The following is a 102,384-nucleotide window of genomic DNA, read 5'->3' as shown; positions in this document are numbered from 1 at the left end:
TGGCCGTATCTCTGGATCGACGCGCCCTACGTGAAGGTGCGCCAAAACGGCCGCCTCGTCGGCGCGCTCCTGTTGGAGCAGAATGACGAATGGGCCGTCCAGCGGTCCGGCTACATCACCCTGGAAAGCATCGCCCCGATCGGCGATGAGCTCCGCGTCAGCCTGCCCACCCTGGCAGCCTGATCGATCCGGCCCAGGCCGGTGATCGGGGTGGCCCCGCCGAAGCTAAACCACGCTACGGGACACGACCAGGTCGGCTCGGAGACGCCCATCTTCCGGCAGACTTCGTCCACCGTCGCACCATTCTCCACCTGCCCCAGGGCGAAGGCGCTCTGTTCGTTCGTGAAGCCTTTGCGAGGCATGGCATCCACCCTCCTTCAGGGATCAGGATGCCCGAAAAATTTGCGCTCAGCGCGGGCCAGATTGATGGGTCAGGGTCAGAGGCCGAAGATGCGGGCGCAGAACTCGACGACGCGCGCGCCGCGGCAGCTCACACGCAGATTTCGACAACGGCGCGCTACGCGCGCAGAGCTGTCGGAAAATCACGGCAAGTGGCGACCCTTCGGATCGCCCATCGCGCCGTGAAGTTAATGGCCTGAACGGCTCATAGGGTACACGGGGAACGCGAGGTCAGCGGCAGAGCGTTAAAAAGGCTGACGCTTCAGCGAGTTAGTTGGAGCGGGCGATCGGGATCGAACCGACGACATTCAGCTTGGGAAGCTGACGTTCTACCACTGAACTACGCCCGCGGACATGGCGGTGACGGTCTCGTTGGCGAGGGCGGAGAAGAGACCCCGCACGCACCCCGTGCGCCCTGTACGGCGGAGATTTAGCAGTCCGGGGGTGACGGCGTCAAACGGGGCTTTCCGGTTTCGATGGGACAAACGGATCCACCGGAGGTTTGATCTGCGGCTGTGATCGGTACGCATCGGAACCGCCTCCGAGGGCCAAGCCAACATGTGCCGGCCCGGCATCTACGCAGGCGCGAGGCGCCCGCGGAGCGGCGAAGCTCCTGTGTGGCGCTCCTCAGGATCTCAGGCGAACCGGGACACGCCGCCGCTCTGGCCGCCCTGCGTGCCGCGCACAGCATCGTAGGCCCGGTTGCGCAACGCCGTTTCGCTCGGGAGTTGCTCGATCACGCTGCCGGACGAGGGATCGACGACCTGGAACACGATCGCGCTGGTGTCGGGGTCCTGGATGTAGCGGGCCTTGCCCTCGCTCGAACTTCCACCGGAGCCGATGTCGAGCTTCACCGCCGGTTCCAGCGGCGTCGTGGCGGTCTGCGAGACCGGAGCGTCTTGCGTGGCCGCGGAAGCGGCGGACGCGGCGAGTGCATCGAGACCCTGGGGTCCCGGCGTCGCCGCATTCAGCGGGCGGATATCCATGGCTGATCTCCTGCGATCCTGTGATCGAGGGATTCAGCAGAGGGTCTTCCTAAGCGTTCATTAACACCGGCTCCCGTCGCACGGGATGGCTGCCGCGGATCCGGACTCGCCATGAAGATCCCGTTACCGGACGGAGACAATTTTTCGATGTCAGTGACCCCGATGGACAGCCTCGACGGATCGCTCCGCTGAACCTGTGCCCTGTGAGGCCTGCTCCCAGGGTGCACGACCGGCCCGGCGACGATCCTGGATGCGGCACGCCCCGCCCTGAACGGGCGGGGCGTGCCGGTCGCTCACTCGGCGGCGTCGACGTAGAGCTTCCCGCCCTCGGCCAAGAACTCCTGCGATTTCGCCCGCATGCCGGCCTCCGCCTCGGCTTGGGACATGGCGGGCGAGGCCCCGACGACTTCGCCGGCCTCCTCCATGGCCAGCACTTCCGCGCGCAGGTCCTGCGTGATCTTCATCGAGCAGAATTTCGGGCCGCACATCGAGCAGAAGTGCGCGACCTTGTGGGCGTCCTTGGGCAGGGTCTCGTCGTGGTAGCGGCGGGCGGTATCCGGATCGAGGCCCAGGTTGAACTGATCCTCCCAGCGGAAATCGAACCGGGCGCGGCTGAGCGCGTCGTCGCGCAGCTGGGCGGCCGGGTGGCCCTTGGCGAGGTCGGCGGCGTGGGCGGCGATCTTGTAGGTGATCACCCCGGTCTTCACATCGTCCCGGTCAGGGAGCCCGAGATGCTCCTTCGGGGTGACGTAGCAGAGCATGGCGGTGCCGAACCAGCCGATCATCGCCGCGCCGATCCCCGAGGTGATGTGGTCGTAGCCCGGCGCGATGTCGGTGGTCAGTGGGCCGAGCGTGTAGAACGGTGCCTCGCCGCATTCCCGCAGCTGCTTCTCCATGTTGACCTTGATCTTGTGCATCGGCACGTGGCCGGGGCCCTCGATCATCACCTGGCAGCCCTTGTCCCACGCGACCTTGGTGAGTTCGCCGAGCGTCTCCAGCTCGCCGAACTGCGCGGCGTCGTTGGCGTCGGCGATCGAGCCCGGGCGCAGGCCGTCGCCCAGCGAGAACGACACGTCGTAGGCCCGCATGATGTCGCAGATCTCGTCGAAATGCTCGTACAGGAACGATTCCCGGTGCCCGGCGAGACACCAGCGCGCCATGATCGAGCCGCCGCGCGAGACGATGCCGGTGACCCGCCGGGCGGTGAGCGGCACATGCGCCAGCCGGACACCGGCATGGATCGTGAAATAGTCGATGCCCTGCTCGGCCTGCTCGATCAGGGTGTCCTTGAACACCTCCCAGTCGAGCTTCAGCGGGTCGCCGCCGACCTTCTCCAGTGCCTGGTAGATCGGCACGGTCCCGATCGGCACCGGGCTGTTGCGGATGATCCACGAGCGGATGTTGTGGATGTTCCGGCCGGTGGACAGATCCATGACCGTGTCGGCGCCCCAGCGGATCGACCAGACCAGCTTCTCGACCTCCTCGGCGGCCGAGGAGGTCACGGCCGAGTTGCCGATATTGGCGTTGATCTTGACCAGGAAGTTCCGGCCGATCGCCATCGGCTCCAGCTCGGTGTGGTTGATGTTGGCCGGGATGATCGCCCGGCCGCGGGCGATCTCGTCGCGGACGAATTCGGGAGTGATGAAGGGCGGCACCGAGGCGCCGAAGCTCTGGCCGTCGGCGAGCGTAGCCTCGGCGCCCGCCAGCATCGCGTCGCGGCAGGCGTTCTCGCGGTGGGCGACGTAGATCATCTCCTCGGTGACGATCCCGGCCCGGGCGAACTCGTACTGCGTCACCATCTGCCCGGGCGCCGCCTTGCGGATCGTGCGGGCTGCGGGGCAGGGCGCCACGAGCTTGTCGCCGGCGAAGCCGTTATCCTCGGGCTTGACCGCCCGGGGCTCCACGGCGGCGTAGCCGCGCGCCGCGATCCAGGGCTCGCGCACGCCGGACAGGCCGGCGGTGAGGTCGATGCGCGCATCGGTCTCGGTGTAGGGGCCCGACGGATCGTAGACCCGCACCGGCTCCTCCTTCGGATCGGACAGGGCGATCTCGCGGTAGGGGACGCGGATGTCCGGCCGGCCGGCCGGGCTCGCATAGACCTTGCGCGATCCGGTGACCGGACCCGTGGTCACGGTCTCGGGGCTGCCTTTCACGTCCTTGGGGAGAACGGGTGCGTTCATCGTGGGCCTCTCCTCTTGATGGAGCGGTCCGGTCCAATCGATGGATGAGATGAGATCCGGTCACACGAATGCGACCGCAGGTTCCCGTCCCTCCGCCGGTATGAGCCGGATCAGGTTCAAGGGTCAGGGCAGCGTGCCCAATCTCAGCCCCCTGCGGGGCTCCCCTCGGAACGGTTCGAAACTCGGCTCCGCGACCGGCTTTGTCAATGCTGGGCGCAGACCTTAGAAATCCAACGCAGGCTATCCCTCGTCCTGACGCGGCCTTCCCGGTCGCCCCCGGCTTCCGCCCATGCGCGTCCTCGTCGGCCTCGTGCTCGCGGCCATGCTGTTCTACGGCCTGGTGCTGGCTGCTCTGGCGCTCGGCCAGCGCCGGCTGATCTACCCGGGTGCCTATCAGCCGCCGCCGCCCTGGGACATGCCGCCCGGCGTCGAGGCCGTCACCCTCGTGACCGAGGACGGGGAGCGTCTTCACGCCCTGTGGCGCCCTCCGCTTCCGGGCTGCGGGGTCGTGGTCACCTTCCACGGCAACGGTTCTCGGCCCGAGCCGCACGCGGCCCGCTTCGCCGCGGCTCCGTGGCTGGCCGCGGGCTGGGGTATGTTGGCACCAGCCTATCGCGGTTATCCGGGCTCGACCGGACAGCCCAGCGAGGACGGGTTGCTCCGCGACGGACTGGCGGCGATCGCTGCCGTCGCGGAGCGCGCGCCCGGTGCGCCGACCTTGCTGCACGGCCACTCCCTCGGTGCCGCCGTGGCGGTCGCCGTCGCCGGCCGGGTCCCCCACATCGGGCTCTTCCTGGAAGCGCCCTTCGACTCGCTCGCCCACGTCGTGCGGCTGCATGTCCCGCTGGCCCCTTCCTGGCTACTGCGCGACACCTACCGATCGGACCGGCGCATCCGCGTCGGCACCGAACCGGTCCTGATCGTGCAGGGTATCGACGATCCGGTGGTGCCCGTCGCGCTCGCCCGGAACCTCGCCGCGGCCGCGGGGCCCCGGGCACGGATCGACGTGATCCCGGGCGATCACGTCTCGATCCTCGGCATCCGGGACCGGCAGGCCGAGGCGTTGTTCGGCGCGCGCGTCGGGTCGGCCTGTGCGCGGGCGGCACCGTGAGGGAATAGAGGGAGGAGACCTCGCGTGGTCGGACGCCGCTCCCGGCGCTGGAGCGCCGACGATCCCGACGGGCCGGAATCCGCCGCCCGGACAGATCCGGTCTGCCCGCTCTGCCAGCGGCCGATACCGCCCGGCGCTCGCTCCAGCCTCCACCATCTCACCCCCAGGCTGAAGGGCGGGACCCATCGGGGCACGGTGCGACTGCACCAGATCTGCCACTCGGCGATCCATGCCCGATACAGCGAGTCCGAGATCGCCAAGCGTCTCGCCGCCGTGGAGGCGCTGCAGGCCGACCCGGAGATCGCCCGGTTTCTCGCCTGGATCCGCGGAAAGCCCGACGATTTCCACGCGGCCACCCGCACGACGCGAGACCGACGCGCGCCGAAGCGTCGGGACTGAGGCATCTGCGTTTACCCGGCGTTCGGCACATCCGCAGGTCGCGCCGCCGGTCGGTCCTTCGCGTCAACCTTGTCGATCCAGGATGGTCCCGGCTCTGGGAGTGGGACGATGGGCGGGGCAGGGAACGCGGACGATCGGCTCGCCTGGGTGGATATCGCCAAGGGTATCTGCATCCTGCTGGTGGTGATGATGCACGCCGTTACCGGCACCGGCGAGGCCATGGGCGGCACGGGGTTCCTCCATCCGGTCGTCGCCTTCGCGAAGCCGTTCCGGATCCCGGACTTCTTTCTCCTGTCCGGCCTTTTCCTGGGCCGCGTGATCGATCGCGACTGGCGCCTGTTCGCCGACCGCCGTGTCGTGCATTTCGCCTATTTCTACCTGCTCTGGCTGGTCATCCAGTCTTTCGCCCGGTACAGGAAGATCGTCGGCGACGCAGGGCCCGCTGCGTTCGTCGCCCACTTGGCGCATGCCCTGATCGAGCCCTATTCCAGCCTCTGGTTCATCTATCTGCTGGCGGTTTTCTCTGTGGTGACGAAGGCCTTGCGCCGGATGCCCGGGATGCTTCTGCTAGCCGGGGCAGCCCTGCTGCAGATCGCCGATATCCGCAGCGGCTCGACCCTCATCGAGGAGTTCTGCGCTCGTTACGTCTACTTCGTCGCCGGCTACCTGTTTGCCGAGCGAATCTTCGCCTTGGCCGACGTTGCGCGTCGGAGGGCCGGCGTTGGCTTGTGCGGCCTCGCCGCCTGGGCGGCCGTGGAGGGATGGCTCGCGCTGACGCCGATCGGCAGCCCGGCCTACCCGACCCTCGCCAGCCTGCCGCTCGTGAGCTTGGCGCTCGGCGCGGCGGGCGCGCTTGCGATCGTGGTCGCGGCCGCGCTCATCGGCCGGGCGGGCGGCCCGCTCGCCGAGGCACTCCGGGCCTGCGGACGGCGCTCGATTGTGATCTACCTCGCCTTCTCACTGCCGATGGCCGCGACCCGCGAACTTCTGGTCCGCACCGGGCTCACCGCCGATATCGGTCTCGCGAGCCTCGTGGTGATGTCGGCGGCGCTGCTCCTGCCGCTGGCGTTCGAGAGGCTGGTACGCGATACGCCGCTCAACCTGCTGTTCGTGCGCCCCCGGCTGTTCCGGATCACCGCTGAGACGCCGCGTCCGCGAGCGGCACTGCGGACCACCTGAGGCGGTGCGAAGTTCAGTTCTCGAACGCGACACCGATCCGGCGGCTGCGCCGCCACGCCACGGCGGCCGGCCGCGGATCCGCGCCGTCCGTGAGCCGGATCGGGAAGCGGTCCGGTACCGCTTGGTCGTCCTCGACCTCGATCTGGGCCCCCGTCTCGGTGGCATCCCAGACGAGGCAGCCGACTTCGCCGCAGGCGAGCAGCAGGGTGCCGAACGTGAAGGCATTCTTCCGGAATGCCCCACGGCGATCCTCCGTCATCGCACCCTCCCTCCGGCATCGTCAGACCGCAGAGCCAAGCTCCGCGACGGGGAACGATGCCGGACAGCGGTTAACAGGCCGGATACGGTGGCGAGACTGCTCTCGCCGTCAGATGATCAATAGTCGTCCGGCTCGTCTCGGTAGCGGCGCCGTTCGCGGCCGTAATCCTCGTCGGAGGGACGGCGCACCGGCGGACGGTCGTAGTCGCGGCCGTAGCGATATTCGTCCCGCCCGCGGTCATCGTAGTCTTCGTCACGCGAGCGGGGGGCGCCCCCGCGGCGGTCGCTGATGCGCGGCGCATACCAACAGCTCTTCGCCTGGCCGGGGGCGGGGTCGCCGAAGGTCTGGCTGTTGCAGGGGATCATGCCGCCCTGCGGGAACGGCCGGCCGTTGGTCTTACCGGGGACGCCGTAATAGACATTGGTGGGATAGGGCATCCGGCAGACCCCGCCTTCCTGGGCACAGCCGATCAGGTTCACCGTGTCGAGCTGGGCGGCCCGGGCCGGGGCGAGTTCGAAAAGGCCCGGGGCCAGCATCAGGCCTCCCAGGGCCAGCGCAATCCGACAACGCACGGTCTCGATCCTTTCTCGCTCACGGTGGCGGCATCGATATCTCCGACCGGTGACTTCCGGCCGGAGGCTGCGGTGGGTATGGCGACATCACGTGACGGTTCGCCAGCCCTGGATGCGGACAGGCGTCGAAATTTGACAGAGATCGGGCGCGCTCCTGGCTTTCCAGCGGGAGACGGTGCCCCGGGAGGCCTCGATGAGAGATGCGTCGGCGCAGGAGCTGCTGCTGCTCAGCGCCCTGCAGGAATGCCGGATCCATCTGGACGCCGCGCGCAAGGACGAAGCGACCCGCGCCGCCGTTCGGCTGGAACTCGTTGCGGCGCTCGAACGGGAGGAGGCCCTGAAGGTCGAACTCCTGGAGGAGCGGGAGCGCACGGAGGCGGTCCGGATCGTCCTTCAGGCACTCATGGCCAGCATCGGCCGGTTCGGCCTGCGCCGCGGCCTGTTCAAGGCGCGCATCGCACGGCTCGGCCGCGAGACCCCGGATGCCGGACCGCAAGCGGTCCGGCATCCGGTGCTGCTGACCGAGGCGCGGCGCGTGCTCGGCCAACGACCGGCTGGAGCTTCCGCATCCGACAGTTGAGGGTAGCGTCCGACTGCTGCCCGCCCCGCGTGCTGAACGGATCGATAACGGCCCCTTAAACCGCCGCATTTAGCGTGCGGAAACCGGAGTGCGCCGCAACAGACACGCGCGTCGGTTCGGATCGTTCGAAGACGGGATGCATGGCCAAGGGTCGCGGCAGGATTGAGCCGAACTTCGATGTGCCCGAGGGGCGCATTAGGGATCGGGGCGAACTCGACCTGCGGCTGTCCCGCGAGGACCGGGCCGGGGCGGGAGAGCGCGTGGCGAAGCGATCGGACGTGACGGCGCGGGCGCCGGCCAAGACGGCACCTCGACCGAAGGGATCGGGCCGCACCCGGCGCAGGCGTTCCTGGCTCGGCCGGATCGTCTACGGGACCGTCGTGCTCGGCCTGTGGGCGGTGATCGGGCTGGCCGGGTTGATCGCCTACCACGCCTCGCAGCTGCCGCCGATCGACCAGCTCGCGGTGCCCAAGCGGCCGCCCAACATCGCCATCCTGGCGAGCGATGGCTCGTTGCTCGCCAACCGCGGCGAGACCGGCGGCCGGGTCGTCTCGATCAAGGAACTGCCGCCCTACCTGCCCCGCGCCTTCGTGGCGATCGAGGACCGGCGCTTCTACCAGCATTTCGGCGTCGATCCGGTGGGCATCCTCCGGGCGATCGGCCAGAACCTGACCCGGCGCGGCGTCGCGCAGGGTGGATCGACGCTCACCCAGCAGCTCGCCAAGAACCTGTTCCTGACTCCGGAACGCTCGGCCTCGCGCAAGATCCAGGAGGCGATCCTGGCCCTCTGGCTGGAGCACAAGTACAGCAAGGACGAGATCCTCGAACTGTATCTGAACCGCGTCTATTTCGGCGCCGGCGCGTACGGCGTCGAGGCCGCGGCACAGCGCTACTTCGGCAAGCCCGCCAAGGAGGTGAGCCTCGCGCAGGCCGCGATGCTCGGCGGCCTTGTGCAGGCGCCCTCGCGGCTTGCCCCGAATCGCAACCTGCCGGCCGCGCAGGCCCGCGCCGCGCAGGTGCTGGCTGCCATGCAGGAACTCGGCTTCGTCCCCGCACAAGACGTGAAGGTGGCTCTCGCCCAGCCGGCTCGGCCCGCCAATGCCCGCGGCGGCGGCTCGGCCAACTACGTCGCCGATCTGGTGATGGACGTGCTCGACGATTACGTCGGCAAGTTCGACACCGACATCACGGTGCAGACTACCGTGGATACGGGCCTGCAGGCCGCGGCCGAGAAATCGCTGACGGACGAGCTGAACGCCAAGGGCACACGCTACAATGTCGGCCAGGGCGCGCTCGTGTCGATGCGACCCGACGGGGCTATCCGAGCGCTGATCGGTGGTCGCGACTACGCGCAGAGCCAGTTCAACCGCGCGACCACGGCCAAGCGCCAGCCCGGCTCCTCGTTCAAGCCCTTCGTCTACCTGGCCGCCGTGGAGCACGGGGCCACGCCCGACACGGTGCGGGAGGATGCGCCGATCCGCATCGGCAACTGGGCGCCGGAGAACTATTCCCACAAATACGAGGGGGCAGTCACCCTGCGCACAGCGCTGGCGCTCTCCCTCAACACGGTCGCGGTCCGCCTCGGCCAGGAGGTCGGCCCGAAGACCGTGGTGCAGACCGCGCAGCGCCTAGGGATCACCTCGCCGCTCCAGGCCAACGGCTCGATCGCGCTCGGCACCTCCGAGGTGACGCTGCTGGAGATGGTCGGCGCCTACGGGGCCTTCGCAAACGGCGGCAACGGGGTGATCCCCTACGTGGTGACCTCCGTGAAGGGCGCGGACGGAAAGATTCTCTACAAGCGCTCCGACAGTGGGCTCGGCCGGGTCATCGACGCGAATGCCGACGGCATGATGAACGCGATGATGCACGAGACCTTCGTGATGGGTACCGCCAAGAAGGCCGACATCCCGGGCTGGGACCTCGCCGGCAAGACCGGCACCAGCCAGGATTTCCGCGACGCTTGGTTCATCGGTTTCTCGGGCAGCCTCGTGACCGGGGTCTGGCTCGGCAACGACGACGGCGAGCCGACCAAGAAGGCGTCGGGCGGGAACCTGCCAGTGGAGATCTGGAAGACCTACATGACTCAAGCCCTGAAGGGGCAGAATCCGGTCCCGCTGCCCGGCCTGAACCGCTGGCGCAAGCCGCCGGAGACCACGGCCTCGGTGGCGAGCGCCGCGCCGGGTTCCCCGGCCGACCTCCTCGGCCAGATCTTCGGCGACCCCGCGGCGCCCCCGCCGCGTCCGCAGGCACCCGTCCGTCGGGCGCCGGCCAAGGATGACCGCAACTTCGTCGAGAAGCTGTTCGGGATCGGCGAGTAGCGGGAGCCGGTGGCGACGGTGCACGCTTGCATCACCGCCGGATCAGGATGACGCCGCCGATCAGGAGGGCGACGCCGAGGGCGCGCGAGACATCGATCGGGCGCTGGGCGAGGCCGATCCAGCCGAAATGATCGAAGATGACCGAGGCCAGCATCTGGCCGGTGACGAGGAGCGCCAGAAACGTTCCGGCCCCGATCTGCGGAACGAGAAGGATGGCGAGTCCGATATAGATCGCCCCGAACAGGCCGCCGCTCCAGGCCCACCACGGAATGCGCGCGGCCACGCTCGCTGCAGGGAGTGGATCGCGCAGCGCCAGGGCGAGCAGCGTCATGCAGACGACCCCGACCGCGTAGCTGACGAAGCCTGACCACGCCGCCGAACCGAGTGCCGCGCGCAGGTTCGCGTTCATCGCCTGCTGGACCACGATGCTGATGCCGGCCGCAAGGGTGAGGGCCGAGGAGAGCACGAGGGTAAGCATGATCGTCGGATGATCTCGGAGCGCTGCCGGGTCACACGCCGCGGGCGCGACGTCGGGAGCTTGACAAGCATCCTCGCCTCATGCCGTCAAATGCCGACTATCGTCATTCCCATGCAGATTGGGCATGTTGAACCCGGCCCATCTCGACCTCTTCCGCGCGGTGCTGCGCCATGGCGGAATGACCAAGGCCGCCGCCGCCTTGGGTGTCGGCCAACCGCACGTGAGCCGCGCCATCGCGCAGCTCGAAGCGGATCTCGGTTTCGCGCTCTTCGTCCGTGGTCACGGGAGCGCGTCGCCGACCCAGGAGGGCGAAGCCTTTGCGCGCGAGGTCGAGCGGACCTATGCCGGGCTCGAACACCTTCACCACGCTGCCCGGCAGATCCGGGAATTGGGGATCGGCCCGCTGCGGATCGCCTGCCAGCCGTCGCTGGCCACGCACCTGCTCCCGCGGGCGATCCGGCGCCTGAAAGCCGACCATCCGGAGGTTCGCGTCGCGGTGCACGTGCCGGGTCCCGACACGATCTGGTCCTGGGCGGCGTCGGGGCAGTGCGATATCGGTCTCGTACGGCCGCGATCAGGCTACACTGGCGTGGCGTGCGAGCCCTTCCTCTTCGTCCAGGCTGTGTGCGCGTTACCGCGGGATCACGCCCTGACCGACAAGCCGGTGATCACCGTGCACGACCTCGCCGGTGAAACCCTGGTGGCGGGCGCGCCCGGGGCGTTCCAGCACGCGCTCGAAGAGATGGTGGCCCAAGCGGGAATCGAGCCGCGCTTCGCGTTCATGGCCCAGTATACGGCGGCCCGCTGCGGCCTTGTGGCCGAAGGTCTGGGGATTGCCGTCGTCGATCCGGTTCCGGCGCGCGCCCTCACGGGCCTGCCGATCGTGCTGCGGCCTTTCCAGCCCAGCCTGCCGATCGAGACACTGCTGATCCGGCCCGCGGGACGACCTCCGGGCAACCTCGTCGCGCGCCTGGTCGACTGCCTCATCGCCGAGCGAAACGCGCTCACGTCCGACCAGCCTCGTCGGAATCGACTCTGATGCCGGACGATGTCGCGGGTGGTTCCCTGTGGAGGCTGCCCAGGGAGGCGCGATCACCAGCGGCCGCGGGGTGACGGAGCGCGGGCGCCCGCGCTCAATAATCTCAGGCTAAGTTTATACTGTATTTGCGCCTTGTAGACATAAGAATAACGACTTTTTCAATCTTCACCGTTCATCCTGGGCGCCGATGAATGGATTGGTGGTCGCAATGGCGCGGCTCACCCCAACCGTTCCGCCTCGGTTCACATGATCCTGCGATCGACCGATGCCGCAATCCGCGCGCTTCTCGCCGACCGGGCCTCGCGCCTGATCACGGCCGGCGGCGCGAGCCTCTTGGTCTGCCTGATCCTGCTCGGGACCTATCTCTGCATCGATCTGCGCGACATCGCCTGGCACAATGCGCAACGGAACACCGAGAATCTCCTGTCTGTGATCGAGGAGGGAGTCGGCAACAGCATCCGATCCTACCATGAGTCCCTCCGCGGCGCGGCCCGGTTGGCGGCACGTTCGGATATCCCAGCCCTCGACGCCGACCTCAGACGGCTCGCGCTCTTCGATTCGAGCGCGAAGGCGTCCGGATTGGGCCCGCTGGAGATCACGGACGCGGCCGGGCACGTGCAGATCACCAACGATCCGAACCAGACCGTCGCGCCCGACCTCAGCGATCTGCCGGAATTCCAAGCGCTGCGGAGCGATCCGTCGGCCGGACTGATCCTGACCGGGCCGTCCCGCTCCCGCGTGACCGGGCGGGAGATCATTCGACTGTCCCGGCGCATCGAGACGCCGGACGGTTCCTTCGTGGGGATCGTGACCGGCGTGATCTTCCTCGACCACTTCCAGACGTTGTTCCGCCGACTGAGCTTCGATGACGGCCTTACCTTCAGCCTCTTCCACCGCGACGGGACGCTCATGGTCCGCGCGCCGACTGGTTCGGCCTTCCCTGGCCGAAGCATCGCCACCAGTCCCGGATATCGCGTCTACGCCGAGCACCAGCGCGGGGAATTCCTCGGCCGCCCGTTTCTCGACGGCCAAGAGCGTCTCTATGCCTTCGCCAACCTCGACGAACTGCCCCTGGTCGTGATGGTCGCCATGAGCGCCGAGAGCATTCGGGCCGCGTGGATCTGCAAGGCGACGATCATCGCCGTGCTGTTCGTGTGTCTCAACGTCTTGACGTTCGGGCTGACGATCCTGCTCCAGAGGGAGGTCGGCCGCCATGCGGCGGCCGAAGCGTCTTCCCGCGAGGCCAATGCCGCACTCGTCCTGCTGGCGCGGACCGACGGCCTGACGGGTATGCCGAACCGGCGCAGCTACGACGAGGTCTTCTCCGCGGAGTGGAGTCGGGCGGCCCAGCGCGGCGCGCCCCTGGCGCTGATGATCGTCGACGCCGACCATTTCAAGCAGTTCAACGACCGGTTCGGACACCATTGCGGCGACGCTGTTCTGCGGTCCGTGGCCGATTGCCTGCGCCAGGCGCTTGATGGCGGCGGCATCGGGTTCCGCATCGGCGGCGAGGAGTTTGCCGCGATCCTCCCGGGCCTCGATGCGGCGGCGGCGAGCAGCGTGGCCGAGCGCGTCCGCAGGGCGGTTGTGAACCTGCGGATCGCGCATGCGCCGGAGGTGGGCGGCGTCGCCACCGTCAGCGTCGGCGTCGCCAGCGCCGAGCCGTGTTCCGGTGCCGCGCCGGATGCCCTGTTCGTCGCGGCCGACGCGGCGCTGTATGCGGCCAAGAAGGCCGGCCGCAACCGGGTCCGCGCCGCGTCTTCGGATGCCCCGGTGCCCTACGCACGCCGGGCCTGAGGCATGGGCCGTCAGAGCATCGGCAGCATCCTGGGACGCGGGCCGCGGCGGAAATGCGCGTCGATCATGGCGATCTCGGTCGGCCCGAGATGCAGGTCGGCCGCGCCCGCGTTCTCGATCGCGCGGGCGGGGCGGCCCGTCTTGGGGATCGTGAAGGTTCCGGGTAGTCGCGTCAGGTAGGCCAGCGCCACGGCGTAGGGGGTCGTGCCGTGGCTCTCGGCGATGCCCGCGAGCACGCGGCCGCCGACGCTCGCGGGGTCGGGAAACTCGCCGCTGCCGAACGGGGAATATCCCACCATCGCGACGCCGTGCTTAACGCACCACGGAAGGACCGCGTGCTCGATCGCCCGCTCGTTCAGGTGGTACAGCACTTGATTGCAGGCGATCCGGTCAGGCCCGGCGATGGCGAGCGCCCGGTCGAGGTCGTCGACATCGAAATTGCTCACGCCCCAAGACAGGATCTTCCCGGCCCGGCGCAGGTCCTCGAAGCCGGCGATCGTCTCCTCCAGGGGATGCTGCCCGGGCCAGTGCAGCAGGTAGCTGTCGAGCCGGTCGGTACTCAGGCGCCGGAGCGACGCCTCGCAGGCCCGCGCGACCCCGCGGCGCGTGGCATTGCCCGGTACGACTTTGGATACGAGGAACACCTCCTCGCGGCAATCGGCGATGGCCTCGGCCACGATCGCCTCGGCGTCACCGTACATCTCGGCCGTATCGATATGCGTCATGCCGGCATCGATGCCGGCCCGCAGCGCGCGCACGGCGTCGGCCCGGTCTGACCCGTCGATATGCCACGTGCCCTGGCCGATGACAGACACCGAGACACGCGTCGCGCCGAAGCTCCTGGCGTACATGGCAGCGCTCCCTTCCTCGCCGCGATGGCTGCAAGCGGCAACGCGTAGGGCGATTCCGCGCAGCTCTTTGGATGGCATCATTGTCGCCGCCGAAGTGGGACCACGTCGGCGGCGCAGGCTTTGGGGCCGCGGACCGAAACCGGTCGCGCGAACGTCCGCCACGGCTCCGCCCCTGAACCGCGGCACGCCTTACTCGCGCCATCTTGGGGGGATGAGCAATGGGCGGTCGCCGCTCCGTCGCTAAACTTTAGGCCAGTGTCTCACGCCGTGCTCAACGAGCCCGTCAAGCCTGCGCCGCGGCGGACCGCGCGTCCCGCGCCCGGAACGGCCTCGAGCCCTGTCCGAGACGCGGCCGATCGGTTGGTCCTGCAGGAGTCGCGCTGATGCTGCCGGCCCACCGGATGTTCTGGAGTCTGATCCTGCTCGCCTCCGGGGGCGCTGGGCTGCTCTACAATTTCATCTTCGCGGACGGCGCTTCGCCGCTCGCCGGCTTCACCTACGGTCTCTGCATGGGGACCACGGTGCTGGCCTTCGACCGCGGGCTGATCCTGGCCGGCCTCCAGGCCCGGATCCGACGGCTGCCGGCCTGGCTCTACGTCGTGGCGGCGGAACTCGCCTATGTGCTGATGATCGTGGCGGGCAACGCGCTGGGCGGCCTGGTGGTCTGGGGCTTCGCGCTCACCGGTGACGACCTCGCCACGGCGACGCGAATGACGGCGCGGGTCCTCGCCTACGCGCTGGCCGTGGCCGGCCTCCTCGTGTTCGTGATCCGGATGCGCGACCTTGTGGGCGGCGAGGTGTTCGTGAACTTCATGATCGGCCGCTATCACAAGCCGGTGGCCGAAGAGCGGATCTTCCTCTTCCTCGATGTCGTCGGATCGACGGCCTTCGCCGAGGCGCACGGGGACCTGCGCGCGCAGGAATATCTCGGCGCCGTCTTCGCCACCCTGGCCGAGCCGGTGCGCCGCAACGGCGGCTCCGTCGACGACTATATCGGCGACCTCGCCATGGTGACCTGGCCGATGACGCGCGGCCTGAAGGATGCGCGCTGCGTGACCTGCGTGTTCGACGTGATCGACCGGATCGAGGCAGATGCGGCCGCCTGGACGGCGCGGTTCGGCACGGTTCCGCGGCTGCGCGCGGCGCTGCACGGCGGTTCCGTGGTCACCGCGGAAGTCGGCGTCGACCGGCACAAGATCGCGTATTTCGGCGATGCCGTGAACGTGACCTCGCGGATCGAGGCCCTGTGCCGCCCCCTGGGCGTCGGCATCCTGATCTCGCAGGACCTCCTCGGTCGGCTCCCGCGCCTGCCCGCGGGCGTGCGTGCGCGCTCGCTCGGGGCGCATGCGCTGCGCGGCCGCGGGGCGCCGCTCGCGGTGGCAACGCTGGAGCGGGGCGCCGTCGATGCGGTGGCCGTCGAGGATCTGGCGCCGCGCCGCGTCGTGGCGGCCCGCTGATGGCACGGACCGAGACCGGGCGCTCGACGATCCTGACCGTGGTGGCGTTGGTGCTGCGCTTCGGGCCGCCCGGCATCGGATTGTTCGTGATCGGCCGGGCCATCGTGCTCTCGGTCGGCGGCGACATCGAGCGCTGGGACTTCGTCCTCGGCGCGCTCCTGATCCTGGCGGGCTTCGCCTCGAAGCTGGTGCCGAGGCGATGAGCGCGGAACCGGCCCGGCCGCCGATCTACCTCGACGCCGATGCCTGCCCCGTCAAGGATGAGACCTACAGGGTGGCTGCGCGCTACGGCCTGACCGTCCACGTGGTCGCCAACAGCGTGCTGAACCTGCCGCGCGAGCCGTGGATCGTGCGTGTCGTCGTCGGCTCGGCGCTCGATGCTGCCGACGATTGGATCGCCGAGCGTGCCGGGCCGGGCAGCATCGTTCTCACCGCCGACGTGCCCCTCGCGGCCCGCTGCGTGAAGGCCGGCGCGACGGTGCTGGCGTTTACCGGCAAGCCGTTCAGCGAGGCGTCGATCGGCATGGCGCTCGCGACCCGCGATCTGATGCAGTCTCTGCGAGAGGCCGGGACGATCACGGGCGGGCCGCCACCGTTCTCGCGCGCCGATCGGTCGGCATTCCTGTCGGCTCTCGACCGTGCGGTGAACCGGATCCTGCGCACGCGCCCGAACGCCGGATGATTTGCGACCGACGCGGTGTCGTCCCCGGCGACTGAATCGCTGCCTTTTTTCCGGAGGCCTCAAAAGTCGGAGGACGGCGATGGGAGAGTCGGCCGCGAAGTGATGCGATCGTCGCGCGACTTGGTCGCCAGCGAACGCTTCGCGTCTGCCTAAGCTGGCTTCGGGTCGCATTCCTCCAACGCACCGCGCGCCTGGAAAACGACTGCCCGAATCTTGGGCCGCGCTGCGACGTCGGGCTTAATCCAGGGAGACAGCGCTTAGGACCGGCAGCCAGCCCGGCCTCAGTCTTCAGCCGGAGGGACGAGCGCTTTGAGCGCCTCGTTGATGCGATCCTGCCATCCTGGCCCGTCTTTCTGGAAATGGGCCAGAACGGCGCCGTCGAGGCGCAGGGTGACCATCTCCCGAGCACCGGGTACCACCACGGGGCGCGGGGCGGCCGGTGGCGGCGGTGCGGCTGGTTTAGCGGTCGTGGCGGCCTTGAAGGCCGCCTCGGCTGCCGCGCGAGGATCGGTGAAACGGCGGCGGTTACGATCGTCGGCCATTGGCCCTCAGTCCTTCGCGGCAGCTTTCTTGGGCGCGACCTTCTTGGCAGCACCCTTGCCCGCATTCTTGGCGGCAACCTTCGCGGCCGCCTTGGCTTCTTTCTCGGCCGCTTTGGTCTGCGCATCGGCGGCCTTGGTCTGCGCTTCGGCAGCTTCCTTGGCGAGGCGCAGGGAACGCAGGCGGAGGGTCCGCTCGTCGATCGCCTTGATCGCCGCGTGATGCTCGGCCATCGCCTGCGCGCCCTCGCGGGCCATGCGCTCGGCGCGCTCGGCGCGCTCGGCCCGATTGTCGGCGCGGGTCTTCGCTTCCGCCTCCGCGTCGCGAATGTCCTCGGCCTCTTCGAGGTCAGTCTCGGTCTCGTCGCTCATCCTATCCCTTTCACCCCCGCCCAGCGCTACCGATCCTCGCAAAACGCGCGGGACGGTATCTGGGTCGGGCCCGGCCTGTTCGAGGGGGTTTTGGAGGGCAAGGCCGGATAATCCGCCCCGCTACGCCGTCATTCGACGACCGCTCGAGGCCGCGATCAGGCAGGCATTAGCACGCCCGCGCGCCCGATGGCGAATCCGGACCGCCGGTCGGGCAGGACAGTGCACGGTATTCGTCTCAGACCGAGGCGTCGCTGTTCAATCGAGACAGGCATCTCTGCATAGCCGAGCGTTGCCTGCTTGAACTCAACGCACGCGATAGTTGAGTGGGATCGTGACCGAGAGGCTCGATTGCGTCACGCCGGCCGGCGCAGCCGGCAGACTGCCGCGCACGGCCGACAGAGCGGCGCTGTCGATCTGGCTGACGCCGCTGGAGCGGGCGAGGCCCGCCCCCGTCACCTGACCAGAACGCATGACCGTGAAGCGCACCATCGCGGTGCCCCCGCTGGTGCCGGCGGCGGCGCCAGGATTCATCCGTCCGTGGATCGCCGCGCTGATCGCGCCCGTCCACTGTCGCAGCGCGCTCGGATCGCTGCCTGCTGCGGCGCGGCCGGCTGCGTTCTGTCGAGAGGCCGAGGCGGAGTTGCGCGCCTCGGAGCCCTCCTGCGCCTTGGCCTGCTTGGCCTTGGCTTCGCGGGCCGCCTTGGCCTTCGCCTCGCGGATCTCCTCCAGGCGCTCCTGGCGCGCCTCCTCGCGCTTCTGCTCGCGCAGCTTCTCCTCACGGATCTTCCGGAGCTTGGCCTCCCGCTCGGCCTTGAGCTTGGCCGGATCCGGCTCGGGCTTCGGCGGCTCCTCGGTCTTGGCGACCTCCGCCGGCGGCGGCGCCAGCGGTTCGGCGGCCTCCGATGTTGAGGTGATGACTTCACCCTGGGCCTCGACCGGATTGGCCTCCGATGGCGGTTCGGTGACGGCCTGTGTCTGGTCCGGCGGCGGCTGAACGGCCTCGTCGGGCGGCAGCTCGACCGGCTTCGCCTCGGGCGGCGCCGCTTGGCTCATCTGCTGCTCTGCCGGCGCCTCGGTCGGCGCGTCGGTCATCACCGGGGCCAGGTCGACGGTGATCTGCTGCTCACCGGGGGGCGCGGGCGGCGTGAGCCGGTAGAACGTCACCGCCACCAGTGCGACGGCGTGCAGCGCGAGCGCGACCAGGAAGGCGGCGACCAGCCCGGACGGCCGGCGTCCGCCGAGATCGTCCGGCCGATCCGTCGAAGTCAACGTACTCATCGGCTCAGCGGACGGTCCCTGCAGGGGCGCCGGGCGCCGGGCCGCCCGGCGCTTGGGCGATCAGCGACACCTTCGTGAAACCCGCCTGGCCCACGAGACCCATCACCTCCATGATCTTGCCGTAGGGCACGTCCCGGTCGCCACGCACCAGGATCACCTGATCCTTGTCGGCAGTTGCCATCTCGCGCAGGCGCGGAACGATGCTCTCCATCGTGAACACCTCCTTGGCGATGGATGGGTTGCCGTCCTTGTCGATCGTGACCTCCTGGGGCTTCTTCGACTGCGCCACCTTGGCCGCCGCCGTCTTGGGCAACTGCACCGGCACGCCGGTGGTCATCAGCGGGGCCGCGACCATGAAGATGATCAGCAGGACGAGCATCACGTCGACCATCGGGGTGACGTTGATCTCGGACATCGGCGCGTCGTCGAGGCCGTCCTCGTCGCTCGCGCGGATCGATCCCATCGCCATCGAGGCGTCTCCGGTTGATTGCGGTCGGCCCTGTGCGGCCGGTTACGATGCGGACGGCTACTCGGCCGCCGCGCGGTGATGGCCGGCTCGGTCGCGCGCGAGGCGGTTGCCCAGTACCGAGATGTAGGACGTGAACGCGCTCTGGACGCTGCCGACGTCGCCCGACAGCTTGTTGTAGGCCATGACCGCCGGGATCGCGACGACGAGGCCGATGGCCGTGGCGAACAGCGCCTCCGCGATACCCGGCGCCACCACGGCGAGCGAGGTGTCCTGACTCCGCGCGATCGACGAGAACGAGTTCATGATGCCCCAGACGGTCCCAAACAGGCCGACAAACGGGGCGGTGGAGCCGGCCGTCGCCAGCAGTGACAGGCCCGTCCGCAGGCGCTTCACCTCGAGGCCGAGGGCGCCGCGCATCGCTCGCTCGATCCGCTCCCGCCGTTCCGCCCGGGTCTCGGTGGAATCCTGGTCGCGCCACGCGTCCACCGCGGCCTTCACGACGTGCCCGGCGATGCCCCTGTGGTCGCCGTCGAGGCTCCCGCCCGAGCGCACGAGGGTCTCGAACGCCTTGGCTTGGCGCCGCGCCGCGGACAGCCGGATGACCTTCTCGAAGACGACTGTCCAACACGCGATGGAGGCGATCACGAGCAGGATCATCACACCCTTCACGATCGGGTCGGCCTGCAGGAACAGGCCGAGGAACGAGAAGTCGTGGGCGGCCTCCATCGGGGCTTGAGTCGGGTCCATCGCGGGCTCCTGGCGTCGTGGTCTCGGGCGGCCCTGGGACCGCCGTCTCGTCGGGGTGCGGCGAAAGCCGCTGGCCGCCCGGCGGCGATCGCTGCCGGGCGGCGTGGTCTCGAAGGCCCTCAGGCCGTCCGCATCAGCGATCGAAGGCGATGCCGGCCTTCGTCTCGGTCTCGGTCCGCTCCAAGCAAGCTTCCTTGGCCGCGTCGCCCCCGTCGCAGGCCAGGACGTCGTTCAGGAGCACCCGGCCGACCTTGTTGCAGGCGATGCCCGGGAAATCGAAGATCTTCACAGTGGTCTTGCGGGGCGGCAGGGGGCCCAGCTCCACGGCCACGCGCTTCTGGGCGACTCCGTCCGGGTCGAAAGCGAACAGATCGACCTTGTAGGATTTGAGGCCGGGCCCTCGCGCGTTGTCCACCACCATGGTGATCCGGCAGGCCTCGCCCGCGGTCTCGACCTTGTTGAGCTGCAGCTTCAGCGGTGCCGCCTTCTCGGCGGAGGCGTCTTGCGCCAGTGCCGAGACGACCAGGAGCGCCGACAGCGCGAGACAGGCCGCGGTATCGTAGGCGAGTCGCCCGATCCGCCGGCGGTACAGGGGGACGCTCAAGGCAAGCACCAAACCGGTTTCCTCTTCCTCTCGAATCCGGCGGCGGGGCCGGGGCGTCCCGCCGGGGCGGTCAACTCAGTGCAACACGACCTTGTTTGGACAGGCCGTCGGCGCCAAGCGCTCGGCCGCCGCGTCCAGAGTGGCGACCGCGGCGCGGACCGCTTCCACGAGGCGAGGCGCCGCTTCGCGCCCCGTGATCTCGGCCGCGGCCGCTTCCAAATCGGTCCAGAGCCTGCGCCGGCCCCGACCGATCAGCGCCACCAGCGCGCATTCATGGCCTGTGACCCGGCAGCAGCTCGCCGGCATGAAGGACCAATCGCCCTCGCGTTCCGCCCGGAGCGCCCGGACGATCGCCACCACGCAGGCGACGAAACGGCAGCCTTCGACGGCGCCGAGAAGCTGCTCGGCGCCGTCGAAGGCTGCGTTCCAGCACGCGACATCGCTCGTCATATAGCCGGCCGCCACGAATCGGGCGACCGACAGCGCCAGGATGTCGGCCTCGTCTCCGCAGACGTCGGCGACGCGCTGCATCGTCGCATGACTCGGCGGGATCGAAGGCGCGCTCATCGAGGCTCCGCTGCATCCCTGAGAACGGGAGATCGAGGGCGAACGCCCGTCCTGTCCGGACGATCGCCAGCCGCGGCAGTATCCAGGAGCGCGCCGCGGATCAAGGCCCGACGAGAAAATCAGAGCAGTTCCAAACTGTTAGACCAAAGCTAAGCCGTCGCGGACTTTGCTTTTACATCCCGGCTTCAATTGCCGAATTATCCCGTTTCACGCCATCGCTCCCTGAGAAGTGACGAATCCGGTCCGCTCCCTTGATGGGGTGTCGGCCCTCGGCCATATCTCTCCTCTGCCGGCGGCGTTCCGCCCGGCGGAGCGCTGTCTCGCACGGGCTCCATGGCGTCGAGGTGCTCGGAGATCCACGGGGTGCGGCAAGTCCCAGGGTCGGAGGCCTCGCTCTGAGGATGACGGCCGCATGACTCGACCCTCGCCCTTCGGGCATCCGTTCCTGCTCGGCTTCGACGAGATCGAGCAGGCCCTCGATCGGGTCTCCAAGGCAGCCAACGACGGTTATCCCCCCTACAACATCGAGCGCCTGCCGCGCACCGACCGGGAGCCGGAGCGCCTGCGCATCACGCTGGCCGTTGCCGGCTTCACGCGCGATCAACTCGACGTGATGCTGGAGGAGAACCAGCTGGTGGTCCGCGGCCGACAGGTCGACGAGCGCGAGCGGCATTTCCTTCACCGCGGCATTGCGGCCCGCCAGTTCCAGCGCGCCTTCCTCCTGGCCGATGGCATGGAGGTTCTGGGCGCGGATCTGGCCAACGGCCTGCTCTCGATCGACCTCGTCCGGCCGGAGCCCGATCGGGTCGTGCGCAAGATCGATATCGGCGCCCGCGACTAGCACATGCTCTGGGTTGAAAACCGGCGGCGACTTTTCAGGACTTGGGTCCAAGGCCGATTGATCGGGCGTCGGGAATCCCCACATCAATGCGGAGCCGCCGGTGCCTCCGGGACCGGAGGCGGACGCTCTGCCACCCAGGAGGGCAATCTATGACCGACCTGAACGTATCGCCACTGACCCCCGCCGATCTCGACCCGGCCGAGTTCAAGCCGGCTGATCTCGCCGCACTCGGGGAGGGCCACATCGCCTATGTCCGTCCGATCCGGTCCGACGAGGTGCGGCGCTTCTTCCCGCAGGCCCCGGAGCTGATGCCCGGCCTCGACCTCTTCGCACTGCTCTCGGCGAGCGGCGAGCCGATCATGCTCGCCGATTCCCGCGCCGTGGTGCTGGCCAATGCGGCCGCCCACGATCTCCTGCCGGTCAGCCTGCACTGATCCGCCGATCAGGCGATCCCGGCCACCGCCGCCACGAGTCGCGCGATATCCTGCGGCCGTGACAGGCGGTGGTCGCCGTCGGCGATCAGTGTGAGCACAGTCCCCGCGGCCGGCAGCCGGCCGAGAGTCTTGAGCGCGTGCGTGTAAGGCACGTCCGGATCGCGCATACCCTGGAGGATGTGGACCGGGCAGGCGGGATCGAAGGGTCCGCGGAGAAGCGTGTTGCGGCGGCCGTCCTCGATCAGTCCCAGGGTGATCGGAGCGGGCTCGGGCGCGTATTCGCTCGGCCTTTTGAGGACGCCGTCGCGCAGCAGCGCGGCGCGCGCCGTCTCGTCCATCTGCTCCCAGATCAAGTCTTCGGTGAAGTCGAGGGCCGGTGCGACGAGCACGAGCCCCGCGGTCTTCTCACCACGCACCGCACGCCCGCGGGCCGCCAAGCAGGCGATCCACCCGCCCATCGACGAGCCGACCAGGATCGGCGCCTCGTGGGTATGGGCGGCCACGACCGCCTGCGCGTCTTCGAGCCACGAGGAAATGGTGCAGCGGGCGAAGCTTCCGCCCGAGGCGCCGTGGCCGGCATAATCGAACCGGACCAGAGCCCGCTTCTCGCGGGTCGCCCAGGCGTCCAGCGCCGCCGCCTTGGTGGCGGTCATGTCGGAGCGGAAACCTCCGAGCCAGACGACCGGCGGCCCGTTTCCCTCGCGCACCCGCACGGCGATCTGCCGCGCCGCGTCGCCCTCGCCGACGGTGAGAAAATCCGGGCCCGCATCGGTCATCGATCTCTCCGGTAGCTCTATGTTGACCCTGAGGAAGTCCTTCCCTGACCGGGTCGGCTTCAGGCTCCGTTTACCGGACCGTAAAGCGCGACAGCGATGCTGGAGCAATGGGTACGAGCTTGTTGCAGATGCCGGCAGGGGGCTTGCGCCTCCTCGCCGAAGAGCCGCGAATGGGCGACGTGATGCGCGGTCTGTCGGGCTTCCCGGCCGAAATCGGCGCGCTGGCGGGTGCCCGCGTGCTCCAGATCATCCCGGAACTCGAGGCCGGTGGCGCCGAGCGGACAACCGTTGATGTCGCGGGCGCCCTCGCGGCGGTCGGCGCCCGGGCCATGGTCGCAACCGAGGGCGGTCGCCTCGTCGGGGAGTTGCAGGCCAAGGGCGGTCATTGGCTCCGCTTTCCGGCGGCGGCGAAGAATCCGGCCCGCATGGCGATGAACGTCGTGCGGCTGATGGCCCTGTGCCGGCGCGAGGGGGTGCAGATCGTCCATGCCCGCTCGCGCGCCCCGGCCTGGGTGGCGCTTGGGGCCGCCCGCCAGCTCGGCCTGCCGTTCGTAACGACCTATCACGGCAGCTATTCCGGCCGCACCGGCGTGAAGGTGCTGTACAATTCCGTGATGGCCCGGGGCGACGTGGTGATCGCCAACTCGCGCTACACCGCGGATCTGATCCACCGGCTGCATGACGAGCAGGCCGGCGACAGGGTGCGGGTCATCCACCGCGGCACCGATCTCGCCATCTTCAATCCGGTCGCGGTCGGCGCCGGCCGGGTCGAGGCCCTGCGCCGGGCCTGGAATGTGGCGCCGCACGAGCGCGTGATCCTGCTCGCGGCCCGGCTCACGGCCTGGAAAGGGCACCGCGTGCTCATCGACGCCGCCGCGCAGATGCGCGACGAAGGCGTCCCGGACCTTGCCGTGGTGCTGGCCGGCGACCCGCAGGGGCGTACCGCCTACGAGCGAGAACTCGACGCGCTGATCGCCGCCCGCGGTCTCGGCCACATCGTGCGCCGGGTCGGCCACTGCACCGACATGCCGGCGGCCTTCCGGGCTGCCTCCGTGGTTGCGGTGCCCTCGGTGGAGCCCGAGGCGTTCGGGCGCTCGGCTGTGGAGGCGCAGGCGCTCGGCACGCCCGTCGTCGTCTCCGATCTCGGCGCCGTGCCCGAGACGGTGCTGGCACCGCCGGACGTCGCGCCCGGCCAGCGGACCGGCTGGCGCGTGCCGCCCGGCGACGCAGCCGCGCTCGCCGCGGCGCTGACGGAAGCCCTGTCGCTTGGCGCCAGCGCCCGCGATGCGCTGGTGCGCCGGGGTCGCGCCCATGTCGAGGCGAACTTTTCGCTGGAGCGCATGGTCGGCGACACGCTGGCGGTCTACGCCGATCTGCTCGGCCGCCGGAGGTGAGCGGAAGATCCCGGCGACCACCGGCTCGGCGGACATGCCTCAGCGCCGTGACATGGGACTCCGTCTTTCCCAACCGAGTTTCGGTCGAGGCCTGCGCCCCGCCGGAATCCCGCGGGGACGCAGCCGATTATTTCGCGCGCCTCGCCGCCGGGCCGTTGACTCTGGCCGTGCTTCCGCCAACGTAGTATGTCCGGAAGGGACCGGAGCGGCTGGCGGTCAGGAGATCCTCGAGTTGGGTCGTCCGGTCCGCCGTTTCGTCGTTGCAGCAGGAGACCGAAGCCATTCGTAGACCGATGAGAGCCATGCCGGCCCCGCAGAAGGACGGGCCGCGCGCCAACCGCGATATCCGCGGGGTGCGGGAAGTGCAGCTGATCGACGATACCGGGCAAAACCGCGGCGTCGTCCCCTTCTTCGATGCCCTGACGCTTGCCGAGGAAGCCGGCCTCGATCTCGTGGAGATCGCGCCGAACTCGGTACCGCCGGTCTGCAAATTGCTCGATTACGGGCGCTTCCGCTTCAACGAGCAGAAGAAGCAGAACGAGGCGCGCAAGCGGCAGAAGACGGTCGAGGTGAAGGAGATCAAGCTTCGCCCCGGCATCGACAAACACGACTACGACACCAAGATGAAGTCGGTGCACCGCTTCTTCGAGGAGGGGGACAAGGTCAAGGTGACCCTGCGCTTCCGCGGTCGTGAGATGGCTCACCAGGATATCGGCCTGCGCCTCCTGGAGCGCGTGAAGAACGAGACGGCCGAGATCGCCAAGGTCGAGAGCGAGCCCATGCTCGAAGGCCGCCAGATGATCATGATCCTCGCCCCGCGCTGATCCGTTCGACATCAGCTTTCTACGCCGCCTCCTGACCGGGGCGGCGTTTTCGTTTGCGGCGCTTCCGCAGAGCGCCGCGGCCGACTATCTGCTGCCAATGGCCCTCGCTCCCGAAGAGATCGAACGCTACGCCCGCCACCTCGTCCTGGCCGAGGTCGGGGGACCCGGGCAGGCCCGCCTCAAGGCGGCCCGGGTGCTCGTCATCGGGGCGGGGGGGCTCGGCGCGCCGCTGATCCAGTATCTGGCTGCCGCCGGCATCGGCACGATCGGGATCGTCGACGACGATACGGTCTCGCTCTCGAACCTCCAGCGCCAAGTGATCCATGGCACGCCGGATCTCGGCCGGCCTAAGGTCGTGAGCGCCGTCGATGCCGTGGCGCGCCTCAATCCGCACGTCGAGGTCGTGCCGCACCCGTACCGGATCGAACCGGACAATGCGGTCGCGCTGATCTCCGGCTACGACCTCGTCGCCGACGGATCCGACAACTTCGCGACCCGCTATGCGGTCTCTGATGCCTGTTACCACGCGCGGCGTCCGCTGGTGACGGCGGCGCTGGGCCGCTTCGACGGGACGCTCACGACGATCCGGGCGCACGAGAGCGGTCCGGACGGCACCCCGAACCCGACCTATCGCTGCCTGTTCCCGAACCCGCCGCCGCCCGGCAGCGTGCCGGCCTGCGCCGAGGCCGGAATCCTCGGGGCGCTGGCCGGGGTCATGGGCTCGCTGATGGCCATGGAAGTCATCCGCGCGGTGGCGGGTTTCGGCGAGCCGCTGGTCGGGCGCCTGCTGATGGTCGATGCCCGCTCGATGCGGTTCGAGGCGCTCAGCTACGCCTGGGACCCCGACAACCCGCTCAATGGGGCTGGTGCGTCAGGCGGAAGGTGATCCCGGCGGCATCCAGGGGCCTTCCGCCGGCTCCTGGCCGAGACAGCACTTCTTGAATTTCTTGCCCGAGCCGCAGGGACAAGGATCGTTGCGCCCGACATCCTTGAATGGGTTGCGCACCGGCTCGCCCGCGCCCTCCTCGGTCCAGTCGAGCGCCTCGACGGGATCGTCGAGGTAGCCGTACTGGTATGGGCCGAGCCGGTCCCGGTCGTCGGGCTTGGTCTCGGCCTTGCGCAGGGCCTCCTTGAACCAGGCTGCGTCGCTGATCTCGTCGGTGATCCGCCCGTCTGCCCGCGCCGCCGTGACCCGTGGTGCGAGGTCCCGGAAGCCGAGATGCGCGATCGTCTCCTCCCAGCCGATCCAGACCGGTGCTTCCTCCACGGCGGCCTGCGCATCGTCGAAGCGGACGAGCAGATCGTGCATCGCGCCGCGCTCGATCCGGCCTTCCAGGGTCAGGAACGTGCAGGCGGACAGCAACGCCATGCGGGCATAGTCGTCGACCGTGCTGTCCAGGATCAGCCGGAAGAGTGGCGGGGGATCGCCGTCGAACAGGCTCGCCAGGACCTTGGCCAGGGTCGCCGTCAGGGCATCGCCGAGTACCGCGTCGAGCGTCTCCTCGTCCTGCCGGAGCAGCCTGAGGAGCGGGGGCAGGGCCCGGGTGTCCCGGGCATGGGCCATGACGTGCAGGCCCCAGAACAAGAGGTTTTCCTCCTCCGGGGCGAGTTCGCGGCCGTCGGCGGCCGCCCCCAGCAACGGCAGCGTCGCCTCGGCGATCGGGGCCGGATGCGAAAGCGCTTCGCGCAGCGCCTTGGTCGGCCGGTGCTCGGCTGCCGCAAGGTCTTCGATCAGTGCAGCGATCCGGCTCATGTTGCCACCTCAGGTTCGCAGGGTCGCACCGGTTCGGCGCGAGACCTCGGCGACGATCCTCGCGCTCACCGCATCGATCTCCGCATCGGTCAGCGTCCGCTCCACCGGCTGCAGCCGCACCGCGATCGCCACCGATTTCAAGCCCTCCGGCACGCCCGCGCCCTCGTAGAGATCGAACACTTCGACGCCCGTGACGAGCTTGCGTTCTGCGCCCTGGGCGGCCTTCACGATGTCGCCGGCCGGCACGTCGCGGCCGACCACGAAGGCGAAGTCCCGGGAGAGGGGTTGGAATTCGGACAGGGCGAGGGCGGGCTTGGCCTTGGTGGGCCTGTGCTTGGGCAGCGGCAGCGCGTCGAGCACGATCTCGAAGGCGACGAGGATGCCCTTGAGGTCGAGCGCCTGCAGGGTCCGCGGATGCACCTCGCCGAACCAGCCGATCTCGGTCTTCGGCCCGAAGCGCAGCGTGCCCGAGCGGCCCGGATGGAGCCAGGATGGCCCGCCCGACGTCACCTGCAGGCCGCCCGTCGGCACACCGAGGCTGCCCAGCAGCGCGAGGGCATCGGCCTTGGCGTCGAAGACCTCGACGGTCCTGGCCGATCCGTCCCAGTGCCGCCCGGCACCCGCGAGCCCGGCGCTCCCGCGGCGCACGGCAGCCGCGCGGATGCTCTGGCCCTCGGGCTCATCGGAGGCGAAACACTGGCCGACTTCGAACAAGGCCGCGTCCGCATAGCCGCGGTCGGCATTGCGCTGGGCGGCGCGCAGGAGTCCCGGCACCAAGCTCGGGCGCATGTCCGACAGTTCTGAGGCGATCGGGTTGGCCAGCACGAGATCGGCACCGCCGCCGCCGAACAGCTCGGCATCCGCGTGCGGGACGAAGGACCAGGTCACGGCCTCCATCAGGCCGCGGCTGGCCAGGGCGCGTTTGGCGGCGCGGGTGCGCTTCTGCATCACGGTGAGGAGCGGGCGGCCGATCCCGGCGAGCCGGGGCAGTTGCTTGGCCTCGATCCGATCCAGGCCGGCGATCCGCACGATCTCCTCGACGAGGTCGGCCTTGCCCTCAACGTCGGGCCGCCAGGACGGCGTCAGCACCTTCACCCGGTCGCCGCTGCCGGACACGTGGAAGCCCAGCGTCTCGAGGATCAGTTTCATCTCGATCCGCGGCACCTCGATGCCGGCCAGCCGCCGCACCTCGGTCCAGGGGAAGTCGACGATCCGCTCGGACTCCGGCGGCTCGCCGGAGATCCGCGCCTGGGTCGGCGTGCCGCCGCAGAGTTCCACGACCAGACGGGTCGCCAGGTCGAGGCCCGGCAGCGTGAAGGCCGGGTCGACCCCGCGCTCGAACCGGTAGCGGGCATCGGTGATGATGCCGAGGCGGCGGCCCGATTGGGCGATGTTGGCCGGATCCCACAGGGCCGATTCGATCAGCACGTCGGTGGTTGTCTCGTCGCAGCCGGAGGCCTGTCCGCCCATGATGCCGGCGATCGACTCGACGCGGCCCTGGTCGGCGATAACCACGGTGTCGTCGGTGAGCGCATGGGTGCGCCCGTCCAGCGCCAGCAGGCTCTCGCCGTCCCGCGCGCGCCGCACGGTGAGATTGCCTGAGACCTTTGCGGCGTCGAACACGTGCAGCGGCCGGCCGCGGTCGAAGGTGACGTAGTTGGTGATGTCGACGAGCGCGTTGATCGGGCGCAGGCCGATCGCCCGCAGCCGTGCCTGCATCCAGGCCGGCGACGGCCCGTTCCTCACGCCGCGCACGAGGCGCAGAGCGAAGAGCGGGCACAGGTGCCGGTCCGCCGGATCGAAGGCCAGCGCGACATCGACGGGGCAGGGGCCTTCGCCGCGCACCCCCGGCAAGGTCTCGCGCTTCAGCGTGCCGATCCCGGCGGCGGCGAGGTCGCGCGCGATGCCGTGGACCGAGGTGCAGTCCGGACGGTTCGGCGTCAGGTTGATCTCGATCACCGGATCGTCGAGCCCGGCATGGAGTGCGTAAGGCTGACCGACCGGTGCGTCGGGGACGAGCTCGAGGATGCCGTCGTGATCCTCGCCGAGGCCCAGTTCGGCGCCCGAACAGAGCATGCCGTGGCTCTCGACGCCCCGGATCGTGCCGACCGCCAGGGTGATGTTCTTGCCCGGCACATAGGTGCCCGGCGGCGCGAAGACCGAGACCAGACCGGCGCGGGCATTCGGCGCGCCGCAGACCACCTGGACCGGCGCTCCGGTGCCAGCGTCGACGCTGCAGACCCGCAGCCGGTCGGCGTTCGGGTGCTGCTCCGCGGAGAGGATCTTCGCGACCACGTAGGGTTTGAGCGCGGCGGCCTTGTCCTCGATACCCTCTACCTCCAGGCCGATGCGCGTCAGCGTCTCGGCGATGGTGTCGAGGGGGGCCTCGGTCTCGAGGTGATCCTTGAGCCAGGAGAGGGTGAATTTCATGATGGACCTTCGAGAGCCTCGCGTCGGCTCGACCGTAGGATGAACAGGATCACACGCCTGCCGCAGATACCGGCTGGCAGGCTGCCGGAGAGGCGGTTCGGCGCTTCACCCCGTCAAACCGCCCACCAGGCTCGGCACGTCCAGCGGCCGGAAGCCGTAATGGTCGAGCCAGCGCACATCCGCCTCGAAGAACGGCCGCAGATCCGGCATGCCGTATTTGAGCATGGCGATCCGGTCGATGCCGACCCCGAAGGCGAAGCCCTGCACCGCGTCCGGATCCAGGCCGCAATTCCGCAGCACGTTCGGATGGACCATCCCGCAGCCGAGGATCTCCAGCCAGTCGTCGCCCTCGCCGAAGCGGATCTCGCCGCCCTTGCGGGAGCACTGGATGTCGACCTCGGCCGACGGCTCGGTGAACGGGAAGAACGACGGCCGGAAGCGCATCTTCACGCCGTCCACCTCGAAAAACGCCTTGCAGAACTCCTCCAGGACCCATTTCAGGTTGGCGATGTTGGCCGCCGTGTCGATCACCAGCCCCTCGACCTGATGGAACATCGGCGTGTGGGTCTGGTCGGAATCGTGCCGGTAGGTCCGGCCCGGGATGATCACCCGGATCGGCGGGGTCTGCGCCCGCATCGTACGGATCTGCACGGGCGATGTGTGGGTGCGCAGCACCTTGCGCTTCCCGTCGCGGTCCGGCGCCAGGAAGAAGGTGTCGTGCATCTCGCGAGCCGGGTGGCCCGGCGGGAAGTTGAGGGCCGTGAAGTTCAGCTCGTCCGTCTCGATGTCCGGGCCTTCGGCCACGGCGAAGCCCATGTCGGCGAAGATCGCGGTGATCTCGTCGATCACCTGGCTGATCGGGTGGATCCGGCCGCGCACCTCCGGCGCCTCGCGCAGCGGCAGCGTCACGTCGACCCGCTCGGAGGCGAGACGGGCCTCCAGGGCCGCCTCGACCAGCGCCGTCTTGCGCGCGGTGACGGCGCCCTGAACCCGGTCGCGAAGGCCGTTGATCAGCGGTCCGCGCTCCTTGCGCTCCTCGGGCGTCATCGCGCCCAAGGTCTTCAGCAACTCGTAGACGCTGCCCTTCTTGCCGAGGGCGGCCACCCGCACCGCGTCGAGGGCGGCCTCGTCGGACGCCGCCGTCACCTGGGCCAGGAGGTCGCGTTCGAGCGTGTCGAGATCGGTCATCGCTATCTTCGAGCAGGGTTGTTTGAGCCGCCGTCGCGGTGTGCTCTCGCGCGTTGTTCGCTGTCGCGCAAGCGCGTCATGGCGACGGAGCGGGGGCTGAGAACGACGAAGGCGCAGCTCTCGGGGGAGAGCCGCGCCTTCCGTACGTCTCGCCGTCGGCCTGAGGTTCAGGCAGCCTTGGCGGTGGTCTGGGGGAGCGCGGCCTTGGCCTTCTCGACCACGGCGGCAAAGCTCGCCGGCTCGTGGATCGCAAGCTCCGAGAGCGCCTTGCGGTCGACGACGATGCCGGACTTGGCCAGGCCGTCGATGAAGCGCGAATAGGTCAGGCCGTGCTCACGGACCGCCGCGTTGAGGCGCTGGATCCAGAGGGCGCGGAACGTGCGCTTCTTGTTCTTGCGGTCGCGATAGGCATACTGCATGCCCTTCTCGACCGCCTGCTTGGCGATGCGGATCGTATTCTTGCGCCGGCCGTAATAGCCCTTGGCGGCCTTCAGAACTTTCTTGTGCTTCGCGTGACTGGTCACGCCGCGCTTGACGCGGGCCATCGGTTATCTCCTGGTTTCGACGAAAGACAGTGGCAACGGGTGTCGAAGGCTTACCGCGCGTTGGGCAGGAAGTACTTCTTCACATTGGCAGCATCGCCCTCGAACAGGGTCGTCGTGCCGCGCAGGTTGCGGATCTGCTTGGTCGTCCGCTTGATCATCCCGTGGCGCTTGCCGGCCTGGGCGTACATCACCTTGCCGGTTCCGGTGATCTTGAAGCGCTTCTTGGCGCCCGACTTGGTCTTCAGCTTGGGCATTTGGCTCTCCGTTGCGCGAAAGTCCCTCGGGCCGGCCCGCGAGGGCCGGATGAGGTTTGCGCGATGATGCTTCTGGTGGAGCAGCACGAGCCGCCACGGCAGCCCTGATCGGCCGGGCGGTTCGACGCGGGCCGGCTTATGACAGAAACCGGCAGCCACGGCAACGGCGTCCGCAGCGGGCCGGAGCTGCCGCGTCGGCGCTCGCGGCCGGTCGTTCCGAGGACGCGATCCGGGGAATCCGGGGATAGACCCCGCGCTGCACAAAACAGGTGGCGACAAGGCTCGGCCGCAGGAACCATAACCTTGGCCGTCTGTTTCATTCATGTCCCGCTCAGGCCGGCAGGGTTAGACCCCCCGTCAAATTCGGCCAACCAGGAGACACTACGTGCGCATTGCCCAGATCGCTCCGTTGTCGGAGGCCGTTCCTCCGAAGTTCTACGGCGGCACCGAGCGCGTCGTCAGCTGGATCACGGAAGAACTGGTCCGCCAGGGCCACGATGTCACATTGTTCGCCAGCGGCGATTCGGAGACATCCGCAAAGCTTGCGGCCTGCACGCCCGAGGGGCTGCGCCTGCTCGGATACCGCGACCACACCGCGAGCCACCTGGCGATGCTGCATCAGGTGCATCGTCGGGCGAACGAGTTCGACATCCTGCACTTCCACATCGACCTGCTGCAGTACCCGATGTTCGAGGACTTGAACCACAAGTGCCTCACCACGATGCATGGTCGCCTCGACGTGCCGGACTTCATGCCGGTCTACCGCACCTTCACCGGGATGCCGCTCGTGTCGATCTCCGACAACCAGCGCGAGCCGATGCCCCCGAACGTGAACTGGCTCTCCACGATCCATCACGGCCTGCCCTCGCAGAACTGCCCGTACTTCCCCGAGGCGAAGGGCGGCTACCTCGCGTTCCTGGGTCGGATCTCGCCGGAGAAGCGTCCCGATCGCGCCATCGAGATGGCGATCCGCTCCGGCACGCTGATCAAGATCGCCGCCAAGGTCGACAAGGCCGATCAGGACTACTGGGACGAAGTCATCGAGCCGATGACCCACCACCCGTTGGTCGAGTATATCGGTGAGATCAACGAGGAGCAGAAGAAGGACTTCCTCGGCAACGCCCTGGCGCTCGCCTTCCCGATCGATTGGCCGGAGCCCTTCGGCCTGGTGATGATCGAGGCGATGTCGGCTGGTACTCCGGTGATCGCCTTCCGCAACGGTTCCGTGCCGGAGGTGATCAAGGACGGCGTGAGCGGTGTGCTCTGCGAGAACATGGACGAGGCGGTGGGAGCAGTCGCCAAGGTCAAGGCCATGAGCCGTGCCGGCGTGCGCCGCCACTTCGAGGGCCAGTTCACTGCCGAGTGCATGGTCAAGAAGTACGTCGCTGCCTACGAGCAGCTGCTCGCCCGGGGCGCCGATGTGATCAAGCTGCCGACCTCCGGCTTCAAGGCGCATTACGGTGAGGTCAACGGGTCGGCACGGCCCGCGATCCAGGTCGCCGCCATGCCGGCGTGAGAATCCCGGCATCGGGCTTGCGAGACAGGCCCTACCCGGCCTAGCGTCGTAAAGGCGCCTCATCGGAATGGTCACAAGGGCCGCCGCATCACAGGTGATGCGGCGGCCCTCTCGATTCGCACCTCTCACACGCACCCGGAGATGCCCTGCATGGCGGTGGACAACACGGCGGCGGCCCACGATGCGACCGCCAGAACTCAGGCGAGCGCCGCGACGGTGGCGCACGGCTTCCAGGACGCGGACGAAGTGCTGCCGACCTATCACATCGAGGCGCAGACCTCGCTGGTCGAGCGCCCCCTGCGCGCGCTGAAGTTCGGCGAGGCCTTCGGGGTCCTGGATTCCTACGGCGATATCGGCGTCCAGCCCGGCCCGGAGGGCCTGTACTTCCAGGACACCCGCTATCTCTCGCGCCTGGAGCTGACGGTGGAGGGCCAGCGCCCGCTGATGCTCTCGTCCGTGATGCAGGACGACAACGGGGCGCTGAGCGTCGACATGACGACGCCCGACATCCGCCTTGACGCCCACGACGAGACCTCGATCCCGCGCGAGACCATCGCGATCGAGCGCACCAAGTTCCTGTTCCGCGGCGGCTGCTACGACCGGATCGGCCTGCGCTCCTTCGATTCCAAGCACCGCCGCGTTCGCATCGCCGTCACCTTCGACGCGGATTACCGCGACCTGTTCGAGGTGCGCGGGACCGACCGCAAGGAGCGCGGCAGGCGCGGCGTCCTGGTGGCGAGCGATCGGGAGGTCCAGTTCCGCTACGTCGGTCTCGACGAGATCGTCCGTACGACGGCGCTGCACTTCGGGCCGAAGCCCGACCTGATCGAGCCCGGGCGCGTGGCCTTCGACGTGTCGCTGCCGCCCGGGGGGCGCGCCTCTCTGTTCATCCGCGTGACCTTCGAGGCGCACCGCGCCTTCACCAAGCCGCCCTCCGACGAGATGGTCGGCGAGGACGCCGCGGCCAAGCTGACGCTGGCGGCCAATGCCGGCGGCGCGCGGCGGGAGCCGAAGGATCTCGCCGAGGGGACGATCTTCGCCCGTGCCTACCGCGATTCGCGGCGTGACCTGCGCACGCTGACGGCGGGCATCACCACGATCATCTCGTCGAATGACCAGTTCAACGAGGGCCTGTGCCGGGCCACGGCCGACCTCTACATGCTGGCGACCCGCACTCCGGACGGGATCTACCCGTTCGCCGGCATCCCCTGGTACTCCACGGTGTTCGGCCGCGACGGCATCATCACCGCGATGATGGCGCTGTGGATCGACCCGAAATTCGCCCGCGGCGTGCTGCGCTACCTCGCCTCGACCCAGGCCCAGGCCGTCGATCCGGCCGCCGATGCCCAGCCCGGCAAGGTTCTGCACGAGACCCGCCGCGGCGAGATGGCGATGCTCGGCGAGGTGCCGTTCCGCAACTATTACGGGACCATCGACGGCACGCCGCTCTTCGTGATGCTGGCCTCGGAATATTACGCCGTCACCGGCGACCTGGAGACCGTTCGGGCGATCTGGCCGTCCCTTGAACTCGCCCTCGCGTGGATGGACCGGTACGGCGATCGCGACGGCGACGGTTTCGTGGAATACGCCCGCGACACCGACAAGGGCCTGGAGAACCAGGGCTGGAAGGACAGCCACGATTCGATCTTCCACGTCGACGGTCAGCTGGCGAAGGGCCCGATCGCTCTGTGCGAGGTGCAGGGCTACGTCTTCGCCGCCAAGAACGGCATGGCCAAGCTCGCTGCCCTACTCGGACACGATCCGATGGCCGAGCGGCTCTCGCAGGAAGCGGCCAGCCTGCGCGAGAAATTCGACGCGGCCTTCTGGAACGAGGAGATCGGCACTTACGCTCTGGCCCTCGACGGGGCGAAGAAGCAGTGCGCCGTGCGCTCCTCGAATGCCGGCCACGCCTTGTTCACCGGCATCGCCAAGCCCGAGCGGGCCAACCGGGTGGCCGAAACGCTGCTGTGCAAGGACGGTTTCAACGGCTGGGGCGTCCGCACCATCGCCAAGGGCGAGGCGCGCTACAACCCGATGTCGTACCACAACGGCTCGATCTGGCCCCACGACAATGCGATGATCGCGATGGGGCTGGCCCGCTATGACCGCAAGCACGAGGCCGCGCGGATCTTCCAGGGGATGTTCGACACCTCGCTCTACCAGGACCAGAAGCGCCTGCCGGAGCTGTTCTGCGGCTTCATGCGCCGGCGCCAGCGTGGGCCGGTGGCCTATCCGGTCGCCTGCAGCCCGCAGGCCTGGGCGGCGGCCGCCCCCTTCGCGTTCCTGGCCGCCTGCCTGGGGCTGGAACTCGACCACGACCGGAATCGTGTCCGGCTCAAGAACCCGGTCCTGCCGGGCTTCCTCGACGGCGTGACGCTGTACAACGTCAAGCTCGGTGCCTCGCGCCTGGACATCCGGTTCCAGCGCTACGACGACGACGTCACCGTCTCGGTGCAGCGTCGCCACGGCGACGTACAGGTGGTGGTGACCAAGTAAGGGCTCCCGCAAGCGGCCCGCTTTGGTTTAAGCGGGCCGCGCGGCGCCTCCCGCCGCCCAGGGAGCGCACGATGTCGGCCGACACTTACAACCAGCAGGCCCCGCTGCATCTGGCGCAGGCCCTGATCCGCTGCCCGTCGGTCACCCCGGAGGATCGCGGCGCGCTCGACGTCGTGGCCGACGCTCTCCGGCCCGCGGGCTTCGCGGTCGAACGGCCGGTCTTCTCGGAGCCCGGCTATCCCGACACGCCGAACCTCTACGCCCGGATCGGCCGGCGCGGCCCCTGCCTCGTCTTCGCCGGCCACACCGACGTGGTGCCGGAGGGCGAAGCTTCCTGGCGGCACGGCCCGTTTGACGGGGCGGTGGCGGACGGGATGCTCTACGGGCGCGGCGCCGCCGACATGAAGGGCGGCATCGCCTGCATGCTGGCCGCGACCCTTGCGTTCCTCGCGCGCCGGGGCACCGACTTTCCCGGCTCCATCGCCTTCCTGATCACCGGCGACGAGGAGGGGCCGGCGGTCAGCGGCACGGTCAAGCTGCTCGCATGGGCCCGGGCCCGGGGCGAGCGCTTCGACCATTGCCTGCTCGGCGAGCCGACCAACCCCGGACGGCTCGGCGAGATGATCAAGATCGGCCGGCGCGGCTCGCTCACCGGCAAGCTCACGGTGCTCGGCCGCCAGGGTCATGTCGCCTATCCGCATAAGGCCGAGAACCCGATCCCAGGTTTGCTGCGGCTCGCCTCGGCGCTGGTCGCGGAGCCGCTCGACCGCGGCACGGCGCATTTCGACGCCTCGAACCTTGAATTTACGACGATCGACGTGGGCAATCCCGCCACGAACGTGATCCCGGCGACCGCGCGGGCGACGTTCAATGTCCGGTTCAACGATGACTGGACGGCCGCCAGCCTCGGCGCCGAACTCCGGACGCGGCTGGAACAGGCGGCCGGCAGCGCCGTCCGCTTTACCCTCGACTTGCAGCCGTCGAACGCCCCGGCCTTCCTCACGCAGCCAGATGCCTTCGTTGACCTCGTCTCCGCGGCGATCCGGGCCGAGACCGGCCTGACGCCAGCCCTGTCGACCACGGGCGGGACCTCGGATGCCCGCTTCATCAAGGATGCCTGCCCGGTGATTGAGTTCGGCCTCGTCGGCGAGACGATGCATCAGGTCGACGAGTGCGTGGCGGCGGATGATCTCGATCGGCTGACGGCGATCTACGGCCGGGTATTGGAGGCGTATTTTTCGGGCTGACCGCGAAGCCGTCGCGCCGGCCCGTGGCTCAACCGTAATCCACACCCACGAACGTCAGCCCACCCGCCGGCGCCAGCGGGCCACAGCGGCGCTTCTCGCCCGAGGCCAGGATGTCGCCGACATCGTCCGCCGACAGCCGCCTGCAGCCCGCGAGCATCAGCGTCCCGACCATCGCGCGCACCTGATGGTGCAGGAACGAGCGTGCGCACGTCGTCACGACGATCTCCTCGTGCAGTCCCATCGGCATCCGGATGACGTCGAGGCGCTCCAGCGTCCGCACGGGGCTGTTCGCTTGGCACTCGGCGGCCCGGAAGGCCGAGAAGTCGTGCAGCCCGACGAGCCGCTGGGCGGCGACGTGCATCAAATCCGGGTCGAGCGGCCAGGGCACGTGCCAGACATGGGCGCGGGTGAGCGCTGCGGGGCTGCGGCGGTTGAGGATGCGGTAGCGGTAGTGCCGGCGGATCGCCGAATGGCGCGCGTCGAATTCGGGCCCGACGAGGGTGGCGTCCAGGATCGCCACCGGCTGCGGCCGCAGATGGGCGTTGAGCGCGTCGCGCACCGTGTCGGTCCGCCACGCCTTGGCGAGGTCGAGATGGGCGACCTGATGGGTCGCGTGCACGCCCGCATCGGTCCGCCCGGCGCAGGTGAGCCGAGCCGCCTCCCCGGAGAAGCGTGTCACCGCTGCCTCGATCGCCCCCTGGACCGTGGGATCGTCGGCTTGGCGCTGCCAGCCGCAGAACGGTCCTCCGTCGTATTCGATGACGAGCTTGTAGCGGGGCATCAGCCGAGACGGGCGCCGGGCGCGATGCGGGCGCCGCGGACGAATTCGGCACCGCTGGCGCTCCCGCCCTTGCCAGCCCGGCGCAGCTCCGTCAGCCGCACGGCGCCGTCCTCGCAGGCGACCGTGCCGTCCGCGTCCAGGAGGGTCCCCGGCGCGCCAGTCCCGTCGCCGATCGCGGCCCGGAGGACCTTCACCCGCTCCGCGCCCTTTCCGAGATCGATCTCGAAGAACGCCCCCGGAAAGGGCGACAGTCCGTTGATCTGATCGGCGACCCGCGCGGCTGGACGCGCCCAGTCGATCCGCGCCTCGTCGTTGCCGATCTTGTGCGCATAGACGACGCCCTCGGCTGCTTGCGGCGTTAAGGCAAGCGCCCCGCGTTCGAGGCGCTCGAGCGCCTCGGACATCAGGTTGGCGCCGATCGGCATGAGCGCGTCGTGCAGCTCGCCCGCATTCATGCCCGGGCCGATCGGGACCCGCGCCTCAAGAGCCACCGGGCCGGTATCGAGCCCGGCTTCCATGCGCATGACGCCGACGCCACTCTCGGCATCGCCCGCCATCACGGCCCGCTGGATCGGCGCCGCACCGCGCCAGCGCGGCAGCAATGAGCCGTGCAGGTTGAGGCAGCCGTATTTGGGCGCGTCGAGGATGACCTGTGGGAGCAGCATCCCGTAGGCAACCACGACGGCGACGTCGGCACGATGCCCGGCGAAGGTCTCGACGGCCTCGGGCGTGCGCAAGGTCCCGGGCGTCAGCACCGGCACCCCGAGGGTCTCGGCGAGGGTGTGGACCGGGGAGGGTCGCAGACTCATGCCGCGGCCGGCCCGGGCGGGCGCGCGAGTGTAGACGGCGACGATGTCGTGCCCGTCCTGTGCGAGCCGCGCCAGCGTCGGCACCGCGAAATCCGGGGTGCCCATGAAGACGACGCGCATCGGGATTCAGGCCGCGTCGCGCTTGGCTGCCTTGGTGAACTTCTTGATCACCCGGTCCCGCTTCAGCTTCGACAGGTGATCGATGAACAGCACGCCGTTGAGGTGATCGATCTCGTGCTGGATGCAGGTCGCCAGCAGGCCGTCCGCCTCGATCTCCAGCTCCTTGCCGTCGAGATCGCGGAACTTCACCCGGACCCGGTCCGGCCGCTCGACCTCGGCGTAATATTCGGGGATCGACAGGCAGCCCTCGTCGTAGACCCGCCTCTCCTCCGAGGACCAGACGACCTCGGGATCGATGAAGACGCGCGGCTCGCGCACGTTCTCCTCCTTCGACGTGTCGATGGTGACGATGCGCTTGGCGACGCCGACCTGGATCGCCGCGAGGCCGACGCCGGGCGCATCGTACATCGTCTCGAACATGTCGGCGACGAGCGTGCGGATCTCGGACGTGATCGGACCGACCGGATCGGAGATCCGGCGCAGCACGGGGTCGGGGAGGATGACGAGCGGGCGGATGGTCATGGCGGAAACCGGCAAGGAGAGCGCCGGTGCACGTCCGGGCTCGGCGTCGAATAGGATGCGGGTGAAGACCGGTCAAATACCGGTCCCGACGGTTCAGAACGCAGTGCGGCTTCGGATCGCCGCGGAGAGCGTGCCTTCGTCGAGATAGTCGAGCTCGCCGCCGACCGGGACGCCGTGGGCGAGGCGCGTCACCTTGCGGTCGAGGTGGCGGATCGACTCGGTGACGTAGTGAGCCGTGGTCTGGCCGTCCACGGTGGCGTTGAGAGCCAGGATGATCTCCTTCACCTCGGGCAGTGCCGCACGCTCGACCAGGCTCGCAAGGTTGAGGTGCTCCGGCCGCACGCCGTCCAGTGCCGAGAGGACGCCGCCCAGCACGTGGTAGCGGGCCTTGACAGCCCCCGAGCGCTCGAGGGCCCACAGGTCCGACACGTCCTCCACAACCACCAGGGTCGAGGGGTCGCGCTCCGGGTCGCGGCAGATCGTGCACGGCTCCGACGTATCGACGTTGCCGCAGCTCGAGCACACCACGATGCGCTCGGCCGCGATTCGCATCGCGTCGGCCAGCGGCCCGAGAAGCGTGTCCCGCTTCTTGATCAGCTGGAGCGCCGCCCGTCGCGCCGAGCGCGGGCCGAGCCCGGGCATCCGGGCCAGGAGCTGTATCAGGCGCTCGATCTCGGGGCCGGCGACGGCTTGGGGCATCATGCCTCTTGGTCGAAGGGTGATCGGGACGTTCTGCAGGGCATAGCGGCCGGCAGACGAGGCGCAAAGCCGCATGGCCGCTCACCCTACATATGGGAATTCTGGACACGGTTTCCCCTGCCGTTATTCAGAATGCCACTCTGTAACTGGTTACAGGGCGGCGTTCCTGCGGCCACGACTTGGGTGAAACAGGATCGTCCACGTTGCGGGCCTCCGGCAAAGCCCCTTATGACGGCAACGTTTCGCCGCCTACTCAGCATGTCGGCGGCGAGCGACCGGGGAGCGGAGATCCTGCGTGCGGCGGACCTGTACGACCGCACGGACGTCCCCGGGCAATCCCGGACGCAGCTGCCGTCCGGTCATGTCGCGTTTTCGGCACGAACAGGGGCCCCGGGAGATACGCTCTTGACCAACATCGGTGATCACAACGTGGCCCACGGCGCGGAGGCCACCGGCTTCCGCGATCTCAAGGCCGTGCATTGGAATTTCGAGGCTCCGCGCCTCTACGAGGAGGCGCTCAGCCGTAAGGAAGGCCAGCTTGCCCGCGGCGGCGCCTTCGTGGCGACAACCGGCAGCCACACCGGCCGTTCGCCGAAGGACAAGTTCGTGGTGCGCGATGCCGCCACCGAGAACGAGGTCTGGTGGGAGAACAACGGCGCGATCACGCCTGAGCAATTCGAGACGCTGCGCCAGGACTTCCTGAAGCATGCCGAGGGCAAGGAACTGTTCGCCCAGGACCTCTACGGCGGCGCCGATCCGGCCCACCGGGTGAAGGCCCGGGTGTTCACCGAGTTCGCCTGGCACTCGCTGTTCATCCGCAACCTGCTGATCCGGCCGGACCGCTCCGAGATCGCGTCCTACGTGCCGGACATGACCATCATCGACCTGCCGAGCTTCCAGGCCGATCCCGCCCGGCACGGCTGCCGGTCCAAGACCGTGATCGCCATCGACTTCGCCAAGAAGCTCGTGCTGATCGGCGGCTCCGCCTACGCGGGCGAGATGAAGAAGTCGGTCTTCACCTATCTCAACTACATGCTGCCCGGTAAGGGCGTGATGCCGATGCATTGCTCGGCCAACGCGGCGCTCGACGCCGAGGGCGGCTCGGCGATCTTCTTCGGCCTGTCGGGCACCGGCAAGACCACCCTGTCGAACGATTCCTCGCGTCAGCTGCTGGGCGACGACGAGCACGGCTGGTCCAACGAGGGCATCTTCAACTTCGAGGGCGGTTGCTACGCCAAGACCATCCGGCTCTCGCGCAACGCCGAGCCCGAGATCTACGCCACCACCGAGCGCTTCGGCACCGTGATGGAGAACGTGGTGATCGATCCGGCGACCCGCGTGCCGGATTTCGACGACGGCTCGCTCACCGAGAACACCCGTTGCGCCTACCCGCTCGACTTCATCGCCAATGCGAGCGCCACCGGCCGGGCCGGGCATCCCAAGAACATCGTGATGCTCACCTGCGACGCCTTCGGGGTGATGCCGCCGATCGCCAAGTTGACCGGCGCCGAGGCGATGTACCACTTCCTGTCCGGCTACACCGCCAAGGTGGCCGGCACCGAGCGCGGCCTGACTGGCCCGGAGGCGACCTTCTCGACCTGCTTCGGCGCGCCGTTCATGCCCCGGCACCCGAGCGCCTACGGCAACCTGCTGCGCGACCTGATCGCCAAGCACAGCGTCGATTGCTGGCTGGTCAACACCGGCTGGACCGGCGGCGGCGTCGGCACCGGCCGGCGCATGCCGATCCGCGTCACCCGGCGGCTGCTGACCGCCGCGCTCGACGGCTCGCTCGCCCAGGCCGAGTTCCGCCGCGACCCATATTTCGGCTTCGCGGTGCCGGTCTCGGTGCCGGGCGTCGAGCCGCACATCCTCACCCCGGTCAAGACCTGGGGCAACAAGGGCGCCTTCGTCGAGACGGCCGCGCGGCTGGTGAAGATGTTCGACGACAACTTCAAGCGCTTCGAGACCCACGTCGATGCCGACGTGCGCGCCGCCGGGCCGAGCTCACAGGCGATCGCGGCCTGATCGGGACATCGGGCGGTCTCATCGGCCGCCCGATCCATCCAGCGGCCTCCTATCGTGCCCGCTTCGAGCATCCGATCTGTCCGACCCATATGTCGTCGCGAGCGCGGCGAGGCGATCCAGGGACGCGGCAAGTCCCGAGAGCGGCGCCGCTGGATCGCTCCGCTCGCAAAGGCGACCACCGCGCGTCCGAGATTTTCGACCCGACGCCGAATCGGACGGCCGACTAAAACGGCAGCTTCATGCCCGGAGGCAGCGGCAAGCCCTTGGTCAGCTCGGCCATACGCTCCTGCATGGTCGCCTCGGCCTTGCCGCGGGCATCGTTGCAGGCGGCCACGATCAGATCCTCGAGAATCTCGCGCTCTTCGGCGACCATCAGGGACGGGTCGATGCTGACCCCCTTCATCTGCCCCTTGGCGGTCATAGTGACCCGCACCGATCCGCCCCCGGAGGCACCCGTCACCTCGATATGGTCCAGCTCGGCCTGCAGGGAACCCATCTTCTCCTGCATGGCCTGAGCCTGCTTCATGATGCCCATCAGGTCGCGCATGCGGCTCTCTTTCCGTCTCGTGTCGGTGATGTCATCTGGGTACGGCGCGGCCGGCGCGCCATGCGGCGGCGAAGCGGGCGCGCCTCAGAAGTCGTCGTTCTCGGCCTCGTCCGCGGGAACGGCATCGCCTTCCCCATGGATCTCCTGCTCGGCCGTGGGGGCGGTCTCGCGCACGTCGACGATCTCGGCCCCCGGGAAGCGCGCCAGCACCTCGCGCACGAACGGGTCGGCGGCCGCGTTTTCGCGGCGGGTTTCGGTGGCGGCCCGGGCGGCGGCGTCGAGGGTCGGCGCGCCCGCCTCCTTCGACAGGGCCACGACCCAACGCCGGCCGGTCCAGCGCTCGATCGCGGCGGCGATGTCGGTGGCGAGGCTCGATCGCCCGCCCGGTGCGAGCCGCAGCTCGATCCGGCCTTCCTCGAAGTGCACGAGATGCACGTCGCGTTCGAGCGCGGTCTTCAGCAGGATGTCGCGATTGGCATCCGCCAGCGCCACGAGGTCCTCGTAGCGGACGAGCCGCGGCGCGGGTGGCGCGGCCGGCCGCTCGACAGGGGCGGCCATCGCTGTCGGCAGCGGCGTGGGGGCCGTCACCGCCACCGGGGCCATGACAGGTATCGGCCGCGGTGCGGTGGCGAGGGCCGCCTGTCCACCGCCACGCAGGTCGGGGATCGGCGGCAGCGGCGGGCGGCCGGAGGTGGACGGCTCGTCGGCAGGCACCGCCCTAGCCTCGGCCTTGAGCTGGCGCAGCGCCTCGTCGGGGGTCGGCAGGTCGGCCGCGTAGGCGAGGCGTACGATCGCCATCTCGGCCGCCGCGAGCGGGCGCGGTGCGGCCTGCACCTCGGGAATTGCCTTGAGGAGGATCTGCCAGGCGCGCGACAGGGCGCGGACCGAGAGCTTTTCCGCGAACTGGCCGCCGCGGACGCGCTCGGTCTCGCTCAGCGTCGGGTCGGAGGCGGTCTCCGGCACCATCTTGAGCCGCGTGACGAGGTGCGTGAAGGCGGCGAGGTCCGAGAGCACCACCGACGGGTCGGCTCCGGAATCGTATTGCGCCCGCAATTCCGCGAAGGCCGCCGGCACCGCGCCGCGCATCACGGCCTCGAACAGGTCGAGGATCCGGGCGCGGTCGGCCAGCCCCAGCATGTCGCGCACGCTCTGAGTGGTGACGGCACCGGCGCCGTGGGCGATCGCCTGATCGAGGAGCGAGAGCGCGTCGCGCACGGAGCCCTCGGCGGCGCGCACGATTGCGCCGAGCGCCTCCTCCTCGGCCTCGACTCGCTCGGCCGCGCAGACCTTGGCGAGATGGGCGTGGAGAACGGGCGCCTCGACCCGGCGCAGGTCGAACCGTTGGCAGCGCGACAGGATCGTGACCGGGACCTTGCGGATCTCCGTGGTGGCGAACACGAACTTGGCGTGGGGCGGCGGCTCCTCCAGGGTCTTCAGGAAGGCGTTGAACGCCTTCTCGGAGAGCATGTGGACCTCGTCGACGATGTAGACCTTGTAGCGCGCCGAGACCGGTCCGTAGCGGATGCCGTCGATGATCGCCCGCACGTCGTCGATGCCGGTATGCGAGGCAGCATCCATCTCCAGCACGTCCATGTGCCGGGATTCCATGATCGCCGCGCAATGCAGGCCGAGTTCCGGCATGGTCACGGTCGGCCCGGTATCGGGGACGCCGGCGCGGGCGTAGTTGAGGCCGCGGGCGAGGATACGGGCGGTGGTGGTCTTACCGACCCCGCGCACGCCCGTGAGCATCCAGGCCTGGGGGATGCGGTTGGCCGCGAATCCGTTAGCCAGGGTCCGCACCATGGCGTCCTGGCCGATCAGGTCGCCGAAATTGGTCGGGCGGTATTTTCGCGCGAGCACCCGGTAGGGCGTCGCCGCGCTGGCGGGGCTCGTGAACCCGGGCAGGCCCGGCTCGTCGTCAGGCGTGCCGGTCGAAGCGTCCATGCCGTGTCGGGATCGGGCTGCCGCGCGCCAGGGAATGAGGTGGGAGGCTGGACGAAGACCCGCTCGGTCTCGTTAGGGCTGCTTCCTTCCGGACCTGACCCGGTTGGCGAGTGAAACGTCCCTCGCCAACCCCCCGCCGGCTATATGGCCGGGGTGCTTGCCGAACGCAAGCGGCAGCCTACTCCGCCTTGCGCTTCACCACGGCCAGGGTCTTCGGATCGAGCTTCAGGTCGAACTGCTTGCCACTGGCGTCCACTGCATCGTCGACCTCGATCATCCCGTCGTCCAGCTCGATCTCCTTCCACTTGGTGAAGCCCTCCTGGCGGAGCATGGCCTCGACCTTGGCCTGTTGATCGGGCGGCAGCTTCTCGTCGGCACGGGCGACGACGCCGAATCCGGCGACGACAGCGAGGGCGAGGAGGGTTCTGGCGAGGCGCATGGCGGTCTCCATTTCTCAAGGTCGCTTCGCCTGTGAACAGGAACGCGGCGAGCATGTTCCATCGCGGCGGGGATCCCCTTGAGACCGCTTCGATTCTCCAGCACAGCTAAGGTTCCCCGCCGCACCGTGCCGGCCGAGGGGCCGAGGAACCTTGCCCTATGGTCACCCGCGTCGCCACCGTGGCCTTCGAGGGGATCGAGGCGCGCGCCGTCGACGTGCAGGTCCAGATCATCCCGGGTTCGGTGACATTCACCGTGGTCGGGCTGCCCGACAAGGCGGTGGCCGAATCGCGCGAGCGCGTGCGCGGCGCGCTGATCGCCTCGGGTCTGGCGCTGCCGGCCAAGCGCATCACCGTCAACCTCGCCCCGGCCGACCTGCCGAAGGAGGGCTCGCACTACGATCTCCCGATCGCGCTCGGCGTGATGGCGGCGATCGGTGCGATCCCGGCCGACGCGCTCGCCGGCTATTGCGTGCTTGGCGAACTCGCCCTCGACGGCAGCATCACGGCGGTCAACGGCGTGCTGCCCGCCGCCATCGCGGCGGGATCGCGCGGCCTCGGGTTGATCTGCCCGGCGGCCACGGGCCCGGAGGCGGCCTGGGCAGGCGGCGACCTCGACGTGCTCGCCCCGCGCTCGCTGATCCAGCTCGCCAACCACTTCAAGGGCAGCCAAGTCATGGCCCGGCCGGAGCCCTCGGTGGCCGGCCTCGCGGGCCCACTGCCAGATCTCGCCGACATCAAGGGCCAGGAGGGTGCCAAGCGCGCCCTGGAGATCGCTGCGGCCGGCGGTCACAACCTGCTGATGAACGGGCCCCCCGGATCGGGCAAATCGATGCTCGCCGCCCGGCTGCCCTCGATCCTGCCGCCGCTGAGCCCTCGGGAACTGCTCGACATCTCCATGATCCAGTCGGTGGCGGGCGCGCTGAAGGACGGCGCGCTCTCGAACCGCCGGCCGTTCCGGCAGCCGCACCATTCCGCCTCGATGGCGGCCCTTGTCGGCGGCGGCCACGGCGCCCGGCCGGGTGAGGTGTCGCTGGCCCATGGCGGTGTGCTGTTCCTCGATGAACTGCCTGAGTTCACCCCGCAGGTCCTCGACAGCCTGCGCCAGCCGATGGAGACCGGCGAGGTGATGATCGCCCGGGCGAACCACCGGGTGACCTATCCGGCCCGATTCCAGCTGGTGGCGGCCATGAATCCGTGCCGCTGCGGCCAGGGGCTGGAACCGGGCTATGCCTGCCGGCGCGGCCCGAACGAGCGGTGCATGGCGCAGTACCAAGCGCGGATTTCCGGCCCGCTGCTCGACCGGATCGACCTGCGCATCGAGGTCCCGGCGGTCACGGCTGCCGACCTGATCCTGCCGCCGCCCGCCGAGGGCACGCGCGAGGCCGCCGCCCGCGTCGCCGCCGCCCGCACCCTCCAGGGTACGCGCTACGCCGCGCGGGGGCTGCCGGTCTCCACCACCAACGCCACCTGTCCGGCGAACCTGATCGAGGACGTCGCGAGCCCCGATGCCGAGGGGACCGCGCTGATCCGGCAGGCGGCCGAAAGCATGCGGCTCTCGGCCCGCGGCTTCCACCGGACGCTCCGCGTCGCCCGCACCCTCGCCGACCTCGACGGCGAGGCGCAGGTGCGCCGGCTGCACCTGGCGGAGGCGCTCTCCTATCGCGGCCGAGGCGACGCGCCGGCAGTGGCGGCGTGAGCGGCTCTGCCGCGAAGGCCCGCGACCTGACGGTCTCGATCGGGCAGTACAGCGCCGCCGGCAGGAAGGACGCCAACCAGGATTTCCACGGCGTCCTCGTGCCGCCGCAGCCGGCGCTCGGCCTGAAGGGCATCGCGGTGGCGCTCGCGGACGGCATCAGCAGCAGCGCCGTCGGCGCGGCGGCGAGCGAAACCGCGGTCAAGAGTTTCCTCAGCGACTACTACGCCACCCCCGACACGTGGTCGGTAAAGACCTCCGGCCAGCGCGTGATCGCGGCGACGAATTCCTGGCTCTACGCCCAGACCCGGCGCGGCCTCGATCCGCACGACGCCGACAAGGGCTACGTCACCACCTTCAGCGTGCTGGTCCTGAAGTCGCGCACCGCGCACATCTTCCACGTCGGCGATGCGCGGGTGTGGCGCGTCGCCGGCCGGTCGCTGGAACAGCTCACCGAGGACCACCGCGTCGTCGTCTCGGCCGCGGAATCCTATCTCGGCCGCGCCCTCGGTGCGAACGCCCGGGTTGAGATCGACTACCATACGCTCGGCATCGAGGCCGGCGACGTCTTGGTGCTCACTACGGACGGGATTCACGAGCACCTCCGCCCGCGCGATATGGTGTCGATGATCGTGGCGGCAGGGGACGATCTCGGCGCCGCCGCGCGGACGATCGTCGAGGCCGCCCATGCGGCCGGAAGCCCGGACAACCTGACCATCCAGATCGTGCAGATCGACTCCGTGCCGGAGGGTGAGCCAGCGGACCTCCTCGGCGGCATCGATGGGCTCGACCCGGCGCCCCTGCTCGACCCGCCGGCCGATTTCGACGGCTACCATCTCCTGCGCACGCTCCATTCCGGCCCCCGCAGCCGGGTCTATCTGGCCGCCGATAGCGAGACGGGTGCGCGCGTCGCCCTCAAAGTCCTGTCCCTCGACCTGCGCGACGATCCCGCCCAGCGGAAGCGCTTCGTCATGGAGGAGTGGATCGCGCGGCGCATCGACAGCCCGCACGTGCTCAAGGCCCATCCGCAGACCCGCCGACGCAGCCACCTCTATACGGTCATGCGCTACGTCGAGGGACAGACGCTGACCCAGTGGATGCGCGACCATGCGGTACCCGAGCTGGAGGCGGTGCGCGGTATCATCGAGCAAATGGCGAAGGGCGTGCAGGCCTTCCACCGTCGCGAGATGGTTCACCAGGACCTGCGGCCGGAGAACGTCCTGATCGACGCCTCCGGAACCGTCCAGGTTATCGATTTCGGCGCCACCAAGGTGGCCGGTGTGGTCGAGGGCGATCCGCGTATCGACGCGGCCGAGATCCTCGGGACGGTGCAGTACACCGCGCCGGAGTGTTTTCTCGGCGAGCCGTCGACGCCCGGCTCCGACGTGTTCGCGGTGGGCGTGATGGCCTACCAGATGCTGACCGGCCGGCTGCCCTATGGCGGGCAGGTGCCGCGGGCGCGCACGCGCGCGGCCCAGCGGAAGCTCCGCTACGTCTCGGCCCGCAGCGCGCGACCGCTGCTCCCGGTCTGGGTCGACGGGGCGCTCCGGAAGGCCGTGCATCCCGATCCCGCCCGGCGGTACCGGGCGCTCTCCGAATTCGTCCACGATCTCCGGCATCCCAACCCGGCCTTCACGGACGCGCGCCGGGCGTCGCTGCTGGAGCGGGACCCGCTGCTGTTCTGGCGGCTGCTGTCGCTGGTGCTGGGGCTCGTCGCGCTGTGCTTGGCGGCCCTCCTGATCGGCCGGCCGATCCGGTGAGAGGCCGCGTCAGGCGTCGAGTTCGGGATAGTGCCGGAAGATCCCATCCTCGTTGAACGGGATGCGCCGCTCGCTCGCCAGATAAGCGGCGATCCGCGGACGCCGCGCCACGGCAGCGTGCAGCCGTGCGACGTGGGGGGCGTCGCGCAGGGCCGCCGCAGAGGCCTTCGGAAACGCGTAGCGCAGGCCGTCGACGAGCTGAAATAGGGACAGATCCGCGTAGGACAGACTCGGACCGACCAGTCGTTCGCCACCGTTGGCCGCCAGCACGCGCTCGAAATAGCCGAGGAATTTCGGCATGCGGGACTCGCGAAAACCCTTCGCCCGGCGCTGCGCCTCAGGCCTCTGGTCCGCGTACCAGAGATCGACGCCCACCGGATGGTGCGTGTCGTGCGCCTCGTCTACCGCGTCCGCGATGGTGAGCTGGAGCTGATGCGTCCAGATCCTGTCCCGCTCGGCTTCCCCGACGAGGCCGAGGCGGGGCCCGAGATAGATCAGGATAGCGGCGGTCTGGCCGATAACGACGTCGCCGTCCCGCAGGAACGGCGGCGCGAAGGGCGGCCGCGGGTTCCCGGGATCTGACAGGCGCACGAGCATCGGCTCGATGCCGCCGGCCTCGTCGTCCCGTCGCGCCACGTCGATGAAATCGGCGCCGGACTCCTCCAGGGCGAGGCGGATGAACTCGCCGCGCCCCTGGATCATCGGCCAGTAGTGAAGCTCGTAGGGCATCGCCGTCTCCTCGGTCGAGAAGCTGAAGCGCGCGCGCGGTTCCCGCGGATGGCCGTTCCCGATGGCGCTGCCATCAGGAGTGGATCTGCGGCCCTGATCTGACGCGCTCGCCGGCGCCGAACGGGTCGGCGCCTCGGCGGTGAGCGATCAGTTGGCCGGGGCGTCGTCCTCGGCCGTGGCCTTCTCAGGCGGCGGCTCTGCGCTGGCTACCGCCTTGCGGATAAGCATCGGCTGGAGCCGCTCGGCGAGCTGCTGGCCGAGGTGCTCGGCGTAGGCGCCCTTGAAGTAGCGCTCCCCGGTCCTGGCACCGTAGAGCCGATCATGCCCCTGGATCATCGCGGCGACTTCCGGGCGGCAGAGGAAGCCGGTGATGCCGACGGCTTCGTACCAATGGCCGGCGCGGGCTTCGGCCGTCGCCTTCGGATTCGCCAGCACAGTCTCGGCGAAGCATTCGGTGGCCGCATGCCGGAGCGGGGCCAGGACCTTCTCGGCCTCTGCCGGGTTCACGGCCGGAGCAGCTTGATGCCGGTGAGAACGCGCCTGTGCCGTCGAGACGAGGGCCAGGACGGTGAGGGTGGCGAGGATCGGTGTCTTCATGCGGGCGGCCTCGTCGGGTGTCCGAACCGCGTTCAGCATTCCCTCATGATTGCGTCGGGAACGGGGCTGAGCATGCGGTGTCAGCGCCTCATTCGGGGCAAGATCCGGACCGTTTCTGGCGCGCGTTCAGCCACGGCGCTCGGCATTCCAGCGTCCGCGACATTCGAGGGCGCCGGACGCGCTCCAGGTGCCTTTGCCAAAGCCTTCCGGGCCGAGGCGGCCGGTCACGTCGGCGGTGGCGGATCCGTTCGAGATCGAGCCCCGGATCGCGCCGTTCCCGGCGACGCTGCCTTGCACGACGAAGGCGGTCCCGATGAAGCGGGCGCGCCCGTGCTCGATCTTCACGGGGTAGCGGTAGGCCCGGTCGCAGGTGCCCGATTCGGTGAGGACCTCGACGCTCCACGTACCATCGAACCGATCCGGTTGCTGAGCCCTGCGCTGGACCGCCCCGGCAGAAGTCGCGCAGGCGACGATCAAAGCGGTGGCGGCCAGGCGCGTCAAACGTCTCCGTGTCATGGGTCGATCCGAATCTTGTGAAGACCGGCGGCGGGTCAGCGCGCCGGCTGGGGTGCCGGGGTGTGCATCGCTGAGCGGAGGGCGCCATTCAGAAGCGCCACCAAGTCGCAGCCGACATGCAGGAAGGCATGAACGCCTGCAGCTTTCAGCGGCTCGACGAGGTCCGCCGGCCTGCCCGCGAGGTAGATCGTGCCGGCCCCGGCCCGGACCAGAGCCTCCGCAGCGGCGACCGCGTGCTCCGCGTAGATGGCGTCCGTCGAGCAGATGCAGGCCAGCGCGGCACCGGAAGCCGCGAACGCCGCCGCGAGCGCTTCCGCGTCGGTGAAGCCCTCGTTCGACAGCGTCTCGATGCCGCCCGCCGCGAAGGCGTTGGCCGCGAAAGTCGACCGCGCGTTGAACGCCGCCACGGGTCCGAGATTGGCCAGGAACACCGCTGGCCGACGGCCGGTCTTGGCGAGGTAGGCGTCGGACGCGTCGCGCAACGCCTCGTAGGGCTCCGCGAGGCGGTGTGACGGCAGCGCGTCGCAGGCGACGGCCGAGCCGCCCGAGCCGAAATTCGAGGTGGGCCCGGCGGGGGCCGGCGCCACGTCGAGAACGGTCACTGGCTTTTCGGCGAGGTTCGGAAACTCGCTCGCGCCGGTGAGCGGCTCGCGGCGGGTCGCGACGGCCTTCGCCCGGGCCTCGCGGGTGAGTTCGATGCGCCGCTGCAGCTTGCCCAGGCTGAGCGAGGCGACGATGCCGCCCTCGGCCTCGATGGTCTGGAACGCCTCCCAGGCGGCCTCGGCGAGCTGGGCGGTCAGCGTCTCGAACCCGCCCGCACCGGCTGCCGGGTCGCTGACCCGGGCGAGGTGCGACTCCTCGATCAGCACGATCTGGCTGTTGCGCCCCACCCGCCGGGCGAAGGCGTCGGGCAGACCCAGCGCCTGGGTGTAGGGCAGGACCGCCACCGCGTCGGCGCCGCCCATCCCGGCGGCGGCCGCAGCCATGCCGGTGCGCAGGATGTTCACGAAGGGATCGCGCCGGGCCATCATCCGCCACGCGGTTTCGGCGTGGAGGCGCAGGGGCTTCGGATCGAGACCGCAGGCCTGCTCGATCCGGGCCCAGAGCCGCCGCATGGCGCGGAACTTCGACACCGTGACGAACTCGTCGGCATCGGCCGCCAGCAGCACCCCGATCCGTTCGCGGGCGGTGGCGAGGTCGTGGCCGGCCGCCTCCAGCGCGCGCAAGTAGGTCACCGCGGTGGCGAGCACGGCGGCGAGCTCGGCCGCCTCGCCGGCACCGGCCTCGTGATAGGGCCGCCCGTCGGCCATGAAAGCCCGGCCGCGGAAGCCCGCTGCCTCAAGGTCCGACACGGTGGCGGCCAGGCGCGGGGCGACATCGCTCCAGACCGCGCCGAGACTGCCGGTCGCGGCGAGCGAGCCGACCGGGTCGATGGCGAGGTCGAGATCGTAGGCCGAGAGGTCTTCACCCCGGCGCGCCGCAAGGGCCTTCACCAAGGCGGCGGCCTCCAGGCCCTTCGCGCCGGCATCGAGGCGCAGAGCGATCAGCGGCAGCATGACGCCCTTCAGCACGGCGTCGAGGTCCTCGACGCGCGTCGCGGTCAGGCCGTAGCCGCGGGCACCGGGTGCGCCGGCAAAGGCCAGGACGAGCGCGTCCGCGCCGCCTTCGAGGTCGGTGAGCGCCTGGGCATTGGCGGCCGCGCCGTCCGGATGGTCGACCCGCTGGGCGATCCGCCAGGGGCCCGGCTGGCGCACCGGCTGCGCGGCGGGCTCGGCCGCACCATAGAGCGGCTCGATCCGCAGGCCGTCGCTCGTCCGGGAGACCAGCCGCTTCTCGAAATCGGCGCCCTTCAGCACGCCCTCGACGAGGCCGAGCCAGCGCGCCCGGTCGGCGGGCTCGAAGAGGTCTGCGAGCGGTGTGTCGTCCATCAGAAGATCCCTGGCCGCGGCATCTTATGCACCGCTTTCACGCGATTGCCTCGCACGCCGCTCGGTCGGAGGCAATCGCCCGATGGTCGAGCAACTTCAACCCAGGATGATCAGCCCCGCGAAGCCCAGGGCACCGACGATGATCCGCCACCATGCGAACAGCCGGAACCCGTGCCGGGAGACGTAGTCGAGCAGCACTCGCACCACGAACAGCGCCGCGATGAAGGACACGATGAAGCCGATCACGATCAAGCCGACATCGTCGCTCGACAGGTTCTTGTAGTTGTCGAGCAGGTCCTTGGCGAAGGCACCCGCCATGGTCGGCATCGCCAGGTAGAACGAGAACTCGGTGGCCGAGCGCTTGTCGGCGCCCATCAGCATCGCACCCACGATGGTTGCGCCCGAGCGGGACACTCCGGGGATCATGGCGAGGCACTGGAAGATGCCGATCTTCAGGTCCATCGGCAGGGTGTAATCGTAGACGTCGGTCTTCTTCACCTCGAGGTCGGTGTCGTCGATGACGAGCAGCACCAAGCCGCCGGCGACCAGGGTCGCGCAGACGATCCAGGGATTGAACAGATAGGCCTTGATCATTTTCGAGAAGAGGCCCCCGATGATCGCCGCCGGCAGGAAGGCCACTAGGATGCCGATCACGAAACGGCGCGCCTGCGGGTTGGTCGGCAAGGCCCGGGCGATGCCGACCAAGCGGTGGAAATAGACCGTCAGGATCGCCAGGATCGCCCCGAGCTGGATCAGCACCTCGAATGTGTTGTTGGGCGAGTGGAAGCCGATGAAGTGGCCGACCAGGAGTTGGTGGCCGGTGGACGAGACCGGGATGAATTCGGTCGCCCCCTCCACCAGGGCGAGCAGGATCGCCTTGCCGATGCTTGCCGGATCCATTGTCGAGCCTCGCGCCGCGGGCGCGCGTCGGCCCGGGACGGGCACACCGCGAACCAGTTGAAAAACTTGCCCGACGGCTTCGCGCATCAGGGTTGACGGGCGGTTACCGGGGCGGGCCGCGCGTGTTAAGGGCTCAGCAACGATCGGGCAATAACGCTTGGTCCGAAGTCCTGGCAGCCGAAATCTTGGCGCCAGGGCCGAAGATGCGCGCGGGACCTGCCGCGCGGTCAGACCGAACCGCCCTCACGGCCTCAATGGCGACCCTCTACCACTTTCCATTCTGCGCGAATTCCCGGTTCATCCGTCTCGTGCTCGCCGAGATGGGCCTGGAACCGACGCTGTTCGAGGAGCGCCCTTGGGAGCGCCGCGACGACTTCCTGCTGATCAACCCGGCCGGGTCGACGCCCGTTCTGCTGGAGCAGACCGGCCTCGTGGTGCCCGGCGCCAGCGTCATCGCCGAGTATCTCGACGAGACGAGAGGGCTGGGCCTCTCCGGTCGGCGCATGATGCCGGACGACACGGTGGAGCGCGTCGAGGTCCGGCGCCTGCTCGACTGGTTCCTGATGAAGTTCGATTCCGAGGTCACCGGATACCTCGTCAACGAGAAGATCTCGAAGCGCTTCATGTCGGCGCAGGAGGGTGGGGGGCCGCCCGACATGAACGCCATCCGCGCCGCGCGCACCAACGTGCGCTACCACCTCAAGTACATCGGCTACCTGATCGCGCGCCGTCGCTGGCTCGCGGGCGACAACCTGACCTATGCCGATCTCGCGGCTGCCGCCCATCTCTCCTGCGCCGATTATCTCGGCGACGTGCCGTGGGACGAGGACGAGATGGCCCGCAACTGGTATGCTCGGGTGAAGTCTCGCCCCTCGTTCCGGGGCCTTCTCGCTGACCGGGTGCCCGGCATGCCGCCGGCCGGCCATTACGCGGATCTGGATTTCTGAGCCGTCGACGGACCCACATAGGCGCGGATCTGCGCCGCCTCGTGGAGGCAAGAGCGCGGGATCTCGGCTTCTGCGGGCTGCGGGTCACCCGGCCGGACCGCCTGCCCGATCTACCGCACCGGCTGTCCACGTGGCTCGCCGACGGTGCCCAAGGCACCATGGACTGGATGGCGGAGCGCGCCGACCAGCGGGCGAGCCCGGTCGGCTTGTGGCCGGGACTGCGCAGCATCCTGGTCCTGGCGATGAGCTACCGACCGGACGACGACCCGCTCGCATTGGTTGCCCAAACCGACCGGGGGACGATCGCCGCGTATGCCCGGCGGCGGGACTATCACGAAGTTTTGAAGGGCCGCCTGAAGGAACTCGGCGGCTACCTGTCGGCCAAGGGCGACGTACGGGTGAAGGTGTTTTGCGATACCGCGCCCGTGATGGAGAAAACCCTGGCCGAGGCGGCCGGGCTCGGTTGGCAGGGCAAGCACACGGTGCTGATCTCCCGCGAGCACGGCAACTGGCTTCTGCTGGGAGCGATCTACACCAGCGCCGAACTAGAGCCCGACGCCCCCGGCCGCGACCATTGCGGATCCTGCCGCGCCTGCCTGGACATCTGCCCGACCGACGCCTTTCCCAGCCCCTACCGGCTCGATGCGAGGCGCTGCATCTCGTATCTCACGATCGAGCATGCCGGCCCGATCGACGAGTCGTTCAGGCCCGCGATCGGCAACCGCGTCTTCGGCTGCGACGACTGCCTCGCGGTCTGCCCCTGGAACAAGTTCGCTCGCACGGCGGCGGATGCGCGTCTGGCGGCCAGGGCCGATCTGGCGGCACCCGCGCTGGCCGACCTCGCCGGCCTCGACGACGCGGCTTTCCGCAAGCTGTTCGCCGGCACGCCGGTGAAGCGCACCGGCCGGGACCGGTTCCTGCGAAACGTGATGATCGCGATCGGCAATTCCGGCGATCCCGGGCTCGCCAGCACGGTCGTCGCGCGCCTCGACGACGGCTCGCCTCTGGTGCGCGGGATGGCGGTCTGGGCCTGCGGCCGGCTGCTGGAGCGGGATGCCGTCCGGGCCTTGCACCGGGAGTACGCACCCGACGAAACCGATCCGCACGTACGCGACGAGTGGAAGGCCGCGACCGGCTTGACGGAACTTCGCGCCGACGCGAGATCCCCGGCATGAACCTCTTTATCTTCGGGCTCGGCTTCACCGGCCGCCGCTTCGCCGAACGTGCGCGCGACCGGTTCGGTACGGTCCGGGCCACCGTCACCGAGCCGCGCAACGCCGCGCGCCTCGCCGGCGAAACCGGCTTCGCGATGCGCGCCTTCGGCCCGGAGGCGGACGATCCCCGCATCCCCTCCGACCTCGCCGACACGGACGCGCTCCTCGTCTCGGCGCCACCCTCCGAAGACGGCGACCCGGTGCTCGGCCGCTATGCTGATGCCATCGCATCGAGCCGGATAGGCTGGATCGGCTATCTCTCGACCATCGGCGTCTACGGCGACCAGGGCGGCGCCTGGATCGACGAGACCACTCCGCCCGCGGCGCGCAGTCCCCGATCCAAGATCCGTGTCGACGCCGAGACCGCGTGGTTGGCCCTCGGCGCCCGCACCGGCAAGGCCGTGCAGGTGTTCCGCCTCTCGGGCATCTACGGCCCCGGGCGCAACCCGATCGTGAAGCTGCGCGAGGGCAGGTCGCAGCGCATCGTCAAGGCGGGTCAGGTCTTCAACCGCATCCACGTCGACGACATCGCCACGACGCTGCTCGCCTCCCTCGACCGGCCGCGGGCCGGGGCGGTCTATAACGTCACCGACGACGAGCCGACGGCGCCCCAGACCGTCACCGAGCACGCCGCTGCACTCACCGGCCTGCCGCTGCCGCCGGAGATCGACTTCGAGACCGCCGACCTGTCGCCGATGGCACGCAGCTTCTACGGTGAGAACAAGCGCGTGCGGAACCGGCTGATCCGGGACGAACTCGGCGTCGCGCTCGCCTATCCGACCTACCGCGAGGGGCTCGCTGCCCTGAAGGACCAGCCCTGATCAGGCTTCGAGATGGCGCGCCCGCACCAGGCGGCGGAGCAGCCCTCCGCGCGGGCCGGCGAGCATCGAAGCGAGGTAGAGCGCACCGGCCGCCAGCACGATTGCCGGGCCGCTCGGCAGGTCCAGATGGTAGGACAGGCTGAGACCGGAGACGCTCGCGATCACCGCGATCAGCATCGAGACCGGGATCAGGCCGCCGAGGTCGCGCGCCCAGAACCGGGCCGCCACCGCCGGCAGCAGCATCAGGCCCACCGCCAGTAGGGTTCCGAGAGCCTGGAAGCCGCCCACGAGATTGACGACCACCAGCGCCAGGAAGGCGAGATGCACCGGGCCGCCGCTGCGGCTCACCGTGCGCAGGAACAGCGGATCGACGCATTCCATCACCAGCGGCCGGTAGATCGCGGCGAGCGCCACCAGCGTCAGCGTGCTGATGCCGCCGAGCAGGACAAGGGCGGAATCGTCCAGCGCGAGCACCGAGCCGAACAGGAAATGCATCAGGTCGATCTGCGAGCCGCGCAGGGAGACCAACAGCACGCCGGCGGCGAGCGAGATCAGGTAGAAGGCCGCAAGATTGGCATCCTCGCGCACCACCGTGGCCCGGGTGGCCGCGCCCGCGAGCAGCGCCACCGCGAGCCCCGCGACGAGGCCACCGAGGGTCATGGCCGGCAGCGACAGCCCTGCCACGAGGAAGCCGGCCGCGGCCCCGGGCAGGATCGCGTGGCTCATCGCGTCGCTCATCAGGCTCATCCGGCGCAGGGTCAGGAAGACGCCGACCGGCGGCGCCGAGACCGATAGCGCGAGGCAGCCCGCCAGCGCCCGGCGCATGAAGCCGAACTCGACGAACGGCGCGAGGATCGGCCCGAACGGATCGATCACGCGGCGTCCTCGTGGTGGGTGTGGTCGTGGGCCCCGTGTTCATGCGCGTGCGCGCCGGCCTGCCGCGGTCCGACGCAGACGGCCGCGCCCTCGTCCCAAGCCTCGGAGAGGTTGCGGGCGCGGGCTAGATTCTCCGCGGTGAGCACCCGCGCGGTCGGTCCCCAAGCCACGGGCTCGCGGGCGAGCAGGAGCGTCGACGGGAAGTGCGCGCGTACCTGGGTGAGGTCGTGCAGGGCGGCGACGATGGTACGTCCCTCGCCGTGCCAGAGGCGGATCAGCTCCAGCAGGTCATCGACCGTGCGGGCATCGATACCGGTGAAGGGCTCGTCGAGGAGCACCACCGGGCAATCCTGCAGGATCAGCCGCGCGAACAGCGCGCGCCGGAACTGGCCGCCCGAGAGGGTGCTGATCGGCCGCGCCTCGAACCCGCCGAGGCCCACTGCGTCGAGGGCAGCCTCGACCGCCGGCCGGTGCCGGTCCAGGCTGCGCCAGGACCCCGCTTGCCGCCAGAGGCCCATGCCGGCGAGGTCCATCACGCTGAGCGGGAAGCTGCGGTCGATCTCGTCGGCCTGCGGCATGTAGGCGAAGGTGCCCGCGCGCTCGATGCGACCGTCGAGGCAGCGTATCTCGCCGACCATGCCCTTCAGGAGGGTCGACTTGCCGGCCCCGTTCGGTCCGACCAGCGCGAGAAGGTCACCCGCGCGCACCGTGCCGTCGAGATGGTGGACCGCCGGGTGCCGGTCATAGCCCAGGGTCAGGCCGACGAGACGGATCGGATCCTGATTTGGCGGCCGCGCGCTCATGCCGTGAGCGCCCAGGCGATGGTCAGCCAGACCAGGGTGGAGAGCGCCGCGGCGAGCGCGAGGCGCGGACCGATCCCGCTGCGGAACAGGGAGCGCCGGGCCGAGTGTCGTGGGCTGGAGGTGGGGGGCAAGGCGTCCTCGTCGCGCGCGCCGGATTTGCTCCCGATAGCGATGCCAACGGGTGAACTCCGAGTCGTTTGTTTCATGCGCTCGCTTGCGCCGAAACGGTCTCCACTTCGGCGGCGAACGCTATAGCCGACGCGGGCGGCCGTGCGGGCTACTGGTGCGGTTCGGGGCCGCGGTGATACACTGTAACAAACCCGCTGGACAACCGGCGGTGATTTCGTTGGAGCGATCATGCACCGTCATGAGGGTCACGACGCGTGCCAGACAGGCGCTATCGACATGCTTGCGCGGGCGGAGGCCGTCTGCCGCGAGCGTGGCCTGCAATTCACCCCTCTGCGCCGGGACGTGCTCGGGGCGGTCGCCGAGGCCGGCAAGGCGCAGGGTGCCTACGACATCGCCGAGCGGCTCAGCGCGCCGGGCAGGCGCGTGGCGCCGGTCTCCGTGTACCGCGCCCTTGATTTCCTGATGGAGCAGGGGCTCGTCCACCGGATCGCGAGCCGCAACGCCTTCATCCCCTGCGCGCACGGCCACGCACCCGGAGAGGGGGTGGTCTTCCTGATCTGCCGCACCTGCGGCGGTGTCGATGAGGCCTCGTCCGAGGAACTCGAGGACGGGCTCGGGCGCACGCTGGAGCGTGCGGGCTTCACCCCGGCCCACAGCATCCTGGAGGTCGAGGGCGATTGCGGCGCCTGCCAGGAGCGGAAGCGGGCGCGCTGACGCCTCAGAATGCGTTCTTGTAGGCCCGGCGCGAGATGATCGTCCGGATCATGATCTGGATGTCGAACCAGATCGACCAGTTGTCGATGTAGTGTAGGTCGCAGGCGACGCGGCGCTCCATGTCCAGGTCGGTCAGCGTCTCGCCGCGATAGCCGTTAACCTGCGCCCAGCCGGTGATGCCGGGGCGCACATTATGCCGCCGGGCGTAGAGGGCGATCCGCCGCTCGAAGCTGCGATCGTGCGCGAGGGCGTGGGGACGCGGGCCGACCAGCGACATCTCGCCCTTGAGGACGTTGAGGAGCTGAGGCAACTCGTCGAGGTTCGTCCGCCGCAGGATCGCACCCACGCGGGTGATCCGGCTATCGTTGCGGGTCGCCTGACGGAACGCGGCGTTGGCTTCCGTCCGCATCGAGCGGAATTTGAAGACGCCGAAGGGCTGCTGGTTGAAGCCGTAGCGCTTCTGGCGGAAGAAGACCGGCCCCGGGCTGTCGAGCTTGATCGCCACCGCGATCGCCGCCAGCAGCGGCGAGAGCGATATAATGGCGATCGTCGCCACCGTCAGGTCGAGGGCGCGCTTCAGCACGATTTCGGCGACATTGAGCGGCCGGCGGCCGATATTGATGCCCGAGACCCCGCCGACCCGGGCCACCCGCATGTCGGGGAAGCGGTCCAGCACGGTGCCGGGCCGGAGGTGCAGGGCGGAGGGCACCCGCAAGAACGCGTCGATGCAGCGCTCCACCTCGGCGGTGTCGCTCCACGGCACCAGGACGAAGACGTCGTCCGGCCGCAGGAAGCGCACCACCGAGACCGCAAGGTCGAGATCTTCTTGGAGCTGGTCGTGCCGCGTCGCCGTGTCGGCGGCCGCATCGACGCGTCGCAGGTAGCTCGTGCCGACGATCCGGGAACCGAGGTGGCCGGCCTCGTGGCTGGCGTGGAACTGGGCGATGTCCTCCTCGTAGCCGACAAGATGGACGCGGCTTGCCGAGGCCGAACCGGAGTTCAGGCCGCGTCGCACCAGATGGATCGCGGCCATTCGGGTGGCCACGAGGGCCGGCAGGCCGACGACGAAGCTCGCGATCGAGACGAGGCGCGAGTAATCGTTGGTTGTCTTGGTGAGGAAGCCGACCACCAGCACCGCAGCCCAGGCAACCAGCCAGAGCGAAGCCATGCGCTGAACATTGACTTTCTGCGCCATGATGTCGTCGAGGCTGTAATCCTCGCGCAGGGCGTTGGTGGCGACGATGATGACGCTCAGCAGCGCCGAGAGCCGCAGCCCCCGGAACGCGCTCAGCCACGCGCTCTCATCCCCGAAAGCGATCTGGTAGCCGAGCTCGACACACAGGATGACGGCGACGATCGCCCCGATTTCGGCCAGCGCCATCGACGACGACATGGCGATGCGGGCGAGCGCGCGACCGCGACGCGGAAGGAGCGCGGACCACACGTCGCGGCTGCGGTCGACCGCGGTCGGCAGAGCCTGGAAAGTCTCCGGAAGCCGCTCGTGAAACATTTGGCCCGCCACGTCCCGTCTTGATCGGACTTTGTACCGGTCTGAAACACGATAGATTTCAGCGCCGGCTCATGCCGACGACGGAGCAAGCGGCGAGCCCCGAGGTTTGGCGGTCTTGTCGCTCCAGAATGGCGAGTCACTTAAGGGAACGCCGGGGGGGCGGCAATACATGGTAAATGCTGAGTCACCGGAATGCGGAGACATGGGTCCGCTCGGCCTCAACAGCCCGTTACCGGCGGTTGAAGGTGGCTTCAGGAATGTTGCTGGACGGTTGAATCGACCGGGGCAAAGGCCCTGGACCCTGCGACGTGGGGGCCCATGGTGGGCCCCCGGTTCGCCGGTTTGGCGAACCTCGCGATCGCGGCGTCAGACGGCGCCGGCGCTTTCGTGGGCCTGCCCAGCGCCGCCCACCGTCTGCACCATCTCGAAGCCTTCGAACTGCGGATGCCCGACATAGAGCGGCTTGGTCGAGGGCACCCGGCTGTGCGCCTTGCGAAATTGCTCGGAGCGCGTCCACGCCTCGAAGTCCGCGCGCGAGCGCCAGATGGTGTGCGAAGCGTACAGCACGTGATCTTCGTGCTCCGGCCCGCGCAGGAGGTGGAATTCGACGAATCCCTCCATCTCGCCGAGGTGGCTGTCTCGGCCGAGCCAGACAGCCTCGAAGTCGGCGGTCGCGTCCTTGACAACCTTGAAGCGATTCATCGCGATAAACATGGGCTTCTCCATTGACGGACCGAATCTAGGCCCTTGCGTCCGTCTGAGCGAGCCCTGCTGCGGCGACGCGGCACGCGCGAAGGACTGCGCAGAGTTAGCGCATCGACATTTCAGCAACAATGTTTCAAAGATACGTGAAGTTAAACTAGAAGATGTATACCTAGACTTGCGAAGCTTGACAACTTGGTGTCCTACTGCGGCGCGGTTCCTCTTGTGTCGCAGTCGGGATGAGAGCCGTTTGCTCGCGTGCGGCACCGCACCAGTTGGATCGGCACAAGATGAGACCGAGGGTCGGACGGTGAAGCGGCGCGACGGCGAAGTGAGAACACCGGATCCGCAAGGACAGGATGTTCAGAACTTGGAGAAAGTGCCGGCCAGTCAGATGATGCCCAAGCAGACCACCGACGTGGACCGTCTCGTCGGTATTCGCATCACTGCGCTCCGGAAGGCGCGAGGATTGAGCCAGACCGCCCTCGGCAATGCCGTCGGCGTCACGTTCCAGCAGGTGCAGAAATATGAGAAGGGGCAGAATCGGGTCGGCGCCGGCCGGCTGCGCGAGATCGCGCGGCTGCTCGAGGTTCCGGTTTCGGCCTTCTTCGAGGAGAGCGAGCCGCGCGAGAGCGCGCAGGAGGACGTGTTCGGCTTCCTCAGCGCCCACGGGGCGATCGAGCTGCTGAGGGCCTATGCGCAGATCGAGGACGAGCAGATGCGCCGGGACGTGCTCGCGCTGGTCAGGAGCGCCGCGCGCCTCGCACAGGCACGGTGCGCGCCGCCCGCGGTCGATCCAGCCTGAATCGTCTCGCGTACCGAAGGCCCGCGCACGCGTCGCGAGGTTGCGGGCGAGCGCAATGCACAGGGCCGTTCCGGCCCGAGCGGACGCCTCCGCAGTTCATTCACAGAGGCCCGGCGCGATTGCGAACCGGCTCACGGTTCGTCCGCCGCGATGAGGTGGAAGAAGCTGCCCCCAACCCTTCCGACCCTGTGTCCGGCCAAGCCCTGGTCCACGCCCTCCGCGTCCATGACCTGGGCCAGGGCGTCCGCCTCCACGGCAGCCGGCGACAGCTCGCTCGCATAGTGAAACTCGTGGCCGACCACCCGCGAGCCGCGCCGGCCCAGCGGGCCGTCGCCGCAGAGCCGGGCGACACGGTAGCCAAGATGCAACTTGCGTTTGCGGTACGAGGTCGCCACCGGCAGCAAGCCCGCCATGGCGTGCGTCATCCCGTCAGCGTCCTCCAGCGTGCGCCCGAGCACCATGTAGCCGCCGCACTCGCCGTGGACCGGGCGCGTGTCCGCGAAGGCGCGCAGGCCGCCGAGGAACCGTTTCGCCGCCGCGAGTCGGCCTGCATGCAGTTCCGGATACCCGCCCGGCAGCCAGCAGATGTCGCAATCCCGCGGCGGCGCCTCGTCGGCCAGCGGTGAGAACGGCACGATCTCGGCCCCGGCTAGGCGCCAACCGGCTTCGAGGTGCGGGTAGAGGAAGCTGAACGCCGCGTCCCGGGCGACCGCGATGCGCTGGCCGGGCGGGCGCGGCAGCAGGCCGGCCGAGTCTGGGACGGCACCGCCCGCACAGGCGATCACGGCGTCCAGGTCAATGCCTGCCTCGGCGAGGTCGGCGAGGCGGTCGAGGCGAGCTTCGAGATCAGCGGTCTCGCCCGCCTGCACGAGGCCGAGATGGCGTTCCGGCAGGACCAGCGCCGCGTCACGCATGAGTGCGCCGAGGACCGGGAGCCCTGCGCGTTCCATGCCGGCCTCAACCAGGCGGCGATGGCGGGCGCTGGCGACCTTGTTGAGGATCACCCCTGCGAGCCGCACCCGCGGATCGTAGAGCTTGCAGCCGAGCGCCACCGCGGCGGCCGATTGCGCCGCACCGGAGACATCGACCACCAGCACCACCGGCCAGCCGTAGCGGGCGGCGATGTCGGCATTGGCCCCGGTCCGGTTCTCCGCCGCCCGGATACCGTCGAACAGGCCCATCGAGCCCTCCGCCACCACGATGTCGGCGCCGGAAGCGGTCTCGCCCGCGAGGGCGTCGAGGAGTCGCGGCTCCATGGCGAAACTGTCGAGGTTGAAGCTCGGCTGGCCCGTCGCTGCCTGGTGGAAGGCCGGGTCGATGTAGTCCGGCCCGCATTTCGCGCCGCGAACCCGCAGGCCCCGCCGGGTCAGCGCCCGCATCAGGGCGAGCGTCACCGTGGTCTTGCCGGAGCTGGAGCGCGGGGCTGCGATCAGGAGGCCGGGGGGGCTCAAACCACGCTCCCCACAATGCCGCCGGGCCTGTAGCGCCGGTCGTAGTCTGGGGCGTAGAGCGCGCTCTCGCGGAAATCCGCCGCCGCGAGGGCGGGCCCGACGAGGATCAGCGCGGTGCGCTCGATTCCGGCCTCCGCCACGAGCTTGGGCAGCGTGGCGAGGTCGCCGACGAGCGCCCGTTCGTCCGGCCAGGAAGCCCGGAACACCACGGCGGCCGGGCAAGCCGCGCCGTAGAAGGGGATCAGCTCGGCCGCGACGGTCTCGGCCACGTGGATCGAGAGATGGATCGCCAGGGTCGCCCCGGTTGCCGCGAAGGCCGCGAGCGTCTCCCGTTCGGGCATCGCGCTGGCCCGGCCGGAGGTTCGGGTCAGGACGACGGATTGCGCGACGCCCGGGACGGTCAGCTCCCGGCGCAGCAACGCCGCCGCCGCCGCGAAGGCCGGCACGCCCGGCGTCACGGTGTAGGGGATGCCCAGGCGGTCGAGCCGGCGCATCTGCTCGGCGAGCGCGCTCCAGATCGACAGGTCGCCCGAATGCAGGCGCGCGACGTCCTGCCCGCACGCATGGGCCGCCTCGATCTCCGCCAAAATCGCGTCGAGGTCGAGGGGCGCCGTATCGACGATGCGGGCGCCCGGCGGACACCAGCCGAGAATCTCGGGCGCCACCAGGGAGCCGGCATAGAGGCAGACCGGGCAGGCGGCGATCCGGTCCCGGCCGCGCAGCGTGATCAGGTCGGCCGCGCCGGGGCCGGCGCCGATGAAGTGGACGGTCATGCTTCCGGTGCTCGAAGCGTCTGGACGGCCAGCGCGCAGGTCGCGCCGGCGCTCACGATGCGGAGGAGGGCGAGGCGGCTCTTCGGCCCGGCCGCCGCCAGGGCTGCCGCCTCGGCCAGGGAGCCGATCCCACGCAGCCGCTCTATCCGATGGGAACGGGTGACGACCCGGGCGTCGCACGCCGCCAGGGCGGCGGCCTCGACGGGACGCGGCGCCAGGCCGAATTCCGCGGCCGCCTGCCGGATCGCCGGCTCTCCGGCCCGGTCGGCGGCCGTCGCGACGGCGGCGAGGTGGGAGCGACCGGCCCCGACTTCCTCGAGGGCGCGGGCGATCAGCGCCGCGATCTCGTCCGCGCCGGTGCCGCGGCGGAAGCCGATCCCGGCCACGAGCGCGTCCATCATGGCTTGGTCCACGCCCATTGGGTCACCGGCATCGCGGGCCGCCAGCCATGCAGGCCGCCAACGGGGCTCGCCCGGTCGAGCGAGACGCGCCGCAGGCCGCCGCCATGCTCGGCGAAGGCGGCGAGCAGCGTCGCCTCGCCCTGAAGCGTCACGACGTTGGCGACGCAGCGTCCGCCCGGCCGGAGCGCCGCCAGCGCCGCCGCCAGCACCCCCGGCTCCGAGACGCCGCCGCCGATGAAGATCGCATCCGGCGCAGGCAGACCTGCGAGCGCCGCCGGTGCCGCACCTGTGACCACCGCCAGATCCGGGACGCCCAGCGCCTGCGCGTTGCGGCGGATGCGCTCGGCCCGGCCGGGCTGGGCCTCGATGGCGGTGGCGCGCAAGCTCGGGTGGCGCAGCATCCACTCGATCGCGATCGAGCCCGCGCCGGCGCCAATGTCCCAGAGGTGCAGTCCGGGATGAGGGCGCAGGGCCGAAAGCGTCAGCGCCCGGATCTCCGCCTTGGTGAGCTGGCCGTCATTCTCGAACAGCGTGTCGTCGAGACCCGGCGCGAGCGGGAGGGCGCGGCCCTGGCCCACGACTGTGATCGCCATGGTGTTGAGCGGGTCGATCGCGTCGATCTGGAAACTGTCCGCCCGCGCGGTGCGGACCCGCTCGCGCGGGCCGCCCATCGCTTCCAGAACCGTCACTGTCGAGGCGCCGAAGCCCCGCTCCGTGAGCAGGGCGGCCAGCGCCGCGGGGGTCGACCCGTCCCAGGACAGGACGAGGAGTTGGGCGCCGGGCTGGATGTACGGCACGATCCTGGCGAGCGCCCGGCCGTGCAGGGTTACGAGGCCGCACTCGGCGAGCGGCCAGCCGAGCCGCGCGCAGGCGAGGCTGAAGGCCGACGGCAGCGGAAAGGCGCGGATCTCCGCTGGCGGCACGAGCCGCGCGATCTCGGCGCCGATGCCGTAGTGGAACGGGTCGCCGGTGGCGAGGATGCAGGTCGGCCGTCCGCGACGGGCGAGGATCTCCGGATAGGCGTCCTGGATCGGGCTCGGCCAGGGCCGCGTCTCCGCGTCGAGAGGATCCGCGAGCGCGAGGTGCCGCGTGCCGCCGTAGACCACCCGCGCGGCGTTAAGCGCCGCGGTGGCGGCGGGCGAGAGTCCGGCCCGGCCGTCCTCGCCGATGCCGACGATCGACAGCCAGGGGCCGCTCGACAGCGGCTCGGTGCTCATGGACAAGACGCCCGAGAAAGGCCCCCCTGATGCGCAGCGCGTCGCGACTCCTGATCCTCGGCGGTACCGGCGAGGCAAGCGCCCTGGCCCGGGCGCTGGCCGGCCGGCAAGACCTCTCTGTGGTGCTCTCGCTGGCCGGCCGGACGGCCAAGCCGAAAGTCGAGCCGGTGCCGACGCGGGTCGGCGGTTTCGGGGGCGCCGAAGGTCTCGCCCGCTATCTGCGACGCGAACGCATCGATCGATTGATCGATGCGACACATCCTTTCGCAGCGCGCATCGCCGGCAACGCCGCCCGCGCCGCCGAGGCGCTGGGCATGCCGCTGCTCGCGATCCGCCGGCCGGCCTGGAGCCGGGAGGCCGGCGACCACTGGACCGAGGTCGACAGCATGGACGAGGCCGCCTCCGCCCTCGGGCTCGAACCCCGGCGCGTGTTCCTCACGATCGGCCGGCAGGAGGCCTGCGCCTTCGCGGCGGCGCCGCAGCACCGCTATCTGGCGCGTACCATCGAGCCGCTGGATGGCGCGCTGCCGGTGCCGCATCTCACCCTCCTGGAGGCGCGCGGCCCGTTCGACGCGGCGGCCGAAGCCGCGCTGATGCGCGACACCGGGACCGAGATCCTGGTCAGCAAGAATTCCGGCGGCGCCGCGACCTACGGCAAGATCGCGGCGGCGCGCAGCCTCGCTATCCCCGTGGTGATGGTGCGCCGGCCCGAGAAACCCGACGTACCGAGCGTTCCCGATGCCGGCGGCGCGCTGCGCTGGCTCGACGCGGGCGATCACGCCGCCCCCGCGACTTTGCGCGCCGTGTAGACGATGGGCGGGCGACCCGTCCGCGGGATCAGCCGCGTGGTCGAGGCACCCAGGATCACCAGTGTCGCCATGTCGGCCGGCGCGTCCCGGGCCTCGTCCAGGGTCGTCACCCGGATCGCCTCGTCCGGCCGGCTGATCGCGCGGGCGAACATCACCGGCGTCTCGGGCGCGCGGATCCCGGCTGCGATCTCGATCGCCGCGCCGAGCTGCCAGGGCCGGGCGGCGGAGATCGGGTTGTAGAGCGCGACCACGAGGTCGGCGCGCAGCACGGCCTCCAGCCGGGCGGTCACCACCGGCCAGGGCTTCAGATTGTCGGAGAGGGACAGGGCGCAGAAATCGCCGCCGAGCGGCGCCCCGAGCCGCGCCGCGGCGGCGAGCATCGCGGTGATCCCGGGTTCGACCGTGATGGTCAGATCGCGCCAGCCGGGCTCGCCGTGCTCCACCGCCTCGAACACGGCCGCCGCCATGGCGAACACTCCGGGATCGCCGCCGGACACGACCGCGACCCGCCGGCCGGAGGCGGCGAGCTGCAGGGCGTGGCGGGCGCGGTCTACCTCCACCCGGTTGTCGCTGGCGTGCCGGGTCAGGCCCGGGCGTTCGGGCACGCGGGCGACGTAGGGATGGTAGCCGACGAGATCCTCCGCCGCGTCGAGCGCACGGCGCGCGGACTCGGTCAGGAGGCCCGCGTCGCCCGGGCCGAGGCCGACCACCGTGAGACTTCCGCTCACGGCCGCCGCCCCTCGCCGGGCAGCAGGACCATGGAGAAGTAGGGGGCGTCGTCGTCCGCCTTGTCGGCGAGCATCACCACGCGTTCGCCCGCCATCGTGCCGCGCTCGACATAGACCGCCCGATCGATCAGCCCGGCCGCTGCGAGTGCGGAGCGCACCTTCGGCAGGTGGCGCCCGAGCTTCATCACCACGGCGGCGTCAGTGCCGCGCAGGCGCTCGGTCAGGGCCTCCAGCGGCAGGGTCGCGGGCAGAACGGTGAGAACGTCGTCTCCCCAGGTGATCGGCGTGCCGGCCCGGGTCCAGCAGCCGGACATGCCGGTCACGCCCGGCACCACCTCTACCGGGAAGCGGTCCTTGAGGCGTCGCCACAGGTGCATGAACGAGCCGTAGAAGAACGGATCGCCCTCCGACAGGATCGCCACGTCGCGCCCGGCGCCGAGATGGTCGGCGAGCTGCCCGGCCGCGTCGTCGTAGAAACCCGCCAGCGCCGACACGTAGTCCGGGTGCTCGGGGTGGATCTCGGTGGTGTAGGGATAGGCGAGCGCCATCTCGCGGGCGGGATCGAGCAGGATCGCGTCCGCGATGGTCCGGGCGTTGCCGCGCCGGCCGCGCTTGCAGAAATGCACCAGCACCGGCGCCCGCATCAGGACGCGCTGCGCCTTCACGGTCAGCAGTTCCGGGTCGCCCGGTCCCATGCCGACGCCGTAGAGGGTGCCGGTCGCCGCCCCCGCCGGGAGATCCTCGGCGGGCCGCTCGACGCGTTCGAACCCGTCCATCACTCGACCTCGCTGGCCAGCGCGTTGACCGCCGCGGCCGTCATCGCGCTGCCGCCCCGCCGGCCGTGGACGACCACGAAGGGCACGCGGCCGTCGCGGGCGAGGGCCTCCTTCGATTCCGCGGCGCCGACGAAGCCCACGGGTATGCCGATCACCGCGGCGGGGGGCGCCACGCCCGCGTCGAGCAGTTCCAGCAGGCGGAAGAGGGCGGTCGGCGCATTGCCCACCGCCACGACGCTGCCGGGCAGATGCTCGCGCCACAGCTCCATGGCGGCGGCGGATCGGGTTGTGCCGAGATCCTTCGCAAGATCGGGCACACGCGGGTCGCCGAGCGTGCAGATAACCGCATTGTTCGCGGGCAATCGCGCGCGCGTCACGCCGTCGGCGACCATGCGCACGTCGCACAGGATCGGCGCCCCGGCCTGGAGCGCCGCGACTCCGGCCTCCGCGAACGTCGCGGCCATCTCAACGTCGGCGGGAAGGTCGGTCATGCCGCAGGCGTGGATCATGCGCACGACGACGCGCTCGGCCGCCCCCGACCAGCGCGCGAGATCGGCCTCGGCCCGGATCATCGCGAAGGAGCGCGCATAGATCGCGCCGCCGTCGCGGATGTACGCGTAGCGCGAGGCCGTCTCGGAGACCGCATCTGGCCCCGAACCTGTCTGGCGCAGGGCGTTCTGGCTCGCGCTCATGTCGGTCTCCTGTTCCTCCCGCCTTCCGTGATGGTGCAATCCGGCGCGAAGGCGGCGGCGAGCCCGACGGTATCGGCCCTTCCTATCCGCTCCAGCACAGCCTCGATAGGGAGGTGAATGGCCGGCTCATCGCCGGGCGCACCGCCGATCACTGCGCCGTAGAGCCCGTCCCGCCCGACCAGCGTCACGTCGGCCGGGCCCGGCCGGGCGCAGCCCTTGGCGCAGCCCGAGACATGCGCGGAGCGCCCGCGCGCCGCCAGCGGCCGGAAGACCTCCGCGAGCCGCGCCGCATCGGCCAGTGTCGGCGTCGACCCGGAGGCGCAGGCCGGAGCGCCGGTGCAAGCCGCGACGCCGCGCCGGGGATCGTCGGGGGCGACGATGAAGTTTTCGGACAGGTCCGCCAGACGCGCCACGGGGGCATCCGGCGGCAACAGCAGAACGAAGCCGCGGGCCGGCGAGAGGCGGATTTCCCTGGCACTGAGCCGTGACGCGTAGTCCGCGAGGCGGTCGAGGGCATCCGCCGTGCAGCGGCCGAAGGGGGCTTCGAGCGCGAGCATCCAGAAGCTCGGGGCGATCCGCCCCAGACCTGCCGGCGGAGAGAACGGCAATGCGCCTTGAGAGATGCCGGAGCGTCGCCTCTCTCGAGCGTCAGAGTGAACCCGCGCCAGGACGTCCGGCGGCAGAACTTCGGCCAACGCACGCAGCTCCGCCGCCGACACGTCGCGCATCCGCCGCCGCCCGGTCCGGACGAAGGCCGTGAGCAGCGCCGCCATCACGGCCGGCGCATCTTGCTCAGCGCAGGCGACGAGCTCGCATGACCCCCGCTCCGTGGCGACCGCGAGCCCGACGCCACCCTCGGCGCGGGAAAACACGAGACAATCGGCCTCCGGCAGCGCCGCGCCGGGACGGCCCTCGACCGCCACCAGGGTCTTGGGCGGCAGGCCCGGAACCCCGAGCCCCGCCGCCTCGATGGCGCGGGCGAGCCCTGGGACGTCGATCGTCTCGGCCGGATCGCGACCGGCCAGCGGGCTCGTGAGGGTCAGGCGCTGCGGACCGCCATCGGCGCGCACGTCGCCGAGGCCGGCTCCCGTCAGCAGATGGGCGAGCGCGGTCCGCGTCGCCTCCGAGACGCCCCGGATCTGGATGTTGGCGCGGGCGGTCAGGTCGAGATGGCCGTTCCCGAAACGCCTCGCGCCCTCCGCGACGGCCCTGGCCTGCTGCAAGGTCAGGATTCCGAGCGGCGGATGCACCCGGGCGAGCAGACCGTCCCCGGTGGGCATCGGCCGGGCGAGCCCGGGGCACCAGCCGCGGCGTGCCGGCGCCGCGGGGAGGGGGCGCCGATGGGCCGAACCGCTCATTCGGCCGCCTCCCGCATCAGGGCGTCCGCCGGCATGGCATTGCGCCGGCTGTGCCAGAGGCCGCGATCGCGGGCCTCGTCGAACCGCTCCAGGATCGCCCGGGCCGCCGCGGGGTTGGCGGCGCGCAGCCGGTCGAACACCTCCGCGTCGGCGATCCAGGCAGCGTAGAGCCGATCGAAGCCGGCATCGGTCACGGCATCGCTCGCGGCGGCGAGCACGAACACCGCATCGAGCCCCTGTGCCAGTTCCTGCGCGCCCCGATAGCCGTGGCGAAGCTGGGCCGCGATCCAGCGGGGATCGGCGAGCCGCCCGCGGATCAGCCGGGCGGCGTCCTCCCGGGCGGTGCGGGCCTTCGGCCGCTCCGGTACCGAGACGTCGAGGCTGTAGAGTGCGGGGCTGGCACCCTGAAGCGTGGCGGCGGCCGCGAACCCGCCCATCGCGTCCACCGCGGCATCGCCGTCGAACAGGTCGCGCTCGGCCACGTCGAAGGCGTGCAGGTAGGCGTCCGCCGCCGCGACGCGCGCGCCGAACGCCGTGTCCGGCCCCTCCCGGTCGCCGTAGGCGTGCCCGCTCGCCGCCAGATAGGCGCGCCCGAGATCGGCGCGTCCCTCCCATGCCCCGTCGAGGGCGGCGGCGGCCGTGCCGGCGCCGTAGCGGCCGGGTGCCGCGCCGTAGACCCGGGTCGCCGCCTCGCCGCGGCGCCGGGCCGCCGCCAGCGGGTTCTCGGAATCCTCCTCGTCCCGGGCCGCCACGGCCCGGGCGGCCCGGTCGATCAGCGCCAGCGTGTCGGGAAAGGTGTCGCGGAACGCGCCGGAGACGCGCACGGTCACGTCGATGCGCGGCCGGTCGAGCATGGCCAGCGGCAGCACCTCGAAGCCGGTGACCCGGGTGCTGGCATGGTCCCAGACCGGCCGCACGCCCATGAGCGCGAGGGCGTGCGCGACGTCCTCGCCGCCGGTGCGCAGGGTCGGGGACGCCCAGAGGTCCATGACGATCCGGGCCGGATACGCGCCTTCGTCCTGGAGGTATCGCGTCACCACGGCGACGGCGGCCTTCTCGCCGAGAAGCGCCGCGGCCCGGCTCGGGATCGCCCGCGGATCGAGGGTGGCGAGGTTGCGCCCGGTCGGCAGCACGTCGGCGCGGCCGCGCGATGGGGAGCCTGCTGGCCCCGGTGGCACGAACCGGCCGTCCAGGGCGGCCAGCAGGCCCGCCCGCTCCCCGGCCGCGCTCGCGACGACCGGCTCGGGGGCGCCGTCGGGCGCGCGTCCGAAGACGTGCAGGCCGTCGCGGAACGCGGTCTCGCCGAGATCGCAGAGATGGGCGTCGAGCCGCGTCAGCGCCTCGTCCATGGGCGTGTCCGGACCGATGCCGGCGCCGTCGAGCAGCCCTGCCGCCTCGGCATCCTCCAGGATCGCGCGGGCGATCAGCCCGGCTCGGCGCGGGTCGAGCACGCTGGCGGCAGAATATTCCTCTACCAGTTCGCGCAGGCGCGCGGCCTCCGGGGACAACGCATGCACGGCGATGTCGGGGGTCAGGTGACCGAGCGCGATCCCACCCAGCCGGCGCTTGAGCGGGGCGGCCTCGCCCGGGTCGTCGACGATGAACGGGTAGATGACCGGCAGGGCGCCGACGCACAGCGCCGGGTAGCAACCGGGCGAAAGCGCCACCGCCTTGCCGGGCAACCACTCGGTGGTGCCGTGCGTGCCGAGCTGCACCAGAGCGTCGAAGTTCTGCCGAAGCCCGAGATGGAAGGCCAGGTAGGCGTGGGTCGGGACCCGCTCGGGGTCGTGATAGCCCGCCTTGCGGTCGGGATCCCGGCCGCGGTCGGGTTGGAGGAAGAGGGCGACTCGCCCTCCCGTCTCTGCGGGGGAGGGCGCCTTGCCGAGCATAGGGGCAGAGGGGAGCGCCGTGTCCGGTAAGGTCGTGTCTGGAGGCTCAATCCGCAGCGTCGCGCTGCCCCTCTCGCGACCTGGCATCAAGGCCGGGACACCCTTGCCCGCAGAAGGGGGAGGAAAAGCGTGCTTGCCGACGACCATCCGGAACCGGAACAGGCCGTCGCGGCAGGCCGGGTCGGCGACCGGCTCGCCCCAGCGTTCCGCGAGGGCATCGCGCGAGGGAGCGGGCAAGGTGTCGAGCCAGGCGGCGTAGTCGGCCAGCGGCACGCAGAATTCGGCCGCGCCCTCGGTGAGCGCGTGCATCAGCTCGGCCGCCTCGGGGAGGCCGTCCGCCGCGTAGCCCGCCTCGGCGAGGTCGGCGAGGACGGCGCGGGCGCTCTCGGGCGTGTCGAGGCCGACGGCGAAGCCTGCCCGTCCGCCGCGCGCCGGGTAGTCCGACAGCACCACGGCGACGCGCCGCTCGGAGCGGGGCAGGGCGGCGAGCCGGAGCCAGCCGGCGGCCCGCTCGGCGAGCGCCGTGATCCCGGGCGCATACGGCACGGCCCGGCGCTCCGCGAAGCCCGCCACCTCCGGGGATTCCTCCTTGAAGGAGATCGGGAAGCCCGAGAGCCGGCCATCGAATTCCGGCAGGGCCACTTGCATGGCGAGGTCGGACGCGCCCAGCCCCCGCGCCGAAGCTTCCCAGGCCGCGTGCGGCGATCCGACCGTGAAGGCCTGCAGAACCGGGCAATCGGCCCCGTCGAGGACGAAGTCGATCCCGTCTTCGCGGGCCGAGAAGGCGGTGGCGGCGATCACGAGGTCCGGCTTGCGCGCCCGGACGGCTGCCGCGACGGCCAAGGCGGCTTCCGGCTCCTTCAGGCTCGACACCGCCATCGGCAGCACGCCGATCCCGCGGGCGCGCAGGGCCTCGATGAGGACGACGAACGGCGCGGTATCGCCGCCGAGCACCGCAGAGCGGTAGACCAGAACCAGCGCCAGCGGTTTGCTCTCCGCCATCGGCACGGCGGTCACGGCCGCCTCGGTCGCCGTGGCGAGCGGCAGCACGCCGCAGCCCGGGCACCAGGGGAAGCCGCGCGGCAGCGGCTGGGGCGGCTCCACCGGGTCGCCCGCGCCGATTCGGGCCGCCAGAAGCCGCAGCATCCGCCGCAGGTTATCCGGGCCGCCGGCCCGGAAATACGCGTCGACCTGTCGGGCGAAAACGGGATCGGTGCAGAAATCGACGAGCCGCGGGTCGGGCCGGTCGTCACCCGGCAGCACGACTAGGACGACCCCATGCGCCCGGGCCGCGGCGGCGCAACGCTCGATCCCGTAGCGCCAGTAATCGAGGCCGCCAAGGCAGCGGATCACCACGAGCTTTGCGCGCGCGACCACCCGCTCGACGTAAAGGTCCACCGACATTGGGTGCCGAAGCTTGGCGAGCTTGGCGAGTCTCAGGCTCGGCAATCCCGGCTCGGCGGCCAGGGCCTGCCCGATCCCAGCGAGGTCGCTGTCGGTGAACGACAGCACGACGAGGTCGCCGGGCTCCTGCCCGAGATCCACCGCCGCCTCGCCCTCGTCGAGGGAAACGGCATCAATGCGCACGAGATGCATCGCGCCGCCCCTAGATCGCGCCGAGACGGGTGCGCGCGCCGCTTCTGGCAGAGAGGGCGCGCGCGATCGACGTCATCCCGCGAGCGCCGTCGCCACGGCGTCCTGGTCGAACCCCTTGAGGCCGATCACCACGAGGCGTCCATCGCGGCTCTCGCCCGGCCGCCAGGGCCGATCAAAATGATGGGTGACGCGCCGGCCGACACCCTGAACCACGAGGCGCATGGCCTTGCCCTCGACCTCTACAAACCCCTTGATGCGCAGGACGCCCGCGGCCTCGGCGGCCTTCTCGACCCGGGCGGCGAGGTCCCCTGCCGTAACGGCCGGGCGGACCGGCAGCGCTACGGTCTCGAAGTCGTCGTGGTCGTGATCCTCGCCGTCGCCGTGATGCGAGGGCCGGGCGTCGAGGTCGTCCTCGGCCGCGGCGCCGAGGCCGAGCAGCACCAGCGGGTCGATCGCCCCGTTCTCCGTCTCGACCACCTTCACGGCGCGCGGCAGGTGCGCCTCGACCTCGGCCCGTACCCGAGCGCGCGCCTCGGAGCCGAGCATGTCGGACTTGTTGAGCACCACGAGGTCGGCGCAGAGCAGCTGATCCTCGAACACCTCCTCCAGCGGATTGTCGTGGTCGACCGCGCTGTCGGCCGCCCGCTGCGCGGCGAGCGCCGCCGGATCCTCCGCGAAGGCCCCCGCGGCCACCGCCGGCCCGTCGACCACCGCCACGACTCCGTCCACGGTCACCCGCGAGCGGATCGCCGGCCATTGGAAGGCCTGGACCAGGGGCTTCGGCAGGGCGAGGCCGGAGGTCTCGATCAGGATGTGCTCCGGCGGCTCGGCGCGGCCAAGCAGCGATTCGAGAGCCGGCACGAAATCGTCCGCCACGGTGCAGCAGATGCAGCCGTTCGGCAGCTCGACGATCGCGTCCTCGGTGCAGCCCTCCACCCCGCAGGCGGCCAGGAACGACTTGTCGAAGCCGACATCGCCGAACTCGTTGACCAGGATGGCAAGGCGCCGCCCCTTGGCGTGCTCGATGACGTGGCGGACGAGTGTCGTCTTGCCGGCCCCGAGGAAGCCGGTGACGATGGTGCAGGGGATCTTGGCGACGATGGTCATTCCGCGGGCTCCAGGGTGCCGGCCGGAAGCGGGCGGGGATCGGGAAACGGGGGGATGCGGGCGATAACCCCGGTCTTGAAGGCGGCCGGACGCTCCCGCCACGGCACGATCCCGTCGGGCGTGGCGGCATAGGCCGCGAGCCCTTCGAGGATGACCGCGGCGGACTCGGCCGGGTCCATGTCTCCGTACACGTAGGTCCAACGGTGCGATGACGCGACCGCTACCGTGCAAGGACGCTTGCATACCGACAGGCACTCGACGGCCTCGATCCGCAGGTGCGGTGCCGTGTTGCGCGCGCGCAAGGCGTCGAGGAGGCGGGCGCCGGCGCGGGGACCGTCCGGGTTGTCGCCTTCGCGACGGCAGGTCGTGCAGACGTAGAGGAGAGTCTCAGACATCGGCCGTCCCTTGGGCGGGCTTCCGGCCGAATACCTGCCACGCCCAGCCGAAGCCGAGGCCAATCAAGGCCCAGAACACGAAGCCGATAGCCAGCGAGCGCGCCGCGAACTGCGCGGCGAGCGCAGCGGGAAGTGCGGACTCGCCCTCCGGTGGCAGCGGCGCGCCGGTCACATGGGGCGCCACGATCAGCACGAGGCCGCCCAGGATGGCGATGAGCGAGCGGCGGATCGCGATCAGGTAGAGGCCCATGCCGGTGGAAGCCACGGTCATTACCCACCACGCCTGCCGAGCGGCGAGCGGCGCCGCCTCGCTCCCCGGCAGTTCCGGCGGCAAACCGAGCCCCGGAGCCAGGGCGACGCTGGCGAAACCCGCCACCGCGAAGGCGAGGGCGCGCTGCGGCGTCGGCTCGCGTCCGCAGGCCAGCATCACGGCGCCGAGCAGCAATGCATAGCCCACGGCGCCGACCAGGGTCGCCAGCGCCGTGAATGCCATCCGCGGCAGGCCTTCGCCGGGCTGCCATTCGGGCGCTGCGTCCGGCGCGGCGTGATCGTGCCCGGCATGCGCCAGGACGATCGGCAGGCCGCGATCGGCCTGGTGCGTCTCCTGGGTCTCGTACCGCTCGGCGGCCGCGATCAGGGGCGAGGTGAGCGTCAGCTCGAGGCCCGTCACGACGACGGCCGCGAGGAAGCCGGCGGCCAGCGCCGCCGACAGAAGCCGGATGATCATCCCTGCGGCAGGGGCTTCAGTGACAGGGGAAGTTCTGGGTATGCCGGAAGTCGTGCGCCGCGTTGTGAAGCGCGATCGCCGGCGAGAAGCCCGCCATGAACAGGAGGCCGAGGCCCAGGAAGGCCGCGAGCGCGACGGCGAGCGTGCGCTCGCTTGCGCGGGTGCCGGCAGCGACGGGGGCGAGAGTCGAGGTGGTCATCAATGCGTCTCCAGCCGCCCCACCGGCGGCATTTCGGGATCCTGTTGTGACGGCAGGTCTCCTGGCTCGCGGCTCGGCGCGCCTGCCGCCTTCCCGGATCGCTCCGGTGGCCGTCTGGCAGACGCTCGCCGCTCACAGTTGCGGGGGCAGCCGCGGATTCGGAGGCGCGCCTCCTCACCGCATTCCCTTTTCACCCCGTCTCCGGGGCACCGTCACGGATTCTCTGTAGACGCAAGACGGCTTGCGCACAACGCAGACGCCGCAGATCGCGCCCGATTCCTACAGGTCATCGCCCGCGCGGCCGGGCTTGACGGGTGCGCCTCGATGCGGGCACCGCCGGACGTGCCGTGCGGTGGTGCTTGCGGCACAGTCGGCCGCGATCCATTCGGAGACACGATGTCCCTGGCAGACGACCCGAGTCCGGTCCTCGTGGACCTCGCAGCCGGCCGCGCGCCGCGGACGATCGCGGCCGAGGGGCGGACGTGGCTGGAGATCGATCTCGGCGGCCGATTCCCGATCCATTCCATCGTCCTGGTCCCGGCAGAGGAGGGCGCGCTCCCCGCTGACGTCGCCGTGATGGTCTCGCAGGACGGTGCGGTCTGGTCCGAGCCTGGGATCACGTCCCCGCACGTCGCGCCGGGCTCGATCACGGCCTTCATCGGTGCCGACGAGCGCGCCTGGGCGCGCCATCTGCGGGTCGCAGTGCCGGATTCCCCGCGGGTCCGCGCGGTCCGGGTCCGGTCCGAGGAGGCCGCCCTGGACCTGCTGTCCCTGCGGGCGATGCTGGACCTCGACGTGACTCTGCTCAATGAGAATCCGGGCGCCAACGTCTACACCTCGTACAGCCTCCAGCAGGGTCCCGGTCGGACGAGCCGCACGCTCGTCGGCCTGTCGCTGTTCGAGAACGGCGCGTTCGGCAATTGCCTCGTCCAGTACGTCATCGCGGTCTCGGTCGCGAAAGCGCTGAACCTGAAATACATCAAGGTCCCGAAGGTCGACCGCAGCAAGGTGATCTTCCTCACTGAGCGGCTCACCTGCGACGGCATCACCTTCATCCCGCCGGACGAGCCAATGCCGGCGGGCGGCTACTTCCTGTCGGGCCTGTACTTCGATCCGACCCAGTTCCAGCGGCTGGTAGGCCTCCACAGCCCGCCGGACTCGCGCACGATCGTGCAGTCGGTGATCCGTCCGCTGTTCAACGGGCTGCCGGCGCGGTTTCCCGATAAGCCCGACGACCAGTTGCTCATCCACATCCGGTCGGGGGACATCTTCAGCACCTGGGTCGATCCGCACTACCCGCAGCCGCCCTTCGCGTTCTACCGCATGGTGATCGACCGCTTGAGCGGGGAGGGCCGCATCCGCTCGGTGAAGCTCGTGTTCGAGAACCGGTTGAATCCGGTGATCGCCGAGGTGGAGGCCTACGCCCGCGCGCTCGGCCTCCCAGTGGAGACACAGAGCGAGTCTCTCGTCGCCGACGTCTCAGCCCTCGTGAACGGTCGCTACCTCGTCTTCGGATTGGGCACCTTCGGTCCGGCGATCTGCCACCTGTCGGAGGAGGTCGAGCAGGTGTTCTATTTCGCGTCCAACTGGCCGCAAGGCTTCCAGTCGATCCCGACCATCGGAAAGGTGGTCGAGGTCCGCGACCTGCACGGCCGCTACATCAAGGTCGGCGAGTGGCAGAACACCGACGCGCAGCGGCAGATGATGATCGCGTATCCTGCAGAGGCGCTGGCGTTCGACGACGCCTGAGCCTCAAGGCGTGTCCTTGAGGCTCTCGGCCGGCGCCCCGGCCGCCGGCGCGGAGCCGGCCGCGCGCGCCTCCACGGTTTCTCGGAACAGCCGCTCGACGTCCCGCCTGAACGCGGCTCGGGAATCCGGCCGCGTGTAGAACATGTGGCCGCCCGGATAGACCGCGAGGTCCACGCGGCCGCCGCCATAGGGTGGTACCTGTGCGAGCAGAAGCTTAGAGGCGAAGTAGGGCGTCACCAGGTCGGTGAAGCCGTGGGCCACAAGGACGCGCAGGCGCCCGTCCAAAGCCAACGCGCTCTTGAGGTTCGAGAGAACCTCCGGGGCCTGCCGGCTCGATCCCCAGGTCCATCCGCGGTTCACCGCGTTGTTCAGCAGCTCGTATCGCATGTTCGGCACCGGCCACTTGAGGGTCCGTGCGTAGAGGTCGAGCATCGCGCTGGTCAGGGGCGCCTGAAGGGCGGTCAGCTGGGGATCGTCGAAGTTCGATTGCGCCGCGTCCGGGTTGGGATCCCAGCCGGTGATCCCGGTGTCGTAAGCGCTGGTCACGCGGCCGTCCGGGCGGTCGATCTCGCGCTGGACGCTGCGGGTGGAGAGACGCGCGCCCTGCGACCGAACGAGGGCGGCATCGAGGCCGACGAGGGGCGCAACCTTCTCGGTCATCCGCGCCACGGCGGCCGCGTCGCCCGGACCCTTGAGCAGGTCGGCCAGGTAGGGCCCCGAGGCGTAGGACTCGGCCTCGCCGAGCAGGGCCTGCGTCGGTACGGTGCCGGCCCGCTCCAGCGCGCCAGCCGCGAGCGAGGGCAGCTTTAGCACGTAGCCCCAGGGGTTGGTGCGCGGGGTCTCGAGCCAGCCGAAATCGAGCACCGGCGAGAGCAGCACCATGCCGGACAGGCCGATACCCACATCCTCCTGCAACTTTTCGGTGATCAGCGGACCGCGAAACCCGCCGTAGCTCTCCCCGACATAGAATTTCGGGCTCGCCATCCTGTCGTTCACACGCAGATAGCGGGCGATGGCGGCCGCCAGGGTGGAGGCGTCGGAATCGACGGTCCAGTACGTCTTGCCGTTACCGTCCGCCGCGCGGCTGTAGCCGGTACCGACCGGATCGATGAAGACGAGGTCCGTGAAGGCGAGCCAGGTGCCGTCGTTGGGCGTGAGCGCCACCGGCTGCGACGGGCTGATCCTGTCGCCGCCGACCGGCAGCCGCCAGGGGCCGATCGCCCCGATGTTCAGGTAGGCGGACGAGGCGCCCGGGCCGCCATTGACTGCGAACGTCACCGGTCGCTCGCGGCCGGCCTCCGGCGCCATCGTGTAGGCGACGTAGGCGATCTCGGCCTGGAGCTTCCCGCCCTCGTCGACGAGCGGCAGGCTGCCGGCCGTGGCGGTGAAGTCCAACGTCTTTCCGTTCGGGAGCGTGACGCTCTGACGGGTGACCGAGTCGGGCGGCAGGCGCCGGCCCTCCGGAGCGCGCTGCGCCGGCTTGGTTTCCGGTTTCGCCTCCGCATGAGGGGCGGCATGCGGCTCGGCCTCGGCGCGGAGCGGAAGGGGCACCGCCAACGCGAGGGTGAGTGCGAGCGCGGCGCGCGCGAGAGGGTTGCTGAGGGCCACGGTCAAGCCTTCTTGTTCCAGCGGCCCGAATCGTCCTGCTGCCAGTACGCGACCGTATGGCCTGCTTCCTTGGCCTGACGCCACTGCTCGCGCGCGCGCAGCAGGGCATCCTGGTCGGTGCCGTCGAACAGGATGCAGATGCGCTCGTACTGCTCCGCGTCCGGCGGCAGGTCGGCGCCCTCGACCAGGAACCGGATCGACGCTGCGTTGGGATTCACGTCGCGCAGCGTCAGCACCACCGGCTGGCCGGCCGCGTCGGGGTCGCGGTCGGTGCCGTGCGGCAGGAAACTCTCGTCCGAATAGGTCCAGAGGTGGTCGTCGAGCGCCTGCAAGCGCTCCTCGCTCGCTGCCTGGATCGCGGCCTGCCAGCCCCGGCCGAGCGAGCGCTCGACGAGATTCGGCAGCACCTTCTCCAGGGGCTGGCGTTGCATATGGTAGAAAAGGATCTCGGTCACGGTCCGACCGATATAGGGTGCCGGGCCGACGCGCGAGGAGCGGCGCGCCGCCGCGGCTCAGACCAGCCGGCTCTGCTCGATCGCGGCGCCGACGAATCCCTTGAACAGCGGATGCGGCTCGAACGGACGCGACTTCAACTCGGGGTGGAACTGCACGCCGATGAACCAGGGGTGCCCGACATGCTCCACCGTCTCGGGCAGCAGCCCGTCGGGGGAGAGCCCGGAGAAGCGCAGGCCCTTGGCCTCCAGCCGCTCGCGATAGGCCATGTTGACCTCGTACCGGTGGCGATGGCGCTCGGAGATCCGCTCGGTTCCGTAGATCGCGGCGATCTTGGAATCGGGTGCGAGCTGCGCCTCGTAGGCACCGAGCCGCATCGTGCCGCCGAGGTCGCCGGCCGCCGCACGGCGCTCCAACTCGTTGCCGCGCAGCCATTCCGTCAGCAGGCCGACGACCGGCTCGGAGGTCGCACCGAATTCCGTCGAGTTGGCATCCGGCACCCCGGCCAGCGAGCGGGCCGCCTCGATCACCGCCATCTGCATGCCGAAGCAGATGCCCAGATAGGGGATGCGCTTCTCGCGGGCGTAGCGGGCCGCACGGATCTTGCCCTCGGCGCCGCGCTGGCCAAAGCCGCCGGGCACCAGGATTCCGTTGATGCCTTCCAGGAACGGCGCGGGATCCTCACGCTCGAACACCTCCGCCTCGATCCACTCGAGGTTGACCTTCACCCGGTGGCTGATGCCCCCGTGGGTCAGGGCCTCGGTCAGCGACTTGTAGGCGTCCTTGAGCCCCGTGTACTTGCCCACGATGGCGATGGAGACCTCGCCCTCGGGGTTGCGCACGCGCTCGGAAATGGTGCGCCAGCGGCCGAGATCCGGCTCCTCGCCGTGCTCCAGGCCGAAATGACCGAGCACCTCCCGGTCGAGGCCGGCTGTCCGGTAGGAAAGCGGCACCTCGTAGATCGACGCGACGTCCAGGGCCTCGATCACCGCGCTCTCGCGAACATTGCAGAACAGCGCCAGCTTCCGGCGCTCCTCGACCGGGATCGGCCGGTCGCAGCGGCAGAGCAGGATGTCGGGCTGGATGCCGATCGAGCGCAGCTCCTTCACGGAGTGCTGCGTCGGCTTCGTCTTCAGCTCGCCCGCCGACGGGATGTAGGGCAGCAGCGTCAGGTGGACGTAGCAACAGGTGCCGCGCGGAAGCTCCTGGCCGAGCTGGCGGATCGCCTCGAAGAACGGCAGCCCCTCGATGTCGCCCACCGTGCCGCCGATCTCGACGAGGACGAAATCGAACGTGTCGTTGCCGTCGAGGACGAAGTCCTTGATCGCGTTGGTGACGTGAGGGATCACCTGGATCGTGGCGCCGAGATAGTCGCCGCGCCGCTCCTTGGCGATGATGTCCTGGTAGATCCGGCCCGTGGTGATGTTGTCGGCCCGGCTCGCCGGCACGCCGGTGAAGCGCTCGTAATGGCCGAGGTCCAGGTCGGTCTCGGCCCCGTCATCCGTGACGAAGACCTCGCCGTGCTGGGTCGGGCTCATCGTGCCCGGGTCGACGTTCAGATAGGGGTCGAGCTTGCGCATCCGGACCCGGTAGCCCCGGGCCTGAAGCACTGCGGCCAGAGCCGCGGAGGCGAGCCCCTTACCGAGAGAGGAAACCACGCCGCCGGTGATGAAAACGTACCGCGTCATGGGCCTCGGTCCATAAAGAAGGTGCCGGCATTTGCCAAACGACGAGTCGGCCGGCCCACGCATGGCTGGGGATCGCCCGGCAGCGGGGGACGGGCCGCAGGAGACAGCCCCGCCGAGCCGTCAGCGATGTGATGAGGCGCTGGGCCGTTCCCGGCGCGCCCTGTCGGTCTCCGGACCGTTAGCGCGACTGCGGCGCTTCGGGAACCGCCGGTTGGGCCGGAGCGGTCGCCGGCGCCCGGTCCTGCTGCTGGCGCAGCGTGTCGAGCAGATTGTCGGCGCCGGTGGGCTGCTTGGCCGGCTGACCCGCGGGCTGCGACGCGCCGGTGTCCAGAATCGACTTCGGCGCGGCCGTCCGGTGCGACAGCACGGCGAGCGTCAGGCTGGTTGCGAAGAACAGGGCGGCCAGGATCGCCGTCGCGCGCGTCAGGGCGTTGGCTTGGCCGCGGCCTGTCATGAAGCCGGCGACGCCGCCACCGCCACCGCCGCCGAGCCCCAGTCCGCCCTCGGAGCGCTGCAGCAGCACGACGCCGATTAGCGCGAGCACGATGATGAGGTGTACGACGATCAGGACGGTCTGCATCGGTGTTCCGGAATCTCGTTCAGCTGCGCGCGTCGGTCCCGAGAGGCCGGCGTCAGGACCGGCCGGGGGGCGCGCGGCGGCCGAGGCTCAAGCGCGCCGGCCGCAATTCTGTGCTCGGCCATACACCACTCGCCGGCTGCCGCCAACTTGACGAACCGCCCCCCGCTGTTCCCGCCAGCCCTCGCGCCCGGAGACCGGCCGTGCTCTGACGAGCGGGAAGGGCGGTGCACCGAACGCGCCGCCGCGCCTGGGAGGCCAGCCATGTCCATGTCACGCCGTTCGGCGCTCGCCGCCGCTGTCGCCACGCCGGTCTTTTTGCGCGCGCGCACCAGCGAGGCCGCCGGGCCGGACGCCTCCGGTCAGGGCGCTCCGGTCGAGGCGGCAGTCGATGCCCTCACCAAGGCCTTGCTCGCCGCGGACGGACGCGCCCTCGACGGCCTCGTCCTCGACGGGCTCAGCTACGGCCATTCCAGCGGTTTGGTGCAGGATAAGGCGGCCTTCATCGAGGCGCTGACCAGCGGCCGCTCGCGCTTTCCGGGCATCACCCTGTCGGACCGCTCGGTCTCGGTGCTCGGTGACGACGCCATCGCCCGGCACGTGTTCACCGGGGAGGTGGTCTCGGACGGCAAGACCTCCCCGGTCCATATCGGGGTGATGCAGGTCTGGCACCGGGACGGCGCCGGCTGGCGACTGATGGCGCGTCAGGCGTACAAGCTCTGACGCTCACACGTAGGCGGCGCAGATCCCGAGGAAATCCTCGGCGACGAGGCTCGCGCCGCCGACCAGCGCGCCGTCGACGTTCTCCACCGTCATCAACTCGCGTGCGTTGCTGGGCTTGACCGAGCCGCCGTAGAGAATGCGGATCCTGTGTGCCTCGTCGCCGACGAGCTTGTCGAGCATCTCCCGCAGAGACGCGTGGACTTCGGCGATGTCGCGCGGCGTCGGCGTACGGCCCGAGCCGATCGCCCAGACCGGCTCGTAGGCGATCACCGTGTCGGCGGCGGTGGCGCCCTTGGGCAGGCCGATCGCAAGTTGGGCGCGGACGATGTCGAGGGCGCGGCCCTGCTCGCGTTCCTCGATGGTTTCGCCGACGCAGATGATCCCGCACAGACCGGCGCGCCGTGCGCCGAGCGCCTTGGCGTGGACGCCGTCATCGGTCTCGTGGTGGTAGGCCCGGCGCTCGGAATGGCCGACAATGACGTATTTGGCGCCGAGGTCGGCGAGCATCTCGGCCGAGATCGAACCGGTGAAGGCCCCACTCGGGCGGGCGTGCAGGTTCTGGCCCCCAATGGCGATCGGCGACCCGGCGGCGGCGGCCACGCAGGAGCCGATCAGCGTCGCGGGCGGGCAGATCAGCACGTCGATGCGAGCGGCCAGGTCCGGCGAGAGACCGTCGCGGATTGCTTCGACCACCTGGATCGAGGCCCGCGTCCCGTTCATCTTCCAATTGCCGGCGACCAGCGGCCTCCGCCCCGTGTCCGTCATCCCTTGCCCTCGCCCCGCCCTCGCTCTGCCCCGGCTTTTCTGGGGTCGACGGGGCCTACCAGAGCGAGTTTGAGCGCGCAAACCGTCCGAACGGGTGAGCCTTTGCCTGTGGGCGCGAATGGTCTATCGCGGTCGGCTCTCAGGGATGGCGCCGGCCCGGCGACGGGTCGGGCGCCGAAGGTATCCGATCACAGACCATGCTTCAGGGCATCCGCAACGCCAGCCAGCACTGGCTCGGCAAGATCGTTTTGACGATCATCTTCACGCTGCTGATCGCGGGCGTCGGCATCTTCGGCGTCGAGGAGTTCTTCCGCGGCGGCTCGAGCAACAATGTCGCCACGGTCGGCAGCACGCCGATCACCGCCGAGCAGGTGCGCCAAGCCTATCAGAACCAGATGCAGCGCTATCAGGCGCAGCTGAAGCGCGCGATCACCCCCGACCAGGCGCGCATGCTTGGGCTCGACCGGCAGGTGATGTCTCAGCTGATCACCGAGGCCGCTCTCGACCAGAAGACGCACGATCTCGGCCTCGGCGTGCCGGACGCCTCGGTGATCCGGGCGATCCACGAGGAGAAGAGCTTCCAGAACCAGCAGGGCCAGTTCGAGCCCGCCTTGTTCTACCAGACTCTCCAGCGGGCCGGGCTGAACGAGGGGATGTTCGTGCGCGAGCAGCGCGCCGTGATCGCCCGGCTGCAGCTTGCCGAGGCCGTCTCGTCCGACCTGCACGTGCCCGTGGCGATGCGCGAGGCCGTGCACCGCTACACGACGGAGCGCCGCGCCGCGTCCTACCTGATGCTGACCCCCTCGGTGGCCGGGCAGATCCCGGACCCGACGGACGAGGAGCTGAAGACTTGGTACGACGCCAACAAGTCCGGCTTCCGGGCGCCCGAATTCCGGGCGGCCAACCTGCTGGTGGTCGATCCCGAGGCGATGGCCAAGCCCGACGCAATCAGCGATTCGGATTTGCACGCCGCCTACGACCTGAATAAGGCCCGCTACGGCAGCCCTGAGAAGCGCACGATCCAGCAGATCGTGTTCCCGGACGCGACCGCCGCCGAGGCCGCACGCAAGTCGATCGAGGACGGCTCGAAGACGTTCGAGGCCGTGGCCGACGAGCGCGGCAACGGCGGCCAGGATCTGACCCTCGGCACGCTGACCAAGGCCGAACTGTTCGACAAGGTCGTGGCCGATGCCGCCTTCGCGCTGCCCGAGGGCGGCGTGAGCCGGCCGGTCCAGGGCCGCTTCGGCACGGTGCTCCTGCGCGTGACCAAGATCGAGCCCGGCACCGTCAAGCCGTTCGCGGAGGTCGAGGGTGAGATCCGCAAGGGGCTGGCCCTGGCCCGCGCCCGCGACGCCATGGAGACGACCCGCGACGCCATCGAGGACCAGCGCGCCGGCGCCAAGCCCCTTTCCGATATCGCCGCCGAGCGCGCGCTCAAGCTCGTGACGGTGAAGGCCGTGGATCTCCAGGGCAAGGGGCCCGACGGGCGGCGCGTCGCCGACATTCCCGATCCGGAGACCACCCTGCCGGCCCTGTTCCGCGCGGAGATCGGCGGCGACAACGAGCCGCTGCGCACCAAGGCCGGCGGCTACGTCTGGTACGACGTGACCGGCATCGACGCCGCGCACGACAAGCCCCTCGACGAGGTCAAGGACGGCGTGAAGGCCGGCTGGACCGCCGCCGAGATCTCCAAGCGGCTCCAGTCCAAGGGGCGCGAGCTGGTTGAGAAGCTCAACGCGGGCGCGACGATCGAGGCGGTCGGCCAAGAGGTCGGCGTCAACACGCAGGAGGCGCAGGACCTGTCGCGCAACCAGGCCAAGGACATGCTGACCACGGACGACGTGAACCTGATCTTCGCGACCCCGGTCGGCAAGGCCGGCACCGCGGCGGCGGGCGATTCGCGGGCGGTGTTCAAGGTCACTTCGGCGACGATGCCGGCCTTCGTGGCCGACAGTCCGAGCGACAAGACCATCGCGCAGAGCTTTCAGGCCGCGCTCGCCGACGACGTGCTGTCCCAGTACATCTCGGAGGTCCAGAAGAACTCCGGCGTGAAGATCGACCAGGCGGCCCTGCGCCGCGCCCTCGGCGGCGAGTATTGAGGGTCATGGCCGAGGCGCCCAACTACGCGGCCTTCGCCGGACGCTACGAGGCGGGGCAGCCGAGCCTCGTCGAACTGAGCTTGGTGGCCGACCTGGAGACGCCGGTCGCCGCATTCCTCAAGCTGCGCGCCCGGCACGCGGGCCCGGCCTTCCTGCTCGAATCGGTCGAGGGCGGAGCGGTGCGCGGCCGCTACTCCATGATCGGGCTCGATCCGGACCTGATCTGGCGCTGCCAGGGCGGCGCTTCCGCGATCGCGCGCGGCGCCGACCTCACCCAGTTCGAGCCGGACGACCGGTTGCCGCTGGCGAGCCTCCGGGCGCTGATCGCCGAGAGCGCGGTCGGCGCGGTTGACGGACGGGACCTGCCCCCGATGGCCGCCGGCCTGTTCGGCTATCTCGGCTACGACATGGTCCGCGCCATGGAGCGGTTGCCCGAGCCGAACCCGGATCCGCTGGGCGTCCCGGACGCGATCCTGATCCGCCCGCGTGTCATGGTGGTGTTCGACGCCGTACGCGATCTGATCACCGTCGTCTCGCCGGTGCGTCCCGAAGCGGGCGTCTCCGCGCTCGCAGCCTATGAGGGCGCGCTCGAGCGCCTCGACCGCGTGGCGGCCGCCCTGGAAGGGCCGCTGCCGATCGATGCGCGTGTGGATCTCGCGGCGGTCGCCCATCCGGAGCCCGTCTCGAACACGACGCCGGGCGATTTCGCCGCCATGGTGGCGCGAGCGAAGGAGTACATCGTCGCGGGCGACGTGTTCCAGGTGGTGCTGTCCCAGCGCTTCTCGGCGCCGTTCACGCTGCCCGCCTTCAGCCTCTACCGCTCGCTCCGGCGCACCAACCCGGCACCGTTCCTGTGCTACCTCGACTTCGAGGGCTTCCAGATCGTCTGTTCGTCGCCGGAGATCCTCGTGCGGGTCCGCGAGGGCACCGTCACCGTGCGCCCCATCGCCGGTACCCGCCGTCGCGGTGCGACACCGGCCGAGGACGCGGCGCTCGCGGAGGAACTGCTGGCCGATCCGAAGGAGCGGGCCGAGCACCTGATGCTGCTCGATCTCGGCCGCAACGATGCCGGCCGGGTCTCCCGGATCGGCAGCGTGCGGGTGACCGATTCGTTCTTCATCGAGCGCTACAGCCACGTGATGCACATCGTGTCGAACGTCGAGGGCGACCTCGACCCGCGCCACGATCCCCTCGACGCGCTGGCGGCGGGCTTCCCGGCCGGCACGGTCTCGGGCGCCCCGAAGGTGCGGGCCATGGAGATCATCGACGAGCTGGAGCGCGAGAAGCGCGGGCCCTACGCCGGCTGCATCGGCTATTTCGGCGCGCGGGGTGAGATGGACACCTGCATCGTTCTGCGCACCGCCGTGGTGAAGGACGGGCGGATGCACGTCCAGGCCGGTGCCGGGATCGTCTACGATTCCGACCCGGCCTCCGAGCAGCAGGAATGCGTCAACAAGGCCAAGGCGCTGTTCCGCGCCGCCGAGGAGGCGGTGCGGTTCGCCGCCCAGGCCAAGCGCGGGCAGTAGGGCCGGTTGACCGGACGGATGCGAGCGGTCACATCGCGGTCATGCCCGAACGTGCCGCCGCGATGCCCAACGTCCTCGTCATCGACAACTACGATTCCTTCACGTGGAATCTGGTGCACCTGATCGGGCCGCTCTGCGGCTCCATCGAGGTCGCCCGCAACGACGCGCTCACCGTGGCCGACATCCGCGCGAAGGCGCCGGACGCGATCGTGCTCTCGCCCGGCCCCTGCACGCCGAACGAGGCGGGCATCTGCCTCGACGTTGTGCGCGCGCTGTCGGGCGAGATCCCGATTTTCGGCGTCTGCCTCGGCCTCCAGGCGATCGGGCAGGCTTTCGGGGGCGACGTGGTACGCGCTCCGCTGCCGCTGCACGGCAAGGTTTCGACCATCCGGCACGGCGCCCGCGGGCTGTTCCGCGGGCTCAACGACAGCTTCGAGGCCACGCGCTACCATTCGCTGGTGGTCGACCGCGCGACCTGCCCGGAGACGCTGCGCGTCACCGCCGAAGCGGACGGACTGATCATGGGGCTGGAGCACGCCGAGCGTCCCCTGCATGGGGTCCAGTTCCACCCGGAGAGCATCCGGTCGCAGCACGGCACGGAGATCGTGCAGAACTTCCTTGATCTCGCCGCCGCCTGGAACGCGGCGCGTGACAGGAACCGCGCCGACGTGCATTGACGCCAGGAGGCCGGGGCGGCCCTCCGACAGAGCGCATGGACAGCTTCAGACCCCATCTCGCCAAGGTCGCCGGGGGCCTTGCCCTCGACCGCGCGGAAGCGCGCGCGGCCTTCGACGACCTGCTGTCGGGCGACGTGACACCGGTCCAGGCAGGAGCCTTCCTTGCAGCCCTGAAAGTGCGCGGCGAGAGCGTCGAGGAGATCGTCGGCGCGGCCGAGGCCATGCGCGCCCGCATGACCCGCATCACCGCCCCGGTGGGTGCGATCGACGTGGTCGGCACCGGCGGCGACCATTCCGGCAGCGTGAATGTCTCGACGCTCGCCGCCATCCTGGTGGCCGCCTGCGGCGTTCCCGTGGCCAAGCACGGCAACCGCGCTGCGACCTCGCGCTCCGGCGCCGCCGACGTGCTGGCGGCCCTCGGCGTCCGGCTCGGGCTCGATGCCGAGCAGCAGGCCCGCTGCCTCGCCGAGGCCAACCTGTGTTTTCTGTTCGCCCAGGCCCATCATGGCGCCATGCGCCACGTGGCGGCGGTGCGCTCGGAGCTGCCGGTGCGCACGATCTTCAACCTGCTGGGGCCGCTCTGCAATCCCGCGGGCGTGGCCTACCAGCTGTTCGGCGTGGCCCAGGAGGCGCTCGCCGAGCCGCTGACCCGGGTCCTCGCCGAACTCGGCAGCCGCAGGGTCTGGACCGTGCACGGCTCCGACGGGCTCGATGAGATCACCGTCACCGGGCCGACCCGCGTCGTCGCGCTCGAGGACGGCCGGCTCTCCCGCTTCACCATCGACCCGCGCGAGCTCGGCCTGCCGCTGCGCGCGTCCGAGGAATTGCGCGGCGGCGATCCCGCCGACAACGCCCGCGCCCTCGAAGCCGTCCTGTCGGGTGCGCGCAACGCCTACCGGGACATTGCCGTTCTCAATGCGGGCGCTGCTCTCGTCGTCGCGGGGGCGGCCTCGACCCTGGCGGAAGGGCTCGCGCGGACGCAGGATGCGGTCGATTCCGGGGCAGCCCGGGTGACCCTCGCCCGCCTCGTCAAGGCTTCGAACGATCGCTCGAACGGGCAGGAGTGCCGATGAGTTCGCTCACGCAGGATTCGGCCGCCCAGGAAGGCGTCGCCGACGCGCCCCCCGAGCGGCCCAACGTGCTGGCACGGATCGAGGCGTACAAGCGCCGCGAGATCGCCGAGGCGAAGCTGCGGGTGCCGCTCGCCAAGCTGGAGCGTCGCGCAGCGCAGGCCGGGCCGGTGCGCGGCTTCGCGGCGGCGATCCGGGCGCATCTCGCCGAGGGGCGCCCGGCGCTCATCGCCGAGGTGAAGAAGGCCTCGCCCTCGAAGGGCCTTATCCGGGCCGACTTCGACCCGGCGACCCTGGCGTGCGCCTACGAGGCGGGGGGCGCCACCTGCCTGTCGGTGCTCACCGACGAACCCTCGTTCCAGGGTCGGCCGGAATACCTGACCCAGGCGCGGGCGGCCTGCGGGCTGCCCGCCCTGCGCAAGGATTTTCTGTTCGAGCCCTATCAGGTCTACGAGGCGCGGGCCTGGGGCGCCGACTGCATCCTCGTCATCATGGCCTGCCTGGATGACGACGAGGCCGAGGCCCTGGTGGCCACCGCGCGCGAACTCGACATGGATGTGCTGGTCGAGGTCCATGACGAGGTCGAGCTGACTCGGGCGCTCCCTCTCGGCACGGCCCTGATCGGGATCAACAACCGCAACCTCAGGACCTTCGAGGTCTCGTTCGAGACCGCGATCCGGCTTGGCCCCGGCATCCCGGACGATCGGATCGCCGTGGCCGAGAGCGGCATCGGCGACCATGCCGACGTGGAGCGGCTCCGCCAGCACGGTCTCGGCGTCGTGCTGGTCGGCGAGAGCCTGATGCGGCAGGCGGACGTGACGCAGGCGACCCGGACGCTGCTGTTCGGCGATGCGGAGAGCGGGGCAGACCCGGATTCCAGGACGGGCAAGACCCGCAAGAAGGGCTGAGCGATGCAGCCGGGTTCGACGCTCACGCATCTCGATACCAGCGGCGCGGCCAACATGGTCGACGTGACCGACAAACCCGCCACCGACCGGACCGCCCGGGCCGAGGGAAGCGTGGTGATGCGGCCCGAGACCCTGGCGCTGATCCGCGAGGGCGATGCCAAGAAGGGCGACGTGATCGGTACCGCGCGGCTCGCCGGGATCATGGCGGCCAAGCGCACGCACGAGCTGATCCCGCTCTGCCACCCGCTGCTCCTGTCGAAGGTGCGGGTCGAGTGCGAGCCGGACGATGCGCTGCCCGGGCTGCGCATCGCCGCCGAGGTGCGGGTCCAGGGGCCGACCGGCGTCGAGATGGAGGCGCTGACGGCGGTCTCGGTCGCCTGCCTCACGGTCTACGACATGGTCAAGGCGGTCGACCGCGGCATGCGGATCGAGGGCATCCGGCTGGTGGCCAAGGATGGCGGCCGCTCCGGTGCCTACCGGGCGCCTGCCGCGCGTGAAGCCCCGTGACCGGCGGCCTGATCCCTGTCGCCGAGGCGCTGGCGCGGGTCCTGGCGAGCGTCGCCGGCCCGGTGGCGGCCGAGACCGTCCCGCTGGCCCAGGCCGCCGGCCGCACGCTCGCCGCCGATGTCACTGCCGTGCGCACACAGCCACCGTTCCCGGCCTCCGCCATGGACGGTTACGCGTTGCGCGGCGCCGATGCCGATGTCGCGGGGGCGAGCCTGCGGCTGATCGGCACCAGCGCGGCCGGCCACGGCTTTTCCGGGCGCATCGGCCCCGGTGAGGCGGTGCGGATCTTCACAGGCGCGCCGGTGCCGGACGGTGCGGACGCGATCCTGATCCAGGAGGACGCCCAGGCCGAAGGGGCGACGGTCCGGGTGCTCGAGCCGGCCGAACCGAATCGGTTCATCCGCCGCGCCGGCCTCGATTTCAGCGCGGGGGAGACCTTGCTGGCGGCCGGAATGAGCCTGGATGCCCGCCGCCTCGCACTGGCGGCGGCGGCTGGCCATCCGCGCCTCTCGGTCCGACGCCGGCCCAAGGTGGCGATCCTCGCCACCGGCGACGAACTGGTGGAGCCCGGCGCCGCGCCGGCCTGGGACCAGATCGTCGCCTCGAACAGCCTCGCCCTGGCCGCGCTCGCCTCAGAGGCGGGGGCCGAGATCATCGATCTGGGAATCGCCGCCGACGATCACGGCGCCCTGGAGGATGCCTTCCGCCGGGCCCGGGAGGCCCGGGCCGACCTGCTGGTGACGCTGGGCGGCGCCTCCGTGGGCGACCACGATCTCGTCCAGGCGGCGCTGGCCCGGGAGGGCCTGGAACTCGGGTTCTGGCGAGTGGCGCTCCGTCCGGGCAAGCCGCTGATGCACGGGCGCCTCGGCGACATGCTGGTCATCGGCCTGCCGGGGAACCCGGTCTCGTCCATTGTCTGCGGGCTGCTGTTCGTGGTGCCGGCGATTCGGGCCCTGCAGGGCGATCCGCAGGCCGGCGCCGACCGCAGCGAGCCGGCGACGCTGGGTCGCGACCTTCCGGCCAATGATGGCCGCGCCGACTACATGCGCGCGAGCCTCGCGGTCGAGCCCGGCCGGCTGCCTGTGGCGACGCCGGAGCAGCGCCAGGATTCCTCGATGCTGGCGGTGCTCGGCCGCGCGGAGGCCTTGCTGGTCCGCGCGCCGCACGAGCCGCCCGCCGCGGCCGGCGATCCCTGCCGGATCATCCGGCTCGATCGCCGTCTGCTCTGACCGGTCAGCGTACCACGCGCCAGACTTTCAGGGGCCCGGGCAGGTCCACGGGCTGGAGCCGGTCGGACCGGACCTCGCCGCGGGCGAGGCGGGTCGCGTAGGCTGGCTCGGCCTGGAGATCGTCGGCCGGTCGGGCCGGGCAGGCCACGAGGTAGCGGATCCCGAAGTCTGCGAGCACGCGGTCGAGGTCCGCCTCGGTCCCGCCCAGGCCCTCGATGGCCGCGGTGAGGCCCGGAATCGCCCGGTGGTACGGGGCGGCCACGATCGTGTGCGGTGTGCGCAGAAGGATCGACGGGCCCAGGAAGATCGGCGCCAGCACGGTCCCGGCGGGCAGCGCCGCCAGGGGCCGCACGGCCGCGTCGCCCTGGCAGGCGATCGCGCCCGCCGGATCGAGTGCCGTCCGCGCCGCCGGGGCGAGCCATTCGGCCAAGGCCGCGGGCGCCAGCCAGAGCGTGCTCACGAGGCAGCCGCCGAGGGTCACGATGCCCCAGCGCCGGGCCCCGGCCCCGCGCTCGACGGCCAGCGCCAGGGCGCGGTCGAGCACCGCGCCCGCCACCAGCGGCACGAACGCGGAAGCGACGTAGAGCCCCCGGAACTGGAAGGCGCCGAGGATCAGCCCCGGCCACAGGAACAGCGCCGCCACCGACCAGGCGCGTCGCCGCGTCCCGCGCCACGCCATCCAGGCTGCCGTGAGGCTGGCGAGCAGCACGACCGGGTGAAAGACCAGCATCTCCCACCGACCCTGGGCGACGATTTTCGGCACCGAGGCCATCTCGTTGACGGTGAGCAGCCAATGGGTCCGGACCAGCCGCGTCATGCCCGGGAACGGCCCCTCCAGGCAGACCGGGAAAGCGAGGGCGAAGCCGCCGATGAGGGCGCCGCCGCACGATACCGCGAGGCCGAGGCGCGCCCACGGCGTCGCGAGATGCCGGTCGAGGCGAAAAGCCGCCACCGTGAAGCCGAGACCGCCGGCGGTCAGCCACAGCCAGGGCGGCGCGAGCGCGTCGCAACGTGTGGCAGACCAGAGCACCGGTGCCGTCTGTGCGGCGAACAGGATCGGCGCCGCGAAGCCGAGGCCCAGGCCGAAGCCGTTCAGCACGGGGAGCGCCGGGCGGCCGCGCCAGCACCAGTCGCCCGCGAGGTAGAGGGCGCCGAGCGCGACGTAGGGTAGGCCCTCCAGGCCGACCGCCAGCGACAGGGCCGCGAGCGAGCCTCCTGCGAGGCCGCGTCGAAATCCGCCCCGGATCATGCAGAAGGCGAGACCCAGGATGGCAAGGATCTGCACGCTGTGGTGGTCGACGCGGCCCGGCTGGAACTGGATCGTGATCCCGAAGGTCTGGGTCGCCACCAGGATCGCCAGGATCGCCGCGCGGCTGCCGAAGCTGTCCCGCACGCCGCGGTAGAGCACGCCGCAGAACAGCGCGAACAGCAGCAGGGGCCAGAACGCGGCCGTCAGACCCTCGGCGAGCGGCCGGCCCGCAAGCGGCGTCAGGACCAGGATCAGCCCCGCGATGGGTGTGTCGACGAGGCGCGACCAGTGGCTCGGCACGCCCACGGGCGGGAGGAAGCGGTACTGCACGTTGTCGAACCAGCCCTGGCCGCCCAGGAGGTCGCGCACCTCGACGAGCCGCATGGCGTCGTCGGTATCGGGCACGCGCAGGTGTCTGATCGTGTCCCAGATCTCGGGCGGCGCGCTCATCGTCGCCAGCGACAGGGCGACGAGCGCCCACAGGAAGGTCCGGAGATCGATCCGTGCCGGCAGGGCGACGACTGCGGGCGGCATCGGCTTCAGAGTCCCGTGCGCGCTGCGGACCAGCGCCTGGCGAAACGTGCCGCCATACGCTTAAGGACCAGTCAATGCGCCGTGATGGGGATCCTTAACCATCCTCGTTCAATCTCCGGCCGAGCCGGTGCGCGATCCGGCCGAAATGCCAGCCGGAGCACGGGATGAGCCACCACACCGAGACGCTGGTGATCGGCGCGGGGCCCGCGGGCCTCACGGCCGCCTACCTGCTGTCGAAGCAGGGGCGGTCGGTCACCGTCCTCGAGCGCGATCCGGCGCAGGTCGGGGGTATCTCGCGCACCGTCTCGCACAACGGCTACCTGTTCGACATCGGAGGCCATCGCTTCTTCTCGAAGTCCAAGGCGGTGGTCGATCTCTGGGATGAAATCCTGCCGAACGACTTCATCGAGCGCCCGCGGCTGTCGCGGATCTATTACCGCGGCCGATATTACGCCTATCCGCTCAAGGCCTTCGAGGCTCTGAAGAATCTCGGCCTCTTCACCAGCGCGGCCTGCGTTGCCTCCTACCTCTTCGCCCGCATGCGACCCGTGCGCGAGCCGAAGAACTTCCACCAGTGGGTCCGCAACCAGTTCGGCGAGCGCCTGTTCTCGATCTTCTTCAAGACCTACACCGAGAAGGTCTGGGGCATGTCGTGCGATGCGATCTCGGCGGATTGGGCGGCGCAGCGCATCAAGGGGCTCGATCTCGGTGCGGCGATCCGCGACGGGGTCAAGCGCTCGCTCGGCCTGCGCAAGGCCCCCCGGACGGACGGCCCGGTCATCAAGACGCTGATCGAGTCGTTCCGCTACCCCCGCCGCGGCCCCGGCATGATGTGGGAGGCCGCCGCCGCCAAGATCCAGGCCCAGGGCGGCCGGGTGCTCCTAGATCGCGGCGTCGATTCCCTCGCCTTCGACGCCGGCACCGGCATCTGGACGGTGGCGGCCCGCCGCGCCGACGGCAGCCGCGAGACCTTCACGGCCCGCCACGTGATCTCGTCGGCGCCCGTGCGCGAACTCGTGGACGCGATCCGGCCGCGCCCGCTCAGCACCTTCAACGCGCGGGCGCTCAAGTACCGCGACTTCCTGACCGTGGCGCTGATCGCCAAGTCACAGAAGGACTTCCCCGACAACTGGATCTACATCCACGATCCGTCGGTTCAGGTCGGGCGCGTGCAGAATTTCCGCTCGTGGTCGCCCGAGATGGTCCCGGATGCGGACCATACCTGCCTGGGTCTCGAGTATTTCTGCTTCGAGGGCGACGGGCTCTGGACCGCTTCGGACGACGCGCTCGTGGCGCTGGCCAAGCGCGAGATCGGCCAGATCGGGCTGATCGACCCGGCCGACGTGGTCGATGCCTGCGTGGTCCGGCAGCCCAAGGCCTACCCGGTCTACGACGAGGATTATGCCGGCCACGTCGTCACCGTGCGGCGCGAGCTGGAACGGGACTTCCCGAGCCTGCACCTCGTCGGCCGCAACGGCATGCACAAGTACAACAACCAGGACCACGCCATGATGACCGCGATGCTGACCGTGGAGAACATCCTCTGCGGCCGGCGCCGGCACGATGTCTGGCGGGTCAACGAGGACGCCGAGTACACCGAGTCCGGCCTCTCCGGCGCCGATGCCGCGCTCGGAAGCGAGCGTCTCGTGCCGCGCAAGGTCGCCTGACGGGCGACAGGCGAGCGGCCTCGTCACGAGTGCAACTTGCCCGTCCGCAGGCGTGGCTTATGTCCGAGCCGGCAAGCGCCCGACACCAAGGGCGGCCGGGAGGACGAAGACCTATGCGATCCGTTATCATCGCCGCTCTGTGGGCGGGCGTCGCCATGCCCGCGCTTGCCTTGCCGGCCCTGGCGCAGGGCGCTGCCCCGGCCGAGACGAAGACCAAGACCGACGACCTGGAGAAGCTCCAGGGCTTCCACAGCACGGACACCCAGGCCGCCCCCGAGATCCCGCAGACCGGCCGGCGCGCCGACGCGATCCGCAAGACGCTCACCAAGATCAAGCTGCCCGAGGGCTTCAAGATCGACCTCTACGCCGTGGTGCCGGACGCCCGCGCCATCGCGGTCGGCCCCAATGCCGGCGTGCTGTTCGTGGGCACCCGCAAGAACAAGGTCTACACGGTCACCGACCGCGACAAGGACCGGGTCGCCGACGAGGTCCGCGCCTTCGCGCCGGGCATCACGTTCAAGATCCCCAACGGCGTCTGCTTCTCGAAGGACGGTGTGCTCACCGTCGTCGAGCAGAACCGGGTTCTCGCCTTCCCGGCCGCCGAATTCTTCTACGAGAATCCGGATGTCGCCGCCGGCATCCTGGTCAAGGAAGGCGCGCTCATCCCCGCTGCCGAGGAGAGCTTCAACCACACCGCCCGGGTCTGCCGGGTCGGGCCGGACGGCAAGACCTACATCGCGCTGGGCCAGCCCTACAACGTGCCGCCGCCCGAGAAGCTCGACCTGTACCGGAAGGCCGGCATCGGCGGCATCATCCGCATCGACGCCGACGGCAAGAATCGCGAAGTCTTCGCCACCGGCATCCGCAACTCGGTGGGCATGGATTTCGCCACCGACAAGTCGCTCTGGTTCACCGACAATCAGGTCGACGGCATGGGCGACGACACCCCGCCGGGCGAGCTGAACCACGCCACCAAGGCCGGCGAGAATTTCGGGTTCCCCTGGTACGGCGGCGGCGCGGTGCGCACCGTCGAGTACAAGGACCAGACCCCGCCCGCGGACGTGGTCGCGCCGGTTGCCGAATTGGCGCCGCACGCGGCCGATCTCGGCATGACCTTCTACAACGGCAAGCAGTTCCCGGCGCCCTACAAGGGCGGCATCTTCATCGCCGAGCACGGCTCCTGGAACCGCACCGAGCCCGTGGGCGCCCGGGTGATGTTCGCGCCTATGGGGGCTGACGGGAAGCTCGGGCCGGTCAAGCCGTTCGCGGAAGGGTGGCTGACCGGCGACGGCGAGTATCTCGGGCGGCCGGTGGACGTGGCGGTGATGCTCGACGGCTCGCTGCTGGTCTCGGACGATTCCGCCGGGGCGATCTACCGGATCTCGTACGAGAAGTAGTTTTCTGCGACGCTTCCCTCCCCCTCGCGGGGAGGGATCCAGGATGGGGGTGATCCCAGGAGGAGGCCCCGCGGTGCCTCCCGCATGACCCCACCTCAAGCTCCCCCCGGCAACGGGGAGGATAGCACCGACGCGCAACCCGAGTCCCGCCGATGATCCGCCCGCTTCTCCTCCTCGCTGCCACGCTCGTCCCGTTCTCCGCCCAGGCGGGCGACGCGGCGCTGGGCAAGAAGCGCGCGACGGCCTGCCAGACCTGCCACGGGATGGACGGCCTCTCGAAGCTGCCGGAGGCGCCGAACCTCGCCGGGCAGGTGGAGCCCTATCTGGTCAAGGCGCTCACCGAGTACCGGGACGGCAAGCGTTCGAACGAGATCATGAACGTGGTCGCCAAGGAACTGTCGGACGCGGATATCGCGAACCTGGCGGCGTATTACAGCGGCATCCAGATCGACGTGCTGCCGCCGGGCTAGACGTTTAGTCAATTCCCGACGTCATTCCGGGCTCCGCTTTGCGGCCCTGGAATGACACGGCTGAGGCAAGAAACGCCTCAATCATCCATCTTCAGCGCAGCAATGAACGCTTCCTGCGGGATCTCCACGCGCCCGAACTGGCGCATCTTCTTCTTGCCTTCCTTCTGCTTGTCCAACAGCTTGCGCTTGCGCGAGATGTCGCCGCCGTAGCACTTGGCGGTCACATCCTTGGACAGGGCCTTGATCGTCTCGCGGGCGATGATCTTGCCGCCGATCGCCGCCTGGACCGGGATCTGGAACAGGTGGCGGGGGATCAGGTCCTTGAGCTTCTCGCACATGGCCCGGCCACGGGATTCCGCCCGCGTGCGGTGGACCAGCATCGAGAGGGCGTCCACCGGCTCGGCGTTCACCAGGATCGACATCTTTACGAGGTCGCCCTCACGATAGTCGGAGACGTGGTAGTCGAAGGAGGCGTAGCCCTTCGAGATCGACTTCAGCCGGTCGTAGAAATCGAACACCACCTCGTTTAGCGGCAGGTCGTAGACCACCATGGCGCGCTTGCCGACATAGTTGAGGTCGATCTGGACGCCGCGGCGGTCCTGGCAGAGCTTGAGAACGCCGCCGAGATACTCGTCCGGCGTCAGGATCGTGGCGCGGATCCAGGGCTCCTCGATTGCCTCGATCTTCATCACGTCCGGCATATCGGCCGGGTTGTGCAGTTCCTTGACCTCGCCGTCGCGCATCTGCAGGCGGTAGACCACCGAGGGCGCCGTGGAGATCAGGTCGAGGTTGAACTCGCGCTCCAGCCGCTCCTGGATGATCTCCAGGTGAAGGAGGCCGAGGAAACCGCAGCGGAAGCCGAAGCCGAGGGCGGCCGAGCTCTCCATCTCGTAGGAGAACGACGCGTCGTTGAGCCGGAGCCGGCCCATGGCCGAGCGGAGGTTCTCGAACTCGGCGGCGTCCACCGGGAACAGGCCGCAGAACACGACCGCCTGGACCTCCTTGAAGCCCGGCAGCATCGAGGACGTCTGGCGCTTGTCCTCGGTGATCGTGTCGCCGACGCGGGTATCGGCGACCTCCTTGATCGAGCCGGTGAAGAAGCCGACCTCGCCGGGCCCGAGTTCGCCGATATCGGCCATCTTCGGGCGGAACACGCCGATCCGGTCGACGCCGTGTACCGCGTCGGCACCCATCATCCGGATGTTCATGCCCTTCTTGAGCACGCCGTCGATGATGCGCACCAGCACGACGACGCCGAGATAGGCGTCGTACCAGCTGTCCACCAGCAGCGCCTTGAGCGGCGCGTCCCGTTCGCCCTTGGGCGGTGGCAGGCGGGTCACGATCGCTTCGAGCACGGCCTCGATGTTCAGCCCGGTCTTGGCCGAGATCGGCACGGCGTTGGAGGCATCGAGGCCGATCACCTCCTCGATCTGCTCCTTAACCCGCTCGGGCTCGGCGGCCGGCAGGTCGACCTTGTTGAGGACCGGGACGATCTCGTGGTTGGCGTCGAGCGCCTGGTAGACGTTGGCCAGGGTCTGCGCCTCGACGCCCTGGCTCGCATCCACCACCAGTAGCGAGCCCTCGCAGGCGGCCAGCGAACGCGACACCTCGTAGGCGAAATCGACGTGGCCGGGAGTGTCCATCAGGTTGAGGATGTAATCACGCCCATCCTGAGCCCGGTATTCCAGGCGCACGGTTTGCGCCTTGATGGTGATGCCCCGTTCCTTCTCGATATCCATCGAGTCGAGCATCTGCTCGCTCATGTCGCGGAGCGCGACGGTGCCGGTAGCCTGAATCAGCCGGTCCGCCAGGGTCGACTTGCCGTGGTCGATATGCGCGACGATCGAGAAATTGCGGATGGTGTCGATCGGGGTTGTCATCGGCATTCCGTTCGGGCGCGCGACGGCGCGCACCGTCTGACGTCTGGGCGTGTTCGGATGGATCGGCTCACGCGCGAGATAGCAGCGCCGCGGGAACGCGCCAAGCGCGACGGATGGTTCCGCCCTACCGGGACACCGGGCAGCGGCGGGCCGCAATCGTCCGAATCAGGCTGCGGGAGCCGGCATTCATCCAGCCCCCGCCCATCTGAAGCATCGAGCCGTCAGGCTTGACCCGGACGGCCGATCAGCGGCCGCGGTCGCGGATCAGGCGCTCGATCTCGGCCTCGCCGTGGGAGCGGGCCTTCGCTTCGGTCGGGTGCTTCCGATCCGAGCGCTGATGCAACTTGCCGTGCTTGCGGATGCTCCACTGGTACATGGAGCCGCCCTCGCCGACCGGCTGCACGTCGAGGCTGAAGGGGTAGGTGTCTGTCTGGATCTCGCTCATAGCGCGGATATGGTGCACCGCGCGGCACTTCGCCATGCTTTTCTGCGATCACCAGCGTTGCAGGTGCGTCGGTCAGGTTCCGGCGGCAGCGCCACGCGCCTGCGTCGCCATCGCCACGAGGCTTTTCCGGAGGGCGCCCATGTCCGAGACCTGCTCCGGGTAGGTCACGCGCGCAGTCCGTTCGCCGGCCATCAGGTCCAGGCCCTCCGGGTCGAGACCGGTGAGCCGCCAGGGCAGGCCCGCTTCGGCGCCGGAGCCGGCGGCGTAGAGAGCCAGAGCGTCCGCATGATCGGCGTTCATGTGCTCGACCGCCCCGCGCTCCGCCGCGACCACCGCTTCCGCCCCGGTGAGGTCGAGGAGCAGTTCGTCGCGGGTCAGGGTCGCGGCCTTGGCGAAGCCGCCGTTGAGATGCCCGGCCTCCGGGGCCAGCGCGAAGAAGCCGAAATCCGGGAAGTCGGCGTAGAGCTTGGCCTTCGGATGGCGGGCGAGGAAGCGCTCGCGTGCCTGCGGCGCGGTGGTCTGGGCGGCGCGGCCGACCACGGTGAGCCGCGGATGGGCGAGGGGATCGCCCTTGCCGCCCTGTGCGAACAGCAGCGAGCAGCGCGGGTCGGCCAGCAGGTTGCGCGTATGCGCCGAGAGCCGCGACAGCAGCATCAGCGGGGTGCCGTCCGAATCCGTGGCGATGGTCACCAGGGAGGCGAAGGGCGTCCCGTCCGGATCGACGGTCGCCAGGGCGCCCGAACGGATGCTCCGCAGCAGGGTCCGCGACAGGCCTATGGCGTCGAATGGCGCCTCGGCCGCCGGGAGCGGACGGGCGGGCTCCCGTTTCCCGGCCTCGTCCGTGATCGATTCGCCCATCAGGTCTCTCCCGTTTCCGAATGCTGCGACACGCCCCCGCCACGTTAGCGGTCTAGTGTCCGGCGCACGAGGAGTCTGGCCCGCGTCAGATCGGCCGTTACGGCCAAGCTATGACCGCCGCTCGCTTTTTCCGATCGCCCGTACTAAAGCACCTGTCCCTCCGCGCGAACCGGCCAGCGCCGAAACCGGCCACGTTCGCGCTTCCGCCTGCCCCTCGGGGCCGGGACGTAGCGCGGCCCGCGCCAACAGCCGGGACCGCGCTTGAGCCCGTTCAGTCAGGGACCGCGCATGCCGACCATCGCCCTCGTCGACGACGACCGGAACATTCTCACCTCCGTGTCGATCGCGCTTGAGACCGAAGGCTACCGCATCCAGACCTACACGGACGGCGCCTCCGCGCTCGACGGTCTGCGGCATTCCCCGCCCGATCTCGCCATCTTCGACATCAAGATGCCGCGCATGGACGGCATGGAACTTCTCAGGCGCCTGCGGCAGAAATCCGACCTTCCGGTGATCTTCCTGACCTCGAAGGACGAGGAGATCGACGAATTGTTCGGGCTCAAGATGGGCGCGGACGACTTCATCCATAAGCCGTTCTCACAGCGCCTGCTGGTGGAGCGCGTGAAGGCGGTGCTGCGTCGCTTCGCCAAGGAGGCGCCCGGTGCCACCCCGCGGGGCGAGGCCGAGGTGGCGGCCCGCTCGCTGGAGCGCGGCTCTCTGATGATGGATCCAGAACGCCACACTTGCACCTGGAAGGGCGAGCCCGTGACGCTCACCGTCACGGAATTCCTGATCCTCCAGGCGCTGGCCCACCGCCCCGGCGTGGTGAAGAGCCGCAACGCCCTCATGGATGCGGCCTACGACGACCAAGTCTACGTTGACGACCGCACCATCGACAGCCACATCAAGCGCCTGCGCAAGAAGTTCAAGGTGACCGATCAGAGCTTCGACATGATCGAGACGCTCTACGGCGTCGGCTATCGATTCAAGGAGGCGTGATCCCAGGATCCGCCACGTGACCACCCGTACCCCCGCCCAGGCCGAGGACGCCCCGCCCCGCGCCTCGTTCACCCAGACCCTCTCCCGGCCGCTCGCTTGGCCGCGCGCCCTGTGGGATTCCATCGGCCAGCGCGCCTCGTCGAGCCTGACGCGCCGCATCGTCGTGCTCAACCTCGTCGGGCTGATCGCGCTGCTCGTCGGCTTCCTCTACCTCAACCAGTTCCGGCAGGGACTGATTCAGGCACGGATCCAGAGCCTCGCGATCCAGGGCGAGATCATCGCCGGTGCCATCGCGGCCTCGGCATCGGTGGACACCGACACGATCCGCATCGACCCCGACAAGCTCCTCCAGCAGCAGGCGGGCGAGGCCACCGAGGAGGAATCGCAGCCGCTCGCCTTCTCGCTCAACCCCGAGAAGGTGGCGCCGCTGCTGTCGCGGCTGGTCACCCCCACCGGCAACCGCGCCCGGGTCTACGACCAGGAGGGCGGCCTCCTGTTCGATACGCGGACCCTGTTCAAGCGCGGCGATGCGGGCCGCGCCGACCCGATCGCGGCCGCGCCGCACAAGGCGGGGATGCTCGAATCCGCCTTCCAGGCGGTCCAGACCAAGCTGAGCGGCCTGTTCGGCAGCCGGACCGCGCAGCCCGAGGACACCGGGCCGGTCAACGGCCATTCGCTCCGGGAAGTCCAGGCGGCGCTCGGGGGCAATCGCGGCAGCCTGGTCCGCCGCAACAAGCTCGGCGAGACCACCGTGTCGGTGGCGGTGCCGATCCATCGCGCCGGTTCCGTGCGCGGCGCGCTGCTGCTCTCGACACAGGGCGACTCGATCGACCGCGTGATCGCCTCGGAGCGATTCGGCCTGCTTCAGGTGTTTCTCGTCGCCTCCGCGGTGATGGTCGTGCTCTCGGCGTTGCTCGCCGGGGCCATCGCGGGCCCGGTCCGCCGCCTCGCGGAGGCCGCCGAGAAGGTCCGCATGGGCATCAAGACCCGCGAGGAGATCCCCGACTTCACCGAGCGCACCGACGAGATCGGCCATCTCTCCGGCGCGCTGCGCGACATGACGCAGGCGCTCTACCGGCGCATCGACGCGATCGAGAGCTTCGCCGCGGATGTCAGCCACGAGCTGAAGAACCCGCTCACGTCGCTGCGGAGCGCGGTCGAGACCCTGCCGCTCGCCAAGTCGGACGATTCGCGCGGCAGGCTGATGGCGATCATCCAGCACGACGTGAAGCGGCTCGACCGGCTGATCAGCGATATCGCCGACGCCTCACGCCTCGATGCCGAGCTGGCCCGCGCCGAGGCGCGGCGCGTCGATCTCAGAAAGCTGCTGACCACCGTGGTATCGGTGGCCAACGAGCGCCGGCGCCCCAAGGATTGCCTGATCCAGCTCGACGTGGAGTCGCTTTCAGAGCAGGATTCGCCCTTCACGATCATCGGCCATGACAGCCGGCTGGGACAGGTGGTCAACAATCTCCTCGACAATGCCCGCTCGTTCTCCCCCTCCGATGCCAAGGTGCGCGTGGCCCTGCGCCGGGTGCGCGGCGAGATCGAGCTGGTCTGCGAGGATGAGGGGCCGGGCATCCCCGAGCATGCCCTGGAGCGGATCTTTGAGCGCTTCTACACCGACCGGCCTGAGCAGGGCTTCGGGCAGAATTCCGGGCTCGGCCTCTCGATCTCCCGCCAGATCGTGCAGGCCCATCGCGGCACGATTCGCGCCGAGAATCGCCCCGGCGCGCCGGACGAGGACGGCGAGCCGACGATCCGCGGCGCCCGCTTCATCGTGCGCCTGCCCGCCGCACCGCGCCAGCTCCACGCCTGATGCCGGCGCTGCACGCGGCCTGCGTGGCGCTGGACGGTGCGGGCGTCCTGATTCGCGGGCCGTCCGGTGCGGGCAAGTCGTGCCTGGCGCTCCTCCTGGCGGCCGCGGAGGACGGCGCGCTGGTGGGGGACGACCGGGTCATCTGCGAAGGGCGAGCCGGCCGTCTCAGCGCCCGGGCACATCCCGCGCTCGCGGGCCAAGTGGAGATCCGCGGGCAGGGCATCCTCTCCGCTGCGGATCTCGGCATCGCCACACGCCCGGACGCGATCGTGCACCT

General features: G+C 70.0%; 100 protein-coding genes, 1 tRNA gene, 1 other RNA gene, 2 pseudogenes and 2 riboswitches (1 of these 106 cut by a window edge). Of the genes and pseudogenes, 43 read left to right on the top strand and 61 right to left on the bottom strand.

Going from position 1 to position 102,384, the window contains the following annotated elements; translation table 11 throughout:
- Nucleotides 1–183: pseudogene (locus Q8W67_RS03205) on the top strand (hypothetical protein); the annotation flags it as partial.
- Between the two features lie 64 nt (nucleotides 184–247).
- On the opposite strand, the pseudogene Q8W67_RS03200 reads toward Q8W67_RS03205, so the two are convergent.
- The 4 genes and pseudogenes from Q8W67_RS03200 to thiC all read right to left on the bottom strand — a co-directional run.
- Nucleotides 248–362, bottom strand: a pseudogene (locus Q8W67_RS03200) (transposase); the annotation flags it as partial.
- A gap of 312 nt (nucleotides 363–674) precedes the next feature.
- A tRNA-Gly gene (locus tag Q8W67_RS03195) sits at nucleotides 675–749 on the bottom strand.
- A 285-nt stretch (nucleotides 750–1,034) separates the two neighbouring features.
- Nucleotides 1,035–1,385 carry a flagellar protein FlaG gene (locus tag Q8W67_RS03190; protein ID WP_305540569.1) on the bottom strand — a complete coding sequence of 117 codons (351 nt, stop codon included), beginning with the start codon at nucleotides 1,383–1,385 and terminating at the stop codon, nucleotides 1,035–1,037.
- Between the two features lie 293 nt (nucleotides 1,386–1,678).
- Complete coding sequence (gene thiC, locus Q8W67_RS03185; RefSeq protein ID WP_305540567.1) at nucleotides 1,679–3,565, bottom strand: phosphomethylpyrimidine synthase ThiC; 1,887 nt, start codon at nucleotides 3,563–3,565, stop codon at nucleotides 1,679–1,681.
- Nucleotides 3,566–3,635: 70 nt separating this feature from the next.
- Nucleotides 3,636–3,741, bottom strand: a riboswitch (TPP riboswitch).
- Between the two features lie 113 nt (nucleotides 3,742–3,854).
- Between thiC and Q8W67_RS03180 the strand changes: the two genes are divergently transcribed.
- From Q8W67_RS03180 to Q8W67_RS03170, 3 genes are all read left to right on the top strand, one after another.
- A complete protein-coding gene (locus tag Q8W67_RS03180) occupies nucleotides 3,855–4,676 on the top strand; it encodes an alpha/beta hydrolase (protein WP_305540565.1) in 822 nt (273 codons plus the stop codon).
- A gap of 24 nt (nucleotides 4,677–4,700) precedes the next feature.
- Nucleotides 4,701–5,075: a restriction endonuclease gene (locus Q8W67_RS03175; RefSeq protein WP_305540554.1), complete on the top strand. Its 375-nt coding sequence runs from the start codon at nucleotides 4,701–4,703 to the stop codon at nucleotides 5,073–5,075.
- Between the two features lie 108 nt (nucleotides 5,076–5,183).
- Complete coding sequence (locus Q8W67_RS03170) at nucleotides 5,184–6,254, top strand: acyltransferase family protein (RefSeq protein WP_305540551.1); 1,071 nt, start codon at nucleotides 5,184–5,186, stop codon at nucleotides 6,252–6,254.
- A 13-nt stretch (nucleotides 6,255–6,267) separates the two neighbouring features.
- Here Q8W67_RS03170 and Q8W67_RS03165 read toward each other — a convergent pair whose 3' ends face one another.
- The gene (locus tag Q8W67_RS03165) at nucleotides 6,268–6,513 is read right to left on the bottom strand and encodes a pilus assembly protein PilZ (RefSeq protein ID WP_305540548.1); all 246 of its coding nucleotides are present in this window, start codon (nucleotides 6,511–6,513) and stop codon (nucleotides 6,268–6,270) included.
- A gap of 116 nt (nucleotides 6,514–6,629) precedes the next feature.
- Entirely contained in the window at nucleotides 6,630–7,085 is a 456-nt protein-coding gene (locus tag Q8W67_RS03160; RefSeq protein WP_305540545.1) for a hypothetical protein, read from the bottom strand.
- 193 nt (nucleotides 7,086–7,278) lie between these two features.
- Between Q8W67_RS03160 and Q8W67_RS03155 the strand changes: the two genes are divergently transcribed.
- Nucleotides 7,279–7,665, top strand: a complete 387-nt coding sequence (locus tag Q8W67_RS03155; RefSeq protein WP_305540542.1) for an ATP-dependent helicase — start codon at nucleotides 7,279–7,281, stop codon at nucleotides 7,663–7,665.
- Between the two features lie 140 nt (nucleotides 7,666–7,805).
- The gene (locus tag Q8W67_RS03150; RefSeq protein WP_305540540.1) at nucleotides 7,806–9,983 is read left to right on the top strand and encodes a transglycosylase domain-containing protein; all 2,178 of its coding nucleotides are present in this window, start codon (nucleotides 7,806–7,808) and stop codon (nucleotides 9,981–9,983) included.
- 31 nt (nucleotides 9,984–10,014) lie between these two features.
- On the opposite strand, the gene Q8W67_RS03145 is transcribed toward Q8W67_RS03150, so the two are convergent.
- Nucleotides 10,015–10,461, bottom strand: a complete 447-nt coding sequence (locus Q8W67_RS03145; RefSeq protein WP_305540537.1) for a DMT family transporter — start codon at nucleotides 10,459–10,461, stop codon at nucleotides 10,015–10,017.
- Nucleotides 10,462–10,585: 124 nt separating this feature from the next.
- On the opposite strand from Q8W67_RS03145, the gene Q8W67_RS03140 reads away from it, so the two are divergent.
- Nucleotides 10,586–11,500, top strand: coding sequence for a LysR family transcriptional regulator (locus tag Q8W67_RS03140; RefSeq protein ID WP_305540534.1), 915 nt, complete (start codon nucleotides 10,586–10,588; stop codon nucleotides 11,498–11,500).
- Between the two features lie 246 nt (nucleotides 11,501–11,746).
- Nucleotides 11,747–13,297: a diguanylate cyclase domain-containing protein gene (locus tag Q8W67_RS03135; protein ID WP_305540531.1), complete on the top strand. Its 1,551-nt coding sequence runs from the start codon at nucleotides 11,747–11,749 to the stop codon at nucleotides 13,295–13,297.
- Between the two features lie 11 nt (nucleotides 13,298–13,308).
- Here the strand turns inward: Q8W67_RS03135 and Q8W67_RS03130 are convergent, their stop codons facing one another.
- Nucleotides 13,309–14,148 (bottom strand): aldo/keto reductase, encoded by an 840-nt coding sequence (locus tag Q8W67_RS03130; protein ID WP_305540529.1) that lies wholly within the window; start codon nucleotides 14,146–14,148, stop codon nucleotides 13,309–13,311.
- 383 nt (nucleotides 14,149–14,531) lie between these two features.
- Here Q8W67_RS03130 and Q8W67_RS03125 point away from each other — a divergent pair, with 383 nt between their 5' ends.
- From Q8W67_RS03125 to Q8W67_RS03115, 3 genes are read left to right on the top strand one after another with little or no spacing between them, the layout of a single operon-like run.
- On the top strand, nucleotides 14,532–15,605 hold the full coding sequence (locus Q8W67_RS03125) for an adenylate/guanylate cyclase domain-containing protein (protein ID WP_305540527.1): 1,074 nt from the start codon (nucleotides 14,532–14,534) through the stop codon (nucleotides 15,603–15,605).
- The gene (locus Q8W67_RS03120) at nucleotides 15,605–15,808 is read left to right on the top strand and encodes a hypothetical protein (protein ID WP_305540525.1); all 204 of its coding nucleotides are present in this window, start codon (nucleotides 15,605–15,607) and stop codon (nucleotides 15,806–15,808) included. The genes Q8W67_RS03125 and Q8W67_RS03120 overlap by 1 nt, the downstream gene beginning before the upstream one ends.
- Nucleotides 15,805–16,287, top strand: coding sequence for a YaiI/YqxD family protein (locus Q8W67_RS03115; protein WP_305540523.1), 483 nt, complete (start codon nucleotides 15,805–15,807; stop codon nucleotides 16,285–16,287). The genes Q8W67_RS03120 and Q8W67_RS03115 overlap by 4 nt, the downstream gene beginning before the upstream one ends.
- Before the next feature lie 281 nt (nucleotides 16,288–16,568).
- Here the strand turns inward: Q8W67_RS03115 and Q8W67_RS03110 are convergent, their stop codons facing one another.
- From Q8W67_RS03110 to Q8W67_RS03080, 7 genes are all read right to left on the bottom strand, one after another.
- On the bottom strand, nucleotides 16,569–16,829 hold the full coding sequence (locus tag Q8W67_RS03110; protein ID WP_305540522.1) for a BrnA antitoxin family protein: 261 nt from the start codon (nucleotides 16,827–16,829) through the stop codon (nucleotides 16,569–16,571).
- Nucleotides 16,830–16,835: 6 nt separating this feature from the next.
- The gene (locus tag Q8W67_RS03105; protein WP_305540520.1) at nucleotides 16,836–17,198 is read right to left on the bottom strand and encodes a hypothetical protein; all 363 of its coding nucleotides are present in this window, start codon (nucleotides 17,196–17,198) and stop codon (nucleotides 16,836–16,838) included.
- Between the two features lie 303 nt (nucleotides 17,199–17,501).
- Nucleotides 17,502–18,476, bottom strand: a complete 975-nt coding sequence (locus tag Q8W67_RS03100; RefSeq protein ID WP_305540517.1) for an energy transducer TonB — start codon at nucleotides 18,474–18,476, stop codon at nucleotides 17,502–17,504.
- Nucleotides 18,477–18,480: 4 nt separating this feature from the next.
- Nucleotides 18,481–18,945: an ExbD/TolR family protein gene (locus tag Q8W67_RS03095; protein ID WP_305540514.1), complete on the bottom strand. Its 465-nt coding sequence runs from the start codon at nucleotides 18,943–18,945 to the stop codon at nucleotides 18,481–18,483.
- 57 nt (nucleotides 18,946–19,002) lie between these two features.
- On the bottom strand, nucleotides 19,003–19,692 hold the full coding sequence (locus Q8W67_RS03090) for a MotA/TolQ/ExbB proton channel family protein (RefSeq protein ID WP_305540512.1): 690 nt from the start codon (nucleotides 19,690–19,692) through the stop codon (nucleotides 19,003–19,005).
- A gap of 133 nt (nucleotides 19,693–19,825) precedes the next feature.
- The gene (locus Q8W67_RS03085; RefSeq protein ID WP_305540510.1) at nucleotides 19,826–20,305 is read right to left on the bottom strand and encodes a Tat pathway signal protein; all 480 of its coding nucleotides are present in this window, start codon (nucleotides 20,303–20,305) and stop codon (nucleotides 19,826–19,828) included.
- Nucleotides 20,306–20,371: 66 nt separating this feature from the next.
- Entirely contained in the window at nucleotides 20,372–20,863 is a 492-nt protein-coding gene (locus tag Q8W67_RS03080) for a hypothetical protein (protein WP_305540507.1), read from the bottom strand.
- Nucleotides 20,864–21,275: 412 nt separating this feature from the next.
- On the opposite strand from Q8W67_RS03080, the gene Q8W67_RS03075 reads away from it, so the two are divergent.
- Both Q8W67_RS03075 and Q8W67_RS03070 read left to right on the top strand, forming a co-directional pair.
- Nucleotides 21,276–21,704: an Hsp20 family protein gene (locus tag Q8W67_RS03075; protein WP_305540505.1), complete on the top strand. Its 429-nt coding sequence runs from the start codon at nucleotides 21,276–21,278 to the stop codon at nucleotides 21,702–21,704.
- A 149-nt stretch (nucleotides 21,705–21,853) separates the two neighbouring features.
- Nucleotides 21,854–22,138, top strand: coding sequence for a DUF1150 domain-containing protein (locus Q8W67_RS03070; protein ID WP_305540503.1), 285 nt, complete (start codon nucleotides 21,854–21,856; stop codon nucleotides 22,136–22,138).
- Nucleotides 22,139–22,146: 8 nt separating this feature from the next.
- Here the strand turns inward: Q8W67_RS03070 and Q8W67_RS03065 are convergent, their stop codons facing one another.
- The gene (locus tag Q8W67_RS03065; RefSeq protein WP_305540501.1) at nucleotides 22,147–22,914 is read right to left on the bottom strand and encodes a carboxylesterase; all 768 of its coding nucleotides are present in this window, start codon (nucleotides 22,912–22,914) and stop codon (nucleotides 22,147–22,149) included.
- 170 nt (nucleotides 22,915–23,084) lie between these two features.
- Between Q8W67_RS03065 and Q8W67_RS03060 the strand changes: the two genes are divergently transcribed.
- The 3 genes from Q8W67_RS03060 to Q8W67_RS03050 all read left to right on the top strand — a co-directional run bounded on the left by Q8W67_RS03060 (nucleotide 23,085) and on the right by Q8W67_RS03050 (nucleotide 26,018).
- Nucleotides 23,085–24,308: a glycosyltransferase family 4 protein gene (locus Q8W67_RS03060; RefSeq protein WP_370693802.1), complete on the top strand. Its 1,224-nt coding sequence runs from the start codon at nucleotides 23,085–23,087 to the stop codon at nucleotides 24,306–24,308.
- 302 nt (nucleotides 24,309–24,610) lie between these two features.
- Entirely contained in the window at nucleotides 24,611–25,132 is a 522-nt protein-coding gene (gene infC / locus Q8W67_RS03055) for a translation initiation factor IF-3 (RefSeq protein WP_007561393.1), read from the top strand.
- 97 nt (nucleotides 25,133–25,229) lie between these two features.
- Nucleotides 25,230–26,018: a molybdopterin-synthase adenylyltransferase MoeB gene (locus Q8W67_RS03050; protein WP_305540497.1), complete on the top strand. Its 789-nt coding sequence runs from the start codon at nucleotides 25,230–25,232 to the stop codon at nucleotides 26,016–26,018.
- On the opposite strand, the gene Q8W67_RS03045 is transcribed toward Q8W67_RS03050, so the two are convergent.
- The 5 genes from Q8W67_RS03045 to rpmI all read right to left on the bottom strand — a co-directional run bounded on the left by Q8W67_RS03045 (nucleotide 26,004) and on the right by rpmI (nucleotide 31,302).
- Complete coding sequence (locus Q8W67_RS03045; RefSeq protein ID WP_305540495.1) at nucleotides 26,004–26,885, bottom strand: DUF1186 domain-containing protein; 882 nt, start codon at nucleotides 26,883–26,885, stop codon at nucleotides 26,004–26,006. The genes Q8W67_RS03050 and Q8W67_RS03045 overlap by 15 nt on opposite strands.
- 9 nt (nucleotides 26,886–26,894) lie before the next feature.
- Nucleotides 26,895–29,315 carry a phenylalanine--tRNA ligase subunit beta gene (gene pheT / locus Q8W67_RS03040; RefSeq protein ID WP_305540493.1) on the bottom strand — a complete coding sequence of 807 codons (2,421 nt, stop codon included), beginning with the start codon at nucleotides 29,313–29,315 and terminating at the stop codon, nucleotides 26,895–26,897.
- A gap of 105 nt (nucleotides 29,316–29,420) precedes the next feature.
- A complete protein-coding gene (gene pheS, locus Q8W67_RS03035) occupies nucleotides 29,421–30,503 on the bottom strand; it encodes a phenylalanine--tRNA ligase subunit alpha (RefSeq protein WP_305540492.1) in 1,083 nt (360 codons plus the stop codon).
- A gap of 167 nt (nucleotides 30,504–30,670) precedes the next feature.
- Nucleotides 30,671–31,048: a 50S ribosomal protein L20 gene (gene rplT, locus Q8W67_RS03030; RefSeq protein WP_043355811.1), complete on the bottom strand. Its 378-nt coding sequence runs from the start codon at nucleotides 31,046–31,048 to the stop codon at nucleotides 30,671–30,673.
- A gap of 50 nt (nucleotides 31,049–31,098) precedes the next feature.
- Nucleotides 31,099–31,302, bottom strand: a complete 204-nt coding sequence (rpmI, locus tag Q8W67_RS03025) for a 50S ribosomal protein L35 (protein ID WP_007561407.1) — start codon at nucleotides 31,300–31,302, stop codon at nucleotides 31,099–31,101.
- A 385-nt stretch (nucleotides 31,303–31,687) separates the two neighbouring features.
- Here rpmI and Q8W67_RS03020 point away from each other — a divergent pair, with 385 nt between their 5' ends.
- The 3 genes from Q8W67_RS03020 to dapE all read left to right on the top strand — a co-directional run bounded on the left by Q8W67_RS03020 (nucleotide 31,688) and on the right by dapE (nucleotide 36,561).
- On the top strand, nucleotides 31,688–32,818 hold the full coding sequence (locus Q8W67_RS03020) for a glycosyltransferase family 4 protein (RefSeq protein WP_305540471.1): 1,131 nt from the start codon (nucleotides 31,688–31,690) through the stop codon (nucleotides 32,816–32,818).
- A 150-nt stretch (nucleotides 32,819–32,968) separates the two neighbouring features.
- Nucleotides 32,969–35,314 (top strand): amylo-alpha-1,6-glucosidase, encoded by a 2,346-nt coding sequence (locus tag Q8W67_RS03015; RefSeq protein WP_305540469.1) that lies wholly within the window; start codon nucleotides 32,969–32,971, stop codon nucleotides 35,312–35,314.
- Between the two features lie 71 nt (nucleotides 35,315–35,385).
- Nucleotides 35,386–36,561: a succinyl-diaminopimelate desuccinylase gene (gene dapE, locus Q8W67_RS03010; protein ID WP_305540466.1), complete on the top strand. Its 1,176-nt coding sequence runs from the start codon at nucleotides 35,386–35,388 to the stop codon at nucleotides 36,559–36,561.
- Nucleotides 36,562–36,589: 28 nt separating this feature from the next.
- On the opposite strand, the gene truA is transcribed toward dapE, so the two are convergent.
- The 4 genes from truA to recR all read right to left on the bottom strand — a co-directional run bounded on the left by truA (nucleotide 36,590) and on the right by recR (nucleotide 39,492).
- Nucleotides 36,590–37,342 (bottom strand): tRNA pseudouridine(38-40) synthase TruA, encoded by a 753-nt coding sequence (gene truA / locus Q8W67_RS03005; protein WP_305540464.1) that lies wholly within the window; start codon nucleotides 37,340–37,342, stop codon nucleotides 36,590–36,592.
- Nucleotides 37,342–38,277, bottom strand: coding sequence for a methionyl-tRNA formyltransferase (gene fmt, locus Q8W67_RS03000; protein WP_305540610.1), 936 nt, complete (start codon nucleotides 38,275–38,277; stop codon nucleotides 37,342–37,344). Before fmt ends, truA begins: the two co-directional genes overlap by 1 nt.
- Nucleotides 38,278–38,793, bottom strand: a complete 516-nt coding sequence (gene def, locus Q8W67_RS02995; protein ID WP_305540461.1) for a peptide deformylase — start codon at nucleotides 38,791–38,793, stop codon at nucleotides 38,278–38,280.
- Nucleotides 38,794–38,886: 93 nt separating this feature from the next.
- Nucleotides 38,887–39,492, bottom strand: a complete 606-nt coding sequence (gene recR, locus Q8W67_RS02990; RefSeq protein ID WP_305540608.1) for a recombination mediator RecR — start codon at nucleotides 39,490–39,492, stop codon at nucleotides 38,887–38,889.
- A gap of 405 nt (nucleotides 39,493–39,897) precedes the next feature.
- On the opposite strand from recR, the gene Q8W67_RS02985 reads away from it, so the two are divergent.
- Nucleotides 39,898–41,517: a phosphoenolpyruvate carboxykinase gene (locus Q8W67_RS02985; protein ID WP_305540458.1), complete on the top strand. Its 1,620-nt coding sequence runs from the start codon at nucleotides 39,898–39,900 to the stop codon at nucleotides 41,515–41,517.
- Nucleotides 41,518–41,740: 223 nt separating this feature from the next.
- On the opposite strand, the gene Q8W67_RS02980 is transcribed toward Q8W67_RS02985, so the two are convergent.
- From Q8W67_RS02980 to Q8W67_RS02965, 4 genes are all read right to left on the bottom strand, one after another.
- Nucleotides 41,741–42,064: a YbaB/EbfC family nucleoid-associated protein gene (locus tag Q8W67_RS02980; RefSeq protein WP_305540457.1), complete on the bottom strand. Its 324-nt coding sequence runs from the start codon at nucleotides 42,062–42,064 to the stop codon at nucleotides 41,741–41,743.
- 84 nt (nucleotides 42,065–42,148) lie between these two features.
- Nucleotides 42,149–44,008: a DNA polymerase III subunit gamma/tau gene (locus Q8W67_RS02975; protein ID WP_305540454.1), complete on the bottom strand. Its 1,860-nt coding sequence runs from the start codon at nucleotides 44,006–44,008 to the stop codon at nucleotides 42,149–42,151.
- 37 nt (nucleotides 44,009–44,045) lie between these two features.
- An RNA gene (gene ffs, locus Q8W67_RS02970) (signal recognition particle sRNA small type) lies at nucleotides 44,046–44,144 on the bottom strand.
- 42 nt (nucleotides 44,145–44,186) lie between these two features.
- Entirely contained in the window at nucleotides 44,187–44,447 is a 261-nt protein-coding gene (locus Q8W67_RS02965) for a PepSY domain-containing protein (RefSeq protein WP_305540451.1), read from the bottom strand.
- A 158-nt stretch (nucleotides 44,448–44,605) separates the two neighbouring features.
- Between Q8W67_RS02965 and Q8W67_RS02960 the strand changes: the two genes are divergently transcribed.
- Together Q8W67_RS02960 and Q8W67_RS02955 are read left to right on the top strand one after the other, a co-directional pair.
- Entirely contained in the window at nucleotides 44,606–46,144 is a 1,539-nt protein-coding gene (locus Q8W67_RS02960) for a YifB family Mg chelatase-like AAA ATPase (RefSeq protein ID WP_305540448.1), read from the top strand.
- Nucleotides 46,141–47,901: a bifunctional protein-serine/threonine kinase/phosphatase gene (locus tag Q8W67_RS02955; protein ID WP_305540445.1), complete on the top strand. Its 1,761-nt coding sequence runs from the start codon at nucleotides 46,141–46,143 to the stop codon at nucleotides 47,899–47,901. The genes Q8W67_RS02960 and Q8W67_RS02955 overlap by 4 nt, the downstream gene beginning before the upstream one ends.
- A gap of 9 nt (nucleotides 47,902–47,910) precedes the next feature.
- Here the strand turns inward: Q8W67_RS02955 and Q8W67_RS02950 are convergent, their stop codons facing one another.
- The 5 genes from Q8W67_RS02950 to Q8W67_RS02930 all read right to left on the bottom strand — a co-directional run bounded on the left by Q8W67_RS02950 (nucleotide 47,911) and on the right by Q8W67_RS02930 (nucleotide 52,571).
- Nucleotides 47,911–48,630: a glutathione S-transferase gene (locus Q8W67_RS02950; protein WP_305540441.1), complete on the bottom strand. Its 720-nt coding sequence runs from the start codon at nucleotides 48,628–48,630 to the stop codon at nucleotides 47,911–47,913.
- A 147-nt stretch (nucleotides 48,631–48,777) separates the two neighbouring features.
- Nucleotides 48,778–49,227 (bottom strand): hypothetical protein, encoded by a 450-nt coding sequence (locus Q8W67_RS02945; RefSeq protein ID WP_305540438.1) that lies wholly within the window; start codon nucleotides 49,225–49,227, stop codon nucleotides 48,778–48,780.
- A gap of 126 nt (nucleotides 49,228–49,353) precedes the next feature.
- Nucleotides 49,354–49,743: a hypothetical protein gene (locus Q8W67_RS02940; protein WP_305540435.1), complete on the bottom strand. Its 390-nt coding sequence runs from the start codon at nucleotides 49,741–49,743 to the stop codon at nucleotides 49,354–49,356.
- 35 nt (nucleotides 49,744–49,778) lie between these two features.
- Complete coding sequence (locus Q8W67_RS02935) at nucleotides 49,779–51,671, bottom strand: methylmalonyl-CoA mutase family protein (RefSeq protein WP_305540432.1); 1,893 nt, start codon at nucleotides 51,669–51,671, stop codon at nucleotides 49,779–49,781.
- A gap of 96 nt (nucleotides 51,672–51,767) precedes the next feature.
- A complete protein-coding gene (locus Q8W67_RS02930) occupies nucleotides 51,768–52,571 on the bottom strand; it encodes an undecaprenyl-diphosphate phosphatase (protein WP_305540429.1) in 804 nt (267 codons plus the stop codon).
- A 254-nt stretch (nucleotides 52,572–52,825) separates the two neighbouring features.
- Here Q8W67_RS02930 and Q8W67_RS02925 point away from each other — a divergent pair, with 254 nt between their 5' ends.
- The 3 genes from Q8W67_RS02925 to Q8W67_RS02915 are packed head-to-tail and all read left to right on the top strand — an operon-like array spanning nucleotide 52,826 to nucleotide 55,553.
- A complete protein-coding gene (locus Q8W67_RS02925; protein WP_305540426.1) occupies nucleotides 52,826–53,518 on the top strand; it encodes a glutathione S-transferase family protein in 693 nt (230 codons plus the stop codon).
- 41 nt (nucleotides 53,519–53,559) lie between these two features.
- Nucleotides 53,560–54,693: a tRNA epoxyqueuosine(34) reductase QueG gene (gene queG, locus Q8W67_RS02920; protein ID WP_305540423.1), complete on the top strand. Its 1,134-nt coding sequence runs from the start codon at nucleotides 53,560–53,562 to the stop codon at nucleotides 54,691–54,693.
- Nucleotides 54,690–55,553, top strand: a complete 864-nt coding sequence (locus tag Q8W67_RS02915) for an SDR family oxidoreductase (protein WP_305540420.1) — start codon at nucleotides 54,690–54,692, stop codon at nucleotides 55,551–55,553. Before queG ends, Q8W67_RS02915 begins: the two co-directional genes overlap by 4 nt.
- Here Q8W67_RS02915 and Q8W67_RS02910 read toward each other — a convergent pair whose 3' ends face one another.
- From Q8W67_RS02910 to Q8W67_RS02900, 3 genes are read right to left on the bottom strand one after another with little or no spacing between them, the layout of a single operon-like run.
- Entirely contained in the window at nucleotides 55,554–56,378 is an 825-nt protein-coding gene (locus Q8W67_RS02910) for a metal ABC transporter permease (RefSeq protein WP_305540606.1), read from the bottom strand.
- A gap of 47 nt (nucleotides 56,379–56,425) precedes the next feature.
- Complete coding sequence (locus Q8W67_RS02905) at nucleotides 56,426–57,232, bottom strand: metal ABC transporter ATP-binding protein (protein WP_305540417.1); 807 nt, start codon at nucleotides 57,230–57,232, stop codon at nucleotides 56,426–56,428.
- Nucleotides 57,229–57,363, bottom strand: coding sequence for a hypothetical protein (locus Q8W67_RS02900; RefSeq protein ID WP_305540414.1), 135 nt, complete (start codon nucleotides 57,361–57,363; stop codon nucleotides 57,229–57,231). The genes Q8W67_RS02905 and Q8W67_RS02900 overlap by 4 nt, the downstream gene beginning before the upstream one ends.
- A gap of 226 nt (nucleotides 57,364–57,589) precedes the next feature.
- Between Q8W67_RS02900 and Q8W67_RS02895 the strand changes: the two genes are divergently transcribed.
- Nucleotides 57,590–58,075: a transcriptional repressor gene (locus tag Q8W67_RS02895; protein WP_305540411.1), complete on the top strand. Its 486-nt coding sequence runs from the start codon at nucleotides 57,590–57,592 to the stop codon at nucleotides 58,073–58,075.
- Between the two features lie 4 nt (nucleotides 58,076–58,079).
- Here Q8W67_RS02895 and Q8W67_RS02890 read toward each other — a convergent pair whose 3' ends face one another.
- Together Q8W67_RS02890 and Q8W67_RS02885 are read right to left on the bottom strand one after the other, a co-directional pair.
- Nucleotides 58,080–59,585 carry an undecaprenyl-phosphate glucose phosphotransferase gene (locus tag Q8W67_RS02890; protein ID WP_305540408.1) on the bottom strand — a complete coding sequence of 502 codons (1,506 nt, stop codon included), beginning with the start codon at nucleotides 59,583–59,585 and terminating at the stop codon, nucleotides 58,080–58,082.
- A 366-nt stretch (nucleotides 59,586–59,951) separates the two neighbouring features.
- Entirely contained in the window at nucleotides 59,952–60,299 is a 348-nt protein-coding gene (locus Q8W67_RS02885) for an antibiotic biosynthesis monooxygenase (protein WP_305540405.1), read from the bottom strand.
- A 382-nt stretch (nucleotides 60,300–60,681) separates the two neighbouring features.
- Here Q8W67_RS02885 and Q8W67_RS02880 point away from each other — a divergent pair, with 382 nt between their 5' ends.
- Nucleotides 60,682–61,092 carry a helix-turn-helix domain-containing protein gene (locus Q8W67_RS02880; RefSeq protein ID WP_305540603.1) on the top strand — a complete coding sequence of 137 codons (411 nt, stop codon included), beginning with the start codon at nucleotides 60,682–60,684 and terminating at the stop codon, nucleotides 61,090–61,092.
- 131 nt (nucleotides 61,093–61,223) lie between these two features.
- Here Q8W67_RS02880 and Q8W67_RS02875 read toward each other — a convergent pair whose 3' ends face one another.
- From Q8W67_RS02875 to cbiE, 4 genes are read right to left on the bottom strand one after another with little or no spacing between them, the layout of a single operon-like run.
- On the bottom strand, nucleotides 61,224–62,543 hold the full coding sequence (locus Q8W67_RS02875; protein WP_305540402.1) for a cobyrinate a,c-diamide synthase: 1,320 nt from the start codon (nucleotides 62,541–62,543) through the stop codon (nucleotides 61,224–61,226).
- Nucleotides 62,540–63,316 (bottom strand): precorrin-4 C(11)-methyltransferase, encoded by a 777-nt coding sequence (gene cobM / locus Q8W67_RS02870; RefSeq protein WP_305540399.1) that lies wholly within the window; start codon nucleotides 63,314–63,316, stop codon nucleotides 62,540–62,542. Before cobM ends, Q8W67_RS02875 begins: the two co-directional genes overlap by 4 nt.
- Nucleotides 63,313–63,717 (bottom strand): cobalamin biosynthesis protein, encoded by a 405-nt coding sequence (locus Q8W67_RS02865; protein WP_305540396.1) that lies wholly within the window; start codon nucleotides 63,715–63,717, stop codon nucleotides 63,313–63,315. Before Q8W67_RS02865 ends, cobM begins: the two co-directional genes overlap by 4 nt.
- A complete protein-coding gene (cbiE, locus tag Q8W67_RS02860) occupies nucleotides 63,714–64,934 on the bottom strand; it encodes a precorrin-6y C5,15-methyltransferase (decarboxylating) subunit CbiE (protein WP_305540393.1) in 1,221 nt (406 codons plus the stop codon). Before cbiE ends, Q8W67_RS02865 begins: the two co-directional genes overlap by 4 nt.
- A gap of 29 nt (nucleotides 64,935–64,963) precedes the next feature.
- On the opposite strand from cbiE, the gene Q8W67_RS02855 reads away from it, so the two are divergent.
- Nucleotides 64,964–65,743, top strand: coding sequence for a cobalt-precorrin-6A reductase (locus Q8W67_RS02855; protein ID WP_305540390.1), 780 nt, complete (start codon nucleotides 64,964–64,966; stop codon nucleotides 65,741–65,743).
- Here the strand turns inward: Q8W67_RS02855 and cobJ are convergent.
- From cobJ to Q8W67_RS02810, 9 genes are all read right to left on the bottom strand, one after another.
- Entirely contained in the window at nucleotides 65,710–66,471 is a 762-nt protein-coding gene (gene cobJ / locus Q8W67_RS02850; RefSeq protein WP_305540387.1) for a precorrin-3B C(17)-methyltransferase, read from the bottom strand. The genes Q8W67_RS02855 and cobJ overlap by 34 nt on opposite strands.
- Nucleotides 66,468–67,247: a precorrin-2 C(20)-methyltransferase gene (locus tag Q8W67_RS02845; RefSeq protein WP_305540384.1), complete on the bottom strand. Its 780-nt coding sequence runs from the start codon at nucleotides 67,245–67,247 to the stop codon at nucleotides 66,468–66,470. The genes cobJ and Q8W67_RS02845 overlap by 4 nt, the downstream gene beginning before the upstream one ends.
- Nucleotides 67,247–67,939, bottom strand: coding sequence for a precorrin-8X methylmutase (locus Q8W67_RS02840; protein WP_305540381.1), 693 nt, complete (start codon nucleotides 67,937–67,939; stop codon nucleotides 67,247–67,249). Before Q8W67_RS02840 ends, Q8W67_RS02845 begins: the two co-directional genes overlap by 1 nt.
- Entirely contained in the window at nucleotides 67,936–69,297 is a 1,362-nt protein-coding gene (gene cobG / locus Q8W67_RS02835) for a precorrin-3B synthase (protein ID WP_305540378.1), read from the bottom strand. Before cobG ends, Q8W67_RS02840 begins: the two co-directional genes overlap by 4 nt.
- Nucleotides 69,294–72,782: a cobaltochelatase subunit CobN gene (gene cobN / locus Q8W67_RS02830; RefSeq protein WP_305540375.1), complete on the bottom strand. Its 3,489-nt coding sequence runs from the start codon at nucleotides 72,780–72,782 to the stop codon at nucleotides 69,294–69,296. Before cobN ends, cobG begins: the two co-directional genes overlap by 4 nt.
- Nucleotides 72,783–72,854: 72 nt before the next feature.
- Nucleotides 72,855–73,889 (bottom strand): cobalamin biosynthesis protein CobW, encoded by a 1,035-nt coding sequence (gene cobW / locus Q8W67_RS02825; RefSeq protein ID WP_305540372.1) that lies wholly within the window; start codon nucleotides 73,887–73,889, stop codon nucleotides 72,855–72,857.
- Entirely contained in the window at nucleotides 73,886–74,284 is a 399-nt protein-coding gene (locus Q8W67_RS02820) for a DUF1636 domain-containing protein (RefSeq protein WP_305540369.1), read from the bottom strand. Before Q8W67_RS02820 ends, cobW begins: the two co-directional genes overlap by 4 nt.
- Nucleotides 74,277–75,011, bottom strand: coding sequence for a CbtA family protein (locus Q8W67_RS02815; RefSeq protein WP_305540366.1), 735 nt, complete (start codon nucleotides 75,009–75,011; stop codon nucleotides 74,277–74,279). The genes Q8W67_RS02820 and Q8W67_RS02815 overlap by 8 nt, the downstream gene beginning before the upstream one ends.
- 16 nt (nucleotides 75,012–75,027) lie before the next feature.
- On the bottom strand, nucleotides 75,028–75,210 hold the full coding sequence (locus Q8W67_RS02810) for a CbtB domain-containing protein (protein WP_305540363.1): 183 nt from the start codon (nucleotides 75,208–75,210) through the stop codon (nucleotides 75,028–75,030).
- 33 nt (nucleotides 75,211–75,243) lie between these two features.
- Nucleotides 75,244–75,439, bottom strand: a riboswitch (cobalamin riboswitch).
- Nucleotides 75,440–75,606: 167 nt separating this feature from the next.
- On the opposite strand from Q8W67_RS02810, the gene Q8W67_RS02805 reads away from it, so the two are divergent.
- Nucleotides 75,607–76,959, top strand: coding sequence for a coagulation factor 5 8 type domain-containing protein (locus tag Q8W67_RS02805; RefSeq protein WP_305540360.1), 1,353 nt, complete (start codon nucleotides 75,607–75,609; stop codon nucleotides 76,957–76,959).
- Nucleotides 76,960–76,962: 3 nt separating this feature from the next.
- Here Q8W67_RS02805 and Q8W67_RS02800 read toward each other — a convergent pair whose 3' ends face one another.
- The 4 genes from Q8W67_RS02800 to secG all read right to left on the bottom strand — a co-directional run bounded on the left by Q8W67_RS02800 (nucleotide 76,963) and on the right by secG (nucleotide 81,288).
- Complete coding sequence (locus tag Q8W67_RS02800; RefSeq protein WP_305540357.1) at nucleotides 76,963–78,567, bottom strand: S10 family peptidase; 1,605 nt, start codon at nucleotides 78,565–78,567, stop codon at nucleotides 76,963–76,965.
- A gap of 2 nt (nucleotides 78,568–78,569) precedes the next feature.
- Entirely contained in the window at nucleotides 78,570–79,022 is a 453-nt protein-coding gene (locus tag Q8W67_RS02795; RefSeq protein ID WP_305540355.1) for a DNA polymerase III subunit chi, read from the bottom strand.
- A gap of 57 nt (nucleotides 79,023–79,079) precedes the next feature.
- Entirely contained in the window at nucleotides 79,080–80,708 is a 1,629-nt protein-coding gene (locus Q8W67_RS02790) for a CTP synthase (RefSeq protein ID WP_305540352.1), read from the bottom strand.
- A gap of 178 nt (nucleotides 80,709–80,886) precedes the next feature.
- On the bottom strand, nucleotides 80,887–81,288 hold the full coding sequence (gene secG / locus Q8W67_RS02785; protein WP_305540349.1) for a preprotein translocase subunit SecG: 402 nt from the start codon (nucleotides 81,286–81,288) through the stop codon (nucleotides 80,887–80,889).
- Between the two features lie 261 nt (nucleotides 81,289–81,549).
- On the opposite strand from secG, the gene Q8W67_RS02780 reads away from it, so the two are divergent.
- Nucleotides 81,550–82,008, top strand: a complete 459-nt coding sequence (locus Q8W67_RS02780; protein WP_305540346.1) for a nuclear transport factor 2 family protein — start codon at nucleotides 81,550–81,552, stop codon at nucleotides 82,006–82,008.
- Nucleotides 82,009–82,011: 3 nt separating this feature from the next.
- On the opposite strand, the gene tpiA is transcribed toward Q8W67_RS02780, so the two are convergent.
- Entirely contained in the window at nucleotides 82,012–82,773 is a 762-nt protein-coding gene (gene tpiA / locus Q8W67_RS02775; RefSeq protein ID WP_305540344.1) for a triose-phosphate isomerase, read from the bottom strand.
- A 197-nt stretch (nucleotides 82,774–82,970) separates the two neighbouring features.
- Between tpiA and Q8W67_RS02770 the strand changes: the two genes are divergently transcribed.
- The 7 genes from Q8W67_RS02770 (at nucleotide 82,971) to glp (ending at nucleotide 90,789) form a co-directional block, all read left to right on the top strand.
- Entirely contained in the window at nucleotides 82,971–84,872 is a 1,902-nt protein-coding gene (locus Q8W67_RS02770; protein ID WP_305540342.1) for a peptidyl-prolyl cis-trans isomerase, read from the top strand.
- A gap of 5 nt (nucleotides 84,873–84,877) precedes the next feature.
- A complete protein-coding gene (gene trpE / locus Q8W67_RS02765) occupies nucleotides 84,878–86,398 on the top strand; it encodes an anthranilate synthase component I (RefSeq protein WP_305540340.1) in 1,521 nt (506 codons plus the stop codon).
- 62 nt (nucleotides 86,399–86,460) lie between these two features.
- Nucleotides 86,461–87,075, top strand: a complete 615-nt coding sequence (locus tag Q8W67_RS02760) for an aminodeoxychorismate/anthranilate synthase component II (RefSeq protein WP_305540600.1) — start codon at nucleotides 86,461–86,463, stop codon at nucleotides 87,073–87,075.
- Nucleotides 87,076–87,110: 35 nt separating this feature from the next.
- A complete protein-coding gene (trpD, locus tag Q8W67_RS02755; protein ID WP_305540337.1) occupies nucleotides 87,111–88,148 on the top strand; it encodes an anthranilate phosphoribosyltransferase in 1,038 nt (345 codons plus the stop codon).
- Nucleotides 88,145–89,053 carry an indole-3-glycerol phosphate synthase TrpC gene (gene trpC / locus Q8W67_RS02750; protein ID WP_305540334.1) on the top strand — a complete coding sequence of 303 codons (909 nt, stop codon included), beginning with the start codon at nucleotides 88,145–88,147 and terminating at the stop codon, nucleotides 89,051–89,053. The genes trpD and trpC overlap by 4 nt, the downstream gene beginning before the upstream one ends.
- Before the next feature lie 3 nt (nucleotides 89,054–89,056).
- Nucleotides 89,057–89,560, top strand: coding sequence for a cyclic pyranopterin monophosphate synthase MoaC (moaC, locus tag Q8W67_RS02745; RefSeq protein WP_305540331.1), 504 nt, complete (start codon nucleotides 89,057–89,059; stop codon nucleotides 89,558–89,560).
- Nucleotides 89,557–90,789, top strand: a complete 1,233-nt coding sequence (glp, locus tag Q8W67_RS02740; RefSeq protein ID WP_305540328.1) for a gephyrin-like molybdotransferase Glp — start codon at nucleotides 89,557–89,559, stop codon at nucleotides 90,787–90,789. Before moaC ends, glp begins: the two co-directional genes overlap by 4 nt.
- Nucleotides 90,790–90,793: 4 nt before the next feature.
- Here the strand turns inward: glp and Q8W67_RS02735 are convergent, their stop codons facing one another.
- Nucleotides 90,794–92,572 (bottom strand): hypothetical protein, encoded by a 1,779-nt coding sequence (locus Q8W67_RS02735; RefSeq protein WP_305540325.1) that lies wholly within the window; start codon nucleotides 92,570–92,572, stop codon nucleotides 90,794–90,796.
- A 164-nt stretch (nucleotides 92,573–92,736) separates the two neighbouring features.
- On the opposite strand from Q8W67_RS02735, the gene Q8W67_RS02730 reads away from it, so the two are divergent.
- From Q8W67_RS02730 to Q8W67_RS02720, 3 genes are all read left to right on the top strand, one after another.
- The gene (locus Q8W67_RS02730) at nucleotides 92,737–94,239 is read left to right on the top strand and encodes an NAD(P)/FAD-dependent oxidoreductase (RefSeq protein ID WP_305540322.1); all 1,503 of its coding nucleotides are present in this window, start codon (nucleotides 92,737–92,739) and stop codon (nucleotides 94,237–94,239) included.
- A 113-nt stretch (nucleotides 94,240–94,352) separates the two neighbouring features.
- Entirely contained in the window at nucleotides 94,353–95,636 is a 1,284-nt protein-coding gene (locus Q8W67_RS02725) for a sorbosone dehydrogenase family protein (protein WP_305540320.1), read from the top strand.
- Nucleotides 95,637–95,788: 152 nt separating this feature from the next.
- Nucleotides 95,789–96,106 (top strand): cytochrome c, encoded by a 318-nt coding sequence (locus Q8W67_RS02720; RefSeq protein ID WP_305540317.1) that lies wholly within the window; start codon nucleotides 95,789–95,791, stop codon nucleotides 96,104–96,106.
- A gap of 77 nt (nucleotides 96,107–96,183) precedes the next feature.
- On the opposite strand, the gene lepA is transcribed toward Q8W67_RS02720, so the two are convergent.
- The 3 genes from lepA to Q8W67_RS02705 form a co-directional block, all read right to left on the bottom strand.
- Nucleotides 96,184–97,986, bottom strand: coding sequence for a translation elongation factor 4 (lepA, locus tag Q8W67_RS02715; RefSeq protein WP_305540314.1), 1,803 nt, complete (start codon nucleotides 97,984–97,986; stop codon nucleotides 96,184–96,186).
- Between the two features lie 244 nt (nucleotides 97,987–98,230).
- Nucleotides 98,231–98,467: a hypothetical protein gene (locus Q8W67_RS02710; RefSeq protein WP_305540311.1), complete on the bottom strand. Its 237-nt coding sequence runs from the start codon at nucleotides 98,465–98,467 to the stop codon at nucleotides 98,231–98,233.
- 36 nt (nucleotides 98,468–98,503) lie between these two features.
- Complete coding sequence (locus tag Q8W67_RS02705; RefSeq protein WP_305540308.1) at nucleotides 98,504–99,289, bottom strand: HugZ family protein; 786 nt, start codon at nucleotides 99,287–99,289, stop codon at nucleotides 98,504–98,506.
- 288 nt (nucleotides 99,290–99,577) lie between these two features.
- On the opposite strand from Q8W67_RS02705, the gene Q8W67_RS02700 reads away from it, so the two are divergent.
- The 3 genes in view from Q8W67_RS02700 to Q8W67_RS02690 are tightly spaced (at most 16 nt apart) and all read left to right on the top strand, a layout consistent with a single transcriptional unit that may run on beyond the window.
- Entirely contained in the window at nucleotides 99,578–100,288 is a 711-nt protein-coding gene (locus Q8W67_RS02700; RefSeq protein WP_305540306.1) for a response regulator transcription factor, read from the top strand.
- Between the two features lie 16 nt (nucleotides 100,289–100,304).
- Nucleotides 100,305–102,107, top strand: coding sequence for a sensor histidine kinase (locus Q8W67_RS02695; protein WP_305540303.1), 1,803 nt, complete (start codon nucleotides 100,305–100,307; stop codon nucleotides 102,105–102,107).
- Nucleotides 102,107–102,384: the 5' portion of an HPr kinase/phosphorylase gene (locus Q8W67_RS02690; protein WP_305540300.1), read on the top strand. 163 nt of this gene lie beyond the right edge of the window; 278 of the gene's 441 nt are visible here — the first part of the coding sequence; the start codon lies at nucleotides 102,107–102,109; its stop codon lies beyond the right edge, outside the window. The genes Q8W67_RS02695 and Q8W67_RS02690 overlap by 1 nt, the downstream gene beginning before the upstream one ends.

This window comes from Methylobacterium sp. NEAU K, assembly GCF_030700285.1.
Classification (GTDB): Bacteria; Pseudomonadota; Alphaproteobacteria; order Rhizobiales; family Beijerinckiaceae; genus Methylobacterium.
Note: the sequence above shows the minus strand (reverse complement) of the source record. Positions and strands in the feature narration are given on the sequence as shown.

Coding starts and splice junctions, on each gene's coding strand:
- Q8W67_RS03190 (WP_305540569.1), bottom strand. CDS start 1,385: ATGGATATCCGCCCGCTGAATGCGGCGACGCCGGGACCCCAGGGTCTC.
- thiC (WP_305540567.1), bottom strand. CDS start 3,565: ATGAACGCACCCGTTCTCCCCAAGGACGTGAAAGGCAGCCCCGAGACC.
- Q8W67_RS03180 (WP_305540565.1), top strand. CDS start 3,855: ATGCGCGTCCTCGTCGGCCTCGTGCTCGCGGCCATGCTGTTCTACGGC.
- Q8W67_RS03170 (WP_305540551.1), top strand. CDS start 5,184: ATGGGCGGGGCAGGGAACGCGGACGATCGGCTCGCCTGGGTGGATATC.
- Q8W67_RS03165 (WP_305540548.1), bottom strand. CDS start 6,513: ATGACGGAGGATCGCCGTGGGGCATTCCGGAAGAATGCCTTCACGTTC.
- Q8W67_RS03155 (WP_305540542.1), top strand. CDS start 7,279: ATGAGAGATGCGTCGGCGCAGGAGCTGCTGCTGCTCAGCGCCCTGCAG.
- Q8W67_RS03150 (WP_305540540.1), top strand. CDS start 7,806: ATGGCCAAGGGTCGCGGCAGGATTGAGCCGAACTTCGATGTGCCCGAG.
- Q8W67_RS03145 (WP_305540537.1), bottom strand. CDS start 10,461: ATGCTTACCCTCGTGCTCTCCTCGGCCCTCACCCTTGCGGCCGGCATC.
- Q8W67_RS03140 (WP_305540534.1), top strand. CDS start 10,586: ATGTTGAACCCGGCCCATCTCGACCTCTTCCGCGCGGTGCTGCGCCAT.
- Q8W67_RS03135 (WP_305540531.1), top strand. CDS start 11,747: ATGATCCTGCGATCGACCGATGCCGCAATCCGCGCGCTTCTCGCCGAC.
- Q8W67_RS03130 (WP_305540529.1), bottom strand. CDS start 14,148: ATGTACGCCAGGAGCTTCGGCGCGACGCGTGTCTCGGTGTCTGTCATC.
- Q8W67_RS03125 (WP_305540527.1), top strand. CDS start 14,532: ATGCTGCCGGCCCACCGGATGTTCTGGAGTCTGATCCTGCTCGCCTCC.
- Q8W67_RS03120 (WP_305540525.1), top strand. CDS start 15,605: ATGGCACGGACCGAGACCGGGCGCTCGACGATCCTGACCGTGGTGGCG.
- Q8W67_RS03115 (WP_305540523.1), top strand. CDS start 15,805: ATGAGCGCGGAACCGGCCCGGCCGCCGATCTACCTCGACGCCGATGCC.
- Q8W67_RS03110 (WP_305540522.1), bottom strand. CDS start 16,829: ATGGCCGACGATCGTAACCGCCGCCGTTTCACCGATCCTCGCGCGGCA.
- Q8W67_RS03105 (WP_305540520.1), bottom strand. CDS start 17,198: ATGAGCGACGAGACCGAGACTGACCTCGAAGAGGCCGAGGACATTCGC.
- Q8W67_RS03100 (WP_305540517.1), bottom strand. CDS start 18,476: ATGAGTACGTTGACTTCGACGGATCGGCCGGACGATCTCGGCGGACGC.
- Q8W67_RS03095 (WP_305540514.1), bottom strand. CDS start 18,945: ATGGCGATGGGATCGATCCGCGCGAGCGACGAGGACGGCCTCGACGAC.
- Q8W67_RS03090 (WP_305540512.1), bottom strand. CDS start 19,692: ATGGACCCGACTCAAGCCCCGATGGAGGCCGCCCACGACTTCTCGTTC.
- Q8W67_RS03080 (WP_305540507.1), bottom strand. CDS start 20,863: ATGAGCGCGCCTTCGATCCCGCCGAGTCATGCGACGATGCAGCGCGTC.
- Q8W67_RS03075 (WP_305540505.1), top strand. CDS start 21,276: ATGACTCGACCCTCGCCCTTCGGGCATCCGTTCCTGCTCGGCTTCGAC.
- Q8W67_RS03070 (WP_305540503.1), top strand. CDS start 21,854: ATGACCGACCTGAACGTATCGCCACTGACCCCCGCCGATCTCGACCCG.
- Q8W67_RS03065 (WP_305540501.1), bottom strand. CDS start 22,914: ATGACCGATGCGGGCCCGGATTTTCTCACCGTCGGCGAGGGCGACGCG.
- Q8W67_RS03060 (WP_370693802.1), top strand. CDS start 23,085: ATGGGCGACGTGATGCGCGGTCTGTCGGGCTTCCCGGCCGAAATCGGC.
- infC (WP_007561393.1), top strand. CDS start 24,611: ATGCCGGCCCCGCAGAAGGACGGGCCGCGCGCCAACCGCGATATCCGC.
- Q8W67_RS03050 (WP_305540497.1), top strand. CDS start 25,230: ATGGCCCTCGCTCCCGAAGAGATCGAACGCTACGCCCGCCACCTCGTC.
- Q8W67_RS03045 (WP_305540495.1), bottom strand. CDS start 26,885: ATGAGCCGGATCGCTGCACTGATCGAAGACCTTGCGGCAGCCGAGCAC.
- pheT (WP_305540493.1), bottom strand. CDS start 29,315: ATGAAATTCACCCTCTCCTGGCTCAAGGATCACCTCGAGACCGAGGCC.
- pheS (WP_305540492.1), bottom strand. CDS start 30,503: ATGACCGATCTCGACACGCTCGAACGCGACCTCCTGGCCCAGGTGACG.
- rplT (WP_043355811.1), bottom strand. CDS start 31,048: ATGGCCCGCGTCAAGCGCGGCGTGACCAGTCACGCGAAGCACAAGAAA.
- rpmI (WP_007561407.1), bottom strand. CDS start 31,302: ATGCCCAAGCTGAAGACCAAGTCGGGCGCCAAGAAGCGCTTCAAGATC.
- Q8W67_RS03015 (WP_305540469.1), top strand. CDS start 32,969: ATGGCGGTGGACAACACGGCGGCGGCCCACGATGCGACCGCCAGAACT.
- dapE (WP_305540466.1), top strand. CDS start 35,386: ATGTCGGCCGACACTTACAACCAGCAGGCCCCGCTGCATCTGGCGCAG.
- truA (WP_305540464.1), bottom strand. CDS start 37,342: ATGCCCCGCTACAAGCTCGTCATCGAATACGACGGAGGACCGTTCTGC.
- def (WP_305540461.1), bottom strand. CDS start 38,793: ATGACCATCCGCCCGCTCGTCATCCTCCCCGACCCCGTGCTGCGCCGG.
- recR (WP_305540608.1), bottom strand. CDS start 39,492: ATGCCCCAAGCCGTCGCCGGCCCCGAGATCGAGCGCCTGATACAGCTC.
- Q8W67_RS02980 (WP_305540457.1), bottom strand. CDS start 42,064: ATGCGCGACCTGATGGGCATCATGAAGCAGGCTCAGGCCATGCAGGAG.
- Q8W67_RS02975 (WP_305540454.1), bottom strand. CDS start 44,008: ATGGACGCTTCGACCGGCACGCCTGACGACGAGCCGGGCCTGCCCGGG.
- Q8W67_RS02965 (WP_305540451.1), bottom strand. CDS start 44,447: ATGCGCCTCGCCAGAACCCTCCTCGCCCTCGCTGTCGTCGCCGGATTC.
- Q8W67_RS02960 (WP_305540448.1), top strand. CDS start 44,606: ATGGTCACCCGCGTCGCCACCGTGGCCTTCGAGGGGATCGAGGCGCGC.
- Q8W67_RS02950 (WP_305540441.1), bottom strand. CDS start 48,630: ATGCCCTACGAGCTTCACTACTGGCCGATGATCCAGGGGCGCGGCGAG.
- Q8W67_RS02945 (WP_305540438.1), bottom strand. CDS start 49,227: ATGAAGACACCGATCCTCGCCACCCTCACCGTCCTGGCCCTCGTCTCG.
- Q8W67_RS02940 (WP_305540435.1), bottom strand. CDS start 49,743: ATGACACGGAGACGTTTGACGCGCCTGGCCGCCACCGCTTTGATCGTC.
- Q8W67_RS02935 (WP_305540432.1), bottom strand. CDS start 51,671: ATGGACGACACACCGCTCGCAGACCTCTTCGAGCCCGCCGACCGGGCG.
- Q8W67_RS02930 (WP_305540429.1), bottom strand. CDS start 52,571: ATGGATCCGGCAAGCATCGGCAAGGCGATCCTGCTCGCCCTGGTGGAG.
- Q8W67_RS02925 (WP_305540426.1), top strand. CDS start 52,826: ATGGCGACCCTCTACCACTTTCCATTCTGCGCGAATTCCCGGTTCATC.
- Q8W67_RS02915 (WP_305540420.1), top strand. CDS start 54,690: ATGAACCTCTTTATCTTCGGGCTCGGCTTCACCGGCCGCCGCTTCGCC.
- Q8W67_RS02910 (WP_305540606.1), bottom strand. CDS start 56,378: ATGCGCCGGGCGCTGGCGGGCTGCCTCGCGCTATCGGTCTCGGCGCCG.
- Q8W67_RS02905 (WP_305540417.1), bottom strand. CDS start 57,232: ATGAGCGCGCGGCCGCCAAATCAGGATCCGATCCGTCTCGTCGGCCTG.
- Q8W67_RS02895 (WP_305540411.1), top strand. CDS start 57,590: ATGCACCGTCATGAGGGTCACGACGCGTGCCAGACAGGCGCTATCGAC.
- Q8W67_RS02890 (WP_305540408.1), bottom strand. CDS start 59,585: ATGTTTCACGAGCGGCTTCCGGAGACTTTCCAGGCTCTGCCGACCGCG.
- Q8W67_RS02885 (WP_305540405.1), bottom strand. CDS start 60,299: ATGTTTATCGCGATGAATCGCTTCAAGGTTGTCAAGGACGCGACCGCC.
- Q8W67_RS02880 (WP_305540603.1), top strand. CDS start 60,682: ATGATGCCCAAGCAGACCACCGACGTGGACCGTCTCGTCGGTATTCGC.
- cobM (WP_305540399.1), bottom strand. CDS start 63,316: ATGACCGTCCACTTCATCGGCGCCGGCCCCGGCGCGGCCGACCTGATC.
- Q8W67_RS02865 (WP_305540396.1), bottom strand. CDS start 63,717: ATGATGGACGCGCTCGTGGCCGGGATCGGCTTCCGCCGCGGCACCGGC.
- cbiE (WP_305540393.1), bottom strand. CDS start 64,934: ATGAGCACCGAGCCGCTGTCGAGCGGCCCCTGGCTGTCGATCGTCGGC.
- Q8W67_RS02855 (WP_305540390.1), top strand. CDS start 64,964: ATGCGCAGCGCGTCGCGACTCCTGATCCTCGGCGGTACCGGCGAGGCA.
- Q8W67_RS02845 (WP_305540384.1), bottom strand. CDS start 67,247: ATGGACGGGTTCGAACGCGTCGAGCGGCCCGCCGAGGATCTCCCGGCG.
- Q8W67_RS02840 (WP_305540381.1), bottom strand. CDS start 67,939: ATGAGCGCGAGCCAGAACGCCCTGCGCCAGACAGGTTCGGGGCCAGAT.
- cobG (WP_305540378.1), bottom strand. CDS start 69,297: ATGAGCGGTTCGGCCCATCGGCGCCCCCTCCCCGCGGCGCCGGCACGC.
- cobN (WP_305540375.1), bottom strand. CDS start 72,782: ATGCATCTCGTGCGCATTGATGCCGTTTCCCTCGACGAGGGCGAGGCG.
- cobW (WP_305540372.1), bottom strand. CDS start 73,889: ATGACCATCGTCGCCAAGATCCCCTGCACCATCGTCACCGGCTTCCTC.
- Q8W67_RS02820 (WP_305540369.1), bottom strand. CDS start 74,284: ATGTCTGAGACTCTCCTCTACGTCTGCACGACCTGCCGTCGCGAAGGC.
- Q8W67_RS02815 (WP_305540366.1), bottom strand. CDS start 75,011: ATGATCATCCGGCTTCTGTCGGCGGCGCTGGCCGCCGGCTTCCTCGCG.
- Q8W67_RS02810 (WP_305540363.1), bottom strand. CDS start 75,210: ATGACCACCTCGACTCTCGCCCCCGTCGCTGCCGGCACCCGCGCAAGC.
- Q8W67_RS02805 (WP_305540360.1), top strand. CDS start 75,607: ATGTCCCTGGCAGACGACCCGAGTCCGGTCCTCGTGGACCTCGCAGCC.
- Q8W67_RS02790 (WP_305540352.1), bottom strand. CDS start 80,708: ATGACGCGGTACGTTTTCATCACCGGCGGCGTGGTTTCCTCTCTCGGT.
- secG (WP_305540349.1), bottom strand. CDS start 81,288: ATGCAGACCGTCCTGATCGTCGTACACCTCATCATCGTGCTCGCGCTA.
- Q8W67_RS02780 (WP_305540346.1), top strand. CDS start 81,550: ATGTCCATGTCACGCCGTTCGGCGCTCGCCGCCGCTGTCGCCACGCCG.
- tpiA (WP_305540344.1), bottom strand. CDS start 82,773: ATGACGGACACGGGGCGGAGGCCGCTGGTCGCCGGCAATTGGAAGATG.
- Q8W67_RS02770 (WP_305540342.1), top strand. CDS start 82,971: ATGCTTCAGGGCATCCGCAACGCCAGCCAGCACTGGCTCGGCAAGATC.
- trpE (WP_305540340.1), top strand. CDS start 84,878: ATGGCCGAGGCGCCCAACTACGCGGCCTTCGCCGGACGCTACGAGGCG.
- Q8W67_RS02760 (WP_305540600.1), top strand. CDS start 86,461: ATGCCCAACGTCCTCGTCATCGACAACTACGATTCCTTCACGTGGAAT.
- trpD (WP_305540337.1), top strand. CDS start 87,111: ATGGACAGCTTCAGACCCCATCTCGCCAAGGTCGCCGGGGGCCTTGCC.
- trpC (WP_305540334.1), top strand. CDS start 88,145: ATGAGTTCGCTCACGCAGGATTCGGCCGCCCAGGAAGGCGTCGCCGAC.
- moaC (WP_305540331.1), top strand. CDS start 89,057: ATGCAGCCGGGTTCGACGCTCACGCATCTCGATACCAGCGGCGCGGCC.
- Q8W67_RS02735 (WP_305540325.1), bottom strand. CDS start 92,572: ATGCCGCCCGCAGTCGTCGCCCTGCCGGCACGGATCGATCTCCGGACC.
- Q8W67_RS02730 (WP_305540322.1), top strand. CDS start 92,737: ATGAGCCACCACACCGAGACGCTGGTGATCGGCGCGGGGCCCGCGGGC.
- Q8W67_RS02725 (WP_305540320.1), top strand. CDS start 94,353: ATGCGATCCGTTATCATCGCCGCTCTGTGGGCGGGCGTCGCCATGCCC.
- Q8W67_RS02720 (WP_305540317.1), top strand. CDS start 95,789: ATGATCCGCCCGCTTCTCCTCCTCGCTGCCACGCTCGTCCCGTTCTCC.
- lepA (WP_305540314.1), bottom strand. CDS start 97,986: ATGACAACCCCGATCGACACCATCCGCAATTTCTCGATCGTCGCGCAT.
- Q8W67_RS02710 (WP_305540311.1), bottom strand. CDS start 98,467: ATGGCGAAGTGCCGCGCGGTGCACCATATCCGCGCTATGAGCGAGATC.
- Q8W67_RS02705 (WP_305540308.1), bottom strand. CDS start 99,289: ATGGGCGAATCGATCACGGACGAGGCCGGGAAACGGGAGCCCGCCCGT.
- Q8W67_RS02700 (WP_305540306.1), top strand. CDS start 99,578: ATGCCGACCATCGCCCTCGTCGACGACGACCGGAACATTCTCACCTCC.